Annotated in this window: 86 protein-coding genes, 3 rRNA genes, 1 pseudogene and 2 other annotated features; of the genes and pseudogenes, 85 read left to right on the top strand and 5 right to left on the bottom strand. The window is 28.5% G+C overall.

Features of this window, described 5'->3' with window-relative positions:
- From H8891_RS13090 to H8891_RS13140, 11 genes are all read left to right on the top strand, one after another.
- Nucleotides 1-129: ribosomal RNA gene (locus H8891_RS13090) — 23S ribosomal RNA — on the top strand; the annotation flags it as partial.
- Between the two features lie 143 nt (nucleotides 130-272).
- Nucleotides 273-389: ribosomal RNA gene (rrf, locus tag H8891_RS13095) — 5S ribosomal RNA — on the top strand.
- Nucleotides 390-589: 200 nt separating this feature from the next.
- The gene (locus H8891_RS13100; RefSeq protein ID WP_187006774.1) at nucleotides 590-2,005 is read left to right on the top strand and encodes an aminotransferase class I/II-fold pyridoxal phosphate-dependent enzyme; all 1,416 of its coding nucleotides are present in this window, start codon (nucleotides 590-592) and stop codon (nucleotides 2,003-2,005) included.
- A gap of 79 nt (nucleotides 2,006-2,084) precedes the next feature.
- Nucleotides 2,085-2,774: a dTMP kinase gene (locus H8891_RS13105; protein WP_187006775.1), complete on the top strand. Its 690-nt coding sequence runs from the start codon at nucleotides 2,085-2,087 to the stop codon at nucleotides 2,772-2,774.
- A 2-nt stretch (nucleotides 2,775-2,776) separates the two neighbouring features.
- Nucleotides 2,777-3,712 (top strand): DNA polymerase III subunit, encoded by a 936-nt coding sequence (locus H8891_RS13110; protein WP_187006776.1) that lies wholly within the window; start codon nucleotides 2,777-2,779, stop codon nucleotides 3,710-3,712.
- Nucleotides 3,709-4,593 carry a PSP1 domain-containing protein gene (locus H8891_RS13115; RefSeq protein WP_147547817.1) on the top strand — a complete coding sequence of 295 codons (885 nt, stop codon included), beginning with the start codon at nucleotides 3,709-3,711 and terminating at the stop codon, nucleotides 4,591-4,593. The genes H8891_RS13110 and H8891_RS13115 overlap by 4 nt, the downstream gene beginning before the upstream one ends.
- A gap of 62 nt (nucleotides 4,594-4,655) precedes the next feature.
- Entirely contained in the window at nucleotides 4,656-5,408 is a 753-nt protein-coding gene (locus tag H8891_RS13120; protein WP_187006777.1) for a tRNA1(Val) (adenine(37)-N6)-methyltransferase, read from the top strand.
- Nucleotides 5,409-6,242 carry a 16S rRNA (cytidine(1402)-2'-O)-methyltransferase gene (gene rsmI / locus H8891_RS13125; RefSeq protein WP_187006778.1) on the top strand — a complete coding sequence of 278 codons (834 nt, stop codon included), beginning with the start codon at nucleotides 5,409-5,411 and terminating at the stop codon, nucleotides 6,240-6,242.
- A gap of 17 nt (nucleotides 6,243-6,259) precedes the next feature.
- Nucleotides 6,260-6,958 (top strand): HD domain-containing protein, encoded by a 699-nt coding sequence (locus tag H8891_RS13130; RefSeq protein ID WP_187006779.1) that lies wholly within the window; start codon nucleotides 6,260-6,262, stop codon nucleotides 6,956-6,958.
- Between the two features lie 190 nt (nucleotides 6,959-7,148).
- Nucleotides 7,149-8,339 (top strand): pyridoxal phosphate-dependent aminotransferase, encoded by a 1,191-nt coding sequence (locus tag H8891_RS13135; RefSeq protein WP_187006780.1) that lies wholly within the window; start codon nucleotides 7,149-7,151, stop codon nucleotides 8,337-8,339.
- 160 nt (nucleotides 8,340-8,499) lie between these two features.
- On the top strand, nucleotides 8,500-9,198 hold the full coding sequence (locus H8891_RS13140; RefSeq protein ID WP_187006781.1) for a M15 family metallopeptidase: 699 nt from the start codon (nucleotides 8,500-8,502) through the stop codon (nucleotides 9,196-9,198).
- A 38-nt stretch (nucleotides 9,199-9,236) separates the two neighbouring features.
- Here H8891_RS13140 and H8891_RS13145 read toward each other — a convergent pair whose 3' ends face one another.
- Nucleotides 9,237-9,665 carry an Lrp/AsnC family transcriptional regulator gene (locus H8891_RS13145; protein ID WP_147547805.1) on the bottom strand — a complete coding sequence of 143 codons (429 nt, stop codon included), beginning with the start codon at nucleotides 9,663-9,665 and terminating at the stop codon, nucleotides 9,237-9,239.
- Nucleotides 9,666-9,693: 28 nt separating this feature from the next.
- The gene (locus H8891_RS13150) at nucleotides 9,694-11,124 is read right to left on the bottom strand and encodes a nicotinate phosphoribosyltransferase (RefSeq protein ID WP_187006782.1); all 1,431 of its coding nucleotides are present in this window, start codon (nucleotides 11,122-11,124) and stop codon (nucleotides 9,694-9,696) included.
- Nucleotides 11,125-11,273: 149 nt separating this feature from the next.
- Between H8891_RS13150 and H8891_RS13155 the strand changes: the two genes are divergently transcribed.
- The 13 genes from H8891_RS13155 (at nucleotide 11,274) to H8891_RS13215 (ending at nucleotide 24,294) form a co-directional block, all read left to right on the top strand.
- On the top strand, nucleotides 11,274-11,831 hold the full coding sequence (locus H8891_RS13155) for a nucleoside recognition domain-containing protein (protein ID WP_187006783.1): 558 nt from the start codon (nucleotides 11,274-11,276) through the stop codon (nucleotides 11,829-11,831).
- Entirely contained in the window at nucleotides 11,831-12,355 is a 525-nt protein-coding gene (locus H8891_RS13160; protein WP_147547798.1) for a spore maturation protein, read from the top strand. Before H8891_RS13155 ends, H8891_RS13160 begins: the two co-directional genes overlap by 1 nt.
- An 81-nt stretch (nucleotides 12,356-12,436) precedes the next feature.
- Nucleotides 12,437-12,646 (top strand) — a binding site (T-box leader).
- Between the two features lie 218 nt (nucleotides 12,647-12,864).
- Nucleotides 12,865-13,671, top strand: coding sequence for a transporter substrate-binding domain-containing protein (locus H8891_RS13165; protein WP_187006784.1), 807 nt, complete (start codon nucleotides 12,865-12,867; stop codon nucleotides 13,669-13,671).
- Nucleotides 13,672-13,689: 18 nt separating this feature from the next.
- Nucleotides 13,690-14,409 carry an amino acid ABC transporter permease gene (locus H8891_RS13170; protein WP_187006785.1) on the top strand — a complete coding sequence of 240 codons (720 nt, stop codon included), beginning with the start codon at nucleotides 13,690-13,692 and terminating at the stop codon, nucleotides 14,407-14,409.
- 16 nt (nucleotides 14,410-14,425) lie between these two features.
- Nucleotides 14,426-15,148 (top strand): amino acid ABC transporter ATP-binding protein, encoded by a 723-nt coding sequence (locus H8891_RS13175; protein ID WP_187006786.1) that lies wholly within the window; start codon nucleotides 14,426-14,428, stop codon nucleotides 15,146-15,148.
- Nucleotides 15,149-15,278: 130 nt separating this feature from the next.
- Nucleotides 15,279-15,510: a binding site (T-box leader), on the top strand.
- Nucleotides 15,511-15,573: 63 nt separating this feature from the next.
- The gene (metG, locus tag H8891_RS13180; protein ID WP_187006787.1) at nucleotides 15,574-17,508 is read left to right on the top strand and encodes a methionine--tRNA ligase; all 1,935 of its coding nucleotides are present in this window, start codon (nucleotides 15,574-15,576) and stop codon (nucleotides 17,506-17,508) included.
- Between the two features lie 12 nt (nucleotides 17,509-17,520).
- On the top strand, nucleotides 17,521-18,291 hold the full coding sequence (locus tag H8891_RS13185; RefSeq protein WP_187006788.1) for a TatD family hydrolase: 771 nt from the start codon (nucleotides 17,521-17,523) through the stop codon (nucleotides 18,289-18,291).
- 155 nt (nucleotides 18,292-18,446) lie between these two features.
- The gene (gene rnmV / locus H8891_RS13190) at nucleotides 18,447-18,977 is read left to right on the top strand and encodes a ribonuclease M5 (protein ID WP_147547792.1); all 531 of its coding nucleotides are present in this window, start codon (nucleotides 18,447-18,449) and stop codon (nucleotides 18,975-18,977) included.
- A 24-nt stretch (nucleotides 18,978-19,001) separates the two neighbouring features.
- Nucleotides 19,002-19,871 carry a 16S rRNA (adenine(1518)-N(6)/adenine(1519)-N(6))-dimethyltransferase RsmA gene (gene rsmA, locus H8891_RS13195; RefSeq protein WP_187006789.1) on the top strand — a complete coding sequence of 290 codons (870 nt, stop codon included), beginning with the start codon at nucleotides 19,002-19,004 and terminating at the stop codon, nucleotides 19,869-19,871.
- A 68-nt stretch (nucleotides 19,872-19,939) separates the two neighbouring features.
- Nucleotides 19,940-21,097, top strand: coding sequence for a hypothetical protein (locus H8891_RS13200; protein ID WP_187006790.1), 1,158 nt, complete (start codon nucleotides 19,940-19,942; stop codon nucleotides 21,095-21,097).
- 98 nt (nucleotides 21,098-21,195) lie between these two features.
- Nucleotides 21,196-22,311, top strand: coding sequence for a M20/M25/M40 family metallo-hydrolase (locus H8891_RS13205; protein WP_187006791.1), 1,116 nt, complete (start codon nucleotides 21,196-21,198; stop codon nucleotides 22,309-22,311).
- A 181-nt stretch (nucleotides 22,312-22,492) separates the two neighbouring features.
- Nucleotides 22,493-23,389: a cation diffusion facilitator family transporter gene (locus H8891_RS13210; RefSeq protein ID WP_187006792.1), complete on the top strand. Its 897-nt coding sequence runs from the start codon at nucleotides 22,493-22,495 to the stop codon at nucleotides 23,387-23,389.
- A 110-nt stretch (nucleotides 23,390-23,499) separates the two neighbouring features.
- Nucleotides 23,500-24,294, top strand: a complete 795-nt coding sequence (locus H8891_RS13215; RefSeq protein ID WP_187006793.1) for a hypothetical protein — start codon at nucleotides 23,500-23,502, stop codon at nucleotides 24,292-24,294.
- Between the two features lie 51 nt (nucleotides 24,295-24,345).
- Here the strand turns inward: H8891_RS13215 and murC are convergent, their stop codons facing one another.
- Entirely contained in the window at nucleotides 24,346-25,698 is a 1,353-nt protein-coding gene (gene murC / locus H8891_RS13220) for a UDP-N-acetylmuramate--L-alanine ligase (RefSeq protein WP_187006794.1), read from the bottom strand.
- Between the two features lie 224 nt (nucleotides 25,699-25,922).
- Here murC and purR point away from each other — a divergent pair, with 224 nt between their 5' ends.
- The 59 genes and pseudogenes from purR (at nucleotide 25,923) to H8891_RS13510 (ending at nucleotide 78,960) form a co-directional block, all read left to right on the top strand.
- Nucleotides 25,923-26,807 (top strand): pur operon repressor, encoded by an 885-nt coding sequence (gene purR, locus H8891_RS13225; RefSeq protein WP_147547777.1) that lies wholly within the window; start codon nucleotides 25,923-25,925, stop codon nucleotides 26,805-26,807.
- Between the two features lie 169 nt (nucleotides 26,808-26,976).
- A complete protein-coding gene (spoVG, locus tag H8891_RS13230; RefSeq protein ID WP_147547775.1) occupies nucleotides 26,977-27,255 on the top strand; it encodes a septation regulator SpoVG in 279 nt (92 codons plus the stop codon).
- 208 nt (nucleotides 27,256-27,463) lie between these two features.
- Nucleotides 27,464-28,834, top strand: coding sequence for a bifunctional UDP-N-acetylglucosamine diphosphorylase/glucosamine-1-phosphate N-acetyltransferase GlmU (gene glmU / locus H8891_RS13235; protein ID WP_187006795.1), 1,371 nt, complete (start codon nucleotides 27,464-27,466; stop codon nucleotides 28,832-28,834).
- A gap of 94 nt (nucleotides 28,835-28,928) precedes the next feature.
- Nucleotides 28,929-29,882: a ribose-phosphate diphosphokinase gene (locus H8891_RS13240; protein WP_147547771.1), complete on the top strand. Its 954-nt coding sequence runs from the start codon at nucleotides 28,929-28,931 to the stop codon at nucleotides 29,880-29,882.
- Nucleotides 29,883-29,924: 42 nt separating this feature from the next.
- Nucleotides 29,925-30,053 carry a hypothetical protein gene (locus H8891_RS15530; protein WP_276510632.1) on the top strand — a complete coding sequence of 43 codons (129 nt, stop codon included), beginning with the start codon at nucleotides 29,925-29,927 and terminating at the stop codon, nucleotides 30,051-30,053.
- A 331-nt stretch (nucleotides 30,054-30,384) separates the two neighbouring features.
- A complete protein-coding gene (locus H8891_RS13245; RefSeq protein ID WP_187006796.1) occupies nucleotides 30,385-30,630 on the top strand; it encodes a hypothetical protein in 246 nt (81 codons plus the stop codon).
- Nucleotides 30,631-31,127: 497 nt separating this feature from the next.
- The gene (locus H8891_RS13250; RefSeq protein ID WP_187006797.1) at nucleotides 31,128-31,280 is read left to right on the top strand and encodes a hypothetical protein; all 153 of its coding nucleotides are present in this window, start codon (nucleotides 31,128-31,130) and stop codon (nucleotides 31,278-31,280) included.
- Between the two features lie 82 nt (nucleotides 31,281-31,362).
- Nucleotides 31,363-31,434 (top strand): annotated as a pseudogene (locus tag H8891_RS15735) (type II secretion system protein); the annotation flags it as partial.
- 916 nt (nucleotides 31,435-32,350) lie between these two features.
- Nucleotides 32,351-32,524: a hypothetical protein gene (locus H8891_RS13260; protein WP_187006798.1), complete on the top strand. Its 174-nt coding sequence runs from the start codon at nucleotides 32,351-32,353 to the stop codon at nucleotides 32,522-32,524.
- Nucleotides 32,511-33,572 (top strand): type IV pilus twitching motility protein PilT, encoded by a 1,062-nt coding sequence (locus H8891_RS13265; protein WP_187006799.1) that lies wholly within the window; start codon nucleotides 32,511-32,513, stop codon nucleotides 33,570-33,572. Before H8891_RS13260 ends, H8891_RS13265 begins: the two co-directional genes overlap by 14 nt.
- Nucleotides 33,572-34,351 (top strand): prepilin peptidase, encoded by a 780-nt coding sequence (locus H8891_RS13270; RefSeq protein WP_187006800.1) that lies wholly within the window; start codon nucleotides 33,572-33,574, stop codon nucleotides 34,349-34,351. Before H8891_RS13265 ends, H8891_RS13270 begins: the two co-directional genes overlap by 1 nt.
- 110 nt (nucleotides 34,352-34,461) lie before the next feature.
- Nucleotides 34,462-35,067, top strand: coding sequence for a prepilin peptidase (locus H8891_RS13275; protein ID WP_187006801.1), 606 nt, complete (start codon nucleotides 34,462-34,464; stop codon nucleotides 35,065-35,067).
- A gap of 54 nt (nucleotides 35,068-35,121) precedes the next feature.
- A complete protein-coding gene (pth, locus tag H8891_RS13280) occupies nucleotides 35,122-35,682 on the top strand; it encodes an aminoacyl-tRNA hydrolase (RefSeq protein ID WP_187006802.1) in 561 nt (186 codons plus the stop codon).
- A gap of 20 nt (nucleotides 35,683-35,702) precedes the next feature.
- On the top strand, nucleotides 35,703-39,104 hold the full coding sequence (gene mfd, locus H8891_RS13285) for a transcription-repair coupling factor (RefSeq protein ID WP_187006803.1): 3,402 nt from the start codon (nucleotides 35,703-35,705) through the stop codon (nucleotides 39,102-39,104).
- 14 nt (nucleotides 39,105-39,118) lie between these two features.
- Nucleotides 39,119-40,114 (top strand): peptidylprolyl isomerase, encoded by a 996-nt coding sequence (locus H8891_RS13290; protein WP_187006804.1) that lies wholly within the window; start codon nucleotides 39,119-39,121, stop codon nucleotides 40,112-40,114.
- A 101-nt stretch (nucleotides 40,115-40,215) separates the two neighbouring features.
- Nucleotides 40,216-40,755 carry a stage V sporulation T C-terminal domain-containing protein gene (locus H8891_RS13295; RefSeq protein WP_147547763.1) on the top strand — a complete coding sequence of 180 codons (540 nt, stop codon included), beginning with the start codon at nucleotides 40,216-40,218 and terminating at the stop codon, nucleotides 40,753-40,755.
- Between the two features lie 158 nt (nucleotides 40,756-40,913).
- Nucleotides 40,914-41,453: a stage V sporulation T C-terminal domain-containing protein gene (locus H8891_RS13300; RefSeq protein ID WP_187006826.1), complete on the top strand. Its 540-nt coding sequence runs from the start codon at nucleotides 40,914-40,916 to the stop codon at nucleotides 41,451-41,453.
- Nucleotides 41,454-41,571: 118 nt separating this feature from the next.
- A complete protein-coding gene (locus H8891_RS13305) occupies nucleotides 41,572-43,197 on the top strand; it encodes a putative polysaccharide biosynthesis protein (RefSeq protein WP_187006805.1) in 1,626 nt (541 codons plus the stop codon).
- A gap of 83 nt (nucleotides 43,198-43,280) precedes the next feature.
- Nucleotides 43,281-44,732, top strand: coding sequence for a bifunctional methyltransferase/pyrophosphohydrolase YabN (yabN, locus tag H8891_RS13310; protein ID WP_187006806.1), 1,452 nt, complete (start codon nucleotides 43,281-43,283; stop codon nucleotides 44,730-44,732).
- Between the two features lie 86 nt (nucleotides 44,733-44,818).
- Nucleotides 44,819-45,097, top strand: coding sequence for an HU family DNA-binding protein (locus H8891_RS13315; protein WP_147547760.1), 279 nt, complete (start codon nucleotides 44,819-44,821; stop codon nucleotides 45,095-45,097).
- Between the two features lie 62 nt (nucleotides 45,098-45,159).
- Complete coding sequence (locus tag H8891_RS13320; RefSeq protein ID WP_147547759.1) at nucleotides 45,160-45,402, top strand: RNA-binding S4 domain-containing protein; 243 nt, start codon at nucleotides 45,160-45,162, stop codon at nucleotides 45,400-45,402.
- Nucleotides 45,403-45,465: 63 nt separating this feature from the next.
- Complete coding sequence (locus H8891_RS13325) at nucleotides 45,466-45,720, top strand: YabP/YqfC family sporulation protein (protein WP_147547758.1); 255 nt, start codon at nucleotides 45,466-45,468, stop codon at nucleotides 45,718-45,720.
- A complete protein-coding gene (gene yabQ / locus H8891_RS15645) occupies nucleotides 45,720-46,214 on the top strand; it encodes a spore cortex biosynthesis protein YabQ (protein WP_147547757.1) in 495 nt (164 codons plus the stop codon). Before H8891_RS13325 ends, yabQ begins: the two co-directional genes overlap by 1 nt.
- Before the next feature lie 11 nt (nucleotides 46,215-46,225).
- Nucleotides 46,226-46,525, top strand: coding sequence for an FtsB family cell division protein (locus tag H8891_RS13335; protein WP_147547756.1), 300 nt, complete (start codon nucleotides 46,226-46,228; stop codon nucleotides 46,523-46,525).
- A gap of 57 nt (nucleotides 46,526-46,582) precedes the next feature.
- Nucleotides 46,583-47,503 (top strand): Ppx/GppA phosphatase family protein, encoded by a 921-nt coding sequence (locus tag H8891_RS13340; protein WP_187006807.1) that lies wholly within the window; start codon nucleotides 46,583-46,585, stop codon nucleotides 47,501-47,503.
- 91 nt (nucleotides 47,504-47,594) lie between these two features.
- Nucleotides 47,595-49,961 (top strand): stage II sporulation protein E, encoded by a 2,367-nt coding sequence (spoIIE, locus tag H8891_RS13345; RefSeq protein WP_187006808.1) that lies wholly within the window; start codon nucleotides 47,595-47,597, stop codon nucleotides 49,959-49,961.
- Nucleotides 49,962-50,400: 439 nt separating this feature from the next.
- On the top strand, nucleotides 50,401-52,302 hold the full coding sequence (gene pepF / locus H8891_RS13350) for an oligoendopeptidase F (protein WP_187006809.1): 1,902 nt from the start codon (nucleotides 50,401-50,403) through the stop codon (nucleotides 52,300-52,302).
- Nucleotides 52,303-52,564: 262 nt separating this feature from the next.
- Nucleotides 52,565-53,212, top strand: a complete 648-nt coding sequence (gene fsa / locus H8891_RS13355; protein WP_147547752.1) for a fructose-6-phosphate aldolase — start codon at nucleotides 52,565-52,567, stop codon at nucleotides 53,210-53,212.
- Nucleotides 53,213-53,369: 157 nt separating this feature from the next.
- A complete protein-coding gene (gene glpX, locus H8891_RS13360; protein ID WP_187006810.1) occupies nucleotides 53,370-54,368 on the top strand; it encodes a class II fructose-bisphosphatase in 999 nt (332 codons plus the stop codon).
- A gap of 198 nt (nucleotides 54,369-54,566) precedes the next feature.
- Nucleotides 54,567-56,003, top strand: coding sequence for a transcription termination factor Rho (gene rho / locus H8891_RS13365; RefSeq protein WP_187006827.1), 1,437 nt, complete (start codon nucleotides 54,567-54,569; stop codon nucleotides 56,001-56,003).
- A 113-nt stretch (nucleotides 56,004-56,116) separates the two neighbouring features.
- Nucleotides 56,117-56,317 carry a 50S ribosomal protein L31 gene (rpmE, locus tag H8891_RS13370; protein WP_025161269.1) on the top strand — a complete coding sequence of 67 codons (201 nt, stop codon included), beginning with the start codon at nucleotides 56,117-56,119 and terminating at the stop codon, nucleotides 56,315-56,317.
- A 57-nt stretch (nucleotides 56,318-56,374) separates the two neighbouring features.
- Entirely contained in the window at nucleotides 56,375-56,950 is a 576-nt protein-coding gene (locus H8891_RS13375; protein ID WP_187006811.1) for a thymidine kinase, read from the top strand.
- 87 nt (nucleotides 56,951-57,037) lie between these two features.
- On the top strand, nucleotides 57,038-57,937 hold the full coding sequence (locus H8891_RS13380) for a DUF1385 domain-containing protein (RefSeq protein ID WP_147547749.1): 900 nt from the start codon (nucleotides 57,038-57,040) through the stop codon (nucleotides 57,935-57,937).
- 14 nt (nucleotides 57,938-57,951) lie between these two features.
- A complete protein-coding gene (prmC, locus tag H8891_RS13385) occupies nucleotides 57,952-58,803 on the top strand; it encodes a peptide chain release factor N(5)-glutamine methyltransferase (RefSeq protein ID WP_187006812.1) in 852 nt (283 codons plus the stop codon).
- Between the two features lie 43 nt (nucleotides 58,804-58,846).
- Complete coding sequence (gene prfA, locus H8891_RS13390) at nucleotides 58,847-59,911, top strand: peptide chain release factor 1 (protein WP_147547747.1); 1,065 nt, start codon at nucleotides 58,847-58,849, stop codon at nucleotides 59,909-59,911.
- Between the two features lie 133 nt (nucleotides 59,912-60,044).
- A complete protein-coding gene (locus tag H8891_RS13395; protein WP_187006813.1) occupies nucleotides 60,045-60,725 on the top strand; it encodes a ZIP family metal transporter in 681 nt (226 codons plus the stop codon).
- A 25-nt stretch (nucleotides 60,726-60,750) separates the two neighbouring features.
- Nucleotides 60,751-61,794 carry an L-threonylcarbamoyladenylate synthase gene (locus H8891_RS13400; RefSeq protein ID WP_187006814.1) on the top strand — a complete coding sequence of 348 codons (1,044 nt, stop codon included), beginning with the start codon at nucleotides 60,751-60,753 and terminating at the stop codon, nucleotides 61,792-61,794.
- Nucleotides 61,795-61,908: 114 nt separating this feature from the next.
- Nucleotides 61,909-62,355 carry a ribose 5-phosphate isomerase B gene (gene rpiB, locus H8891_RS13405; RefSeq protein WP_147547742.1) on the top strand — a complete coding sequence of 149 codons (447 nt, stop codon included), beginning with the start codon at nucleotides 61,909-61,911 and terminating at the stop codon, nucleotides 62,353-62,355.
- Nucleotides 62,356-62,367: 12 nt separating this feature from the next.
- Nucleotides 62,368-62,997: a uracil phosphoribosyltransferase gene (gene upp / locus H8891_RS13410; protein WP_147547740.1), complete on the top strand. Its 630-nt coding sequence runs from the start codon at nucleotides 62,368-62,370 to the stop codon at nucleotides 62,995-62,997.
- A 584-nt stretch (nucleotides 62,998-63,581) separates the two neighbouring features.
- Complete coding sequence (locus tag H8891_RS13415) at nucleotides 63,582-63,809, top strand: AtpZ/AtpI family protein (RefSeq protein WP_147547738.1); 228 nt, start codon at nucleotides 63,582-63,584, stop codon at nucleotides 63,807-63,809.
- 4 nt (nucleotides 63,810-63,813) lie between these two features.
- On the top strand, nucleotides 63,814-64,203 hold the full coding sequence (locus H8891_RS13420; protein ID WP_187006815.1) for an ATP synthase subunit I: 390 nt from the start codon (nucleotides 63,814-63,816) through the stop codon (nucleotides 64,201-64,203).
- Nucleotides 64,204-64,205: 2 nt separating this feature from the next.
- Nucleotides 64,206-64,907 (top strand): F0F1 ATP synthase subunit A, encoded by a 702-nt coding sequence (atpB, locus tag H8891_RS13425; protein WP_147547734.1) that lies wholly within the window; start codon nucleotides 64,206-64,208, stop codon nucleotides 64,905-64,907.
- A 59-nt stretch (nucleotides 64,908-64,966) separates the two neighbouring features.
- Nucleotides 64,967-65,221 (top strand): ATP synthase F0 subunit C, encoded by a 255-nt coding sequence (gene atpE, locus H8891_RS13430; RefSeq protein WP_147547731.1) that lies wholly within the window; start codon nucleotides 64,967-64,969, stop codon nucleotides 65,219-65,221.
- 85 nt (nucleotides 65,222-65,306) lie between these two features.
- Nucleotides 65,307-65,810: a F0F1 ATP synthase subunit B gene (gene atpF / locus H8891_RS13435; protein ID WP_147547729.1), complete on the top strand. Its 504-nt coding sequence runs from the start codon at nucleotides 65,307-65,309 to the stop codon at nucleotides 65,808-65,810.
- Nucleotides 65,807-66,349 (top strand): F0F1 ATP synthase subunit delta, encoded by a 543-nt coding sequence (locus tag H8891_RS13440; protein WP_147547727.1) that lies wholly within the window; start codon nucleotides 65,807-65,809, stop codon nucleotides 66,347-66,349. Before atpF ends, H8891_RS13440 begins: the two co-directional genes overlap by 4 nt.
- Before the next feature lie 15 nt (nucleotides 66,350-66,364).
- Complete coding sequence (gene atpA, locus H8891_RS13445) at nucleotides 66,365-67,867, top strand: F0F1 ATP synthase subunit alpha (RefSeq protein WP_147547725.1); 1,503 nt, start codon at nucleotides 66,365-66,367, stop codon at nucleotides 67,865-67,867.
- Nucleotides 67,868-67,894: 27 nt separating this feature from the next.
- Nucleotides 67,895-68,758: an ATP synthase F1 subunit gamma gene (gene atpG / locus H8891_RS13450; protein WP_147547723.1), complete on the top strand. Its 864-nt coding sequence runs from the start codon at nucleotides 67,895-67,897 to the stop codon at nucleotides 68,756-68,758.
- Between the two features lie 16 nt (nucleotides 68,759-68,774).
- Nucleotides 68,775-70,169 (top strand): F0F1 ATP synthase subunit beta, encoded by a 1,395-nt coding sequence (gene atpD, locus H8891_RS13455; RefSeq protein ID WP_147547721.1) that lies wholly within the window; start codon nucleotides 68,775-68,777, stop codon nucleotides 70,167-70,169.
- A 2-nt stretch (nucleotides 70,170-70,171) separates the two neighbouring features.
- Nucleotides 70,172-70,432, top strand: a complete 261-nt coding sequence (gene atpC, locus H8891_RS13460; RefSeq protein WP_147547719.1) for an ATP synthase F1 subunit epsilon — start codon at nucleotides 70,172-70,174, stop codon at nucleotides 70,430-70,432.
- Between the two features lie 205 nt (nucleotides 70,433-70,637).
- Entirely contained in the window at nucleotides 70,638-71,018 is a 381-nt protein-coding gene (gene acpS, locus H8891_RS13465; protein WP_187006816.1) for a holo-ACP synthase, read from the top strand.
- 5 nt (nucleotides 71,019-71,023) lie between these two features.
- Nucleotides 71,024-71,485 (top strand): CBS domain-containing protein, encoded by a 462-nt coding sequence (locus tag H8891_RS13470; protein WP_147547715.1) that lies wholly within the window; start codon nucleotides 71,024-71,026, stop codon nucleotides 71,483-71,485.
- A 25-nt stretch (nucleotides 71,486-71,510) separates the two neighbouring features.
- Entirely contained in the window at nucleotides 71,511-72,101 is a 591-nt protein-coding gene (gene gerS / locus H8891_RS13475) for a germination lipoprotein GerS (RefSeq protein WP_187006817.1), read from the top strand.
- A gap of 14 nt (nucleotides 72,102-72,115) precedes the next feature.
- Nucleotides 72,116-73,279: an alanine racemase gene (gene alr / locus H8891_RS13480; protein ID WP_187006818.1), complete on the top strand. Its 1,164-nt coding sequence runs from the start codon at nucleotides 72,116-72,118 to the stop codon at nucleotides 73,277-73,279.
- A gap of 39 nt (nucleotides 73,280-73,318) precedes the next feature.
- Nucleotides 73,319-73,594, top strand: coding sequence for an antitoxin (locus H8891_RS13485; RefSeq protein ID WP_207723218.1), 276 nt, complete (start codon nucleotides 73,319-73,321; stop codon nucleotides 73,592-73,594).
- On the top strand, nucleotides 73,584-73,949 hold the full coding sequence (locus H8891_RS13490; RefSeq protein WP_147547707.1) for a type II toxin-antitoxin system PemK/MazF family toxin: 366 nt from the start codon (nucleotides 73,584-73,586) through the stop codon (nucleotides 73,947-73,949). The genes H8891_RS13485 and H8891_RS13490 overlap by 11 nt, the downstream gene beginning before the upstream one ends.
- A 165-nt stretch (nucleotides 73,950-74,114) precedes the next feature.
- The gene (locus H8891_RS13495; RefSeq protein ID WP_147547705.1) at nucleotides 74,115-74,942 is read left to right on the top strand and encodes a transketolase; all 828 of its coding nucleotides are present in this window, start codon (nucleotides 74,115-74,117) and stop codon (nucleotides 74,940-74,942) included.
- Entirely contained in the window at nucleotides 74,935-75,870 is a 936-nt protein-coding gene (locus tag H8891_RS13500) for a transketolase family protein (RefSeq protein WP_187006819.1), read from the top strand. Before H8891_RS13495 ends, H8891_RS13500 begins: the two co-directional genes overlap by 8 nt.
- 146 nt (nucleotides 75,871-76,016) lie before the next feature.
- The gene (locus H8891_RS13505; protein ID WP_187006820.1) at nucleotides 76,017-76,442 is read left to right on the top strand and encodes a hypothetical protein; all 426 of its coding nucleotides are present in this window, start codon (nucleotides 76,017-76,019) and stop codon (nucleotides 76,440-76,442) included.
- Between the two features lie 136 nt (nucleotides 76,443-76,578).
- Nucleotides 76,579-78,960: a Lon protease family protein gene (locus tag H8891_RS13510; RefSeq protein ID WP_187006821.1), complete on the top strand. Its 2,382-nt coding sequence runs from the start codon at nucleotides 76,579-76,581 to the stop codon at nucleotides 78,958-78,960.
- 78 nt (nucleotides 78,961-79,038) lie between these two features.
- Here the strand turns inward: H8891_RS13510 and H8891_RS13515 are convergent, their stop codons facing one another.
- The gene (locus H8891_RS13515) at nucleotides 79,039-79,602 is read right to left on the bottom strand and encodes a 5-formyltetrahydrofolate cyclo-ligase (protein WP_187006822.1); all 564 of its coding nucleotides are present in this window, start codon (nucleotides 79,600-79,602) and stop codon (nucleotides 79,039-79,041) included.
- 160 nt (nucleotides 79,603-79,762) lie between these two features.
- Between H8891_RS13515 and H8891_RS13520 the strand changes: the two genes are divergently transcribed.
- Nucleotides 79,763-80,884 (top strand): S41 family peptidase, encoded by a 1,122-nt coding sequence (locus tag H8891_RS13520; RefSeq protein ID WP_187006823.1) that lies wholly within the window; start codon nucleotides 79,763-79,765, stop codon nucleotides 80,882-80,884.
- 44 nt (nucleotides 80,885-80,928) lie between these two features.
- On the opposite strand, the gene H8891_RS13525 is transcribed toward H8891_RS13520, so the two are convergent.
- The gene (locus tag H8891_RS13525) at nucleotides 80,929-81,804 is read right to left on the bottom strand and encodes an aldose 1-epimerase family protein (RefSeq protein ID WP_187006824.1); all 876 of its coding nucleotides are present in this window, start codon (nucleotides 81,802-81,804) and stop codon (nucleotides 80,929-80,931) included.
- Nucleotides 81,805-82,071: 267 nt separating this feature from the next.
- Here H8891_RS13525 and H8891_RS13530 point away from each other — a divergent pair.
- Nucleotides 82,072-82,473 (top strand): 16S ribosomal RNA (locus H8891_RS13530); the annotation flags it as partial.

The raw sequence follows: 82,473 nt of genomic DNA on the forward strand, positions 1-82,473 counted from the left end.
CCAACTTCAAGATAAGATTTCCCACCGTAAGGGTAAGATCCCAGGAAGACTACCTGGTTGATAGGTCAAAGGTGGAAGTACAGTAATGTATGTAGCTTATTGATACTAATAGATCGAGGACTTGACCAAAATGAAAATCTTTCAAAATCGATTTTCATAGCGCCAACCAAGTCGATGACTTCGGTTGCTTAAAGATTATTTAATCTAATAAATGTTATTCAGTTTTTAGAGTACTAACTCTAACTAAATAGATATTAATCTATGAAAGATTATGTGGTTATTACAGCAAAGAGGATACACCTGTTCCCATTCCGAACACAGAAGTTAAGCTCTTTAGCGCCGATGGTACTTGGTGGGAAGCTGCCTGGGAGAGTAGGACGTAGCCACGTAATCTTTTTTTATTTTGTATATAATAAATTCAGTAAATGTTATTTGTATTTCACAGAATGAAGTGTAAAATAAATATGAGAATATAATTTAATAAAATATCAATGTAAAAGTCACTTTATAAAGTGACTTTTATTTGTATAATAAAGTGTATGACTGAAAGGAGGAGCTTTAAGATAATATTTAACTTAAAGCTATTAAAATGAAAACACCTATTATAAATTCTTTAAGAAATTTAGTTGATGAAAATATAATATCGTTCCATGTTCCAGGTCATAAAAAAGGGTATATTTATGAAAAATTAGGATATGAAGATTTATTTAGAAATTTATATAAACTAGATACAACAGAAGTACCTGGAACAGATAATTTACATTCACCTGAAGAATGTATAATGGAATCACTTAAAATAGCATCAGAGACATTTAAAAGCGATAAAACATATTATTTGATAAATGGATCAACTTGTGGAATTGAGGCAGCTATAATGGCTGTAACAAAGCCTAAAGAAAAGATTATAATGAATAGAGACTGTCACCAATCAGCTATAAATGCATGTATTGTTGGAGATATAAACCCTGTATATATAAAAGCAAATATAAATGATCATAGTAATACTTTAAATGGAGTTAAATTTGAACATGTAAAGACTGTTATAGATAGTAACTTGGATGCAAAAGCATTATTCTTGACGTATCCAACTTATTTTGGAAATATATGTGATCTAAAAAGCATTTGCGAGTATGCTCATAGTAAAGATATGATTGTATTAGTAGATGAAGCTCATGGAGCTCATTTAGGATTAAGTGATAAACTACCATATACTGCATTGAGTCAAGGTGCAGATTTAGTAATACAAAGCACACATAAGACATTGCCATCATTTACACAGTCATCTATGATCCATATTAAGGGTAATAGAATAGATGAGAATAGATTATCTAATATGCTTAGAATAACACAATCATCAAGTCCATCTTATTTACTTATGGCATCTCTAGAGATTGCTGTAGATATTTACTTAAATAAAGGAAAAGATTTGATGGAGGAGTTACTTGTAAATATATCAGAATTTAAAAATGATATTTATAAACTTAAATATATTTCAATAGATGAATCTGACGATAAAACTAAGATATTTTTAAATACAAAGAAATTAGGAATAACAGGATATGATTTAGAAAAAATTTTAAGAGAAAAATATAAAATCCAAGTTGAGTTAGCTAATTATTATGGAGTTTTACTTATATCTACTATAGGAAATACAAAAGAAGATTTTTCCAAATTAAAAGAGGCTTTATATGAGATTGATAAAAAGTATAAGAAAGAATCTAAATTAAGAGATATACATTATCCATTAGATATGCCTAAAAAAATATTAACTCCAAGAGAGGCATTTTATACTGATAAAAAAAATGTTAAAATAAATGATAGTATAGGTAAAATATCTGGTGAGTATATTATTCCATACCCACCTGGCATTAGCTTAGTATCTCCTGGAGAAGAGATTACGGAAGAGGTTATTGAATATATTATAAAATGTAGAGAGAAAGGTATGAATGTTAGCGGAGTTAAAGATTCTAATCTTGAATATATTCAAATTATAGATATAAAGTAAACTAAGTAGAAAGGAATTAACTATTAAGCAAGATTATACAGCTTTAATAAATTTGCTTATATGGTGACAGGTGTAAAATATGAAAGGTAAGTTAATAATTATAGAGAGTGGTTCAGATGCTAGTGGAAAGGCTACTCAAACTAAAAAATTATATAATAAATTAATCGAAGATGGATATAATGTAAAAAAAGTAGAATATCCAAATTATAAATCAGAATCATCTGCTTTAGTTAAAATGTACTTAAACGGAGATTTTGGAAAAAATGCTGATGATGTTGATGCATATATAGCATCTACTTTTTTTGCAGCAGATAGATATGCATCTTTTAAAACTGAATGGGAGTCATTCTACAATGAAGGTGGAATTATAATAGCAGATAGATACACTACATCTAACATGGTACATCAAGCATCTAAAATGGATGAAAACGAAAGAGATAAGTTTATTGATTGGTTATTTGATTATGAATTTAATTTATATAAAATACCAAAACCAGACTGTGTAGTATTTTTAGATGTTCCTATAGAATTTAGTAAAAAACTTATGGATAATAGAAAAAATAAATTTACAGGTGAAGATAAAAAAGATATACATGAAGGTGATATAGAATATTTAACTAGATCATACAATAATGCTTTACATATAGCGGACAAGTATGATTGGAAAAAAATTAATTGTATAGAAAAAGAAAATTTAAGAAGTATAGATAGTATTCATGAAGAAATATATAAAATAGTTAAAGAAACTATAGATTCTATGGAGAAGTAAATATGTATTTTGATAAAATTATAGGTCAGAGTTTTGCAAAAAAATATTTATCAAACTCTATTAAAAAAGATAAGATAAATCATGCATATTTATTTGAGGGAATAGATGGGGTTGGAAAAAGTACATTTGCAAAAGAGTTTGCAAAGTATTTACTCAAAACAGAACATATTGAAAATAGTCCAGACTATATAAATATAGAACCTCAAGGTGCAAGTATAAAAATCGCTCAAATAAGAAATCTACAAACAGATGTAATAATAAAACCGCATGGTGATTATAAAATTTATGTAATAAATAATGCAGAGAAAATGACTATGGAATCACAAAATGCGTTATTAAAGACATTAGAAGAACCTCCTATATATGTAATAATAATACTTATAACTAATAATAAAAATTCTTTACTAGATACAATAAAATCTAGATGTGATATAGTCAAGTTTTTACCGATACCACTTGTAGAGTTAAAAACGTATTTAGAAGATAGAGGAATAGATGAAAAAAAAGCTAGTATGTTATCAACTTTTTCAAGAGGAAGTATTAGTAAAGCATTGGAATTATCTGAGTCATCAGATTTTATGATTATGAGAGAAGATATCCAAAATAACATACAAACAATTTTAGAAAAAAATGTAGTAGAAGTATTAGAACTTCCTAATAAATATGATAAATATAAAGATAATATAATAGAAGTTTTAGATATAACTATAAATTACTTTAGAGATATAATGATGTTAAAAGAAAATATAGATAAAGATATGATTATAAATATAGATAAAATAACGTATTTGCAAAATATGAGTAAAAAAATTAACTATTCTCAAGTGTCTAAGATTATTGATATAATAGAGGAGACTAAGAAAAAGTTAAGAAGCAATTGTAACTTTAATTTGAGTGTACAAGTAATGGCTTTAAATATATATGAGGTGATTAAATGATAAGAATAGTGGGTGTTAGATTCAAAAGTGCGGGAAAAATATATTACTTTGATCCTGTAGATTTTGAAATAGAGAAAAATATAGATGTAGTTGTAGAAACTGCAAGGGGATTAGAATACGGTAAGGTTGTTGTAGGGCCTAAAGAATTAGATGAAAGTGAACTTGTATCACCTTTAAAGCCTATCGTTAGAATAGCGACTGAGGAAGATACTAAAATATATTTAGAGAATAAAGAAAAGGCAAAAGAAACATTTGAAGTATGTCAACAAAAAATAAAAGAACATGAGTTAACAATGTTTCTTATAGATTGTGAGTATACATTTGATAGAAATAAGTTAATATTTTACTTTACAGCAGAAGGAAGAATAGATTTTAGAGAGCTTGTAAAAGATTTAGCATCTATATTTAAGACAAGAATAGAATTAAGACAAATAGGTGTAAGAGATGAAGCTAAATCTATAGGAGGATTAGGGCCATGTGGAAGAAGCTTATGTTGTTCTTCTTGGTTAGGAGATTTCCAACCTGTTTCTATAAAAATGGCTAAAGATCAAAACTTATCACTTAATCCAACTAAAATATCGGGTATATGTGGTAGATTATTCTGTTGCTTAAAATATGAGCACGATGTATATAGTGAGGCATTAGAAAAAATGCCTACAGTAGGATCGGTAGTTCAAGTTCCAGATGGAAAAGGTAAAGTAATAGAAATTAACCCACTTTTAGAACAAGCTAAGGTAGAATTACAAGATAAAAATATCAAATTATACGAAGTTGAAGATATAAAAGTTTTACAAGAAGCAAGAAAGTGTGGAGGCTGTGGTTCAAGAGATGAAAGACTTGATGCAGAGACTCTAAGAGAATTAAGAAAACTAGAAGATTAATATGGGGGTAGGATAATTCCTACCCTTTAAATTATAGATTTTTTATAGCAAGGAGTAAATTTATGGACGTAAAGTTAAAAGACACGGAAAGAATAGATGATATTCAATTAAAAGGATTGAGGTTAATTCAAGATACAACAGGATTTTGCTTCGGAGTAGATGCTGTATTACTAGCCAATTTTACAAAGGTAAAAAGAGGAGCTAGTGTTGTAGATTTAGGAACAGGAACAGGTATAATACCAATACTTATAGCTGGAAAAAGTGAAGCTAAAGAAATAATAGGTGTTGAAATACAAGAAGAAGTATATGAGATGGCAACAAGATCTGTATTACTAAATGATTTACAAGATAGAGTAAAGATAGTTAATGGAGATATAAAAACTATAGATGAAACTTTAGAAGTTAATAAATTTGATGTAGTTACTTCAAATCCTCCATATATGCATGATAACGGAATTAAAAATCCTAATGATAAAAAGGCTATATCTAGACATGAAGTTAAATGTAACTTAGAAGACGTAATAAGATCTTCATCTAGATTGTTAAAGGATTTAGGAAAATTTTATATGATTCATAGACCAACAAGATTAATAGAAATAATAACATTAGCAAGAAAATATAAATTAGAACCTAAGCAAATTCAATTTATACATCCTAAACAAGGAAAAGCTCCTAATATAATGTTAGTTCAATTTACTAAGGGTGGAAGACCAGATTTAAAAATACTAGACCCACTATATGTTTATGATGAGGATGGGCAATATACTAAAGCAATCAATGATATATATGCAAATGAAGATATAGGAGAGAAGTAAATGAGTGGAAAATTATATGTATGTGGAACTCCAATAGGGAATTTAGAAGATATAACGTATAGAACTTTAAGAGTTTTAAATGAGGTCGATTTAATAGCAGCAGAAGACACTAGACATAGTATTAAACTTTTAAATCATTTTGAAATATCTAAACCACTAACAAGTTATCATGAACACAACAAAGATAATAAAGGTGAATATCTAATTAATAAATTGTTAAGTGGAGAAAATATAGCATTAATAAGTGATGCAGGAATGCCTGGTATATCAGATCCAGGAGAGGAAATAATAAAACAAGCCATAGAAAATGATATAGAAGTAGTTGTTTTGCCTGGAGCTACAGCTTCAATAACAGCTTTAATAGGTTCAGGTCTTGAAACAGGTAAATTTGCATTCGAAGGATTTTTAGATAGAGATAAAAAAAGAAGAAGAGAACAATTAGAAGAATTAAAACATGAAAAAAGAACTATAATATTTTATGAATCACCACACAGATTAAAAGATACTCTAAAAGATATGGTTAAAATATTAGGAAATAGAAATATTGCTATAAATAGAGAATTAACTAAGAAGTATCAAGAGGTAATAAGAAATGATATACAGGGATGTATAGATATATTTAATGAAAGAGAAGTAAAAGGTGAATTTGTTCTTATAGTTGAAGGATTTAAGGGTGAAATAGAAAAAACTTGTGAATATGATAATCTAAATGATAGAGAATATGTAATAAAGCTTATGGAAGAAGGTACAACTAAAAAAGATGCAATTAAAGTTGTATGCAAAGAAAGAAAACTTAAAAAAGATATAGTATATAAACAAGTTTTAGATTTATAAAATAGAGGTGATAAAACATGACATTAGTTAAGAAGCTAATGGATTGTATAAAAAGTGAAAATAGTTGCACTCATCTAAGAGAGATGGATAAATTAGGGGAACTAGAACAAGTATTTCCTATTATATCGAAGATGAAAACTGTTGGTGAATGTAAATTCCATGTTATAAATTGTTTTGAACATTCAATACTGGCATTAGAACTTTTAGAAGAAATAATACGAGAAGAATCATTTTTCGATACGCATATAAGATATAAAGTACTTGAAAATTTAAATGAAAAATTAGATGATGGAATTAAGAAAAAAGAACTTATAAAGTTAGGTATATTTTTACACGACATGGGGAAACCATTAGCTCAAACTATTGACGATAATGGTAGAGTTCACTTTAAAAAACATGAAGTTATAGGAGCAAATGAAATTTTTGAAATAGGTAAAAATTTAGGGTTAAGTGAAAAAAATATAAATATCTTATATAAATATATAAGATACCATATGACATTACTTGAGTTTTATAAAAATAATAATATGAGTAAAGATGTTTTATTTAATGCATTTGATATATTAAAAGATGAGAGCATAGACATTTTTATTATAGGATATGCTGATATTGTGTCTACTAGAAAGTTAATAAGACCTAATGAAGACACAGGTGTTATAAAATCATATATGACCTATGGAATAACAAATTACTTATACAGATATAATAGAATTTAAGTAAAATTTTTTAAAATTTAAATATAGACAATTTTAAAAAATTTGTATATTATAAAAGTGTATTAGCTATTTAAGGCTAATACACTTTTATTGTATTTATATTTAAAGCCTTTGGGAAACAAAGGTTTAATTAATAATTTTATGGAAAACGATTTTATAAAAGGTGACTTAAATTTGGGGAGGATAAAACATGAGAAAAAACATATCAAATAAATTGAAGTCGATTCAGCCATCGGTAACTTTAGCTATAACTGCAAAAGCTAAAAGTTTAAAGGCTCAGGGGATAGACATAATAGGATTTGGAGCTGGGGAACCAGATTTTAGAACTCCTAAGCATATAAGAGATGCAGCAATAAATGCTATAGAAAATGAAAGTATAGGCTATACAGCAGCTTCAGGAATGGAAAGTTTAAAAAAAGCTATATGTGATAAATTAAAAAGAGATAACAACTTAGAATATACACAAGACCAAATAGTTGTATCAAATGGAGCTAAACATTCTTTATTTAACACTTTATCGGCAATATGTAATCCAGGGGATGAAGTAATAGTACCTAATCCATATTGGGTAAGTTATCCAGAATTAGTTAGACTTGTAGATGCAAACCCTGTATTTGTTGAGTGTCCAGAAGAAGCTGAGTTTAAATATACTGTTGAAGCTTTAGAAGCTGCTATAACAGATAAAACTAAAGCTATAATATTAAATACACCAAATAACCCAACGGGTACTGCTTACAAAGAAGAAGATTTAAGAGCAATAGCTGATTTAGCTGTTAAACATAATATATATGTAATATCAGATGAAATATATGAAAAATTATTATATGAAGGAACTCATACAAGTATAGCTTCTTTCAATCAAGATATAAAAGATTTAGCTATAGTAGTAAATGGAGTAGCAAAAGCTTATGCTATGACAGGATGGAGAATAGGATATACTGCTTGTAATAAGGAAATAGCTAAGGCTATGTCTAATTTCCAAAGTCATGCTACATCAAATCCTAATACTATAGCTCAATATGCAACTATAGCAGCTCTTAATGGTCCAGAAGAAACTTTAAATGAAATGATTAAAGCATTTAAAGAAAGAAGGGATTTTATGGTTGAAAAGATAAATTCTATAGAAAATTTATCTTGCTTGAATCCACAAGGAGCTTTCTACGTAATGGTAAACATAAGCAAATTAATAGGTAAAACTATAAATGGAAAAGCTATAAATAATTCAGTAGATTTTGCAGATTACTTATTAGATGATGCAAAAGTAGCAGTTGTACCAGGAATAGGATTTGGAAATGATAACTACATAAGACTTTCTTATGCAACTTCATTAGATAATATAAAAGAAGGATTAAATAGAATAGAAAAAGCTATAGCTTTATAATATAAAAAGGGTATCTCAATTTTGAGATGCCTTTTTTATATTATAAACAATAATTTAAATAAGCTACATAAAATTACAAAATAAATAATTTAGTAGAAGTAAATGTAATTATAAAGTATAATTATTTATATTGTTTAGAAATTGAAATATGGGGGAAGATATGTTGAAAAAAGGAGTAATTGCTATAGCTATTGCAGTATTTGTATTTCAGATGTATAGCTTAATAGCATCTAAAGAAAAAGATACTTATGCAGATGAACAAAAAGCACAAGTTCATGAAGTTAAAGAAGAAAAACCAAAGCATAATGTAAGTGATTATGTAGAAGGAGAAAAACCTTTATATATAGATGGTATATTAGTTGTAAATAAAGATTATGGACTTCCTAAAGACTATGCTCCTGAAAGTGGGAGAGAAGATACAGAGGCAATGAAGGCTTTTAAAGAAATGAAAGCAGCAGCAAAAAAAGATGGGATTATAATAAATATTAGAAGTGGCTATAGAAGTTATAATACTCAAGTACAGCTATATAATAATTATGTGAAAAAGGATGGAAAAGCAGAAGCAGATAGATACTCTGCTAGACCTGGATTTAGTGAACATCAAACTGGATTAGTATTAGATATAACTACAGGTAATACATCAAGACCAATAGGGACATGGTTTGATAATACACCACAAGCTAAATGGTTGTATGAAAATGCATATAAATATGGTTTTATCCTTAGATATCCTGAAGGAAAAGAAGATATTACAGGATATATGTATGAATCATGGCATTATAGATATATAGGAAAAAAAGATAGTCAACATTTTAATATGAATAATTTAACCCTAGAAGAATATTTAGGATTAAAATAAAAAGGATGCTAAAAGCATCCTTTTCATTTTAATTGATTTTATAATATTGATTTAGACTCTATTATTGTTGATAATATAACTGAGGTTTTAGTTCTACCTACTTGTTTTATTTTATCAATGACTTTTTCAAGTTCATACATATCTTTAACTATTACTTTTAAAAGTAAACAGTCTTCACCAGTTATATGATGACATTCTACAATACGATTATCATCCTTAGCATATTCTATAAAACTGCTGTAATTTTCACTAGGTAAAGATATATTTATAAAAGATTTAATTACTCTACCTAACTTATCTGGATTTACTATAGCTTTATAGCCTTGTATAATTCCAGACTCTTCAAGTCTTTTAACTCTTTCAGATACAGCTGGGGAAGTTAAACCAACTATCTTACCTAAATCTTTCATAGAAATTCTTCCATCTTTTTGTAATATTTCTATAATTTTGTAGTCTGTTATATCCATATTTGGACCCCCTTCAATTGATACTGATTTAAATATTTTTTTTAGTATTTAACATGGAATTTTTTAGGTTCCAAAGTTTTTCGGATAAGTCAACTTTATAAGTTTGAGGATATATTAATCTTTTATATTCTCTCCATAAAGTATTTAATTCATTTTTAGTATACTCTTTAATTTCTAATACAGATCTATGTTTATAAGCACATTTCCCTTCAATAAATAAAGGTTGTAGTAACTCCCTGATTGTATAGTTTTTAAATATTTTCTTTTTCCAAGTATATACTGGATGGAATATAGTAAGAGGTTTAGTAGTATCTATAACCTCATCTTCAAGCATTACTAAATCAGCTTCAGCTTTTCCTTGAGTATTATATATTCTAACCACTTTTTTATATCCTGGGTTAGTTATTTTTTCTGGATCTTCAGAAATTTTAATTTTAGGTTCAAAGCTATCATCTTTATATGAAGCAACAAGTTTATAAACTCCTCCAAGAGAAGGTGAATCAGATGATGTTATTAATTTTGTTCCAACTCCCCAAGAATTAATAGGAGAACCTGAAGATTTTAATTCAGAAATAGCATGTTCATCTAAATCATTAGATGCTGTTATTTTTACATTATCAAAACCTTCTGCATCTAATAGCTTTTTACATTCTTTAGATAAATAATCTAGATCTCCTGAATCAAGTCTTATACCCATTGGTTCAAATCCTTTTTTTCTCAAATCTTTAAACACTTTTATAGCATTAGGTACACCACTATTTAAAACATCATAAGTATCTACTAATAAAAGACATTTATCTGGATAAATATTAGCATAAGCTTCAAAAGCTTCTAATTCCGAATCAAATTTTTGAACCCAGCTGTGAGCATGAGTTCCTACTATAGGTATATTAAACATTTTCCCAGCAAGTACATTTGCAGTAGCGCTACATCCCCCAATTATAGCTGCTCTTGCACCATAAATACCAGCATCAGGACCTTGAGCACGTCTTAGCCCAAATTCTAATACAGAATCATCTTGAGCTGCAAAACAAACTCTAGAAGCTTTAGTAGCAATTAATGATTGAAAATTAATAATTGTAAGTAGCGCAGTTTCAATAAGTTGAGCTTGATACAGAGGCGCTTTTATCCTTATTATAGGTTCATTTGGAAACATAACAGTACCTTCAGGAACTGCATAAATATCTCCTGTAAATTTAAATTTTTTTAAGAAGTTTAAAAAATTTTCTGAGAACAAGTTTAAACTCCTAAGATAGTCTAAATCGCTATCTGAAAAATTAAGGTTATTTATGTATTCAACAAGTTGATCTATACCGCAAACTATAGTATACCCACCTTTGCAAGCGTTTTTCCTAAAGAACATATCAAATACAACAATATCATTATGGACATTATTCTCAAAATATCCATTAATCATAGTGAGTTGATATAAATCAGTAAGAAGTGTTAAATTTTTCATTATATATCTCCTTATTACCCTAAAAATATAAATAAATTAGATAATTATACTTAATCATAATATAGAATAAGTTTCAAGTATAATCTCATAACTTAATATCATAAAATTGATAAGAGGGGGGGATTTATATCACAAAGATATGGTTTTGGATGATTTTTATTGGTATTATTGGAAGTATATTCACCAATAATTTAGGGCAATTAAATGATGTAATATTAAGTGAAGCATCTAGGGGAATTGAATTTGCAGTTAGTTTAGCTGGAATAATGGCTTTGTGGATGGGAATTATGAATATAGCAAAAGACTCTGGGTTGATAAATAAAATAGGTGATATGTTATATCCAATTTTAAAAAAATTATTTCCATCTGTACCTAAAGGGCATAAAGCTATGTCATATATAGTTATGAATATAGTTTTAAATATGTTAGGAGCAGGAAATGGAGCAACTGCTTTTGGACTTAAAGCCATGAATGAATTGCAAACATTAAATAATAAAAAAGACACAGCTACAAACGATATGATTATGTTTTTAGTAATAAATATTTCTTCTATACAGATTATTCCATTTACTATGATAAAATTAAGATTAGATGGAGGAGCTGCTAATCCAAGTGAGATAATACCTACTACTTTATTTGCAACGCTTATCTCTACGGTAGTTGCTATTACAACTTGTAAGGTGTTTCAAAGAAGGAGGTATAGATGATGTTAAATATATTTTCTAACTCAATAATACCTGTAATAATTTTAATTATAGTAGTTCATGGAAAAATAAAAGGTGTAGATATATATGATAGCTTTGTCAAAGGTGCAATTGATGGTTTAAAAGCTACCTGGGGTATACTACCGTACATAATAGGAATATTTTTAGCAATAGGAATATTTAAAAGTGGAAAAGGTATAGATATGTTGGAATTTATATTTAAACCTATAACTGATTTACTTAGTATACCTAAAGAGTTAATAGGTCTTATAGTTATAAAGCCATTATCAGGAAGTGGAGCTTTAGGTATGTATAATGAACTTGCAACTAGAGTTGGAATGGGTACAATAATTGAAAAGATGGGGGCAACTATAGTAGGTGCTTCAGAAACAATATTTTATACTATGGCAATATACTTTGGAAGTTTAAAAATTAAAAATACTAGGCATACTTTAACTTGCTCTATGATTAGTCATATTGCGGGAGTAGTAGCTGCTGTATTTATATGTTACATATTATTTAGTTAAAATTATTTTGAAAAATTCAAAAAATATATTTACAATTTAAATTTAAGTAACTATAATTAGCTTATAAAAAAGATTTATAAAATAAATTCTATGAAAAAGAGAGTAGCACTAAATGAAGTTTCAGCGAGCTAGGGTTGGTGTGAGCCTAGTAATGAAGTTTAATGTGAAGAGAGCTTTGGAGAAGATTACTTGAACTAATAGTATGGTAATCGGTGAGCCTGCCTTAAAGGATTGAGTGGATAAGTTTACTTATCAATTAGAGTGGTAACGCGGATATAATTCGTCTCTTGGTTTTTTAACCAAGGGACTTTTTTAATATATAGAATTATATTATGTATTATCATTTATTGGCTAACTTATCAATGAGAGTGGTACCACGGATAATTTCGTCTCTTAGCAAAATGCTAAGGGGCTTTTTTATTACACAAAACATGTTTTGAAGCTAAAATTAAAATTGAATTATCAAACGATTATCAGTTACTAATAATTATTAATTAGGAGGAGTTATTATGAAAAAAATTAAAAAATCAATATATGCAGTTTTAATAGGAATATTAAGCTTATCGGTAGTAGGATGTTCTTCAAAAGAAGAAAAAAGTCAGCTACAAGCAATAAAGGATAAAGGGGTATTAACAATAGGAACTAGTGCTGATTATCCACCTTATGAATTTCATAAAGAGATAAATGGTAAAGATACTATTGTAGGATTTGAAATGATGATGGCTGAAGAAATAGCCAAAGAATTAGGTGTTAAGTTAGATATAAAAGATATGAAATTTGATGGATTGCTAGGGGCTCTTAAATCAGGAAATGTAGATATGGTTGTTGCAGGTATGAGTCCAACTGAAGAAAGAAAAAAAGCAGTTAACTTTACTGATATTTACTATAATGGGGAACATGTTATCTTAGTTAAAGAGCAAAGTAAGAATAAGTATAAATCAATCGATGATTTAAAAAATACGAAAATAGCCGTTCAAAAAGCTAGTCTTCAAGAAAATATAGCAAAGGATATTATAAAAGCCAATGATATAAAATCATTAGGAAAGATATCTGATGTCATACTAGCACTTCAAAATAATAATGTTGATGCAGTTGTAGTAAGCAAAGAAGCCATAGATGGTTACTTAAAGCAATATCCTCAAATTGTAGTGTCTCAAGTTAATTTAGGTGAAAATAAAGAAGAAGGTTCAGCTATAGCTGTAAATAAAACAGATGATAAAACTTTAATATTAGAAGTTAATAAAGTTATAAATAACTTAAAGGATAAAGGAAAAATAAATGAATATGTTCAACAAGCTACACAATTAGCACAATAAATTTAGGAGGTATTAAAAATGGATTTTTCGTTTTTGAGTAATTACTCACAATTTTTTATAGATGGAACAAAGATAACTATTGCTATATCTGTATGTACTTTACTTTTGGGATTTATTGTAGGGGTAGTAATATGTTTAGCAAGAATATCTAGAAATAAGGTATTAAGTTTTTTAGGTAGAGTTTATATAGAGTTTTTAAGAGGAACACCATTGTTAGTTCAAATTTATATAATTTATTTTGGATTTCCTACTATAGGAATTAAATTTCCAAGTTTAGGACCTATACCTTCTGAATATATTTCTGCAGTAGTTGCGCTTTCTATAAATTCAAGTGCATATATAGCAGAAATATTAAGATCGGGTATACAGTCAATCGATAAAGGGCAGATGGAAGCTAGTAGATCGCTTGGATTAGATTACTCAACGAGTATGAGATTAGTAATAATACCACAAGCGTTAAAAAATGTACTTCCAGCTCTTGCTAATGAATTTATAGTTTTAGTAAAAGAGTCATCTATAGTATCTGTTATAGGGATACAAGATTTAATGTATAGTGCAGATATAGTTAAAGGAAATACTTACTTGGCATTTGAACCATTATTAGTAGCTGCAATGATATATTTTATATTGACATTTACATTATCTAAGCTAGTGGGATTATTAGAATTTAAGTTAGCAAATAAAAGTGAGAGAGAATCTAACTTTTTAGGTAAATTATTTAAAGCTAGTAATGCATAATAGGAGGTGTTACATTATGATACAATTAAAAAATATACAAAAAAGTTTTGGAAAAAATGAAGTTTTAAAAGATATAAATCTAAATATAAAAAAAGGTGAAATCGTAGCAATTTTAGGTCCTAGTGGATCAGGAAAAAGTACTTTGTTAAGATGTATAAACCTTTTAGAACAACCAAATGGAGGCGAAATTATTTATAATAGTGAAAATATATTAAATAAAAAATGTGATATTAATAAAGTCAGACAAAATATTGGTATGGTATTTCAAAATTTCAACTTGTTTCCAAATATGACTGTACTTGAAAATATAATAGTTGCACCTACTAAATTAAAAAAAGTAAGCAAAGAAGAAGCCATAAGTGATGCACTAAACTTACTAGATAGAGTTGGATTACTAGAAAAGAAAAATGATTATCCATCTCAACTTTCAGGAGGACAAAAGCAAAGAATAGCAATAGCTAGAGCATTGGCCATGAAACCAGATATGATTCTATTTGATGAGCCTACATCTGCACTTGATCCAGAGATGGTAAAGGAAGTATTAGATGTAATGAAAGAGCTTGCAAAAGAAGGAATGACGATGGCAGTTGTAACTCATGAGATTGGATTTGCAAAAGAAGTTGCTAACAAAGTTGTATTTATGGATGAGGGGTATATATTAGAAGAAGGTACTCCTAAGGAAATTTTTGAAAATACAAAGAACATAAGAACCAAACAATTCTTTGATAAAGTTATATAAAAGCAAGTAATATAGCAAAATAAGATTGACATACTGTGGTAAATTTAATAAAATTAAGCTTAATAAGTTAATATAAAAATATTCACAAAAATGGTGAATAAAACATAATATTTATGTAAATTATATAAACAATTAAGCTATGAAAAGATGAGTAAGTAACAATTTTTTCTACAGAGAGCTAGGGTAGGTGAAAGCTAGTGTTAAAAGAATTACTGAATATGGTCTTGGAGCTATTTTATCCGAATAATAGACTAAGTCTATTTTTAAGATAGAACGGTTAGACTCGTTAACGTCTTCTAAGATATCTATAAAATAATTATAGATAATTAGGGTGGTACCGCGAATATAACCTCGCCCCTATGATATTACATAGGTGGCGAGTTTTTTATTTATAGAGAAAACATAAATTTGAGGAGGAAATATATATGACAAAACCTACTTTTTACGTTACAACTCCTATATATTACCCAAGTGGTAACCTACATATAGGACATACTTATACAACTGTTGCAGCAGATGCTATAGCAAGATTTAAGCGTTTCTGTGGATATGATGTAAAGTTTTTAACAGGAACTGACGAACACGGAGAAAAGATACAAAAAACTGCTAAAGAAAAAGGAATGACAGAAATAGAGTATCTTGATGGAATGATAGCTGACATACAAAAACTATGGAAGACTATGGATATATCTTATGATGATTTCATAAGAACAACTCAAGAAAGACATGAAGTTATAATACAAAAAATATTTACTAAGCTATATGAGCAAGGAGATATATATAAAGGTTCTTATGAAGGAAGATATTGTACTCCATGCGAAAGTTTCTGGACAGAGTCTCAATTATTAGAAGGAAACAAATGTCCTGACTGTGGAAGAGACACTTATATAGCGAAAGAAGAAGCTTACTTCTTTAAACTATCAAAATATGAAGATAGATTAAGAGAACTATTCGCTGATCCTAACTTCTGTTTCCCAGTATCTAGAAAAAATGAAATGGTTGCAAACTTCTTAGACAAAGGATTAGAAGATTTATGTGTAACTAGAACTACATTTGACTGGGGAATAAAAGTTCCTTTCGATGAAAAACACGTTATATATGTTTGGGTAGATGCTTTATGTAATTATATAACTGCATTAGGATATATGAGCGAAGATGATTCTGAATTTAAGAAGTATTGGCCAGCAAATGTTCATATAGTAGGAAAAGAAATAATGAGATTCCATACAATAATATGGCCTGCTATACTTATGGCTTTAGGTGAAGAGATGCCTACACAAGTATATGGACATGGATGGATATTATTTGATAATGATAAAATGAGTAAATCAAAAGGAAATATAGTTTACCCAGAACAAATGATAGAAAGATATGGAGTAGATGCTCTTAAATATTTCTTATTAAGAGAATTTGCATTCGGCCAAGATGGAAACTATACTCATAGAAACTTTGTAACAAGACTTAACTCAGATTTAGCTAATGATTTAGGAAACCTAGTAAGTAGAACTGTTTCTATGGTTGAAAAATATAATGATGGAATAATACCAATGCCAAAAGTAAGTACTGAATTTGATGCTAGCTTAAAAGAAACTGCTAAGACTTCAGTAGAAAACTTTGAAATAGAAATGAACAAACTACAATTTAATGAAGCATTAGAGTCAGCTTGGAAGTTAATAAGAAGAACTAACAAGTATATAGATGAAACTATGCCTTGGGCTTTAGCTAAAGATGAAGCTAAGAAAGACGAGTTAGATGCAGTTTTATATAACTTATGTGAATCTATAAGAATAGTAGCTACTCTTATAAATCCAATGATGAACGATACTGCTAAGAAAATATATGCTCAATTAGGTATAACAGATGAAAATTTAATGACTTGGGAAAGTACTAAAACTTTTGGATTAATAAAAGAAAATACAAAAGTTGAAAAAGGAAATGCATTATTCCCAAGATTAGATATAGAAAAAGAAGTAGAAGAACTTCAAGAATTATTTGCTGAAAAGAAAGAAGAAGCAGAAGCTCCATTAGAGCATAAGCCTGAAATATCTATAGATGATTTAGATAAGATAGAGCTTAGAATAGGTAAAATAGTAAAATGTGAAAAGCATCCTAAAGCAGATAGATTATTAGTATCACAAGTTAAAATAGGACCAGAAACAAGACAAATAGTATCTGGAATAGCTAAGTGGTATAAGCCAGAAGATTTAATAGGAAAAGAAGTTACTGTAGTATGTAACTTAAAGCCTGTAAAACTAAGAGGCGTTGAATCTCAAGGTATGATATTAGCTGCAGGAGATGACGGTGATGATTTAGTATTACCATTAACAGAAGGTGCTAAAGACGGTTGCGAAGTTAGATAAGGAGATGACGAAATGTTATTTGACTCACATGCACATTTAAATGATGAAAGATTTGATGAAGATAGAGAAGAATTAATTAATTCACTAAAAGCTAAAGGTGTAGACTTAGTGCTAAATCCTGGAGCTTGTATAGAAACTTCTAAAAGTAGTGTAGATTTAGCTAATAAATATGATTTTATATATGCAGCAGTTGGAGTTCATCCTCATGATGTAGGTGAAATGACTGAAGAAGATATAGAAACTTTAAGAAAACTTGCATTAGAAAATGAAAAGGTAAAAGCTATAGGAGAAATAGGATTAGATTATTACTATGACAACTCTCCTAGAGAAATTCAAAAGAAATGGTTTAAAAGACAAATAGAATTAGCTAATGAACTAAAATTACCTATAATAATTCATGATAGAGATGCTCACGGTGATACATTTGAAATAATAAAAAACACTAAAAGTCCTGAAATAGGATGTGTGCTTCATTGCTATAGTGGAAATGTAGAACTAGCTAAAGAGTATGTAAAAATGGGTTGTTATATATCTATACCAGGTACAGTAACATTTAAAAATAATAAAAAAACTAGAGAAGTAGCTAAGGAAATACCACTTGAGTATTTACTTATAGAAACTGATTCTCCATATATGGCTCCAGAGCCACATAGAGGAAAAAGAAATGATCCTTCTTTAGTTCAATTTGTAGCTGATAAAATCGCTCAAGAAAAAGGAATTTCATATGAGCAAGTTTGTAAAGCTACAAAAGAAAATGCAAAGAGATTTTTTAATATAAAGTAATATAAATAATGGGGCTATCTCAAAATAGAGATAAGCCCCTATTTTGCGAAATAGACATTTATTTTAGCTATAACCGAATTTGTAGCCTTGATAAAATTTAGTATAAAGCTTAAAATATAAAGATATTAAGTAAAATGAGCGAAAAAGGTGATTAGATGATAAAGGAAATAATAGTAGTAGAAGGAAGAGATGATGTAACGGCTGTAAAAAGAGCAGTGGATGCTGAACTTATAACTACAGGTGGTTTTGGATTTCCTAAGGGAGTTATGGAAAGAATAAAATCAGCACAAGAAAGAAGAGGAGTTATAATATTTACAGACCCAGACTTTGCAGGTGAAAAAATAAGAAAAAAGATAGCTGCAGAAGTTCCTGGATGTAAACATGCATTTTTACCAAGAGAAGAAGCAAAGAAAAATGGAGATATAGGAATAGAAAATGCTACTCCAGAAAGTATAAGAAAAGCACTTGAAAAAGTAAGAACAGAAAGTACTGATAAAAGAGATGAATTCGGACAAGTAGATTTAATAAGAAATGGACTTATAGGAAATGATGATGCATCTCACAGAAGAGATAAGTTAGGAATGATATTAGGTATAGGTTACGGAAATGCAAAACAATTTTTAAATAGATTAAATAATTATGGAGTTAGTAGAGAAGAGTTTGAAAAAGCTTTAGAAACTTTATAATAATATAAATAAAGGAGATAAAATATGGATAGACTTTCGTCACATAGAAAAACTAAAGAAGTAGTAGATAAGCATGGATTTAAGTTTTCTAAATCATTAGGACAAAACTTTTTAATAGATGACAATGTAATAGATAGAATATTAGATGGAGCAAGACTTTCAAAAGGAGATAAAATAATAGAGGTAGGTCCTGGTATAGGTACACTTACTCGTGAGATGGGTAAAGTTGCTGATAAGGTTGTAGCTATAGAAATTGATAAAACTTTAATACCAATACTTAAAGACACTCTAGATGAATTTGATAATATAGAGGTAGTAAATCAAGATATATTAAAAGTTAATGTAGAAGAGTTAGTAAAAGAAAAGTTAGGTGGAGGACCAGTTAAGTTAGTAGCAAATCTTCCATACTATATAACAACTCCTATAGTTATGAAATTCTTAGAAGAAGACATACCAGTAACAGATATAGTTGTTATGGTTCAAAAGGAAGTTGCTGATAGAATGAATGCAAATCCTGGAACAAAAGACTATGGAGCATTATCAGTAGCTGTTCAATATTACTGTGATACAGAAATAGTAGCAAAAGCTCCAAGACATATGTTTATACCACAACCGAATGTTGATTCTACAGTAATTGGGCTTCATGTAAGAGAAGAAAGAAAATACAATGTAGATAATGAAGATATATTCTTTAAAACTGTTAAAGCTGCATTTGGGCAAAGAAGAAAAACTTTACTAAATGCATTAGGGACATTAGGATTTTTAAATAAAGATGAAATAAGAGAAGTTTTAAGTGAGGCTAATATAGATGAGAAAAGAAGAGGAGAAACTCTTACAATAGAAGAGTTTGCAAATCTTTCAAACTGTGTTAATAAAAAAGTACCTTCTAAATAGAAGGTACTTTTTTGCATGTCCAAACATATAATGTTTAGAGGGACTTATATTTTATAGGGGGGATAGCTTTGAGTACTAAAAAGAAGTATAAAAGAGATTATATAATTCTAGAAGCTAAAGACATGAACTTTAGATATAAAGATAGAGTATTGCCAAAAGCATTTGCAAAAATTGAAGTTACAGAAGAAAAATCTTTGGTAGCACTTTATGTAGAAAATCTTAAGTATATTAGAGATGGATATAAAGTGGTAGCTATACTAGAAGATTACAACACTTTGGATTTAGGGCGTATAGTATTGAGTGAACAAGGTAAAGGGGAATTTGCATTAAATTTAGACGAAAATAATACTAACATAAAGGCTGTGGCTTTAGTATCTGAAAAAAGTGTACCATTAATTGGATTTAAGGGAAGTAAAATTGATAATTATGAAGAAATAATATTTACATCAGATGAAGAATATATGGAATATGAAGAATTAGAAGATGACGAAGAGTATGTATATGAGGAAGTTGAGTATGTAGAAGTTGATGATGACGAAAACTGTGAGTATGAATATGAGTATTTAGAATATGTAGAAATAGAAGAAGATAATGAAGAAAATACAGATTACAACTATGAAAATGAAGAAGATAATGAAGAAATAGAGTACGTATCATCTCCTAGACAAAAAAATCAAAGAAATAAATCAACAAAACCTAGCAATAATAAACCTGTAATTGAAGAGAATTTAAAACGTAGTGAAAAAGTAAGTGAAGAGATAAAACAAATTGATGAGGAAATAAATTATGAAGAAGCCCAAGTAAATACGGCTAGAAATTTATTAATGCCTAGACAGATAAAAAAAGGATTGAAAATGTTTAAAGAAGTTAAGCCATTTGCAAGGGATACTATAGAAAATACTAGATGGTGGAAAATAGAGATAACACCTATGACAATGTGCGGATATACTATGCCTTACTTAGGGTATATAAATACTTTAAATTATACTATGTATAGTGACATAGTTTTACAATCATATAGATATAGACATTACTTATTTGGGGTTCAATATGATGAATACAACAAGCGTAAACACTATATGTACGCTATTCCAGGAAATAAAAATGAGCAACCAGATCAAGGTCATACAGGATTTAATATGTATAAACCATGTGATGATAGAAGCGATAAGCTTGGATATTGGATTTGTTTTGTTGATTCTAGAACTAGAAAGATTATGAAGTAAATTGTGAGAGAAGTCTGATAATATCGTTTTCTATTGAAAAAAATTATGGAATAATTTACAATATATGTATGTAATACAAACTAGGAGGAGAATTGAATATGATAAATAAACAAAGATTAATCGATGAATTCATAGAATTAGTAAAAATAGATAGTCCTTCATCTAAAGAAGGTAACGTAGCTAAAGTACTAGTAAAAAAACTAGAAGCTATAGGATGTGAAGTTTGTATAGACGAAGCTGGTGTTAAAGCTGGTGGAGAAACAGGAAACGTAATAGCTAAATTAAAAGGAAACAGAGAAGGTAAAACAGTATTATTCAGTTCTCACATGGATACAGTTAGCCCAGGAGAAGGAATAAAACCTATAATAGATGAAGCAAAAGGAATAATAACAAGTGATGGAACTACAGTTTTAGGTTCTGATGATAAAGCTGGTATAGCAGCTATATTAGAAGCTTTAAGAATAATAAAAGAAAATAATTTAGATCATGCTGATATAGAAGTAGTATTCTCTATATGGGAAGAAGGCGGATTATTTGGAGCTCAATATCTAGACTATTCTAAAATAAATGCAGATTATGCTTTCGTTTTAGATAGTGGAGGATCTCCAGGAGAAATAATAACAAAAGCTCCAGCACAAGATAAAATAGAAGTAACTATAAAAGGTAAGCCAGCACATGCAGGTTTACAACCAGAAAATGGAGTAAGTGCTATAATGGTAGCTTCTAAAGCTATAGAGAATATGAAATTACTTAGAATAGATGAAGAAACTACTGCAAACATAGGTATAGTTAAAGGTGGAATAGCTACAAACATAGTTATGCCTGAACTTGAAATAGTTGCAGAAGCTAGAAGTTTAGAAGAATCAAAATTAGATGCTCAAACTAATCATATGGTAGAAGAATTCAAAAAAGCAGGAGAAGCTATGGGAGCAGAAGTAATTGCTAAAGTAACTAGAGCCTATGCACCATTTAAAATAGCTGATGATGCTGAGATAGTTGAACTTGCTAAAAAAGCATTCTCTAACATAGGAATAGAAGGATATACTGCTTCAACAGGTGGTGGAAGTGATACTAACGTATTAAATGGAAATGGATTAAAAGCTGTTAACTTAGGAATAGGAATGAAAAATGCTCATACATTAGAAGAATATATAGCAATAGAAGATATAATAAATTCTTCAAGAGCTGTATTAGAAATAATTAAAGAAGCATAATTAAATATATGATATAATAAAAGAATCGCCCAACATTTGTTGGGTGATTTTTCATTTTTAAGATAAATGATAATTAATGTTGAATTAAAACTATAATTTATTGCAGTTAAGATTTGATGTAGGTTTAAGAAAGAATAAAAATGGATAATAAAATAAAGTATATATATTAGGAGGTAATATCGTGGAAACAAGATATGATGAAGCCAATAAGGTAACAATACAATCTATAATTTGGAATGTAGTATTAACAGTTATAAAAATATTTTCAGGTATAGTTGGAAAATCTAATGCTATGATAGCAGATGGATTACATTCAGCATCTGATATAATAAGTTCAGTAGGAGTTTTAATTGGTAATAAAGTTGCAAAAGCACCAAATGATAAAGAACATAATTATGGACATGAAAAAGCAGAAACATTAGTATCGTTTTTATTATCTATATTATTAATAGTTGTATCATTAAAAATCGGATTTAATGCACTTAAATCACTTTTTAACCTAGATAGAGTTCAAGTACCTACATTACTACCATTAGTAGTATCTATTATTTCTATAGCTATAAAAGAATATCAATATAGAATAACTATAAAAGTAGCTAATAAAATAAACTCACCATCATTAAAGGCTGATGCTTGGCATCATAGATCTGATGCACTTTCATCTATTGCGGCATTTATAGGTATAGGAGGAGCCTTACTAGGTTTTAAAGCATTAGATCCAATTGCATCTATAGTCGTAGCTTTATTCGTAGCAAAAGTAGGATTTGATATATTAAAAGATTCAGCTAATGAATTAATGGATTATTCAATAGATGAGGATCAAGAAAAACAGATAGTAAACATAGCAGAAAATACAGATGGGGTAATTAACTTAGGAGAAATAAGAACAAGAAAACATGGAGCTACTGCATATGTAGATTTAACTATATGTGTAAACAAGAACTTAACTGTTTTTGAAGGTCATGAGATAGCAACTAAGTTAGAAAAACGCATAATAAAAGAGATGCAATTTGTAAAAGGTATAACAGTCCATGTAGAACCTTGTATAAATTGCCCAGGCAATTCTTGTAAAAAATAATAAAATAATATAAAAATTTATAAAAACAGCACTATGATTCAATTGTAGTGCTTTTTAGTTTGCATATTTTATAGTATAATAAAATCGTTAATTATATAGGGGGGGCTTTTATGGCAAAGAAAAGAAAGATTAAAAAAAGGATTTTAATTCTTGTAGGAATAATTGGATTCTTTATAGTATATACAGCTACATATGTTTATTTCTCAAAAAAGCAGGCAAGTGATCAGCCTGTTAAAGTCGAAAATAAAGACACACAAGAAGATTCAAGGTCATTACTAGCTCAGATGAAAACAACTGATACAGTTTATATGTCAGATAAAAACTTACAAGATGTAAGAGTAGAGCAAGAGTATTGGAATCAGATAAAGTTTTTCTCTACTAAATTTAAACAAGTAAGAAAGCCAAGTAACTATGAAAGTAAATATGAAGGTTATGTAGATAATGGTATTAGATTTTCTACTGATTTAGATTATTTTAGAATATTTACAGTAAATAAAGAAGAGTTTTATAAAATACCTGTATCAGAAAAAAAGATATTTGATAAATTATTACAAGAAAGTATATATACATCTATAGATTCTGTAAAAAAATACAAAACATGGGATAGTATAGAAATCATATATGGAGATGAAGTTAAAAAACCATGGAGATGGAATTATGATGATTTAGCATATAGTATATCTGTAAAAAGACTAGTTGGAAAAATACAGCCAGAAAAAAGTAAAGAAAGAAGTCCATACAACTTTACAGTTAAGATAAAGGGAGATGGTTATTCCATAACGCTTGAAACTATGGGAGATGACTATGTAAAAGTAACTTCTGATAAAGCAACAGCGTATTATGAAGTTCATAATGGATTATTTAATTATTTAAGAGATGATGTATTTAAAATTGAAAAGAAATAGTTATTATTGTAAATAAAAAAGCTAGGCGAAATTCACCTAGCTTTTTTTATATTATTTTTCAAGTAGCATTTCGCCAACTTTATATACAGTACCAGCTCCTGCAGTTATAACTAAATCATCATCAGTAACATTTTCTGCAAGGTAATCTACTATTTCTTCAAATTTACTTAAGTATATTACATCAACATTATTTTGATATAATTTATCAACTAAATCTTTAGAATGTATGTCTCCTGGATCTTTTTCACGAGCTGCATATATATCAGTTATTATAACTTTATCAGCTGCATAAAATGCATCAGAGAATTCATTTAATAATGATTTAGTTCTCGTGTAAGTATGTGGTTGGAATATACACCATAATTTATTTTTCTTAATTTTCTTAGCTGCAGATAATGTAGCTTTTAATTCTGTTGGATGATGTGCATAGTCATCTACAACTAAAGCATTGTTGTATTTACCTTTAACTTCGAATCTTCTACCTACACCACTATATAAAGATATATTTTTTCTTATAGTTTCTAATTCTACACCAGAAACTAAAGCTGCTAATATAGCTCCTGTAGCATTGTATACATTGTGTATTCCAGGAACAGAAAGCTTAAACTCTCCTAAATCAATTCCATTGTAATTTATATTAAATATTCCATAGCCATCAGCGTCGAATTTAATATCTTTAATTAGAGCATTATTTCCTTCGTTTTGACCATATTTAATAACAGTAGCTTTTATTTCATGTAATATATCCTTAGTATTTTCATCGTCTCCATTTATTATGAAGTAACCATCGTAAGGTAATAATTTACCAAATTTATTAAAAGATGCTTTTATTTCATCTATTCCAGAGAAATAATCTAAATGATCTTCTTCTATATTTAAAACGACAGATATTTTAGGGTTGAAGTTTAAGAAACTATCAACGTATTCGCAAGCCTCTGTTATAAAGTTTTGAGATTTTCCTATCTTAACATTACCACCTATTATGCTAAGGTTTCCGCCAACTAGTATAGTTGGGTCAAGTTCTGCATATTCAAATATAGCAGATAGCATTGATGTTGTAGATGTTTTTCCATGAGTACCAGAAACAGCTATAGAATTTTGATATTCTCTCATTATTTGCCCTAAAAAAGCAGCTCTATTTATAATTAATTTATTTTTTTCTTTAGCAGCAACTAATTCTTCATTATCAGATTTAACAGCAGCAGTATAAACTACCATATCTATATCATCAGTTATATGTTCTTTTTTATGACCTATATATATAGTTGCTCCTTGATCACGAAGGTTATCTAATAAATGAGAATCTGTAGAATCTGATCCGAAAACATTGTAACCTTTATTTAAACATATTTTAGCTAATGCACTCATGCTAATACCGCCAACACCTATAAAGAATATGTTCATAGTGAAACCACCTTTCTAGTAAATTAAAAGTTCTACAATAAGAACTATGTTTATGATATAATAGTATAATGTTCAATATTTTAAGCAAAATAAAATTATAAAATATTTCTACATATTAAATATATTAAATTTCGAATAAAACATAACAAATATTATAACATAATGATATAAAATATGCATTAATAAGTTAAAATACATAGGTTTTTAGTACAGGAGGTATTTACATGAAATTTAAAAGGACGGAGCGTATAGGTGCAATAGTTAAAATATTATCTGATAATCCTAATAAAATATTTACATTAAGCTACTTCACATCTAAATTTAACTCAGCAAAGTCTACAATAAGTGAAGATTTAATAGTTGTTAAAAATGTTTTTGAAAAACTTGAGTTAGGACAAGTGATAACGATATCAGGTGCAGCTGGTGGAGTTAAATATATACCTAAAACATCTAAAGCAGAAAATGAAGAGTTTTTATTAAACCTATGTGAAGAAATAAAAGACCCATCTAGAATTCTTTCTGGAGGATTTTTATATCTGATAGATTTAATATATGACCCTAGAATAGCATCTAAAATAGGTAAAATATTTGCATCAAATATAGATTATTCACAAGCTGATTATGTTGTTACTATGGAAACAAAAGGTATACCTATGGCGCTTATGACAGCAAAAGCTATGAACTTACCTTTAGTTATAATAAGAAAAGACACAAAAGTATCAGAAGGGCCAACACTTAGCATGACATATGTAAGCGGAAATAGTTCAAAAGTAGAAAGTATGAGTTTACCTAGAAAAGCTGTTAAGCCTGGAAGTAAAGTTATATTAATAGATGACTTTATGAGAGGTGGAGGAACTATAAAAGGTATGATAGAACTTATGAATGAGTTCGGAGCTGAAGTTATAGGAAAGGGAGTATTTATATCTACAACTAACCCAATTAAGAAAATGGTTGATGATTATATATCTTTAATTCAAATAGATGTAATTAATAATGAAGTAGTGAGTGTTGAGCCAAATTTACAAACATTTAGAGAAGAATACTGGACTACTAAAGATATAAATGAAATTGTAGAAGAAGAAAGCATTATGGATGATTTAGAAGGATAAGACAAGTTTTGAGGGCAAATTTCTATCAAATAAAAAAAAAGTAAAAAAATAATAAAAAATTTCTAAAATAATAGAGGAAATTTAACGAGTTGATAGAATTAATATATTATAAAACAGTTTCAGTTTTTTTAATTAAATTTGTCAAACACAAAAGGGGGATATTAGTAAAATGAAAATTACTGACGTGAGAGTGAGAAAATTAACTGACGAGGGGAAAATGAAATGTATAGTTTCATTAACTTTCGATAATTTATTTGTAGTACATGATATAAAGGTTATAGAGGGACATAATGGATTATTCATAGCTATGCCAAGTAGAAAAATAGGAGAAGGAAACTTCAGAGATATAGCTCATCCTATAAATGCTGAAATGAGACAAATGCTAGAAGATGAAGTATTAAAAGCTTATCATGAAGCAGTATCTCAATTAGAAGTAGCTGCTGAATAATTAACAAAATTAAAAACATAATATATTTTTAATATATTTCTTGAAGAGCCGAATTCCAGGCTCTTTTTTATTTGAATAATATGTACTTTTTTACACAAAAATGGTATATTAGTTATTGTAATTGACAAATTGTATACAAAATAAATAGACTAACATATTATAAAATAGATTACTAAAATAATTAAAAAAGTTGAAATGGAGTGGGTTTATGAATTTTAAAGCTATAATCCTAGCAGCAGGAAAAGGAACAAGAATGAAGTCAAGTTTACCAAAGGTAGTACACAAAGTGTGTGGAAGAGAAATGGTAAACCATGTTATAAATGTATCTAAAAATTCAGGTGTTAGTGAAATAGTTGCAATCTTGGGTCATGAAAGTGAAGTAGTTCAAGGTGTATTACCTGAAGAAACTAAGATAGCTATGCAAACTGAACAATTAGGAACAGGTCATGCAGTTATGATGGCTAAAGAACATATATCAGAAAATGATACTATAGTTGTATTATGTGGTGATACTCCTTTAGTAAATTCAGATACACTAGAAAATTTATTTAAATATCATTTAGATAATGGATATCATGCAACTGTTTTAACAACAAAGGTAGATAACCCAACTGGATATGGAAGAATAATAAGAGATGAAAATGAAGATTTATTAAAGATAGTAGAGCAAAAAGATGCTAATGAAGAAGAAAAATTAGTAAATGAAATAAACTCAGGTATATACTGTTTCAATGGAAAAAGTTTAAAAGAAGCTTTATCAAAGATAAACAATAATAATGCTCAAGGAGAGTATTATTTAACTGATACAATAGAGATAATGAGAGAGAATTCATTAAAAGTTGGAGCATTTAATGGTGCTACAATAGAAGAATTAATGGGTGTTAACTCAAGAGTAGAATTAGCCAAAGCAGAAGAAATAATGAGAAGAAAAATAAATACTATGCACATGGTTAATGGTGTAACTATAATAGATGTAAATCACACATATATAGAAGCTGATGTAAAAATAGGAAATGATACAATAATATATCCTGGAGCTATGCTAAAAGGAAACACTGTTATAGGAAGTAATTGTGTTATAGGTATGAATTCATGTATATCAAATTCAACAATAGGTGATGATACAGAGGTAGAAAGTTCTACTATAATAGATAGTAAAGTAGGTAATAATACTAAAGTAGGTCCGTATGCATACTTAAGACCAAAAAGTAATATAGGAAACAATGTTAAAATAGGAGACTTTGTAGAAGTTAAAAACGCGACTATAGAAGATAATTCTAAAGCATCACATCTAACTTACATTGGAGATGCTCATGTAGGAAAGAATGTTAATATAGGGTGTGGAACTGTATTTGTAAACTACGATGGAAAAAATAAATTTAAATCAGTAGTAAAAGATGGGGCATTTATAGGATCTAATTCAAACTTAGTTGCTCCAGTTACAGTAGAAGAAAATGGATATGTTGCGACAGGGTCGACAATAACTCATGATGTACCAGCTGGAGCTTTAGCAGTAGCTAGAGAAAGACAAGTAGTAAAAGAAGGCTGGGTAGAGAAAAAGAATAAAAAAAATAAATAATTTTTTAAGTTAGACTTTAACGTAAATATAGCTTTTGGCTATATTTACGTTTAAATATAAATATTTTCTTTAACAAAATTTTCGGGAGGTAATTATGAATACTAGCGGAAGCGAAATTAAAATAATTGCAGGAAATGCGTCGAAAGAGTTAGCTCAAAAAGTAGCTGATTACATAGGTGTACCAATGGCTAAGTGTGAAGTTGGCACATTTAGTGATGGCGAAATATCTGTAAATATAAGTGAAACAGTAAGAGGATGTGATGTCTTCGTAATACAATCAACTAATAGTCCAGTAAATGATAATTTAATGGAATTATTAATAATGATAGATGCATTAAGAAGAGCATCTGCAGGAAGAGTAACTGCTGTTATACCATACTATGGATATGCAAGACAAGACAGAAAGGCTAAGGCTAGAGATCCAATCACAGCTAAATTAGTTGCTAACTTAATAACTGCAGCAGGAGCAGACAGAGTTTTAACAATGGATTTACATGCAGCTCAAATACAAGGATACTTTGATATACCACTAGATCACTTACAAGGTGGAAAAATATTAGCAGATTATTTCAATACTAAAAACATTGAAGATTTAGTAGTAGTTTCACCTGACTTAGGAAGTGTTACAAGATCTAGAAAATTTGCTAATGACTTAAATGGAGATGTTCCAATAGCTATAATAGACAAGAGAAGACCAAAAGCTAACGTATGTGAAGTTATGAACATAATAGGTGAGGTTGAAGGTAAAAATGTTATATTACTAGATGACATGATAGATACTGCTGGAACAATAGTTAATGCTGCAAATGCTCTTAAAGAGTTTGGTGCTAAAGATGTTTATGCATGTTGTACTCATGGAGTTTTATCAGGTCCAGCTATAGAAAGAATAGAGAATTCAGCTATAAGCGAATTAATAGTACTTGATACTATACAACTTCCTGAAGAAAAGAAGATAGACAAAATAAAAATAAAAACAGTAGCTCCTTTATTTGGAGATGCTATAAAGAAAATATTTGCTAACGAGTCAGTAAGTAAATTATTTAACTAAATATGCGTGTAAAAAAGAGACCTTTTATAGGTCTCTTTTTATTTGTATTGCTTAGATATAAATATAGATTATGATTTAGAGAACTATGAATTACTGAGACAAGCTTTAATGAGAGGATGCTTTGAAAGTAAAAACATAATTTTATGGTTAAATACTAAAGAAGTTATATAAAAGTCAAATAAAATACCTAAAGGTTATAAAAAGATTTACAAGGTTTTATGAATATAGAAATTAATGAAATAATGTCTTTAGCCATAGATTAGCCAGATATTTTTATATGAAGTTACAACTGAAGATGAAGAAGGAATTAAATATTTAGAGCTGATATTAGCAGTAATTTATAATAATGAAGTAGATCAGATTATATAAGTTTTAAATTTAAATTAAATAATGAAGTTATTGATACTATAGATACATTATATTTAAGTTTTTTAAAGATAATAGTATATATAGGCTATTATGGAACGATAGTTGATATATTGTAGGAAAAGTTAATGTTTTTATGAATTATTATTCATCTAGAAATTTTGATAAATCAGTAGATAAGATAGTAACTATAGATAAGTTTACTTATAATAAAGACTTGATAAATACCTTTAGAGTGGCTTTTTCAAGTGAAATAGTAAAAGGTATTGAGAATCTTTTTGACATATATGTAAGTTATGGTGAAAGGCTTGTTCAAAGAAACAATAAGAATGAAAAAGAAAAAGGTAAAGAACAAAAAACAAATTTAGTAACAATAGAATAAATTTCAGGTTCCACAAGAAACGTAGGACAGTTTATATGTGAATTTAATTTAAACATGCAAAACTTGAAACTATAAAAAGGATGAAAATAAATATTAAAAATATAACTATATTAGTTTGATTACTATTAGGATTTATTATCTGTGGATACTTTATAATTTATTTTGAATTCACCTAGTTTAACAAAGTAAATAATAATTTAAATATTGCAAAATCAAAGCTAATAATGATGAATTATATAATTTAAAAAAAGAAGTAAGTGATAAAAGTCAAAAGCTATCATATGATATACAAGAGGCAATGTTTTTAGTTGAATTATCTAATATTATGAGCAAAATGGAATAGAACTTTTAAATTACAATGTTGAATCTTTTGTGAAATACAAAAATTTTTATGTGATTCCAACAACGCTGCAAGTTAGATGAAACTATAGATATATAAGAAAAATGATGTATTATCTAGAATAATAAAAAATGTTACACAAATTCAAAATTTTAATATGGAAGTATTTATAAAGAATGAATTAAATAATAAGAGTTCTGACAAACAACAGTTAAACCAAAGATTAAATCCTAAAAAAGAAAATAAACTAAAAGGAAATTTAACAGCTATATTTAAATTTATAATGTATATGTCTCATTGTCTAATTTAAAAATTGAAACAGAAAATCCAAATAATTGGAATTCAGGTAAATTTGATTCTTTTATTAGTACAACAAACTATATGTATTATATATTAAGTTAAATAATAAAGGATTTACTTTTATTGAAGTATTAATTTCGCTTTTTATTGTATCTTTAGTTAGTATGGAATTTTGTATGATAGTTAATATGAATAATATAGGAAATGCTAAAAATAAAAAAGATATACATGCTATTGATATATTAAAAAATGAAACTGAACATTTAACTAAATAAATAAAAGTAGAAAAAATTAAATTACAATAAGCTGGTACATATAATTCACCTAAATATAGTTAAATATGAGATATAGAAAATACAAAAATAAGCAATAAGTAAAATATCTTTATTTATACTATATAGATATGGTAGTTAAGTTTATATTAGATTTTAGCAAAAGGGTTGTGAGCATTAAGTACAAAAGTACTTGTTAAGGAGAGAGTCTAAGATATGAAAGTCAAGAATAAACTAACAAGTAAAAACGACTCTGCAATGATACTAGCTATTAAAATAATAATATTAGCTAGTATCATATTATTATTTTAATACTTTTCAAATAGATTCTAAGTCAAATTAAGAATACTAAAAATACTCAAAATGTAATAAAGGCTGATTATAATGTCCAAGGAAATATTTAAGAATGAGTATGTGATTTTTTATCAAAACAAGTATCTGTAATAATGGGAATCAATCTACTTAAGATTCTGATAATAAATTAAAATATGAAGTGAACCAAAGTATTGTTTATAGAGGATTAACAGATATAAAAGCCAATTTATTAGAATTTTAAATTATAAATAAGTAAATACAGATGCCTGATAAGAATTTGAATGAAATTTTAAGGAGTTGTGAATTAAAAGAAAATAATCTACCTAGGGCTAAATAACTTATAAAAATACTCATAGAGCAATCTAAAAATAATAATACATTAAATAAATCCAATTTATATGGTATGCATGAAAATATTTAATATAAAATTGCCTATGATCAGGATATTTCAACAGATATAAATAACTTAATTTATAAAATAATAATTCAACAAGTGAGTATAAAAGAGGATTTAAGAGATCAAGAATTTATAAATCAAAATGAAGATAAAGCAGTAAAACATTTAGAAAAAACAACAAATCTTTTAAATAGGGTAAATATATGTTTGGGAAAACAAATTACTATAAATAGTAGTTTGAAAAAGGAGAATTTTTATGGGAATTTTTAGTGTGTTAAAAATAGCTGTTGAGTTAGGGGCATCAGATATACATATAACAACAGATTGTGAACCCATAGCTAGAACAAAAGGGAAGTTTGTTAAATTATCAGATAAACTACTTACAAAAGAAGATACAAAAGAAATGGTAAAAGAATTGGCAGGACAAAAAAATTTTGAAAGACTTAAAAAACAAGGAGAGTGTGACTTTTCCGTGGCAATAGAAAATGGAGAGAGATTTAGGGTAAATGCATATAAACAAAAAGGAAATTATGCAATAGCAATAAGAACAATAACATCTGAAATCCCATCTTTTAAAACATTAGGATTACCAGAAGTAATAAGTAAATTTATCGAAAAAGAAAAAGGATTAGTATTAGTTACAGGACCTACTGGAAGTGGTAAAAGTACAACTTTAGCAAGCTTAATAGATATAATAAACGAAAAGCAACAAAAACATATAATAACTTTGGAAGATCCAATAGAATATGTGCATTATCATAAAACTAGTATAATATCACAAAGAGAAATTGGAAATGATACTGAAAGTTTTAATACGGCATTGAAATCGATTCTTCGCCAAGATCCAGATGTGATTCTTATAGGAGAAATGAGGGATCCAGAAACTGTATCTATAGCATTAACTGCAGCTGAGACTGGACATTTAGTATTTTCAACTCTACATACTGTAGGTGCTGTCAAAACTATAGATAGAATAGTTGATATGTTTCCTACGGATCAACAGCAACAGATAAAAACTCAATTATCGACTGTATGTGAAGGTGTAATTTCACAACAACTTATACCTACTATAGATGGAAGAAATAGAGTTGTCGCAGTTGAGGTAATGATTACTACGCCAGCTATAAGAAACTTAATAAGAGAATCAAAAACATATCAGATACCAAACATGATACAAACGGGTGCAAAACTAGGTATGAAATCAATGGATCAAGAACTTGTTAATTTATTTAGGCAGGGTAAGATATCAAGGGAAAGTGTATTAAGTAGGTGTAGTGACTTTGAATATACTAATAGATTAATTGGTGGTGTATATTAATGGACATGTATTTTACAGTACTGGTATTTATAATGGGAGTAATATTTGGGAGTTTTTATAATGTATGCATATATCGTATACCTAATAAGCAATCAATAGTTAATCCGCCATCGCATTGCTATAGATGTAATACAAGATTAAAGCCCATAGATTTAGTTCCTATTCTTGGTTGGGGTTTCTTAAAAGGAAAATGTAGATATTGTAAAGAAAAAATATCACCAAGATATACAATAGTAGAAATTATAACTGGAATACTATTTACACTTATATATATAACTTTTGAATATAAATTTATTACAATATATTATATGTTTTTAACATCATTACTTATAATAATTACTTTTATAGATTTAGATTGTTACATAATACCAGATATATTAGTTCTAATAGGAAGCATAACTGCATTGTTAGTGAATTTTTTAGGGTATGGAATACCGTTTATTGATGCAATAAAGGGATCTATATTTACAGGTGGAGGATTATTAGTACTGACCTTAATCATAGAATATATATTAAAGAAAGAAGTAATAGGTGGCGAAGGTATAAAACTATTTGTAATGATAGGGTTATTTCTAGGAACAAAGTTATCGTTACTGACCTTGTTACTTAGCATATATATTGGAGGAGCATATGGGATAATATTTATAGTTTATAATAAAATAAAAAATAAGAGATTTAATTCTATGATTCCATTTGGACCTTTCATATCATTAGCAACAGTAATATCGATGTTATATGGTAATCAGATAATAGATTTTTATATAAAAACATTTTTATAAGAAATAACCTATGGGCTGTATGCTTATAGGTTATTATTTTAAACTATAATAGGACTATAATTTATTGAGTTTGTTAATAATTTAAATATCCTACTATGAGTATTTAAATTATGATACAAATAATATTATTAAGTTTTTTAATGGTACAATTAGTACAATTTTCAATAAAAGAATTATTTGAAATAAAAATAAATGAAGATAAATTTGCAGAAATATTATATATAATAACTCCAGTAATAATATTAATGTTATACGTGAAACTAGGTTTTAATGAAGAATTTTTTAGATATTCATTACTAGTGTGTTTTTTAGTGGTAATATCTATAATAGACTATTATACAATGTATATATACGATATAACTATAATTAGTGGTATAATAATTCAAGGAATTATATTGTTATTGACAAAGGATAATATAATATATCATATAATAGGATTAGCATTTGGATTTATTATTCCTTATATAATGGTTAAACTAACAAAAGGTGTAGGCTCAGGAGATATAGGAGTCTATACTTTGTGTTGTTTTTGTATAGGGATAGAAAAAAGTGTATATATGATACCTATATCTTTTATAATAGGAAGTATTTATGGAGTTTACTTATTATTATTTAAGAAAAAATCAAAAAATTCATATATGCCATTTGCACCTTGTATATTTTTAGCAACAACATTCGTAATACTATCACAACAAAACTTTATATTTAATATATGAAATTTTAAAAATTTAATTTATAAGAAATAATAACAAGTAAAGGGAGGAATGAAAATGTACGTAATAGTAGGATTAGGAAATCCAGGTAAACAATACGAGCATACAAGACATAACGTTGGATTTGATGTTATAGATATTTTGGCAAAGGAATATGGCATAAGCGTAACGAAAATAAAACATAAGGCACTTATAGGTGAAGGTAGAGTAGGAAATGAAAAAGTTTTACTAGTAAAGCCCCAGACATATATGAATTTAAGTGGAGAAACACTAATAGATATATACAATTATTATAAAGTAGACTCTAATAATATAGTTGTCATATATGATGATATAGATTTAGATGTCGGAAAAATAAGAATAAGAAAAAAAGGTAGTGGTGGAACTCATAATGGAATGAGATCTATATTAAAGTGCCTAGGAACTAATGAATTTCCAAGAGTAAGAGTTGGGGTATCAAAACCTAGACCAGGACAAGATTTAGCAGATTTTGTTTTATCTAGATTTAGGAAAGAAGAATCATCAGATATTCAAGATGGATTAGAAAAAGCAGCTAAGTCTGTAGATTGTATAATAAGAGAAAATATAGATTTATCAATGAATAAATATAATGGTTAGTTTATAAGGGGGGTTAGAATATGAACGATATTTTTATATCTCCTTTGCAAAATTCTAAAGAATATAAAGACATATTAAGTAACATAGAAAATATTAAGGGAACACTACTTATAAATGGTTTATTACAACCTCAAAAACCAAATATAGTGTACTCTTTATTTAATGATTTAAAAAGACAGGTTTTATATATTGCTAATACTGATTTAGAAGCTAAAAAAGTATATGAAGATTTATATTTTTATATGAAAGATAAAGTTGATTATTTAAGTTCTCAAGATATATACTTTTATCATTTAGATGCAAAGGATAGAAATGAAGAAGCTAGAAAGTTAAAAGTATTACTAAGGATGATAAGTAAAGAAAATACAGTTATAGTTACATCTGTTGAAGCTATTCTTAGTAAATATGTGCCAAAGGAAATTTTAAAAAAGAGTATATTCACTTATAAAATAGGTGATATCATCGATGTAGAAAATTTATCTAAAAAACTAGTTAATTTAGGATATGAAAGAGTATCTAAAATTGAAGGATTTGGACAATTTAGCATTAGAGGTGGAATAATAGATATATTTTCATTAGAGTATGATACTCCTATTCGTATAGAGTTATTTGATGATGAGATTGAATCGATAAGAACATTTGATGTATTTACTCAAAAATCTATAAAGAAGATAAAAAAATGTACAATAACTCCATCAAGAGAGTATATATATCCAGAAAGTATAGATGAATCTGTAGAAAGAATTAAAAAAGATACTAATGATTTTACAGATGATGATGTACATAGAAATATTGAAAATGTAGCATCTTCAACATATTTCGAAGGTGTGGAAAATTATATAGATTATATGTATACGGATGAAAACAAAAGTATATTTACTTACTTAAAAGATGATGCAATTATATTTGTAAATGATATTTCTAGATTAAAGGAAAGATGTGAAAACTATATATCTGAGTTTAAGGAGAATTATAAATTAAACTTAGAAAGAGGTTTAGCATTAAAGCAACAAGGTAATCTTTTATATCATTATTCTGATTTAGAATACTTAATTGATGGTAAAAAATTAATTTTAAATATGTTGTTAACTAAATCTATAAATGACTTTAGTGTGGCATCTATAGTTAATTTTGAAAGTAGAGAAGTTCCATCATTTAATGGGAAGTTAGATATTCTTGCAGAAGAATTAAATAGATTGAAATATAATGGCCATAAAGTTGTTTTAGCTACAAATACTTATGATAGAGCTAAAAAGTTAAATAAAGAGCTTTTAAATCTAGGTATAGAAAGTGTTTTAACAAGAAAAAGAGATATAGAGATACACTCATCTCAAGTTGTTATAGTTGTGGGTAATATAACATCAGGATTCCAATATAAATCTATAAAATTTGATGTTATAACAGATAAAGAAATGATAGGTTCTAATAAAAGAGCTAAAACATCTAAATCTAAAAAATTTAATAAAGGTCAAAAAATAGAAACATTTTTAGACCTGAATGTTGGAGATTATGTTGTTCATGAAAATAGTGGTGTTGGTAGGTATGTAGGTATAGATCAATTAACTGTAAATGGAGTTAAAAAAGACTATATGAGAGTTGTTTACCAAGGTGGAGATAACCTGTATGTTCCAATAGATCAAATGGATAAAATTCAAAAGTTTATAGGAGCAGACACTGAAAAGGTAAAATTAAATAAGCTTGGAAGTAGCGAATGGGCAAAAGCAAAAGCTAAAGTAAAAAAAGAAATAGAAGATATGACCAAAGATTTAGTAGAACTATATGCTAAAAGAGAAAAGATAAAAGGATATAAATTCTCTAAAGATAAGTTATGGCAAAGTGAATTTGAAACTTTATTCCCATATCAAGAAACAGATGATCAATTAAAAGCTATAGAAGAAACTAAAAAAGATATGGAATCAAATAAAGTAATGGATAGACTTATATGTGGAGATGTTGGATATGGAAAGACTGAAGTAGCTATAAGAGCTATTTTTAAAGCTTGTATGGATCAAAAACAAGTTGCTGTACTTGTTCCAACAACTATTCTTGCTCAGCAACATTATAACACTTTTAAATCAAGATTTGAAAATTATCCAATAAGAGTTGAAGTTTTAAGTAGATTTAAAACTCCTAAAGAGCAAAAACAAATTATAGAGGATGCTAGAAAAGGTTTAGTAGATGTAATAATAGGTACTCATAGAATTATATCTAAAGATATAGAACTTCCTAATTTGGGATTAGTAGTTATTGATGAGGAGCAAAGATTTGGCGTAAAACACAAAGAATCTTTAAAGAAGATAAAATCTACAGTAGATGTATTAACATTATCAGCAACACCTATACCTAGAACTCTTCATATGTCACTAAGTGGAATAAGAGATATGAGTGTTATAGAAGAACCTCCTCAAGAGAGATATCCAGTTATAACTTATGTTGTTGAAGGTAAAGAAAGTATAATACAAGATGAGATAGAAAGAGAAATAGCTAGAGGTGGACAGGTATTCTTTGTTTACAATAGAGTTGAAAGAATAGATGAAATGGCTAGTATGATACAAAGATTAGTTCCAGATGCAAAAATAGCAGTAGCACATGGAAGGATGACAGGCAAGGAACTAGAAAATATAATATTAGGATTTTTAAATAAAGAGTATAATGTACTTGTTTGTACAACAATAATAGAAACAGGTATGGATATATCAAATGCTAATACTATGATTGTATATGATGCAGATAAAATGGGATTAGCACAACTTTATCAATTAAGAGGAAGAGTTGGAAGAAGTAATAGGCAAGGTTATGCATATTTCATGTATGAAAAAGATAAAGTATTAAGTGAAATAGCAGAAAAAAGATTAAAGGCAATAAGAGAATTTACTGAATTTGGTTCAGGATTTAAGATAGCTATGAGAGATTTAGAAATAAGAGGTGCGGGTAACATTTTAGGACCTCAACAACATGGACACATGGCAGTCATTGGATATGATTTATACGTAAAAATGCTAAATGATGCAATAAGAAAAGTTAAAGGTGAGGTAGTAGAAAAAGAAATAGATGTAGAAGTTGATTTACCTGTAAATGCATATATACCTGATAGCTATATAGAAGATGAAATTATAAAAATTGAAATGTATAAAAAAATTGCATCTATAGAGAATGAAGAAGATATGAAGGATATAAAAGAAGAATTAGAAGATAGATTTTCAGATATACCTAAATCTGTTAATGCCCTAATATCTATAGCATACATGAAGACCTTATGCAAAAAGTTAGGTATAGAAAAAATTAGGATGTTAAAAGATGAAGTAATACTTCTTCCTTTAACAAGATATAGAACTAAGGAAAAAAATGGGTATAAGATAATAGATGAGTTAAAAAATATACTTGAACAAATGTGTATGAGTAAAAATCAAAAAAATAATTAGAAAGGGTGATTAAAGTGAAAAAAATAGTATCATTGCTAATGGTAATTATGTTAGGAATAGGTATGACTGCTTGTGGATCAAAAAAACCTGTGGCAGTTGTAAACGGAGTAGATATATCTGCAGATGACTTTAAGAAAACTGTTGCTACTTATAAAGAATCTATTTCAAAAATGTATGGTAAAGATTTATGGGATCAAGAAATAAAAAAAGGTGTAAAATACAAGGATGAAATGAAAAAAGCTATTTTACAACAAATGATACAAGAACAAGTAGTTTATCAAGAGGCTAAGAAAGAGAAGTTAGAAGCTAAGCAATCAGAAGTAGATAAACAATTTAAGCAATTAAAAGAAAGTATAAAAAAAGATAAAGACTATGAAAAATTCCTTAAAGATAATGATATTGATGATGAATTTTTAAAATCTCAGTTAACTAAAGATATAACAATACAAAATTTTAAAAATAATTTTGATAAGAATACTAAAATAACTGAAGCAGAAATGAAAAAATATTATGAGGAAAATAAAAATAATTATGTAGATGATGAGGTGAAAGCATCTCATATATTAATATCAACAGTAGATCAAAAAACTAATAAGCCATTTTCTGAAGAAAAGAAAAAAGAAGCTAAGAAAAAAGCAGAGGAAGTGTATAAAAAGGTTAAAGCTGGAGATGATTTTTCTAAATTAGCTAAAGAATATTCTGATGATAAAAGTTCTGCAGTTAATGGAGGAGATTTAGGATTTTTCTCAAAAGGTCAAATGGTTCCAGAATTTGAAAAAGCTGCATTTGGAATGGACAAAGGTGAAATATCTGATATAGTTGAATCTCAATTTGGATATCATATAATAAAAGTTACTGATAAAAAATACAAAGAATATACTTTTGATGAAGTGAAAAACAATATAAAACAAAACTTATTATATAAAAAATATACTGAGAAAGTTAATGAATTAGTTAAAAAAGCTAAAATAGAAAAAAATGAAGAAGAAGCTTTAAAGATTAATGCATAAGAAAAACCTATACCATTTGGAATGGTATAGGTTTTTTTGCATATTTTTCTTGGCATTGGTAAAAATAAACTCAAAGTTACTAATGGAGGTATTAATCTGATATGAGAGCTACAGGAATAGTTAGAAGAATAGATGACCTTGGAAGAGTTGTTATTCCAAAGGAAATAAGAAAGACATTAAGAATCAGAGAAGGAGATCCTTTAGAGATCTTTACTGCAAAAGATGGTGAAGTTATATTAAAAAAATATTCTCCAATAGGAGAATTAAATGAATTTTCACAAGAGTATGCAGAAACATTAGGTGAAACACTTGGACATGGAGTTATAGTAACAGATTTAGATTCAATAATAGCTGTATCTAAATTACCTAAAAAAGATTATAAAGAGAAAAGCATAAGTAAAGAATTAGAAGAGCTTATAGAAAATAGAGTATCTAATCATGTTAAAGATAATAAATTAATATCTTTACACAGAGATGATTCAATGGATTATAAATCACAAATAATAATCCCTATAATAAGTTCTTCGGGTGATTGTATAGGATCTATATGCTTAGTAGCTAAAGAAGCGTCAGGGCTAAGTGAAAGTGATGAAAAGTTATTGAAGGTAGCAGCTAATTTTTTAGGTAAGCAAGTTCAATAATATAAACTGGACTCATAATGGAATTATGAGTCTTTTTAGCATTAATTGGTAATTACTCTAAATTATTGAAATTAGTGGAGTTTATATGATATATTATTGTCTATTACATGACATTAAAAGGAGGAGATCCTATGAGTAAATTAAAAGATTCATCTAGTATGAAAGCTACGGGGATAGTTAGAAGAATCGATGATCTTGGAAGAGTGGTTATTCCCAAAGAGGTAAGAAAGACATTAAGGATTAGAGAAGGAGATCCTTTAGAAATTTTTACTGCAAATGATGGTGAAGTAATATTAAAAAAATATTCTCAAATAGGAGAGCTTAATGAATTTTCACAAGAGTATGCAGAAGCTTTAGGGGAAACACTTGGTCATGGAGTTATAGTAACAGATTTAGATTCAATAATAGCTGTATCTAAATTACCTAATAAATACTATAAGAAAAAAAGTATAAGTAAAGAATTGGAATCTCTTATGAAAAAAAGAGAATCTATTCATGTTAAAGATAATAAATTAGTATGTTTAAGTGAAGATGATCCTATGAACTATACATCTCAAATAATAATGCCAATAATAAGTTTTTCAGGTGATTGTATAGGATCTATATGTCTAGTATCTAAAGACAAAGTAGAATTAAATGAAAGTGATGAAAAAATCCTAAAAGTAGCAGCTAATTTTTTAGGAAAACAAGTTCAATAATTTTTAAAAGACCCACATTTGTTAGGGTCTTTTAAAGTTTATATGGTAATATATTGAATCCATAATAGCATATATGTTATATTAGAATTTGTTATATAACATGATATGGGGGGTATTTATGGGTAATAATAATGGGAAAGATTCGTTCTTGAAAGGGGCTTTGATACTGGGGTTAGCAGGAATACTTGTTAAGATAATTGGAGCATTTTTTAGGATACCTCTGGGGAATTTAATTGGTGCAGAGGGTATGGGTTATTACCAAGCGGCATATCCTGTGTACACTTTGTTTTTAACTTTGGCAACAGCGGGATTTCCAACAGCTTTAGCTAAGTTAGTATCGGAAAAGATGGCTATAGGAGATTATAAGGGAGCACATAAGGTATTTAAGGTATCTTATTCCGTATTAGCTATAACTGGTTTTATAGCATTTTGTATATTTTTCTTTGGAGCAGATTTTATAGTAAATGATATAATGGAAAATCCGGGAGCGAAATATGCTATGCTAGCAATATCACCGGCTCTTTTATTTGTTCCAGTGATGTCTTCTTATAGAGGATATTTCCAAGGAAGAAGGGAAATGACTCAAATAGCTATTTCTCAAATAAGTGAACAACTTTTTAGAGTAGTTTTAGGGATAACTCTTGCATACTTTCTTATGTATAAGTGGGGTGCAAACCCTGGGCCAGAACAAGGTGCAGCAGGAGCGATAATGGGTGCTACTATAGGTGCTATAGCATCAATTATATATTTAATAATTGCTTATTTAGTTAAATTAAAAACTATAAAAAGAGAAATAAAAATAAGTAAAAAATTTAAAGAAGAAAGTATAGCTAGAATATTGAAAAAGTTACTGGTAGTAGCTGTTCCTATAACTATAGGAGCGTCTGTTATGCCACTTGTAAATATGATAGATAACGTTATTGTTATAAGACGGTTAATTGAAGCTGGATTTACTCAAACTCAAGCAAATGTAATGTTTGGACAATTAACTGGAATGGCTATGGCTATAATCAACTTACCATCTGTTATAACTGTAGCTATGAGTATGAGCTTAGTTCCGACTATATCTCAAGCTTATGCAGTAGGAAATAGGATTAAAGCAATAAAAGAAACTAAGAGTGCTATAAAGATAACGCTAATGATTGTTTTACCAGCAGCCTTTGGAATAGCATCATTAGCACATCCTATAATGAAACTTTTATATCCTGGAGAACCAGCTACAGTAGGGACTATACTATTAGTTCTTGCTCCTTGTATAGTATTTTTAGGATTAATACAAAGTTTAAATGGGATACTTCAAGGTATGGGAAAACCAATGGTTCCAGTGATATGTTTGGTTATAGGCATGGTATTTAAAGTAGTTATAAGTTATACATTGACAGCTATACCACAAATAAATGTTATAGGTTCTGCATTAGGGACTTTAACAGCTTATTTTGTAGCTAGTATGCTTGAATTAATTTACATAAAAAAGGCAATGAAAATGAAGTTGTCGAAGATGGAATTTTTTATAAAGCCGTTGTTAATAGTAATTACTATGTTTATAGTGGTTAAGTTAAGTTTTACATTTATAATAGGAATATTAGGTAATACTTTATCTACTATACTAGCCATAGCAATTGGAGCGATAGTTTATATATTGGCTACATTTACTTTAGGTGGTATAAAGAAAGAAGAATTATTAAGTATGCCTAAAGGAGATAAAGTATATAAAGTTCTTAGAAAATTAAAAATTATGAAGTAATATATGTATACATATATGCAAATAAAGGAAATACTTATATAGGGTAATTTCCTTTATTTTTACAACAAGAAGGAGCTTTTTATATGGGAAAAATAACTATAGTAGGTCTTGGACCTGGAGAATATTCTTTAATAAGTAAAGGTGCTTTAGATGCCTTAAAAAATAATTCTAGAATATTTTTAAGAACAGAAAAACATCCTATAATGGATAAGTTAAAAGATGAAATAAAATACACATCATTAGATTATTTTTACAATGAAGATGAAGATTTTGAGAATGTCTATAATAAAATATCTAATTTTATCATAGAAGAATCTAATAAAGGAGATCTTGTGTATGTAGTTCCTGGGCATCCTAGGGTCGCAGAAAAGACTGTAAGTATTATTAGTAGCATTGCCAATACAAAGGGTATAGAGGTAGATACAATAGCTTCTATGAGCTTTGTAGATGCTATGTTTAACTACTTAGAAGTTGATCCGTCAGAAGGATTTAAATTAGTTGATGCATTTGAGATTGAAAATAGCTATATAGATACGAATACTAGCATGATAATAACTCAAATTTATGATAGATTTATAGCTTCAAACGTAAAATTATCACTTATGGAGTATTATGATGATGAGCAAGAAGTATGTATAGTAAAAGCAGCAGGTGTTAAAAATCTAGAAAGTAAGAAATATGTTAAGTTATATGAATTAGATAGAAATGAAAATGATTTTGACTATCTTACTAGCTTATATATACCAAAGTCTGAGAAGATTACGTATAATAAAGTAAAAGATTTAGAAGATATAGTGGAGAGATTAAGAGGTAAAGATGGATGCGAATGGGATCAAAAGCAAACTCATAAATCTCTTAAAGCTCATATAATTGAAGAAGCTTATGAATTAGCACAAGCTATAGACAATGATGATATTGACGAGATGATAGAAGAATTAGGAGATATATTACTACACGTAGTGTTCCATTCTCAAATAGGTAAAGAAGAAGGATATTTTGATTTAAAGGAAGTAATAAAAACAGTTTGTGAAAAATTAGTATTTAGACATCCTCATGTATTTAAAAATGAAACTGTAGACATGAATACATATGACAAAAAATGGGAAGATTTAAAAAAGGAAGAAAAAGGTGAAACTACAATAACAGAAGGTTTAAGAAGAATTCCACCTAGTTTACCAGCTTTAACAAAAGCTAAAAAAGTACAGTATAAGGCAGCTTTAGTAGGGTTTGACTGGGATAATATAGAAGATGTATTTAAAAAAATTGTAGAAGAATATAAAGAATTACTTGACGAACACAAACAAGGAAATATAAAATACATAAAGGAAGAACTAGGAGATTTACTATTCTCAATAGTCAACCTTGCTAGATTTTTAGATATAAATCCAGAAGAAGCATTGAATCTAACTACTGAAAAATTCATAAATAGATTTGAGTTTATAGAAAATAGTGCTATAAGTTTAAATAAGAATTTAGAAGATATGACATTAGAAGAAATGGATGATTTATGGAATGAATCCAAAAATAAGCAGTAAATAAAAGGTATTTCGTTAAAAATCTAGAATTTTATTTAATATCTAGTATAAAATTCTATAATATAAACTTTTAGGAGGTAAGAACCGTGAACAAAGCTGAATTAGTAGCAAAAATGGCAGAAAAAAGTGAATTAACAAAGAAGGAAGCGGAAGCAGCATTAAATGCTTTCATGAAGTCTGTAGAAGAAGCATTAGTAGAAGGTGAAAAAGTTCAATTAGTAGGATTTGGAACTTTCGAAACTAGAGAAAGAGCAGCAAGACAAGGAAGAAACCCAAGAAACCCAGAAGAAGTTATAGATATACCAGCTTCTAAAGCGCCAGTTTTCAAAGCTGGAAAAGGATTAAAAGATATAATAAATGGATAATTTTATTTATATTTAAAAGTGTGGATATTCCACACTTTTTGTGTATAAGGAGGATTAAAAATATGAGATTAGATAAATTCTTAAAAGTTTCAAGAATCATAAAAAGAAGAACAGTTGCTAAAGAAGCTTGTGATAAAGGTATTGTAACTATAAACGGAAAAGTAGCAAAATCATCATCAGAAGTAAATGTAGGAGATTTACTTGAAATTCAATTTGGTGAGAAACTAATGAAATTTAAGATAAGAGAAATAAAAGAGCATGTATTAAAAAATGATGCGAAAGAAATGTTCGAGATAATAGAATAAATTCATAATATCCCTCGTATATTTATATTAGATTATTATAAACATTGAATATGGAGGGATATTATGGAGCATATTATAGACTTAAAGAATAGGTCAAGTTTAACTATTTCTGGAGTAGAGCACATATACTCATTTGATGATAAAAAGGTAGAAATACGAACTACATGTGGAGATATGGTTGTGGATGGAGAAAATTTAGATATGAGTAAGCTTAGTATAGACGAGAAGGTTATTACTATAACAGGGACAATAGATGGATTATGTTATAGTAAATCCAAAGATCCTCAAGAAAGCTTCTTTAAGAAGTTATTTAAATAATGATACCATTCACACAAGATTTAGGTGCTTTTTTTGCTACAATATATGGTGGCATATTCATAGGAATATTATTTGATCTATACAGAGCTTGTAAGAAAAACTTTAATGCAATCAAAATTTTCTCATTATTTTATGACATACTATTTTGGATAATTGTCACAGGGCTTGTTTTTATAACTGTAAACGTTATAGAATCCTTTGATTTAAGATATTATCATTTTATTGCTCTATTTATAGGATTTTTTATTTACTATAATACATTAAGTAAAATTGTTTTAAAGATTTTAAATAAATCAATAGGATTTATTATAAATACTATAAAGCAAATTTTGGTATACATATGCAAGATTTCGGTGAATTTGTATTACGTTATAATCTACTCAATACATTTCTTATTTGATACTATATTTTATATACCTAATTTAGTAATAAACATTTTAAAGTTTATACAGATTAAATCAGGTAAATTAAAAAAGGTTAAAAGTAAATCATAGGGGGGTAGATTATGAACAAAAGAAAAAAATTTATAGGGCAATATATTGTAGTTGGTATGTTTTTATGTTTAGTTGGAATATCGCTTATAGGGGGAGTTGCGACTCAAATTATTAAGTCAGCTAAATATAAAAATGATATAATTTGCTTAAAGAATGAAATAAAGAATACAGAGAAAGAAATAAAAAGTTTGAAAGAAGCTAAAAAGAAAATAGATAATGATAAATACATAGAGGAAATTGCTAGGAAAAAGTTGAAAATGGTTAAGCCAAATGAAATAATATATTTAGATATAAATAGAGGAAGTAATTAAGATACTTCCTCTATTTATATCTAAATATATTAAAGCTTTAATAGGAGGATAATTTTAATGAAGATAGGTGCTATAGATATAGGAACGAATTCTATGAGGTTATTAATAGCTGATTATATAGATGGAAAGTTATTTAATAGAGAAAAGTTTATAAATACAACTAGAATAGGTCAGGGAGTAGATAGTAAAGGATATATAAGGGAAGATGCTATAAAAAGAAATATAAAGGCACTAAAAGAATTTTCAGAGTTAGCATATGAAAAAGGATGTGAGCATTTATATTGCATAGGAACATCTGCATTAAGAGATAGTAATAATAAATTAGAGTTTATTAATTTAGCTAAAAATGAAGTTGGCATAGATGTTGAAATAATAAGTGGGCAAGAAGAGTCGAATTTAGGCTTTATGGGAGTTTTACAAGGATTAGAAGAAAATGAAGATATATTAGTTATAGATATAGGTGGTGGATCTACAGAGTTTATTTTAGGAGGGAATAATGGCATAGAATTTTCAAAGAGTGAAAATGTTGGGGCGTTAAGAATGACAGAAAAATTTTTAAATGAAGATCCTATATGTGAGGAAGAGTTTGAAAGTATGAAAAAATTTATATCTAGCACTATAAATGATACTTTAAATATACTAAAGAATAAAGAAATAAAAGCTGTTGTGGGAATTGGGGGAACAATTACATCTGTTTCTGCAATAAATCAAGAGTTAGAAACTTACTCTATGGAAAAAATTCATGGAAGTGAAATAAATCAAAAAGAATTAGATATTATTTTACAAAATTTAAAAAACATGACACTAAGTGATAAAAAAACATTAAAAGGTCTACAACCTAAAAGAGCAGATATTATAACAGCTGGTGTAACAATACTAAATATAATAATGAAAAAATTAGAAAAACAAAATATTATAGTGAGTGAGTATGATAATTTGGAAGGATTATTATGTCATAAAGCAAAAAAAATGTCTTAATATTATTATGGACTAGCTACTGATTATGACAAAAAAGATATCTCCCGTTTGTTACAATTTCAATATGAAAATAACAAGGGGAGGTTTTTTTATGCAAAGAAGTGTGGTAGTTAGTAGTAGAAAAATTGATTTAAAAAATACTATGAAAATAAATTTATCGGATTCTAATACAATAATTTTATGTTTAATTGGATTTTTACTTAGTAGGGCTATGGTAGTAGATAATATAGCTCCTTTAGGTGTTGCATTTTTCTTATGTGTTTCAAAGTTAGATAAATATAGGCTACCAGTTTTTGTATCTACTTTAGCTGGGACATTACTTTCATTTAATCAAGCATCTAATATTATAAAATATTCAATGTGTATAATTATTATGCATTTTATAGCAAATAATATAAAAAATATAAAATCTATAAATAAAATTTCTATGATAGGTATGCTTATAATAATGCCGCTATCTATTGGACAAGCTATAGTATTTGGAAATTATATATATAACTTAAGTATATCATTAGTTGAATGTATATTAATGTTTGTTAGCACATACATTTTTTCATATGGGGTTTCTATTATAAATAAAAGAGCTTCTAGAAAAGTCACCTCTAGTGAAGAAATTGTTGCTTTAACCATAATTATAACTTTTAGCATAATGGGGATAGGAGATGTATCTATAATAGGAATATCTATTAGAAATATTTTAGCAACTATGACAATATTAATATTATCTATAACAGGTGGAGCTGCCCTGGGAGCTTCTAGTGGAGTAATAATAGGTTTAGTTTATTTTATAAATAACATAACTTCTAGTATGTATATGGGCATTTATGCATTTGCAGGTTTGATCTCAGGAGGATTTAATAAAGTTAATAAATATTTAAGTATAGCAGGATATATAGTGGGTTGGAGTTTGATATATATTTACACATCTGGATCAGGTTCGAATATAATGGCGATTAGAGATATATTCATAGCAAGTATATTAGTGATGCTTATACCAGAAGAGTTTATGAAAAAAATAGAGAAGTTCATTAAGGGTAATGGTAGATTAAGTGACGGTATAGAAGATTATTTATCTAGAAGTAGAGAAATAACTAATAATAGATTAAGAGGAATGTATAAAACATACTCAGATTTAGCTAACACATTTGATAGGATAAGAGAAAAAGAAAAAATATTAGATCAAAAAGATATAGCGCATATTATAGACATGGTGTATAGTGATGAATGCAAAAATTGTGGAATGAGAAGAAGATGTTGGGAAACAAGATTTAATTATACATATACAATGATGAATAGAATATTAGAGTGCCTAGAAGAAAGTGGAGAAATTCAACTTGATAATATACCTAGTGATTTTAAGAAAGATTGTATAAAACCAGAAAGTATTGTAAAAACTTCTAATTGTTACTATAAAATGTTTGCTTTAGATTATAGTTGGCAGCAGAAATTTTCAGAAAATAGAAAGTTAGTAGCAAAACAAATAAGATATATGTCCAAGTCGATTGAATGCATGGCTATGGAATTAGATAGAGACATAACATTTGATATGGAAATGGAAAATAATATATTGATTGAACTCGATAGAAATAATATAAGTGTAAAAAAATTAAATTATATATCTAAGGACCTTAATGATTTTGAAGTCTTGATAGAAAAAGAAACATGTAAAGGCGGTAACTTATGTGAAAGGAAAATAGCTGGAGTTGTATCTAGTGTAGTAGGCCAAGATCTGGATGTTAATAAAATAGGTTGCACATGTTTAGGAGATAGTTGCAAAATAAAGCTATATAAAAAACAAGAATATAAGGTTGTAACAGAAGTTTCTAATATGTCAAAAGACGGATATATTATATCTGGAGATAATTATACATATATGGAGATATCAGAAGGGAAATACATGATGGCTATAAGTGATGGAATGGGAAAAGGAAGAAAGGCTTATGAGGAGTCATCAATAACTATAGATATATTAGAAAAAATGATGGATTCAAAGATAGATGAAGAGATAGTGATTGATACTATAAATAATATATTAATGCTTAAATCTTCTGATGAAATGTTCTCTACTTTAGATTTAGGTATTGTAGATTTAAATAAAGGTATATTAAACACTATAAAAATGGGAGCATGCTCAACTTATATAAAAAGAAGTAATGGAGATATAGATTTAATATCAACAGCATCATTACCTGTAGGTATTTTATCTGATGTCAACATAGAAAGAGATACTCGAAAGATAAAAGATGGAGATTATATAATTATGGTTTCAGATGGAATTATAGATGCAGGAAAAAATAAAAATTTAGGGGATAATTGGCTTATATATTTCTTAAAGAATATGGATACATCTAATCCTAAGGATATATCAAAAGAAATTTTAAATAGAGCATTAGATATACAAAATAATAATATATATGATGATATGACAGTATTAGTTTCTAAAGTTTATAAACATTAAAATATAAATCCACAACTTATACACAAAATGTGGATTAAATGTGAATAAGTTGTGGATATAAAATCATTAAAAATATGAAAAAAATCGTTGAAATTACAATATTCGACAAAATTGTATAAAAATGATTTGTATATAATAGGTAAAATTTAAAATAATAAATTCGTAGCAATTAAAAAATATTAACAATTTAATATAAAAAAAGCGAAAAAATGTTAATAACTTAATTTAAAATGTTGATAACTTAGATAAAAATATAGATAAATAAGAGGAATTATATTATATAAATGTTGAAAAATACAAATTTTATGTAAAAAAATAAATGTTAATATGTTGATAAGTATGTTGATAACTTAATAAATACTTATTTTGGTAGAATTGAATAATATGTATGCAAAAAGCCATCCTAATACTAACAAACTTAGTGAAAGGATGGCTTTTTATGGGGAAAAATATTTATAAAATCATAACAATTGTAATTGTTATTATATTATTTTCGACTGTTGCTCTTAAAAAAGAGATTGATAAAAGTATAGAAATAGTTAATGAAAAAATAACCGAAACAATGAATGATACTAGCAAAGAAGAAAAATCTAAAGAAGAAGTAAATAAAAAAACTAAATATACATCTTGGAATTTAGGAGATTTATATAAAAGTAATTCTGAATGGGAAAAAAGTTTAAAAAGGTTTAATATAGATACTAAAGAACTTAAAAATTATGTAGGAAAAGTAACTAAATCTTCTAAGCATTTATTATACGCATTAAATATAAAAGAAGATTTAGATTCAAAAATTGAAAAATTATATGCATATGTATCTTTAAATAAAGATGTTAATAAAAAATCATATGAATTTGCTAATATGGAGAAGAAACTAGATGAAGTATATAAAGTATATAGCTCTATTTGTTCTGATTTAGAGTTAGAGATATTGAAACTTTCAGATAGGGAATTTAAGGATATTACAAGAAATAGTAAAATATCAAGTAAGTACAAAATATATTTAAATGATATAAGAAGAAATAAAAAACATTACTTGAAAGCTAATGAAGAGGAATTATTAAATGGAGTAAGTGATATTACGACATTGCCCAAAAATGTTTATGAACTTTTTGTGAATATGGATAAAAAATCATCATTAAACCCATCTGAATATTCTCTAGCACTAGAAAGTGAAAATAGAGAAACTAGAAAAAAAGCTTTTGAAAGTGAATCTGTATTATACAATGATAATATAAATATGTTATCAGGATTATTTATAGGTCAAGTTAAAAAAAATATATTCTATTCGAATACTAGAGGGTATAAAAACTCAAGAGAAATGTACATGTCAGGTGATAATATAGATGCTAAAGTTTATGATGAGCTAATAAGTACAGTTAATAAAAATTTAGATACTTTGCATAAATACATTAGTTTAAGAAAAAAAGTGTTAAATTTAGATAAGGTGTACTCATACGATATGTATACACCTATAGTAAATCCTGTGGATGAGAATATTTCATATGACAAGGCTCAAGGCATAATATATGCAGCTTTAAATCCATTAGGTAAAGAGTATGGAGATGTGATTTATAAAGCGTTTAATGAAAGATGGATAGATGTTTTTTCAAATGATAAAAAAGTTAGTGGAGCATATTGCTTGTCATTATATGATAATCATCCATATATACTAACAAATTATAGTGGAAACTTAGATTCAGTATCTACACTAGCACATGAGTTAGGACATGCAGTTTATGGGTATATGAGTTCTAAAAACCAGAATTACTTAAATTCAAAACCTAGTATATTTACACATGAAGTTGCATCTATAACGAATGAGTCACTACTTTATGAGATGTTAATAAAAAATTCCCAAAATGATGAAGAAAAAGCTTATTATATAACTCAATATTTAGATTTAATAAAAAATACATTATTTGTACAAACTATGTATGCAGAATTTGAGAATCAAATACATTCTAAATTAGAAAAAAAAGAAACTGTGAATGTTTTAGTATTAAATGATGTATGGGGTGATTTATTAAAAAAATATTATGGAGAAGATTTTAATGTAGACCAATTGTCAAAGATAGGTTGGTCAAAGATACCACATTTCTATAATAGTTTTTATGTCTATAAATATGCTACAGGTTGTAGTGCAGCTATAGCATTTTCACAAGATATATTAAATAATGGAGCTGATAACTACTTAGCTTTTCTTAAAAAAGGAGGGTCAAATTACCCTATAGAATTACTAAAAGAAAGTGGTATAAATTTATATAGTAAGAAGCCAATAGAAAAAACGACAGATAAATTTAATAAGTTAGTTATGGATTTAGAAAGATTATTAGAAAATTAACAATAGAAGGAATTTATAAATAGTGGTAGAATATATTAAAGGCCCTTACAGAGAAGGGCTTTTAATATTGAAATCTGCTGTGTAATATACAAATAAAAATATATAATGTAAATTATTAATGAGGTGATAGCATGGCAAAGGTTAATGATAAGAAAACTACTAGGTTTATAGCTTTGGCTATTATAGGAACGTTAGTACTTTCTAGTGTTGCTAGTGTAGTAAGTTTATTTATAGGAATGTAAATTTAAGGAGGTATAATAGTATGAAACTATTTATAGATACTGCAAATGTAGATGAAATAAAAGAAATAAACTCATGGGGAGTTATAGAAGGTGTTACTACAAATCCATCTTTAATAGCAAAAGAAGGAAGAGTTTTTGAAAACGTAGTAAAAGAAATAACTGATATAGTAGATGGACCTATATCTGCAGAAGTTATTTCTATGGAAAGTGAAGGAATGATAAAAGAAGGAGAAGAATTAAGCAAGATACATAAAAACATAGTTATAAAAATACCTATGTGCGCAGAAGGATTAAAAGCTGTATCTGCTTTATCAAAAAAAGGTATAAAAACTAATGTAACTTTAATATTCTCAGCAAACCAAGCTTTACTTGCAGCTAAAGCTGGAGCTTCATATGTAAGTCCTTTCGTTGGAAGATTAGATGATATAGGACAAGAAGGTATAATGTTAATAGAAGAGGTTGCTGAAATATTTAATGTTCATGGAATAGAAACAGAAATAATATCAGCAAGTATAAGACATCCTCAACATGTTTTAACTTCAGCTAAAGCAGGAGCAGATATAGCAACAATACCATACAAAGTATTCAAGCAAATGTTAGGACATCCTATGACTGATATAGGAATAGATAAATTCTTAAAAGACTGGGAAAGTGTACCTAAAAATTAATAAAGAGACGATAATTTACGAATTATCGTCTTTTTTATAGTTATAAAGAATTATATACTATACTAATGGTTTATTTTAATGTCTATAAATATTTACTATTTATTAAATGTGATATATAATTTTATTGAAGATTAACGAATTAGGGGAGATGAATTTTATGGACAGAAATTTGGCATTGGAGTTAGTTAGAGTTACAGAAGCAGCAGCTTTAGTTTCTTCACAGTTTATGGGTAGAGGTGATAAAAACGGTGCAGATGGTGCAGCAGTAGAAGCTATGAGACGAGCATTTGAAACTGTGAAGATAGATGGTGAAGTTGTAATAGGAGAAGGTGAATTAGATGAAGCTCCTATGCTATATATAGGTGAAAAAGTTGGTATGGCAACTGAAGACAGTATGAAAGTTGATATAGCAGTAGATCCGTTAGATGGTACTACATTAATAGCAAAAGGACTGCCTAATGTTATATCTGTAATAGCTATGGGTAAAAAAGGAAGTTTACTTAAAGCCCCTGATACATATATGAAAAAGATTATAGTTGGTCCTAAGGCAAAAGGTTGTATAGATTTAAATGCAAGTGTTGAAGAAAACATAAAAAACGTCGCAAAAGCATTAAATAAGAAAACTACAGAAATGACTATAACAGTACAAGATAGAGAAAGACATAACTATATATTTGAAGCGGCTAGAAAACTTGGTACTAGAATAAAAATGTTTGGAGATGGAGATGTTGCTGCAGGAATAGCAACTTGCTTTGATGATACTGGTATAGACATGCTTATGGGAATAGGTGGAGGACCTGAAGGAGTTATAACGGCAGCTGCTATAAAATGTATGGGTGGAGATATGCAAGCTCAGATATATCCTTTAAGCGACTCAGAGAGAGTAAGATGTCATGAAATGGGATTAACAGACACTGATATAGAGAAGGTGTTATCATTAGAAGATTTAGCTAAAGGAGATGAACTTTTCTTCGCTGCTACTGGTATAACGGATGGAGATTTATTAAAAGGAGTTGTTAGTTTAGGAAATGATAGATTAACAACTAACTCAGTTGTGATGAGAGCTAAAACAGGAACTATAAGATTTGTTGATGCTATACACGCAGTAGATAAAAATGATATATTAACTGATTTAATGGGTAAATATAGTATATAGAATTATCATAAAAATAAAACTATTTTATATGAGTAGTTTTATTTTTTTATTTGTTGACCATAATGCATAAATAGTGATAATATTAAAGTTAATTATTTAGTACAAATACTGGAAACTTTTCATTTGCACGCCTTTAATTTCCGAATAAAAACTGTAATTGTATTATGGAATAGGAGGGTTTTTTTGAATATAAAAGATATGAATTTAGAGAATATAAAAGATATGACTCTAGTGCAATTAAAAGAATTAGCTAAAGAACTAGGGATTAAGTCTATAAGTAAGTATAAAAAAAATGAGTTAATACAAATTATAAGCGAGTATAAAAATAAAAATATGATAGATAATAATAAAGAAACAGAAAAACAAGAAGAAATTAAAAGTGAACAAAAACCTAGTGTAAATAAGCCAGAAAATAAAAACTATGAAAATAGAAATCAAAGACACAATCAAAGCTTTAATAGAAATTCTTATAGTGTAAAAGAAGTTGATGAAGCTAAGATTGTAGATGAGTTTAATACGTCTAAAGACGATGAAGTAATGGGAGTATTAGAAATATTACCAGATGGATTTGGTTTTTTAAGAGGACCTAATTACTTATCTACAGAACATGATGTATATGTGTCTCCATCCCAAATCAGAAGATTTAATATGAAAACAGGAGATAAAGTCAAAGGGATAACTAGGCATCCAAAAAGTGGTGAAAAGTTTAGGGCATTATTATATGTACAAAGAATAAATGATGAACATCCTGAAACAGCTACAAAAAGAAGAGCATTTGAAACTCTTACACCTATATACCCAGAAGAAAAACTTAAATTAGAAAAATATCAAAATGAAATATCTACAAGATTGATAGATTTAATATCTCCAATAGGTAAAGGGCAAAGAGGATTAATTGTCGCTCCACCTAAGGCTGGTAAAACTATACTTTTAAAAAGTGTAGCAAATAGTATAGTTAAAAATCATCCTGAAGTAGAACTTATAGTTCTTCTTATAGATGAAAGACCAGAAGAAGTTACTGATATGCAAGAATCTATAGATGCTGATGTAATTTATTCTACATTTGACCAAGTTTCTAGTCATCATGTTAAAGTTGCAGAAATGGTTTTAAATAGAGCACAAAGATTAGTTGAGCATGGAAAAGATGTTGTGATATTATTAGATAGTATTACTAGACTTGCCAGAGCTTACAATTTAAGTATATCACCTACTGGAAGAACGTTATCTGGAGGTTTAGATCCAGGAGCTCTTCATGGACCAAAAAAATTCTTTGGTGCGGCTAGAAATATAAGACAAGGTGGCTCACTTACAATATTAGCTACAGCTTTAGTTGAAACTGGTTCTAGAATGGATGATGTTATATTTGAAGAATTCAAAGGAACAGGGAATATGGAACTTCATCTAGATAGAAAACTGGCTGAAAAGAGGGTATTCCCAGCTGTTGATATATATAAATCTGGTACTAGAAGAGAAGATTTATTATTAACAGAAGAAGAAAAAGCTGCACTTTGGAAACTAAGAAAAGAAATGAGTAATAATTCAGTTTATGAAGTTACTGATAAAGTCTTAGAAATACTAAGAAGAACTAAAGATAATGATGCGTTTATAAAGTATATAAAAGAGGCTTTAAACTAATTAGAAAACTCTTGAACGCTAAATAATCTTATGTTATAATGGTGTAGTTGAATGATGAAAAACGAAAAGTTAATATAATTAATTTCGAAAAGTAAGGAGAAGAGGTGACAAATATGCAAAAAGATATACAACCAAAATACCAAGAAGTTGAAGTACGTTGTGCTTGTGGTAACACATTCGTAGCAGGATCAACTAAAGATGAAATAAAAGTTGAGATATGTTCAGAATGCCATCCTTTCTATACTGGAAAGCAAAAGAATATAGAAGCTGGTGGAAGAATCGACAAGTTCAAGAAGAGATTCAAAATCGACTAATAGTAAATACGGAGTTGGCTTGCCAACTCCTATTTTATTTATATAGGAGGATTAAGGATGTATAGACCTATTAATCATGGATACATAGAGGTTGTTATAGGGCCTATGTATAGTGGAAAAAGTGAAGAACTTATAAGAAGGTTAAAAAGAGCTAAAATTGCAAAGCAAAATGTTGTTGTTTTTAAACCTGTTATAGATGATAGATATAGCAAGGAAGATGTAGTATCTCATAGCGGATACACTATAAATGCTATTCCTATAAAAGATTCATCTGAGATTAACAAATATATAAATGAAGATACACAAGTTGTTGGAATAGATGAAGTGCAATTTTTTGATGATAAAATAGTAGATATGGCTATTGAATTAGCTGATAAAGGGATAAGAGTTATAGCCGCAGGATTAGATATGGATTTTAAAGGGGAACCTTTTGGACCAACTCCAAGATTATTAGCAGTAGCAGAATTTGTAGATAAAATACAAGCTATATGTTCTGTTTGTGGTCAACCGGCAACAAGATCTCAAAGACTTATAAATGGGGAGCCGGCTAAATATGATGAGCCTATAATTCAAGTTGGAGCTGTTGAAAGCTATGAAGCTAGATGTAGAAAGTGTCATGTAGTAAAAAAATAATATTTAGATAGTAAACACCTTTTAGGTGTTTTTTCTTTATCTGTATAGTAATATTATATATATGATATTATAAATTGAGGTGAGGAGATGAAAAAACAAGCTGTGGGAGGTCAAGCTGTCATAGAAGGGGTTATGATGCAATCTAAAGATAAGAGAGCAATAGCTGTTAGAAAAAATGATGGTGAAATTGTAGTAGAAAAAAAGAAAATAAAAAGTTGGATATCTGATAAAAATATAGATAAGATACCTTTAATAAGAGGAGCTTTTATATTAATAGAAACAATGATAGAAGGTATTAAAAGTATGAATTTTTCATCGGAATTTTTCTTAGAAGATGATGAAGGTGAAGAAGGTGCTTTTGATAGATTTATAAATAAAATATTTAAGGATAAAGCTGGGGATGTATTAATAATAATTGCATTGATTTTAGGTTTATCATTAGCGACATTGTTATTTGTAATTACCCCTACTATTATAGGAGGGTTATTTTCAAAATTAATAGAAAATAAACTAGCACTGAATTTAATAGAAGGTATCACTAGGCTATGTATTTTATTTATTTATATAGCTTTAATATCAAAAAATAAAGATATTCAAAGGGTGTTTGAATATCATGGTGCAGAACACAAATCTATTTATTGTTATGAAAATAATCTTGATCTTACTGTAGAAAACGCTAGAAGATTTACTACATTACATCCTAGATGTGGAACAAATTTTTTATTTATTGTTATGTTTACATCTATAATATTATTTTCGTTTTTTGGATGGCCAAATCCTATAATAAGAATAATTATGAGAATTATATGTGTTCCTATTGTAGCAGGAATTTCGTATGAAATTATAAAATTGCTTGGGAAATATAATAATAAATTGACTAGATTTGTTGCTTATCCAGGGATGATGTTACAAAAGTTTACGACTAAAGAACCAGATGATAAGCAATTAGAAGTAGCACTAGAAGCATTGAAGGCTGTTATAGAGTAATAAAGGAGAAAAATATGACAATAAGAGAAATATTAATTAAATATATGGAAAAGCTATCAGATATAAGTGATACTCCAAGATTAGATACGGAAATCTTACTTCAAAAGGCTCTTGGAAATGTAGATAGGTTATATATACAATTAAATTTAGATAAAAAACTTAACAATGAAGAGTTAGCTAACTTTAATAAAATGATGGAAGATAGATTAAATGGAAGACCAATAGCTTATATAGTTAACAATAGAGAGTTTATGGGATTAGATTTTTACGTAGAAGAGGGTGTACTAATTCCTAGACCGGATACAGAACCACTAGTAGAAGAGGTTATAGAACTTGCAGGTAACAGGGAAAATTTATCAATAGTAGATATAGGAACTGGATCAGGAGCTATAAGTGTTAGCTTAGCAAAATACATAAAAGTATGTCATATATATTCATTAGATATATCAGATAAAGCTTTGAGTATAGGCAAACAAAATGCTATAAGTAATGGAGTTGAAGATAAAATTGATTTTATAAAGTCTGATATATTTACAGGAATAAAGGATAAAGGTTTAATGCTTGATATAATAGTTTCAAATCCTCCATATATAAGAAAAGAAGATATAAAAACTCTTCATACACAAGTTAAGGATTATGAACCGTATATAGCGCTTGAAGGTGGAGAAGATGGATTAGATTTTTACAGAGCTATAACGGAGCAATCTGTAAATTACCTAAAGAAAGAAGGTATATTAGCTTTTGAAGTTGGTCATGATCAAGCTAAAGATGTTTCTGACATTATGAGATCTCATGGATATGAGAAAATATACACTAAGAAAGATTTACAAGGAATTGATAGAGTTGTTATAGGTTTTAAACTATGATATAATCAACTATTGATATGTTACAAATAAAGAGGTGAAAAGTATGCTAAATAAATTAGAAGTACTAGAAGATAAATATAAAGAATTAAGTGAAAAAATAGCTGATCCGGAAATAATAAATGATCAAAAAGTTTGGCAAAAGTTTATAAAAGAACATGCTGAATTAGAACCAATAATAATGAAATTCAGAGAGTACAAAGATGTAATGAATAGTATAGCTGAATCAAAATCTATTTTACAAGAAGAATCAGATGAAGAGCTAAGAGAATTAGCTAAAATGGAATTATCAGAAATGGAAGATAAAGTAGAGCCGATAGAAGCTGAATTAAAAATATTATTATTACCTAAGGACCCTAACGATGATAAAAACGTTATAGTTGAAATCAGAGGTGGAGCTGGAGGAGATGAAGCAGCTCTATTTGCTGGAGATTTATTTAGAATGTATTGTAGATATGCAGAAAGAAAGAGATGGAAAGTTGAGCTATTAAGTGCTAGTGAAACTGGTGTTGGTGGATACAAAGAAGTGTCTTTCATGATAAAAGGTAAAGGTGCATACTCAGTTCTTAAATATGAATCAGGAGTTCACAGGGTTCAAAGAATACCATCTACTGAATCTGGAGGAAGAATACATACATCAACTGCTACAGTTGCAGTATTGCCAGAGGTAGAGGATGTTGAAGTAGAAATAAACCCAAATGACTTAAGAATAGATGTTTTCCGTTCTTCAGGAAATGGTGGACAAAGTGTTAACACTACTGACTCTGCAGTAAGGGTTACACATATACCAACAGGAGAAGTTGTATCTTGTCAAGATGGAAAATCTCAATTAAAAAATAAAGAACAAGCTTTAAAGATATTAAAAGCTAGATTATACGATAAAGCAGTTGCTGAACAAAATAAAGAAATATCAGCAGAAAGAAAGAGTCAAGTTGGTACAGGGGATAGATCTGAAAGAATAAGAACTTACAATTTCCCACAAGGAAGAGTAAGTGATCATAGAATAAACTTAACATTATATAAATTAGATGCATTCTTAGATGGAGATTTAACTGAAATGATAGATGCACTAATAACTGTAGATCAAACTGAGAAAATGATGGCTTTATAATTTGAATAATAAAAATCCCTATTACTAAGATAGGGATTTTTTGTAAGTAAAAATGGTTATTCTCTGGTATTGGAATAATGATAATTTGTTGTACATAAAATTAAAACAAGTTAAATAATACTAGGGGGGAGTCATGTTGCTTGAAATAACATTGATAGGACTTATATCTGGAGTTATAGGAACAAGTATAGGTGGTATTATATCTACTGTTTTTAGAAAAAATGTTAATAGGTATTTAAGTTTTTGTATGGGTATTTCTGGAGGAATAATGCTAGCTGTAGTGGTATTTGACCTTCTTAAAGAATCTATGTCAGAGGTAGGGGTTTTTAATACAATTATATTTGTATTTATTGGAGCTATAGCTACAATGTTAATAAAAAACAGACTAGAAGTTAAATCTGACCTTAATTCTGGATACTTAATATTTTTAAGCATATTGCTACATAATTTACCTGAAGGCTTGGCTATAGGTTCTTCATTTATAGCTACAGAAAATTTAGGATTAGCACTAGCTGTTGTAATTGGTATACATAATATACCTGAGGGATTGGCTATGGCATTAAGTTTAGTTGGGAGTAAGATGAGTACTGTTAAAGTTATATTGTTAACTATAATTGCAGGTATTCCTATGGGAATAGGAAGTTTTTTAGGTGCATATTTTGCTGATATGTGTACTTCTTTAATAGGGGTTTTTCTAGCTATAGCAGCAGGAACAATGATGTATGTAGTTTTAGAAGAAATATTTCCAACAACTAAATCTATGTATTCTATAATAGGTTTTTTAGTTGGAATTTTGATAGTAAGCTATATATAAACTAATATGGAAGGAAGGTATACTAATGATAAAGACATTAATAAGTAATATAGATGAACTTAATATAGATAAGGAAGAAATAAAAAAACATGCTGATTTATTAGCAAAAGGAAAAACAGTAATATTTCCTACTGAAACAGTTTATGGTTTAGGTGCTAATGCTTTAGATGAAGAAGCTGTAAAGAAAATATATGAGGCTAAGGGAAGACCTAGTGATAATCCTTTAATTGTACATATATATAATGAAAATGAAATTAATTCACTGGCAACAGATATAAGTGAACAAGCGAAAAAATTAATGGATGAATTTTGGCCAGGGCCATTAACAATGATATTTAAGAAAAAAGATATAGTTCCTCAAAGAACAAGTGGAGGGTTAGATACAGTAGCTATAAGAATGCCATCACATCCTATTGCTAGAGAAATTATAAGACAATCTGGAGTTCCTATAGCAGCTCCATCTGCTAATATATCAGGGAGACCTTCTCCAACTAAAGGCGAGCATGTTTGTGAAGAAATGAATGGAAGAGTTTCTGGAATTATAGTTGGTGGAGACTGCGACTTTGGATTAGAATCTACAGTTATAGATATGACGTCTGAAAAGCCGATGATTTTAAGACCTGGAAGTATAACTAAAGAACAAATAGAAGTTTTAATTGGTGAAGTTCTTATTGATCCATCTATTGAAGGTAAGGCAGATATAAAAAAAGCTAAAGCACCTGGAATGAAGTATACGCATTATTCTCCTAATGGTGATGTATATATAGTAAGTGGAGATGAAGAGAATGTAATAAATAAAATTAATAGCTTGATAGAAAAACAAGAAGCAAATAATCTAAAGTGTGGAGTAATTTGTAAAAATAAAAATATAGATAAATATAAAGGTCAAGTTATAGGATTAGGAAATAATCTTGAAGAAGTCGGAAGTAATTTATTCAATTCATTAATAGAGATGGATAAAAAAAATATAGATGTAATATATTCAGAAGCTTTTTCTAATACTGGAGTAGGACGAGCTATAATGAATAGATTGATGAAATCTGCAGGGTATAAAGTAATAGAAGTATAAATTTAAAATTATATAAAATAATTGAACAGAATTAATGCAAAAAATGTAAAAGTTTAGTATAATATAAAATTAAGTATAAATCTATTCATACAATTTATTGGAGGTATTAGGACCATGAAAATAGGTTTAGGTAGTGATCACGGTGGATACAATTTAAAAGAAGAAATTAAAAAACACTTAGCATCAAAAGGGATTGAAGTTATAGACTTTGGAACTGAAAATGGAGTAGATTCAGTAGATTATCCAATATATGGTGAAAAAGTCGCTAAAGCTGTTATTAGCAAAGATGTAGATTATGGTATATTATGCTGTGGAACTGGGATAGGAATATCATTAGCAGCAAATAAAGTAAAAGGAATTAGATGTGCTGTTGTTTCAGATACATTTTCTGCTAAGATGTCTAAAGCTCATAACAATGCAAACATGCTGTCTTTAGGAGAGAGAGTAATAGGAAAAGGTTTAGCATTAGAAATAGTTGATGCATGGCTAAATACTGAGTTTGAAGGTGAAAGACATTTAAGAAGAGTTAATATGTTAAATGACATAGAACAAAATAATTAGGAGGCTTATACAATGAATAAAGTAGTAGTTGCAGATCATCCATTAATACAACATAAGTTAACTTTAATGAGGGATAAAAATACAGGATCTAAAGATTTTAGAGAACTTTTAACAGAGATAACAATGCTTATGGGATATGAAATAACAAGAGAGTTACCTTTAGAAGAGATAGAGATAGAAACTCCAGTAGTTAGAACTAAAGCTAAAGTTATAGCAGGTAAAAAATTAGGTATAGTGCCTATATTAAGAGCAGGTCTAGGAATGGTAGATGGGCTTGTAAACTTAGTTCCAGCAGCTAAAGTTGGACATGTAGGATTATATAGAGATCCTGAAACTTTACAACCAGTAGAATATTATAGTAAATTCCCACAAGATATACATGAAAGAGAAATGATAGTAGTTGACCCGATGTTAGCAACTGGAGGATCAGCTATTGCTGCAATAGATGTATTAAAAAGAGATGGAGCTAAAGTTATAAAATTAGTTAATCTAGTAGCCTCTCCAGAAGGAATAGCAGAAGTTCATAAATATCATCCAGATGTAGATATATACGTAGCAAGTATAGATGAGAAATTAAATGATCATGGATATATAGTTCCAGGATTAGGGGATGCTGGAGATAGATTATTCGGCACTAAGTAATTAAGTAAAAAGGTATCTATAAAACATATAGATACCTTTTAAATATTTATAAAAAGATTTGGATTTTAAAAAATACTAATTTAAAATGAGGAAGATAATTAAATTATAAATTTTTTTATAAATTTTATTATAAAAAATATTAAAAATTATTTAAAAAAAATGTAATTATTTGTAGAAAAATTTTCATAAAAGGTATAAAATTAATATATACTGTATACAATGAAAATAAAATTTTTATAAGTATGTAATGAAAATATAATATATATTTTGTATGCGAAAATATGCATAAATACTAATATAATGAAGATTATATTAGTATGAAATTGTAATTTTAACTTATAGAATTATATAATTTCATAAAATGAATATTTTGAATAATTCAAAAATATTTATTCAAATTTCACACAAAAACGAAAAAACTGAAATTTAAAAATCTTTATTGGGTATTGATAAAAATATTTAAAAGAAATATAATATTAAAATATAATTTACAATTAAAATATTCAACGTTTCGAACAAAAAAATATTAGATACATATAATTACTTGAAGTAAAGACAAACCATTATGATGAGGTATACTATTTATGGATAAAACTAGAAAATATATGCAAGCTCTTAGTATGCTTTCTTTAATCAGCCAAGTAGGGTTAATGATAATAATACCTATTTTAGGCTGTGCATTTATAGGAAAGTACTTAGATGATAAATTTGGGACAAGTCCGTTCTTATTGCTGGTATTTTTAGTATTAGGAATTGGTGGAGCCTTTAGTGGAGTTTACAAAACTCTAATTGTATATGCTAAAAGGAAGTGATTAAATGAATAATACTTTAACAAATCAAGTAAGATGGGTAATTAAAGGTATGGTCATAATTGATTTAATCGCAGCTATTCTAATTATTTTTTTGTCAAATTCTCCAAAGGAAATGCTTACAGGTCTTTTGTTTGGAAGTATAATAGCAATGCTAAATTTTAGATTGCTAGCTATATCATTACAAAAATCAGTAACATATCCTCCTACTAAAGCTCAAATCTACTCTACAAGTAGGTACATAATAAGGATGTTTATAGTAGGGGTGGTATTATTTGTTTCTGCAAAATCACCACATATAAATATTATTGGAACTGCCATAGGCTTATTGAGCACTAAGTTTGCTATATTAGGAAAATCAATAGTAATAGACAAACTTAAAAGAAAGGAGGCGTAGCTGTGAGTCAAGCTAGATTTATTCTATATCTTGGGAACTTTAAACTAAGTGATACTGTTATAGTAAGTTGGTTAATACTAGCAGGTCTTGCTTTAGCATCTTACTTATTAACTAGAAACTTAAAAAAGGTTCCAACTAGTAAAGTACAAGTATTTTTAGAAATCGCAGTAGGTGGATTTGATAAGTTTGTAAAAACTACCATGGGACCAGCTGCAATAAAAGAATTACCTTTTATGGTACCATATTTAGGAAGTTTATTCCTATTCTTTGCAGTGTCAAACCTTATAGGACTATTAGGATTTAGATCACCTACAACAGATTTAGACACTACTTTAGCATGGGCATTAATAACATTCTTTATGATTTATTATGCAGGTGTTAAGAAGAAGGGTATGGCAACATTTAAAGAATTAATGGAGCCAATACCATTCATGTTACCACTTAATATAATAGGTGAATTAGCAAAACCTATATCATTAAGTTTCCGTCCATTCGGTAACATATTAGGTGGATCTGTTATAATGGCATTGTTATATCAATTCTTAGGATTTGTATCAACGTCATTAACAGGAATCAACATACCTTTTGGACAATTAATAATACCAGTGCCACTACATTTATACTTTGATATGTTTGCAGGGTTATTACAAGCGTTCATATTTATAATGCTTACAATGGTATTTGTATCAAGTGCTACAGAGTAATTGATATGTTAATAAAAAAAATAATATAAAAAGTAATTAAATTTAAGGAGGAAACAATCATGGAAACAGCTATATTATTAGCAGGTTCAGCTATAGGAGCAGGTATCGCAGTTGCGACAGGTATAGGAGCAGGAATAGGACAAGGATTCGCTGCAGGTAAAGCTGCTGAGGCAGTTGGTAACCAACCAGAAGCAAAAGGTGAAATAACTCAAACAATGTTACTAGGAGCTGCAGTTGCAGAGTCTTCAGCAATATATGGTTTAGTTGTAGCTATAATACTTCTATTCGCTAATCCATTCATAGGAAAATTATAAGATAATAAAGTTAAGTCATTATAACTAGGAGGTGGGAAACCATCTCCTAATTACGAATTGCGATTAGTAGAAAGGAGGAATAAGGATGTTTGAATTAAAACCACTAATTGGAGTATCTTATGAACTTATATTCCAATTAATAAATACATTCTTAGTGTTTGTAATTTTAAAGAAACTTTTATTTAAACCTGTTTTAGGGATAATAGAAGCAAGAGAAAAAGAAATTCAAACAAACTTAGCTCAAGGAGAAAGAACTAAAGCTGAGGGTGAAGAATTCAAAAAAGAATACGAAGAAAAGTTAAGTTCTGCTAAAGAACAAGGACAAGAAATAATAAAACAAGCTACTTTAAGAGCAGAACAAAAGTCAGAGGAAATAGTATCTACAGCTAAAAACGAAGCTACAAGCATAAAAGAAAAAGCTAGTAAAGATATAGCACAAGAAAGACAAAAAGTTATGAACGAAGTTAAAGATGATATATCTTCAATAGCTTTACTTGCAGCATCTAAGGTTATAGAAAGTGACCTAGATAAGTCTAAGCATGAAAAGCTAATAAATGACTTTATAAAAGAGGTAGGCGAGGCTCAATGATAAATATAATTGCTAGCAGATACGCTGAAGCCTTATTCCAAGTTGGAGAAGAATCAAACTCAACTGAAAAGCTATATAATGAGCTAAAGGCTGTAGTAGATATAATAAATGTAAATAAAGAATTTTCAAATATATTAAAATCTCCGATTGTATCAAAAGAAGAGAAAAAGACTTTAATAACTAATATATTTGGATCAACATTAGATAATGAAATGTTAAATTTCATGAAAATATTAGCAGATAAAGATAGATTAAATTTATTAGCTAATATGGAAGAAGCGTTTAAAGCTTTATTAAATGATAAAAATAATATCTTAGAAGGAGTTGCTATAACAGCAGTTCCTATGAACGAAGGCGAAGTTAATGAACTTCAAGCTAAACTTTCAGCTAAGTACAATAAAACAGTTGTTTTACAAAATGAAGTAGATAAGTCTATATTAGGAGGAGTACTAGTTAGACTTGGAAACGAAGAGATAGATGGAACAGTTAAAAATCGTTTAGATAAAATGAAAGAACAACTATCTCAAGTAATATCTTAGGAGGGCGGTGAACCCATGAATTTAAGACCAGAAGAAATAAGTGCTATAATAAAAGAGCAAATAAAAAGCTACGAAAATAAAGTAGAGTTAACAGATACAGGAAGTGTTTTAAAAGTTGGGGACGGTATAGCTAGTGTTTACGGACTAGAAAAAGCTATGGCTGGAGAATTATTAGAGTTCCCAGGTAAAGTATACGGAATGGCTCTTAACCTTGAAGAAGAAATGGTAGGGGCTGTTATACTAGGTGATGACTCTGGAATAAAAGAAGGAGACATCGTAAAAAGAACTGGTAATATAGTTCAAGTTCCAGTTGGTGAAGCTATGATAGGTAGAGTTGTAAACTCACTAGGACAACCAGTTGATGGAAAAGGACCTATAAATACAGATAAATTCAGACCAGTAGAATCAGAAGCTACTGGAATAATGGCTAGAAAATCAGTTCATGAGCCATTACAAACAGGAATCAAAGCTATCGATGCCATGATACCAATAGGTAAAGGACAAAGAGAGCTTGTAATAGGTGATAGACAAACAGGTAAAACATCTATATGTGTAGATACTATACTTAACCAAAAAGGTAAAGATGTTATATGTATATATGTTGCAATAGGACAAAAGCGTTCTACTGTTTCTCAAGTTGTTAGTACATTAGAAAAAGGTGGAGCAATGGATTACACAATAGTAGTTTCTGCTACTGCATCTGAATCTGCACCACTTCAATTCTTAGCTCCATATGCAGGTGTTGCAATGGGTGAAGAATTCATGTTCAATGGAAAGCATGTATTAATAGTATATGATGACTTAACTAAGCATGCCGTTGCATACAGAGAAATGTCATTATTACTTAAGAGACCACCAGGACGTGAAGCGTACCCAGGAGACGTATTCTACTTACACTCAAGATTACTAGAAAGAGCTGCTAAGTTATCAGATGAATTAGGAGCAGGATCAATAACTGCATTACCTATAATAGAAACTCAAGGTGGAGACGTTTCTGCTTATATACCAACTAACGTTATATCTATAACAGACGGACAAATATACCTTGTACCAGAATTATTCTATTCAGGAATAAGACCTGCAGTTGACCCTGGTATATCAGTTTCAAGGGTTGGTGGATCTGCTCAAATAAAATCAATGAAAAAAGTTGCTGGACCATTAAAGCTTCTTTATTCTCAATATAAAGAACTTGCTGCATTCTCTCAATTCGGATCTGACTTAGATGAAGATACTAAGAAGAGACTTGCTCAAGGGGAAAGAATAGTTGAGGTTCTAAAACAAGGAGAACATCAACCTATGGAAGTTTCAAACCAAGTAATAATGGTATTTGCAGTTACAAACAACTTATTAGCAGATATACCTGTAGATAATATAAAGAGATTTGAAACAGAATTATTAGAATTCATAGATGCTAATTACCCACAAATAGGAGAAAAAATTCTTGCAAATGAAGATTTCACTCAAGAATTAACAAACGCTATAAACGATTTCAAAAAGAAATTTGTTATAGAAGCGTAATCCTTTTTAAAAAAGGAGGTAACCCAATTGGCAGGAGCTGGAATGAAAGAAATCAAAACTCGTATTGCCAGTGTTGAAAATACTAAACAAATAACTAAGGCTATGGAATTAGTTGCTTCTTCTAAATTTAGAAGAGCTAAGGAAAAGGCTGAAAGTTCTAAAGCATATTTTAACACTTTAAAAGAGGCTGTACAAAATATAGCTAAAAATACGAGTGGCGTAAAAAGTGAATTTCTTAAAGAAAGAGAAGTTAAAAATAGATGTTATATAGTAATCGCTGGAGATAGAGGTCTTGCAGGAGGATACAACTCAAATGTATTTAAATCATTAGTTGCTGAAACTAAAGGATCTGAAAATGTTAAAGTTATTACTATAGGTAAAAAAGCAAAAGAATTTGTTAGCAAAAGAAGTTTTGAATTAATAGGATCGATAGATTCTGTTGAAGGTGCTAGCTATGAAGATATAATGAATATATCAAAATCTATAATGGATTCTTATCAAAAAGGTGATATAGATGAAGTTAAATTAATATATACAGAGTTCGTTTCTGCATTAAGTCAAGAGCCTAGATTAGTTAAATTACTACCAGTTAGTGTAGATGCTAATAAAGGTGAAGAGAAGAAAAAAAGTGGAGCGGCAGTTCAATACTTACCTTCTCCAGACGCTGTGCTTGGATTTATAGTTCCTAAGTATGTTTCAGGAATGATATATGGTGGATTAGCTGAATCTTATGCTTCTGAACAAGCAGCAAGAAGAACAGCTATGGAATCTGCAACAGATAATGCAAATGAAATGATATCTAATTTAGAATTACAATACAATAGAGCAAGACAAGCTGCAGTTACTCAAGAAATATCTGAGATAGTTGCAGGAGCTTCTTCAGCTCAATAAATAAGGAGGTTAGGACATGGCAAACATAGGTAAAATAGTTCAGGTTATCGGGCCAGTAGTTGACGTAAAGTTCAATGATGAAAAAAGCTTACCTAATCTATTAAATGCATTAGAGATAAAGCACGGAGATAAAAAAATAGTTATAGAGGTTGCACAACACGTTGGTGATGATACAGTTAGATGTATATCAATGAGTTCAACTGATGGACTTGTAAGAGGTATGGAAGTTGTTGATACAGGAGCAGCTATAAGTGTACCTGTAGGAGAAGAAACTTTAGGAAGAATATTCAATGTATTAGGTGAGCCAGTTGATGGTAAAGAAGCTCCAAAGAGTGCTCCTAAAAACCCAATACATAGAGAAGCACCAGCATTTGATGAATTAAACCCAGGTGCTGAAATACTAGAAACTGGTATAAAAGTTGTTGACTTATTAGCACCATACTTAAAAGGTGGTAAGATCGGTCTATTCGGTGGAGCCGGAGTTGGTAAAACAGTTCTTATACAAGAGCTTATAAACAATATAGCTACTCAACACGGTGGTATATCAGTATTCGCAGGTGTTGGAGAGAGAACAAGAGAAGGTAATGACTTATTCCATGAAATGAGTGATACAGGAGTTATCAATAAAACAGCTCTAGTATTTGGACAAATGAATGAGCCACCTGGAGCAAGAATGAGAGTTGCTTTAACTGGTCTTACAATGGCTGAATACTTCAGAGATCAAGAAGGACAAGACGTTTTATTATTCGTAGATAATATATTCCGTTTCACTCAAGCAGGATCTGAGGTTTCTGCACTTCTTGGACGTACTCCATCTGCAGTTGGATACCAACCAACATTAGCTACAGAAATGGGTAGATTACAAGAAAGAATAACATCAACAAATAAAGGGTCTATAACATCAGTTCAGGCTGTATATGTACCTGCCGATGACTTAACTGACCCAGCACCAGCTACAACATTCACTCACTTAGATGCTAAAACAGTTTTATCTAGACAAAAAGCTTCTCTAGGTATATTCCCAGCTGTTGACCCATTAGAGTCTACATCTAGAGTTCTTGATCCAGCTATAGTAGGTAAAGAACATTATGAGGTAGCTGTATCAGTTCAATCTATACTTCAAAAGTATAAAGAACTTCAAGATATAATAGCTATACTTGGTATGGACGAATTATCAGATGAAGATAAGATAACTGTTAACAGAGCAAGAAAAATAGAAAGATTCTTATCTCAACCATTCTTCGTTGGTGAGCAATTCACAGGAATACCAGGTAAATATGTACCTGTTAAAGAAACTGTAAGAAGTTTCAAAGAAATATTAGAAGGTAAGCATGATAACTTACCAGAATCAGCTTTCTTATTCGTAGGAAGTATAGAAGAGGCAGTTGAAAAAGCGAAGGAGAGTAGATAATAATGGCAAGCGAATTTGCGGTTAAAATTGTTACTCCTGAAAAAGTCTTCTATGAAGGTCAAACAGAAATGATAATAGTTAGAACAACTCAAGGAGATAGAGGTATATTAAAAAACCATAGACCTTTAGTTGCTGGATTATCAGATGGTACTTTAAAGATAAAAAAAGAAGGCAAATATAAAGAAGCAAAAGTTTCTGGAGGATTCATACAAGTTGAAAAAGAACAAGCTGTTATTTTAACTGAATCTGCAGAATGGTTATAAAAAAAGACTAGAGTTTAACTCTAGTCTTTTTATTTTTGCAATTTAATAACCACAATAAATGAAAATATATATAATAGTGGAACTACCAAAAAAAAATATTATGTAGTAGTATTATATTAAGCTATATAAATAAATTTAATGGTATGAATTGAATATATTTGGGTATTCGTAACAAAATAGTATTATAATAGCGATGGAGGTATCTATGAATATATTGGATATCGGTATAGATATAGTAGAGATAGAAAGAGTAGAAAAAGCTTTACAAAGAAATAAAAAGTTCTTAGATAAGTTATTTACAAAAGAAGAAATTGATTATTTTAAATCAAAAGGTCTTAAGACTGAAACTATTGCTGGTAATTTCTCAGCAAAAGAAGCCATAAGTAAAGCCTTAGGTACAGGTATAAGAAATTTTAATTTTAAAGATATAGAAATACTACGAGATAAAAAGGGTAAACCAATAGTTAAAACTTATAATAATTTAAGAAAAATTTGCATAGATTATAATGTTTTAGAAATAAAAGTATCTATATCTCATAGTAAAAATTATGCTGTAGCAAATGCTATTGTAATGGTTAAGGAGTGATAAAGATGAAAAATAAAAAAGCAAAAGATATAATGACTACTAATGTCAAAGTAGCTAAAGAAACAGATACTATAAGTGATATAGCAAATATTCTTATAACAGAGAAAATAGGTGGAGTGCCTGTAGTAGATAAGGAGAATAGAGTAGTTGGAATTATATCTGAAACAGATATAATGAAAAAAGAAAAATATGTAAATCCTCCAGAATACATAACATTTTTACAAGGTATTATATATCTTAATGATTTTAAGAAAATGGAAGATGATATAAAAGATGTAGCAGCTACACAAGTAAAAGACTTAATGTCTAGAGACGTTATAAAAGTGCATGAAGAAGATACTTTTGATGATGTCGCTAATATAATGATAAAAAAATCTGTAAATAGAGTTCCGGTAGTAGATCAAAACAATAAAATAAAAGGAATCATCTGTAGATACGATATAATAAAATCTATGTATGAAAATTAGATTTTAAAAAATTAGGAGGTGCTTTGTGAAAAATAAGTGGGCTATAATTATAGTTATAGTAATTATATTTATGCCAGTTATAATAGGCTGTGAAAAAAGTAAGTCCACAAAGGAAGAAGTATATAAGGATTTTCAAAATGAAATTTCTAAGATGAAGTCTTATAAATGCAAGGCAGATATAGAAGTTATAGGAAATAAAAATTCACAAAAATATTCTTTAATACATGAATACACTAGTCCTGATAAATTTAAATTAAAAGTAATGGAGCCTAAACATCTAAAGGGAAAAGTAATGGAGTATAAAGGGGATAAAGTAATTGTAAGCAATCCGAACATAAAAGATAAATTAATTCTACCTAATGCAGGGCAGAACAATCAACATTTATTTGTAGGTGATTTTATAAAAAACTATCTTCAAGGGGAGGAAATAGAGGTTGAAATGAAAGGTGGGTATTTAGTACTTACTGTACCGATACCTGGTAACACTAAATATTTCAACAAGCAGAAGCTTTTTGTAGACTCGAAAGTAAATTATCCTGCTAAATTAGAAATATTAGATCAAGAGGGGAATAAACGATTTTTAGTTAATTATTCTAATTTTGAGTACAAGAAATAGCAAGGAGAGACAAAATGGATAAACATATAACAGCTCCTACATGGGCAGAGATAAACCTAGATAACATAAAATATAATTTAAAAAATATAAAAAATATATTAAAAGAAGATACAAAAATTTGTGGAGTAGTTAAGGCTAATGCATATGGACATGGAGCAGTACAAATATCAAAACTATTAGAAAGAGAAAAGGTAGATTATTTAGCGGTATCAAGACTTGAAGAAGGCTTAGAACTTAGACAAAATAATATAAATATACCTATATTGTGTTTAGGATATATACCAGAATGTGCTTTAGAGGAAGCTGTAGCAAATGATATAAGCTTAACTGTATTTTCTTATGAGACAGCTTTATTTATAGATGAACTATCAAAGAAACATGAAAAAATATCTAAAGTTCATATAAAGATAGACACTGGAATGGGAAGGATAGGGTTTCAGGTAAATGAAGATTCTATAAACGAAATATCTAAGATAGATAAGCTTGAGAACATAAATATAGAAGGTATATATACTCATTTTGCTACGGCTGATGAAAAAGACAAAGGGTATATGCTTAATCAAGTAAATAAATACAATATAGTAATTAAGAAATTAGATGAGATAGGTATAGATATTCCAATTAAACATGTCTCAAATAGTGCAGCTACTATGGAATGCAATGATCTAAATTTCAATATGGTTAGATGTGGAATTATACTTTATGGGCATTATCCTTCAGATGAAGTAAATAAAGATATAATTAAGCTTAAGCCAGCTATGACATTAAAAACAAGAATAGCTCATATAAAAGAGTTAGAAAAAGATTCAGGAATAAGTTATGGAATTAAGTATATAACTAATTCTAAAGAGAAAATAGCTACAATACCTATAGGATATGCTGATGGATTTACAAGAATGCAAAAAAATCCTAGGGTTTATATAAAAGGGGAAGAATTTGATGTCGTAGGAAGAATTTGTATGGATCAATGTATGGTAAAAATAGATAAAGATATAGACATAAAAGTCGATGATGAGGTTATAATATTTTCAGAGAACGAAAATCAATGTATAGAAAAAATAGCTGATGACTTAGGGACAATAAATTATGAGATTCTATGCATGATTTCAAGGAGAGTTGAACGTGTTTATATGGAAGGAAATGTAATTGTACAACAATATAATTATTTGGTAAAATAAAGATGATAGTATACCCTAGGAGGCGATTTTGTGCACAATATGAGTAAAGAAAAAATTGTGTTTACTTTACCTGATTCTCTTATTTCCGAAGTAGATCACATAGTTCAAATAGAGAATACTAATAGAGAAGATTTTGCAAAAGCTGCTTTTCAATTCTACATCACACAAAAGAAAAAATTTGACCTAAAAGAAACAATGATAAAAGGGTATAAAGAAATGGGTCAAATAAATTTAACTTTAGCCGAGCTAGGAATGACAAATGAGGTATCTTCTGATGATAACCTTGAAGGGATTATAGCTCAAGGTGAGTTTTAATAATTTAGATATAAAACGCGGACATTTATATTATGCTGATTTAAGCCCTGTTGTTGGATCTGAACAAGGTGGTATAAGACCGGTATTAATTATTCAAAATGATATAGGGAACAAGTACAGTCCAACCGTTATTGTCGCAGCTATAACATCGCAGATAAATAAGGCTAAATTACCTACTCATATAGAAATAAGTTCTAATGAGTACGGGCTTAATAAAGATTCCGTTATTCTCTTGGAGCAAATAAGAACAATAGATAAAAAAAGATTAAGAGAGAAAATAGGTTATCTAGATCAAAGTATGATGGAAAAAGTAAATAATAGTTTACAAATAAGTTTAGGATTATTTCAAATTTAATTAAATTATTGGTATATGTAGTAGATATATCGATAATTTTTTTTTGTAAATTTAAGCAAAAAAAATACAAAAAGTGATATAATAATATGGAATTAGTATGGTACACTTGCAAAGTACATAATATAGAGACAGTAGTTTTACTCATAAATATAAGGAGGTAATTACATGAGAGACCATAAAGTATTAAATGGAATTGCACGTAACATAAGAAAAGATATAGTTACTATGATACATGGTTCTAAGTCTGGACATCCTGGAGGATCATTATCTGCAGTTGAGATATTAACATCACTTTACTTTGATGAAATGAACGTAGATGCAAGAAGTCCAAAAATGGAGGATAGAGATAGATTTGTACTATCAAAAGGCCATGCAGCTCCAGTTTTATATGCAACACTAGCAGAAAAGGGTTACTTTGATAAAAAAGAGTTAAATTCATTAAGAAAAATGGGAGCTATGTTACAAGGGCATCCAGATATGAAAGGTACTCCTGGAGTTGAGATGTCTACTGGTTCTTTAGGACAAGGTTTTTCTGTGGCTTGCGGTATGGCAATGGCATCTAAACTAGATAATGCACCATGGAGAGTTTATACTTTACTTGGAGATGGAGAAGTTCAAGAAGGGATAGTTTGGGAAGCTGCAATGAGTGCTGCTCATTACAAATTAGATAATTTAGTAGCGTTCCTAGATTATAATGGTTTACAAATAGATGGAGAAGTAGAAAAAGTTATGAATATAGGTCCTATAATGGATAAGTTCAAAAGTTTTGGATGGAACGTTATAGAAATAGATGGTCATGACTTTGATCAAATATTTGCAGCTCTTGATATGGCAAGAGAAACAGTAGGTAAACCTACTATGATAATAGCTAAGACTGTAAAAGGTAAAGGTGTATCATTTATGGAGAATAATGCTTCTTGGCATGGAACAGCTCCAACTGATAGTGATTTAGAAAAAGCTTTAGCTGAATTAGGAGGTGCGGATAATGAGTAATATAGCAACTAGAGAAGCATATGGAAAAGCCCTAGTTAAATTAGGACAAGTAAATGATAATGTGGTTGTTTTAGATGCAGATTTATCTAAATCTACGAAGACAAATGACTTCTTAAAAGCATTTCCAGATAGATTCTTTAATATGGGAATAGCAGAACAAAATTTAATAGGTGCCGCTTGTGGTTTTGCAGCAGCAGGGAAAATACCTTTTGCAAGTAGTTTTGCGATGTTTGCAACAGGAAGAGCTTTCGAAATAATAAGAAACTCTGCTTGCTACCCTAAATTAAATGTAAAAGTATGTGCTACACATGCAGGTGTAACAGTTGGTGAAGATGGAGCATCTCATCAAAGTGTTGAAGATATAGCTATAATGAGAGCTATACCTAATATGACTGTTATAGTTCCAGCTGATGGAGTTGAAACTGAACAAGTTATATTTGAAGTAGCTAAGTACAATGGACCAGTATACGTAAGACTTGGTAGATCTGCAGTTCCGACTATATTTGATGAAAACTATAAGTTTGAAATCGGTAAAGGTATAGTTGTAAGAGAAGGAAATGATGCTACTATAATAGCTTGTGGAATAATGGTTAATGAAGCTATAATGGCACATGAACAATTAAAGTCTGAAGGTATAAATGTTAGAGTTATAAATATGCCTACAATAAAACCTATAGACAAAGAATTAATATTAAATGCAGCTAAAGAAACTAAAGTTATAGTTACAGCTGAAGAGCATAATATAATAGGTGGACTTGGATCTGCAGTTAGTGAAGTTGTTTCTGAAGAATGTCCTGTTATAGTTAAAAAAGTTGGAGTTAAGGATGTATTTGGACAATCAGGTACTCCAAAAGAGCTTTTAAAAGCATATGGATTAACTTCTGAAGATATAGTTAATAGTGTAAAAGAAGCTATAGCTAAGAAATAGATTTAATAAAACTGATATACATAGCCGTAAACTTATGAGTATCTAATCTTAGAGAAAATAATGTTTATGGCTTTTTTAATTTTAAAATAAAAATCTTCTATACTTTAAAATAAGTTCATATATTTTATTATATGGGAGGTGATAAATTGAAAGTAAAGTTCAATATTAAAGGAGTAATCTATGGTATTATAGCTTTGATATTAGTATTAGGGGGATTTATTTTTATACCTAAAATGTTTATGGATGAATCAAAGCCAGTAGATTATATTATATTACAAAAAAATGAAATACCTGAAAAGATACTTGATATGATGGGTAAGTATACAGATGAAGAAAGAGCTTTGGCTGTTAAAATAGAAAACAAGATATATGTAGTTGTGACTAGGGGTAAAGATAAAGAGCATGGTATAGAAATAAATTCTATAAAAATAGCTAAAGAAGATGATAAAAATATTATGAAAGTTGAAGTAGTACATAAAAATAAAGAAGAGTCACATCCATACATAGTTGCAGAAACCAATTTAAAAGAGTTACCAGATAGAATAGAACTTAACTCTAAAACAGAGAAGTAAACGCAAAAGATATACATTGCTAATTTAAAAATAAATTTCAATGTATATCTTTTTTTTATTTTTAAAATTTAAAATACATTATTTAAATTATATAGGTAAAGCTAAATAGTAAAAATACATACTATGAGGTGAATGAATGGTTAATTTAGATAAATTTAAGCTAGATGCGAGTGATTTAAAATGTACTTGTAATTTAGATCATATAAAATTTAATTCAACTGAAGATATAGAACCAGTTAGAGATATAATAGGTCAAGAGAGAGGAGTTCAAGCTATAGATTTTGGGTTAAAGATGAAGCAACGAGGATATAATATATATGTTGCTGGGTGTAGTGGGACAGGTAGACGTAGTTATACAAAAACTCTTATAAACAAAATAAAGAAAAATAATATTAATATTAAAGACTGGGCTTATGTATATAATTTTAAAAATCAAAACGAACCAATAGCTCTATCATTTAAATCGGGGCAAGGAAAGCTTTTTAAAAAGGATATAGAAGAAATAGTTGAAAAACTTAAGGCTGAAGTTCCTAAAATATTTAGTACTAAAGAGTATGAATATCATAATAGACTATTAATGACTGAGCTTGAAAATAATATTCAAAATATAGTGAGTAAGTTAAATGAAATTGCAAAACCTAGAGGATTTCGATTTGAAGTTACAGAAAGAGGGTTAATAAGTATACCTATAAAAGAAGATGGAAGTATCCTTGGGGAAGATGAACTTGGAAATTTAACAGCACAACAAATAAAAGTACTAAGAGAAGAAGGATTAAAATTAAATCAAGATAGCAAAGAATATATAAATGAAATAAAACTTTGTGAAGAATCTTACAAAGAAAAGCTAGATGAATTAGATAAATATGTAGGGAAAAGTTTAGTAGGTTTTTACGAGACATACTTAATAGATAAATATGGAGAATATGAAAAAGTAAAAAATTATATAAGTGATTTATGTGATGATATAGTAAAAAATATAGGTAAATTTAAAATTACAGAAGACGAAAATTCACAAAATCCAATGGCTTTATTAGGTCTTATGGGAAATAAGAATGATTCTAAGTTTTTTGTAAGATATGGAGTAAATCTTTTGATTGATAACAGTGACTGTAAAGAATCTATGGTAATAGATGAGAATAATCCTACTTTTTATAATCTATCAGGATCTATTGATTATAAAAATGAAATAGGTGCTCTTACTACAAGCTTTATGGAGATTAAACCTGGAGCATTACATAAAGCTAATGGAGGCTTTATAATAATTAATGCTAAAGATTTAATATCAAGTCCATTTTCATGGGATTATCTAAAAAGATCTCTTAAAACCAATAAAATAACTATTGAATCTTTAAACAAACAATATGGATATTTAGTTACGTCTTCTTTAAAACCAGAGCCTATAGATTTAGATATTAAAGTAATCTTAATTGGAGATAACTATATATATAATATAATGTATTCTTATGATGAAGATTTTAGAAATTTATTTAAAATAATGGCTGATTTTGACCTTGAAATAAATAAAGATGAAGACAATGTATATAAAATTATAAAATTAATATCTAATCAATGTAAAGAGCATAACTTAAAGCACTTTGATAAAAGTGCTATTGAAAGAGTATTAGAATATAGTGCTAGACTTAGTGATGATAAAGCTAAGTTAACTGCAAGATTTAATAAAATTATAGATTTGATATATGAATCTGAGGCACTTAGTGACCATGATTCAAAATATGTAACTAAGCAAGATGTAGAAAAAGCTATAGTACAGAAAAATTATAGAAGCAGTAAATATGAAGAAAAATTAAATGAGATGTTTAAAGATGAAACGCTGTTAATAGATATAACTAAAGAAAAAGTTGGACAAATAAATGGATTAGCTGTCATGGGTAATGGGGAATACAGTTTTGGAAAACCATCAAAAATAACTGCATCAACATATAAAGGAAGAAGCGGAATTATAAATATTGAAAGAGAGATAAAACAAAGTGGAAGTATTCATGATAAAGGAGTTTTAATACTTACTGGTTACTTAGGTGAAAGATATGGTAAGGAAAAACCACTGTCTATATCGACATCTATAACATTTGAACAAAACTATTCAGGTGTTGATGGAGATAGTGCATCTAGTACGGAATTATATGCGGTAATATCAAGTATAGCCCAAATACCTATAAAACAATATATAGCTGTAACTGGTTCTGTAAGTCAAAAAGGAGAAATACAACCAATAGGTGGTATAAATGAAAAAATAGAAGGATTTTTTGATGTCTGTAAAATCAAAGGTCTAAATGGAAAACAAGGTGTAATGATGCCGATACAAAATGTTAAGAACTTAATGCTAAAAGATGAGGTTATAGAAGCTGTGAAACAAGGAGAATTTAGTATATATGCAATATCGACTATAGAAGAAGGTTTAGAAATTTTAACAGGTATGTCTATTGATGAAATTGATAAAAAAGTAAATGAGCAACTAGAAATCTATAGGAAAAGTGATGATGATAAAAAAGAAAAATAACGATTAATACAAAATAGAGTAAAGAGTAATAAATGAAATCTTTACTCTATTTTAAAATTTAATAATATAAATTAGATTTTATTTTATTATTCTTTTTTCTGTTATAACATAGTTCAATTGAGCATCATGACTTTCTTTTGGTATAGAATCAAAAATTTGAAATTCAAATGCTAAACCTATTGTTAGGGTATCGCTTCTAAGTTTTTCTATAAATCTATCATAAAAACCTCCACCATATCCTAATCTATATTTATTAATATCAAATGCTACGGCAGGTACTATAAGAATATCTATAGATTCTATGTTATTTTCTCGGATAAATTTTTTTTTAGGTTCTCTGATACCATAAGTTCCTATTTTAATTTCTGAGTCTAAATTTTTAATTTCAGAAGGTATTAAGGTTTTATTTTCTTTTATTGTTATAGGCACTAATACTTTCTTACCTAAATTTATTAAGGTGTTTACTAAGTAATCTGTTTTTACTTCATTATTGAAATCTAAATATAACATAATTGTAGAAGCTTTTTTAAATTCTTCTAACGATAAAAGAGTAGTTGTTATTTTATTAGAATTTTTAATTATAAAATCATAAGACTTGTTTTTTCTAAGCTCTATGACTTTTTTTCTAAAATCACTTTTCAATGAAAACACCCCTATTCAATATGGTATAATATGGTATATTATTATCTACTAAAAAGTTTAGTATTAAAATTGAGCTATAGCAACAAAAAAGCTTGTAGTAATAAAAATAATATTAAAACATATACTAATATAGTATATTGTATAAAAGGAGATGCATTTAATGATATCTAAAAAAAGAGCAATTATATACTCTATAATACTTGTTATTGCAACGGCTTTAATAACATCTCAAGTTGTAGGGTATAAGTATAAAGATTTTGATAAGGTTATAGGGCTAAAAAAATCAATAGATAAAGATTTTTATAAAAATGTAAACGATGAAGAGTTGGCAACTGGGGCTTTAAAAGGTATGTTTGAAAGTTTAAAAGATCCATACTCTCAGTACTACACTAAGCAAGAATTTGAAAAGCTTAAAGAACAGACATCTGGAACTTATGTAGGTATTGGAGTTGTGATAAGTCCAGTAGAGGATGATGATTTAATAACGATAGTATCTCCTATAGAGGGTTCTCCTGCTGAGAAAAGTGGAATAAAGCCAGGAGATAAAATACTTAAGGTAAATGGGAAAGATGTAAGTTCAAAAGATATGGATAAAGCTATGAGTATGATAAAAGGTAAGGCTGGAACTGATGTTAAGCTTACTGTAAAGAGAGGAAATGAAACTTTAAATATACCTGTAAAAAGACAAGAAATAGTTATGAAAACTGTAGAATCTAAAGTGATGGATAATGATATAGGATATATAAAAATATCATCATTTGATGAACATACATACGATGAATTTAAAAAGGCTCTAGGTAATCTAGATAAAAAAGGTATAAAAGGATTAGTTTTAGATTTAAGAGATAATCCTGGAGGTCTACTGAATATATGTGAAGATATAGCTGATGAAATATTACCTCAAGGAGATACAATAGTATCAGTTAAAGACAATAGTAATAACGCTAAATATCTTAAATCTGATGATAAGAAGCAATTAGATATACCTATAGTAGTATTAATAAATGGAGGAAGTGCATCTGCATCGGAAATACTTACAGGAGCTATAGTTGATAACAATAAAGGTATAGCTATAGGAACTACAACTTTTGGTAAAGGGCTAGTTCAAACTGTGAGAGGTTTAAATGATGGAACAGGATATAAGCTTACAACTGCTCAATATTATACTCCAAATGGAGATTATATAAATAAAAAAGGTATTAAACCTAAGATCGAAGAAAAAGATGAAAGTAAGCAATTAGATGTTGCTATAGATTGGTTAAATAAGCAAATAAATAAATAAAATAAAGCACATGAAGCATTTGAATGTTTCATGTGCTTTTTTATTTATACACAAATTTCTATTTCATAAGAAGCTTTAAATACTTCGCCTATAGATAGTTTATTTATACCGATTTTGGTTTTAAAATCTTTATTGCTATCAACTGAGTCAGCTATACCATACCAGGGCTCTATACAAATAAATGGAGCTATTGAGTTGGTTTCTTCATAATAAGGTGACCAAATACCTACAAATGGGAAATCTTTAAAATTAACCTTTATAGAAGTATTGCTAATTTTAGAACAGATAGAAACTTCATTTATATTATCATATATAATGGCATCATTTTTAAACAATTCGGGTTTTATATCTAAATTATTTAGACAGTTTATCTTAGTTTTTTTAGATACAAATGGACCTTCTAATATATAAGAATTTATAGTGTTTTTTGATAGCAATTTTAAGTAGTATTGGCTAAGATCATTATCATCATCAAAAGGAACGTTAAAAGCAGGGTGCGCGCCTATAGAAAAGTACATAGCTTCATTGCTTTTATTTTTAACTTGCCAACTTACATTGATAGATGAAGTATTAAGTGTGTATTTGATTATTAACTCAAATTCATAAGGGTATTTACTTTTGGTCGTATCATTAGATTCTAATTTATAAGTTAATGAATTTTCATCTTGGCTTATTAAATCAAAGTACATATCACGAGCAAAACCATGTTGAGTCATACTATACACATTTTTATTTATAATAGTCTCATTATCTTTAAGTCTACCGACTATAGGGAATAGAATTGGTGAGTGCCTTCCCCAATATTTATTGTTAGCATTCCATAAAAAATCTATATTTTTAGACTTTGAATATATTCTGGTTAATTCGGCTCCATTGTTTTTGATTTCAATAATTAAATTATTATTTTCTAATTTATTCATTTAAACACTCCTATCAATGATATATATTATAATTAAAATGTTTACGTTTTCCATTATATAATAAATTTAAGTAAATAAAAATAAAATTAAACATAAAAAAGTATTGACTAGTTAAAGTTTAAGTGGTAAAGTATAATTTGTAAGAAACACAAATAAGAACTTTGAAAATTAAACAGTAGGTTAATTATAAAAATTCTTTTTAAAGAATTAAACAACAAACAACCAAGCCAGATATTCAGATAATGATAGCTGAGCGATGGACAACTTTTATTTGAGAGTTTGATCCTGGCTCAGGATGAACGCTGGCGGCGTGCCTAACACATGCAAGTCGAGCGATTCTCTTCGGAGAAGAGCGGCGGACGGGTGAGTAACGCGTGGGTAACCTGCCCTGTACACACGGATAACATACCGAAAGGTATGCTAATACGAGATGATATATTTTTATTGCATGATAAAAATATCAAAGCTTTTGCGGTACAGGATGGACCCGCGTCTGATTAGCTAGTTGGTAAGGTAACGGCTTACCAAGGCGACGATCAGTAGCCGACCTGAGAGGGTGATCGGCCACACTGGAACTGAGACACGGTCCAGACTCCTACGGGAGGCAGCAGTGGGGAATATTGCACAATGGGCGAAAGCCTGATGCAGCAACGCCGCGTGAGCGATGAA

Source organism: Paeniclostridium hominis (assembly GCF_014306135.1).
GTDB classification, from domain to species: Bacteria; Bacillota; Clostridia; order Peptostreptococcales; family Peptostreptococcaceae; genus Paraclostridium; species Paraclostridium hominis.

Bases quoted from the DNA above. Each gene is read 5' to 3' on its own strand.
- H8891_RS13185 (WP_187006788.1), top strand. From the start codon at position 17,521: ATGTTATTTGACTCACATGCACATTTAAATGATGAAAGATTTGATGAA.
- H8891_RS13170 (WP_187006785.1), top strand. From the start codon at position 13,690: ATGGATTTTTCGTTTTTGAGTAATTACTCACAATTTTTTATAGATGGA.
- H8891_RS13215 (WP_187006793.1), top strand. From the start codon at position 23,500: ATGGCAAAGAAAAGAAAGATTAAAAAAAGGATTTTAATTCTTGTAGGA.
- H8891_RS13270 (WP_187006800.1), top strand. From the start codon at position 33,572: ATGGACATGTATTTTACAGTACTGGTATTTATAATGGGAGTAATATTT.
- purR (WP_147547777.1), top strand. From the start codon at position 25,923: ATGAAATTTAAAAGGACGGAGCGTATAGGTGCAATAGTTAAAATATTA.
- H8891_RS13305 (WP_187006805.1), top strand. From the start codon at position 41,572: ATGGGTAATAATAATGGGAAAGATTCGTTCTTGAAAGGGGCTTTGATA.
- rsmI (WP_187006778.1), top strand. From the start codon at position 5,409: ATGAGTGGAAAATTATATGTATGTGGAACTCCAATAGGGAATTTAGAA.
- H8891_RS13115 (WP_147547817.1), top strand. From the start codon at position 3,709: ATGATAAGAATAGTGGGTGTTAGATTCAAAAGTGCGGGAAAAATATAT.
- H8891_RS13510 (WP_187006821.1), top strand. From the start codon at position 76,579: ATGGTTAATTTAGATAAATTTAAGCTAGATGCGAGTGATTTAAAATGT.
- H8891_RS13485 (WP_207723218.1), top strand. From the start codon at position 73,319: ATGAGTAAAGAAAAAATTGTGTTTACTTTACCTGATTCTCTTATTTCC.
- pepF (WP_187006809.1), top strand. From the start codon at position 50,401: ATGGGGAAAAATATTTATAAAATCATAACAATTGTAATTGTTATTATA.
- H8891_RS13110 (WP_187006776.1), top strand. From the start codon at position 2,777: ATGTATTTTGATAAAATTATAGGTCAGAGTTTTGCAAAAAAATATTTA.
- prmC (WP_187006812.1), top strand. From the start codon at position 57,952: ATGACAATAAGAGAAATATTAATTAAATATATGGAAAAGCTATCAGAT.
- glpX (WP_187006810.1), top strand. From the start codon at position 53,370: ATGGACAGAAATTTGGCATTGGAGTTAGTTAGAGTTACAGAAGCAGCA.
- H8891_RS13160 (WP_147547798.1), top strand. From the start codon at position 11,831: ATGTTAAATATATTTTCTAACTCAATAATACCTGTAATAATTTTAATT.
- pth (WP_187006802.1), top strand. From the start codon at position 35,122: ATGTACGTAATAGTAGGATTAGGAAATCCAGGTAAACAATACGAGCAT.
- H8891_RS13380 (WP_147547749.1), top strand. From the start codon at position 57,038: ATGAAAAAACAAGCTGTGGGAGGTCAAGCTGTCATAGAAGGGGTTATG.
- H8891_RS13265 (WP_187006799.1), top strand. From the start codon at position 32,511: ATGGGAATTTTTAGTGTGTTAAAAATAGCTGTTGAGTTAGGGGCATCA.
- H8891_RS13400 (WP_187006814.1), top strand. From the start codon at position 60,751: ATGATAAAGACATTAATAAGTAATATAGATGAACTTAATATAGATAAG.
- H8891_RS13165 (WP_187006784.1), top strand. From the start codon at position 12,865: ATGAAAAAAATTAAAAAATCAATATATGCAGTTTTAATAGGAATATTA.
- H8891_RS13120 (WP_187006777.1), top strand. From the start codon at position 4,656: ATGGACGTAAAGTTAAAAGACACGGAAAGAATAGATGATATTCAATTA.
- rho (WP_187006827.1), top strand. From the start codon at position 54,567: ATGAATTTAGAGAATATAAAAGATATGACTCTAGTGCAATTAAAAGAA.
- H8891_RS13175 (WP_187006786.1), top strand. From the start codon at position 14,426: ATGATACAATTAAAAAATATACAAAAAAGTTTTGGAAAAAATGAAGTT.
- H8891_RS13520 (WP_187006823.1), top strand. From the start codon at position 79,763: ATGATATCTAAAAAAAGAGCAATTATATACTCTATAATACTTGTTATT.
- H8891_RS13395 (WP_187006813.1), top strand. From the start codon at position 60,045: ATGTTGCTTGAAATAACATTGATAGGACTTATATCTGGAGTTATAGGA.
- H8891_RS13495 (WP_147547705.1), top strand. From the start codon at position 74,115: ATGAGAGACCATAAAGTATTAAATGGAATTGCACGTAACATAAGAAAA.
- H8891_RS13320 (WP_147547759.1), top strand. From the start codon at position 45,160: ATGAGATTAGATAAATTCTTAAAAGTTTCAAGAATCATAAAAAGAAGA.
- rsmA (WP_187006789.1), top strand. From the start codon at position 19,002: ATGGATAGACTTTCGTCACATAGAAAAACTAAAGAAGTAGTAGATAAG.
- H8891_RS13415 (WP_147547738.1), top strand. From the start codon at position 63,582: ATGGATAAAACTAGAAAATATATGCAAGCTCTTAGTATGCTTTCTTTA.
- H8891_RS13250 (WP_187006797.1), top strand. From the start codon at position 31,128: ATGGAAGTATTTATAAAGAATGAATTAAATAATAAGAGTTCTGACAAA.
- H8891_RS13325 (WP_147547758.1), top strand. From the start codon at position 45,466: ATGGAGCATATTATAGACTTAAAGAATAGGTCAAGTTTAACTATTTCT.
- murC (WP_187006794.1), bottom strand. From the start codon at position 25,698: ATGAACATATTCTTTATAGGTGTTGGCGGTATTAGCATGAGTGCATTA.
- H8891_RS13295 (WP_147547763.1), top strand. From the start codon at position 40,216: ATGAGAGCTACAGGAATAGTTAGAAGAATAGATGACCTTGGAAGAGTT.
- spoVG (WP_147547775.1), top strand. From the start codon at position 26,977: ATGAAAATTACTGACGTGAGAGTGAGAAAATTAACTGACGAGGGGAAA.
- H8891_RS13140 (WP_187006781.1), top strand. From the start codon at position 8,500: ATGTTGAAAAAAGGAGTAATTGCTATAGCTATTGCAGTATTTGTATTT.
- atpF (WP_147547729.1), top strand. From the start codon at position 65,307: ATGTTTGAATTAAAACCACTAATTGGAGTATCTTATGAACTTATATTC.
- H8891_RS13145 (WP_147547805.1), bottom strand. From the start codon at position 9,665: ATGGATATAACAGACTACAAAATTATAGAAATATTACAAAAAGATGGA.
- metG (WP_187006787.1), top strand. From the start codon at position 15,574: ATGACAAAACCTACTTTTTACGTTACAACTCCTATATATTACCCAAGT.
- H8891_RS13275 (WP_187006801.1), top strand. From the start codon at position 34,462: ATGATACAAATAATATTATTAAGTTTTTTAATGGTACAATTAGTACAA.
- atpA (WP_147547725.1), top strand. From the start codon at position 66,365: ATGAATTTAAGACCAGAAGAAATAAGTGCTATAATAAAAGAGCAAATA.
- atpC (WP_147547719.1), top strand. From the start codon at position 70,172: ATGGCAAGCGAATTTGCGGTTAAAATTGTTACTCCTGAAAAAGTCTTC.
- yabQ (WP_147547757.1), top strand. From the start codon at position 45,720: ATGATACCATTCACACAAGATTTAGGTGCTTTTTTTGCTACAATATAT.
- H8891_RS13420 (WP_187006815.1), top strand. From the start codon at position 63,814: ATGAATAATACTTTAACAAATCAAGTAAGATGGGTAATTAAAGGTATG.
- H8891_RS13440 (WP_147547727.1), top strand. From the start codon at position 65,807: ATGATAAATATAATTGCTAGCAGATACGCTGAAGCCTTATTCCAAGTT.
- H8891_RS13130 (WP_187006779.1), top strand. From the start codon at position 6,260: ATGACATTAGTTAAGAAGCTAATGGATTGTATAAAAAGTGAAAATAGT.
- H8891_RS13340 (WP_187006807.1), top strand. From the start codon at position 46,583: ATGAAGATAGGTGCTATAGATATAGGAACGAATTCTATGAGGTTATTA.
- H8891_RS13470 (WP_147547715.1), top strand. From the start codon at position 71,024: ATGAAAAATAAAAAAGCAAAAGATATAATGACTACTAATGTCAAAGTA.
- H8891_RS13100 (WP_187006774.1), top strand. From the start codon at position 590: ATGAAAACACCTATTATAAATTCTTTAAGAAATTTAGTTGATGAAAAT.
- prfA (WP_147547747.1), top strand. From the start codon at position 58,847: ATGCTAAATAAATTAGAAGTACTAGAAGATAAATATAAAGAATTAAGT.
- yabN (WP_187006806.1), top strand. From the start codon at position 43,281: ATGGGAAAAATAACTATAGTAGGTCTTGGACCTGGAGAATATTCTTTA.
- rpiB (WP_147547742.1), top strand. From the start codon at position 61,909: ATGAAAATAGGTTTAGGTAGTGATCACGGTGGATACAATTTAAAAGAA.
- fsa (WP_147547752.1), top strand. From the start codon at position 52,565: ATGAAACTATTTATAGATACTGCAAATGTAGATGAAATAAAAGAAATA.
- H8891_RS13245 (WP_187006796.1), top strand. From the start codon at position 30,385: ATGAATTATTATTCATCTAGAAATTTTGATAAATCAGTAGATAAGATA.
- rnmV (WP_147547792.1), top strand. From the start codon at position 18,447: ATGATAAAGGAAATAATAGTAGTAGAAGGAAGAGATGATGTAACGGCT.
- H8891_RS13375 (WP_187006811.1), top strand. From the start codon at position 56,375: ATGTATAGACCTATTAATCATGGATACATAGAGGTTGTTATAGGGCCT.
- spoIIE (WP_187006808.1), top strand. From the start codon at position 47,595: ATGCAAAGAAGTGTGGTAGTTAGTAGTAGAAAAATTGATTTAAAAAAT.
- H8891_RS13335 (WP_147547756.1), top strand. From the start codon at position 46,226: ATGAACAAAAGAAAAAAATTTATAGGGCAATATATTGTAGTTGGTATG.
- H8891_RS13500 (WP_187006819.1), top strand. From the start codon at position 74,935: ATGAGTAATATAGCAACTAGAGAAGCATATGGAAAAGCCCTAGTTAAA.
- glmU (WP_187006795.1), top strand. From the start codon at position 27,464: ATGAATTTTAAAGCTATAATCCTAGCAGCAGGAAAAGGAACAAGAATG.
- alr (WP_187006818.1), top strand. From the start codon at position 72,116: ATGGATAAACATATAACAGCTCCTACATGGGCAGAGATAAACCTAGAT.
- mfd (WP_187006803.1), top strand. From the start codon at position 35,703: ATGAACGATATTTTTATATCTCCTTTGCAAAATTCTAAAGAATATAAA.
- H8891_RS13525 (WP_187006824.1), bottom strand. From the start codon at position 81,804: ATGAATAAATTAGAAAATAATAATTTAATTATTGAAATCAAAAACAAT.
- atpD (WP_147547721.1), top strand. From the start codon at position 68,775: ATGGCAAACATAGGTAAAATAGTTCAGGTTATCGGGCCAGTAGTTGAC.
- atpE (WP_147547731.1), top strand. From the start codon at position 64,967: ATGGAAACAGCTATATTATTAGCAGGTTCAGCTATAGGAGCAGGTATC.
- rpmE (WP_025161269.1), top strand. From the start codon at position 56,117: ATGCAAAAAGATATACAACCAAAATACCAAGAAGTTGAAGTACGTTGT.
- H8891_RS13300 (WP_187006826.1), top strand. From the start codon at position 40,914: ATGAAAGCTACGGGGATAGTTAGAAGAATCGATGATCTTGGAAGAGTG.
- H8891_RS13150 (WP_187006782.1), bottom strand. From the start codon at position 11,124: ATGAAAAATTTAACACTTCTTACTGATTTATATCAACTCACTATGATT.
- upp (WP_147547740.1), top strand. From the start codon at position 62,368: ATGAATAAAGTAGTAGTTGCAGATCATCCATTAATACAACATAAGTTA.
- H8891_RS13205 (WP_187006791.1), top strand. From the start codon at position 21,196: ATGATAAATAAACAAAGATTAATCGATGAATTCATAGAATTAGTAAAA.
- H8891_RS13105 (WP_187006775.1), top strand. From the start codon at position 2,085: ATGAAAGGTAAGTTAATAATTATAGAGAGTGGTTCAGATGCTAGTGGA.
- H8891_RS13135 (WP_187006780.1), top strand. From the start codon at position 7,149: ATGAGAAAAAACATATCAAATAAATTGAAGTCGATTCAGCCATCGGTA.
- H8891_RS13240 (WP_147547771.1), top strand. From the start codon at position 28,929: ATGAATACTAGCGGAAGCGAAATTAAAATAATTGCAGGAAATGCGTCG.
- H8891_RS13155 (WP_187006783.1), top strand. From the start codon at position 11,274: ATGATTTTTATTGGTATTATTGGAAGTATATTCACCAATAATTTAGGG.
- acpS (WP_187006816.1), top strand. From the start codon at position 70,638: ATGAATATATTGGATATCGGTATAGATATAGTAGAGATAGAAAGAGTA.